Annotated in this window: 95 protein-coding genes, 19 tRNA genes, 4 rRNA genes and 1 pseudogene (1 of these 119 cut by a window edge); 32 read left to right on the top strand and 87 right to left on the bottom strand. The window is 44.7% G+C overall.

Annotated features, from left to right (window positions below; genetic code table 11):
- Nucleotides 1–363 precede the first annotated feature (363 nt).
- The 14 genes from AC6I7V_RS01375 to dusA form a co-directional block, all read right to left on the bottom strand.
- Nucleotides 364–439, bottom strand: a tRNA-Ala gene (locus tag AC6I7V_RS01375).
- A gap of 40 nt (nt 440–479) precedes the next feature.
- Nucleotides 480–556 (bottom strand) — tRNA-Ile (locus tag AC6I7V_RS01370).
- Nucleotides 557–622: 66 nt separating this feature from the next.
- Nucleotides 623–2,177: ribosomal RNA gene (locus AC6I7V_RS01365) — 16S ribosomal RNA — on the bottom strand.
- 427 nt (nt 2,178–2,604) lie between these two features.
- Nucleotides 2,605–2,720: ribosomal RNA gene (gene rrf, locus AC6I7V_RS01360) — 5S ribosomal RNA — on the bottom strand.
- A gap of 118 nt (nt 2,721–2,838) precedes the next feature.
- Nucleotides 2,839–5,730: ribosomal RNA gene (locus AC6I7V_RS01355) — 23S ribosomal RNA — on the bottom strand.
- Nucleotides 5,731–6,096: 366 nt separating this feature from the next.
- Nucleotides 6,097–6,172 (bottom strand) — tRNA-Glu (locus AC6I7V_RS01350).
- A gap of 68 nt (nt 6,173–6,240) precedes the next feature.
- A 16S ribosomal RNA gene (locus AC6I7V_RS01345) occupies nt 6,241–7,810 on the bottom strand.
- The 16S, 23S and 5S rRNA genes sit together here with 3 tRNA genes alongside, the layout of an rRNA operon.
- A gap of 656 nt (nt 7,811–8,466) precedes the next feature.
- Nucleotides 8,467–9,243: a phosphoadenylyl-sulfate reductase gene (locus AC6I7V_RS01340; protein WP_498011184.1), complete on the bottom strand. Its 777-nt coding sequence runs from the start codon at nt 9,241–9,243 to the stop codon at nt 8,467–8,469.
- On the bottom strand, nt 9,236–10,963 hold the full coding sequence (gene cysI / locus AC6I7V_RS01335; protein WP_498011183.1) for an assimilatory sulfite reductase (NADPH) hemoprotein subunit: 1,728 nt from the start codon (nt 10,961–10,963) through the stop codon (nt 9,236–9,238). The genes AC6I7V_RS01340 and cysI overlap by 8 nt, the downstream gene beginning before the upstream one ends.
- Nucleotides 10,963–12,825 carry an assimilatory sulfite reductase (NADPH) flavoprotein subunit gene (locus tag AC6I7V_RS01330; RefSeq protein ID WP_372068807.1) on the bottom strand — a complete coding sequence of 621 codons (1,863 nt, stop codon included), beginning with the start codon at nt 12,823–12,825 and terminating at the stop codon, nt 10,963–10,965. The genes cysI and AC6I7V_RS01330 overlap by 1 nt, the downstream gene beginning before the upstream one ends.
- 118 nt (nt 12,826–12,943) lie before the next feature.
- A complete protein-coding gene (locus AC6I7V_RS01325) occupies nt 12,944–13,180 on the bottom strand; it encodes a hypothetical protein (protein WP_255231579.1) in 237 nt (78 codons plus the stop codon).
- Between the two features lie 205 nt (nt 13,181–13,385).
- Nucleotides 13,386–14,051: a TIGR04219 family outer membrane beta-barrel protein gene (locus AC6I7V_RS01320; RefSeq protein WP_255231580.1), complete on the bottom strand. Its 666-nt coding sequence runs from the start codon at nt 14,049–14,051 to the stop codon at nt 13,386–13,388.
- Between the two features lie 151 nt (nt 14,052–14,202).
- Nucleotides 14,203–14,424 carry an envelope stress response protein PspG gene (gene pspG, locus AC6I7V_RS01315; RefSeq protein ID WP_372068806.1) on the bottom strand — a complete coding sequence of 74 codons (222 nt, stop codon included), beginning with the start codon at nt 14,422–14,424 and terminating at the stop codon, nt 14,203–14,205.
- 193 nt (nt 14,425–14,617) lie between these two features.
- Nucleotides 14,618–15,598 (bottom strand): tRNA dihydrouridine(20/20a) synthase DusA, encoded by a 981-nt coding sequence (dusA, locus tag AC6I7V_RS01310; RefSeq protein ID WP_150872902.1) that lies wholly within the window; start codon nt 15,596–15,598, stop codon nt 14,618–14,620.
- A 314-nt stretch (nt 15,599–15,912) separates the two neighbouring features.
- On the opposite strand from dusA, the gene zur reads away from it, so the two are divergent.
- Nucleotides 15,913–16,371 carry a zinc uptake transcriptional repressor Zur gene (gene zur, locus AC6I7V_RS01305; RefSeq protein WP_498011182.1) on the top strand — a complete coding sequence of 153 codons (459 nt, stop codon included), beginning with the start codon at nt 15,913–15,915 and terminating at the stop codon, nt 16,369–16,371.
- Between the two features lie 17 nt (nt 16,372–16,388).
- Complete coding sequence (locus AC6I7V_RS01300; protein WP_032549890.1) at nt 16,389–16,850, top strand: chemotaxis protein CheX; 462 nt, start codon at nt 16,389–16,391, stop codon at nt 16,848–16,850.
- 156 nt (nt 16,851–17,006) lie between these two features.
- On the opposite strand, the gene pgi is transcribed toward AC6I7V_RS01300, so the two are convergent.
- Nucleotides 17,007–18,659 (bottom strand): glucose-6-phosphate isomerase, encoded by a 1,653-nt coding sequence (gene pgi / locus AC6I7V_RS01295; protein WP_261882479.1) that lies wholly within the window; start codon nt 18,657–18,659, stop codon nt 17,007–17,009.
- A gap of 325 nt (nt 18,660–18,984) precedes the next feature.
- Between pgi and AC6I7V_RS01290 the strand changes: the two genes are divergently transcribed.
- Nucleotides 18,985–19,404, top strand: a complete 420-nt coding sequence (locus AC6I7V_RS01290; RefSeq protein WP_255231584.1) for a secondary thiamine-phosphate synthase enzyme YjbQ — start codon at nt 18,985–18,987, stop codon at nt 19,402–19,404.
- A gap of 115 nt (nt 19,405–19,519) precedes the next feature.
- Here the strand turns inward: AC6I7V_RS01290 and AC6I7V_RS01285 are convergent, their stop codons facing one another.
- From AC6I7V_RS01285 to AC6I7V_RS01275, 3 genes are read right to left on the bottom strand one after another with little or no spacing between them, the layout of a single operon-like run.
- A complete protein-coding gene (locus tag AC6I7V_RS01285; protein WP_498011625.1) occupies nt 19,520–20,740 on the bottom strand; it encodes a BamA/TamA family outer membrane protein in 1,221 nt (406 codons plus the stop codon).
- Nucleotides 20,734–21,822 (bottom strand): alanine racemase, encoded by a 1,089-nt coding sequence (gene alr / locus AC6I7V_RS01280; RefSeq protein ID WP_498011181.1) that lies wholly within the window; start codon nt 21,820–21,822, stop codon nt 20,734–20,736. Before alr ends, AC6I7V_RS01285 begins: the two co-directional genes overlap by 7 nt.
- A gap of 6 nt (nt 21,823–21,828) precedes the next feature.
- Complete coding sequence (locus tag AC6I7V_RS01275; RefSeq protein WP_261882477.1) at nt 21,829–23,220, bottom strand: replicative DNA helicase; 1,392 nt, start codon at nt 23,218–23,220, stop codon at nt 21,829–21,831.
- Between the two features lie 175 nt (nt 23,221–23,395).
- Between AC6I7V_RS01275 and AC6I7V_RS01270 the strand changes: the two genes are divergently transcribed.
- On the top strand, nt 23,396–24,268 hold the full coding sequence (locus tag AC6I7V_RS01270) for a DUF481 domain-containing protein (protein ID WP_498011180.1): 873 nt from the start codon (nt 23,396–23,398) through the stop codon (nt 24,266–24,268).
- A gap of 371 nt (nt 24,269–24,639) precedes the next feature.
- On the opposite strand, the gene rplI is transcribed toward AC6I7V_RS01270, so the two are convergent.
- From rplI to rnr, 5 genes are all read right to left on the bottom strand, one after another.
- The gene (gene rplI, locus AC6I7V_RS01265) at nt 24,640–25,092 is read right to left on the bottom strand and encodes a 50S ribosomal protein L9 (RefSeq protein WP_255231587.1); all 453 of its coding nucleotides are present in this window, start codon (nt 25,090–25,092) and stop codon (nt 24,640–24,642) included.
- Nucleotides 25,093–25,130: 38 nt separating this feature from the next.
- Complete coding sequence (gene rpsR, locus AC6I7V_RS01260) at nt 25,131–25,358, bottom strand: 30S ribosomal protein S18 (protein ID WP_000090472.1); 228 nt, start codon at nt 25,356–25,358, stop codon at nt 25,131–25,133.
- A 112-nt stretch (nt 25,359–25,470) separates the two neighbouring features.
- On the bottom strand, nt 25,471–25,860 hold the full coding sequence (rpsF, locus tag AC6I7V_RS01255) for a 30S ribosomal protein S6 (protein ID WP_255231588.1): 390 nt from the start codon (nt 25,858–25,860) through the stop codon (nt 25,471–25,473).
- A gap of 258 nt (nt 25,861–26,118) precedes the next feature.
- Nucleotides 26,119–26,859 (bottom strand): 23S rRNA (guanosine(2251)-2'-O)-methyltransferase RlmB, encoded by a 741-nt coding sequence (gene rlmB / locus AC6I7V_RS01250; RefSeq protein ID WP_255231589.1) that lies wholly within the window; start codon nt 26,857–26,859, stop codon nt 26,119–26,121.
- 100 nt (nt 26,860–26,959) lie between these two features.
- Complete coding sequence (rnr, locus tag AC6I7V_RS01245) at nt 26,960–29,467, bottom strand: ribonuclease R (RefSeq protein WP_498011179.1); 2,508 nt, start codon at nt 29,465–29,467, stop codon at nt 26,960–26,962.
- Nucleotides 29,468–29,716: 249 nt separating this feature from the next.
- Between rnr and AC6I7V_RS01240 the strand changes: the two genes are divergently transcribed.
- A complete protein-coding gene (locus tag AC6I7V_RS01240) occupies nt 29,717–31,126 on the top strand; it encodes an amidohydrolase (RefSeq protein ID WP_498011178.1) in 1,410 nt (469 codons plus the stop codon).
- Nucleotides 31,127–31,266: 140 nt separating this feature from the next.
- Here AC6I7V_RS01240 and motX read toward each other — a convergent pair whose 3' ends face one another.
- Nucleotides 31,267–31,902, bottom strand: a complete 636-nt coding sequence (gene motX, locus AC6I7V_RS01235) for a flagellar protein MotX (protein WP_255231592.1) — start codon at nt 31,900–31,902, stop codon at nt 31,267–31,269.
- A gap of 280 nt (nt 31,903–32,182) precedes the next feature.
- Nucleotides 32,183–33,499, bottom strand: a complete 1,317-nt coding sequence (locus AC6I7V_RS01230; RefSeq protein ID WP_255231593.1) for an adenylosuccinate synthase — start codon at nt 33,497–33,499, stop codon at nt 32,183–32,185.
- Nucleotides 33,500–33,671: 172 nt separating this feature from the next.
- Here AC6I7V_RS01230 and AC6I7V_RS01225 point away from each other — a divergent pair, with 172 nt between their 5' ends.
- Nucleotides 33,672–33,860, top strand: a complete 189-nt coding sequence (locus AC6I7V_RS01225; RefSeq protein WP_498011624.1) for a DUF2065 domain-containing protein — start codon at nt 33,672–33,674, stop codon at nt 33,858–33,860.
- A gap of 121 nt (nt 33,861–33,981) precedes the next feature.
- Here the strand turns inward: AC6I7V_RS01225 and hflC are convergent, their stop codons facing one another.
- The 8 genes from hflC to tsaE all read right to left on the bottom strand — a co-directional run bounded on the left by hflC (nt 33,982) and on the right by tsaE (nt 43,389).
- Complete coding sequence (hflC, locus tag AC6I7V_RS01220) at nt 33,982–34,962, bottom strand: protease modulator HflC (RefSeq protein WP_255231594.1); 981 nt, start codon at nt 34,960–34,962, stop codon at nt 33,982–33,984.
- Nucleotides 34,963–34,964: 2 nt separating this feature from the next.
- Nucleotides 34,965–36,155 carry an FtsH protease activity modulator HflK gene (gene hflK / locus AC6I7V_RS01215; RefSeq protein ID WP_255231595.1) on the bottom strand — a complete coding sequence of 397 codons (1,191 nt, stop codon included), beginning with the start codon at nt 36,153–36,155 and terminating at the stop codon, nt 34,965–34,967.
- Between the two features lie 27 nt (nt 36,156–36,182).
- Nucleotides 36,183–37,490 (bottom strand): ribosome rescue GTPase HflX, encoded by a 1,308-nt coding sequence (gene hflX, locus AC6I7V_RS01210; RefSeq protein ID WP_498011177.1) that lies wholly within the window; start codon nt 37,488–37,490, stop codon nt 36,183–36,185.
- A gap of 44 nt (nt 37,491–37,534) precedes the next feature.
- Nucleotides 37,535–37,795, bottom strand: coding sequence for an RNA chaperone Hfq (gene hfq, locus AC6I7V_RS01205; RefSeq protein ID WP_255231596.1), 261 nt, complete (start codon nt 37,793–37,795; stop codon nt 37,535–37,537).
- A gap of 193 nt (nt 37,796–37,988) precedes the next feature.
- Nucleotides 37,989–38,921: a tRNA (adenosine(37)-N6)-dimethylallyltransferase MiaA gene (miaA, locus tag AC6I7V_RS01200; RefSeq protein WP_032551488.1), complete on the bottom strand. Its 933-nt coding sequence runs from the start codon at nt 38,919–38,921 to the stop codon at nt 37,989–37,991.
- Nucleotides 38,922–39,004: 83 nt separating this feature from the next.
- Nucleotides 39,005–41,167 carry a DNA mismatch repair endonuclease MutL gene (mutL, locus tag AC6I7V_RS01195; RefSeq protein WP_498011176.1) on the bottom strand — a complete coding sequence of 721 codons (2,163 nt, stop codon included), beginning with the start codon at nt 41,165–41,167 and terminating at the stop codon, nt 39,005–39,007.
- Nucleotides 41,168–41,200: 33 nt separating this feature from the next.
- The gene (locus AC6I7V_RS01190) at nt 41,201–42,931 is read right to left on the bottom strand and encodes an N-acetylmuramoyl-L-alanine amidase (protein WP_498011175.1); all 1,731 of its coding nucleotides are present in this window, start codon (nt 42,929–42,931) and stop codon (nt 41,201–41,203) included.
- A complete protein-coding gene (gene tsaE / locus AC6I7V_RS01185; protein WP_150872913.1) occupies nt 42,925–43,389 on the bottom strand; it encodes a tRNA (adenosine(37)-N6)-threonylcarbamoyltransferase complex ATPase subunit type 1 TsaE in 465 nt (154 codons plus the stop codon). Before tsaE ends, AC6I7V_RS01190 begins: the two co-directional genes overlap by 7 nt.
- A 233-nt stretch (nt 43,390–43,622) precedes the next feature.
- On the opposite strand from tsaE, the gene queG reads away from it, so the two are divergent.
- Nucleotides 43,623–44,786 carry a tRNA epoxyqueuosine(34) reductase QueG gene (gene queG, locus AC6I7V_RS01180; RefSeq protein ID WP_498011174.1) on the top strand — a complete coding sequence of 388 codons (1,164 nt, stop codon included), beginning with the start codon at nt 43,623–43,625 and terminating at the stop codon, nt 44,784–44,786.
- A 742-nt stretch (nt 44,787–45,528) separates the two neighbouring features.
- Here the strand turns inward: queG and AC6I7V_RS01175 are convergent.
- The 17 genes from AC6I7V_RS01175 to orn form a co-directional block, all read right to left on the bottom strand.
- Nucleotides 45,529–45,604 (bottom strand) — tRNA-Gly (locus AC6I7V_RS01175).
- Nucleotides 45,605–45,638: 34 nt separating this feature from the next.
- A tRNA-Met gene (locus AC6I7V_RS01170) sits at nt 45,639–45,715 on the bottom strand.
- A gap of 142 nt (nt 45,716–45,857) precedes the next feature.
- Nucleotides 45,858–45,933 (bottom strand) — tRNA-Gly (locus AC6I7V_RS01165).
- A gap of 32 nt (nt 45,934–45,965) precedes the next feature.
- A tRNA-Met gene (locus AC6I7V_RS01160) sits at nt 45,966–46,042 on the bottom strand.
- 142 nt (nt 46,043–46,184) lie between these two features.
- A tRNA-Gly gene (locus tag AC6I7V_RS01155) sits at nt 46,185–46,260 on the bottom strand.
- 32 nt (nt 46,261–46,292) lie between these two features.
- Nucleotides 46,293–46,369: transfer RNA gene (locus AC6I7V_RS01150), tRNA-Met, on the bottom strand.
- A gap of 144 nt (nt 46,370–46,513) precedes the next feature.
- A tRNA-Gly gene (locus AC6I7V_RS01145) sits at nt 46,514–46,589 on the bottom strand.
- Nucleotides 46,590–46,642: 53 nt separating this feature from the next.
- Nucleotides 46,643–46,718, bottom strand: a tRNA-Gly gene (locus tag AC6I7V_RS01140).
- Nucleotides 46,719–46,772: 54 nt separating this feature from the next.
- A tRNA-Gly gene (locus AC6I7V_RS01135) sits at nt 46,773–46,862 on the bottom strand.
- A 54-nt stretch (nt 46,863–46,916) separates the two neighbouring features.
- Nucleotides 46,917–46,992 (bottom strand) — tRNA-Gly (locus AC6I7V_RS01130).
- 54 nt (nt 46,993–47,046) lie between these two features.
- Nucleotides 47,047–47,122 (bottom strand) — tRNA-Gly (locus AC6I7V_RS01125).
- A gap of 32 nt (nt 47,123–47,154) precedes the next feature.
- Nucleotides 47,155–47,231 (bottom strand) — tRNA-Met (locus tag AC6I7V_RS01120).
- A 41-nt stretch (nt 47,232–47,272) separates the two neighbouring features.
- A tRNA-Gly gene (locus AC6I7V_RS01115) sits at nt 47,273–47,362 on the bottom strand.
- Nucleotides 47,363–47,416: 54 nt separating this feature from the next.
- Nucleotides 47,417–47,492, bottom strand: a tRNA-Gly gene (locus tag AC6I7V_RS01110).
- Between the two features lie 33 nt (nt 47,493–47,525).
- Nucleotides 47,526–47,602: transfer RNA gene (locus AC6I7V_RS01105), tRNA-Met, on the bottom strand.
- 183 nt (nt 47,603–47,785) lie between these two features.
- A tRNA-Gly gene (locus AC6I7V_RS01100) sits at nt 47,786–47,861 on the bottom strand.
- A 180-nt stretch (nt 47,862–48,041) separates the two neighbouring features.
- Complete coding sequence (orn, locus tag AC6I7V_RS01095; protein ID WP_498011173.1) at nt 48,042–48,587, bottom strand: oligoribonuclease; 546 nt, start codon at nt 48,585–48,587, stop codon at nt 48,042–48,044.
- A 151-nt stretch (nt 48,588–48,738) separates the two neighbouring features.
- On the opposite strand from orn, the gene rsgA reads away from it, so the two are divergent.
- The 4 genes from rsgA (at nt 48,739) to AC6I7V_RS01075 (ending at nt 53,565) form a co-directional block, all read left to right on the top strand.
- Nucleotides 48,739–49,794, top strand: a complete 1,056-nt coding sequence (gene rsgA, locus AC6I7V_RS01090) for a small ribosomal subunit biogenesis GTPase RsgA (protein ID WP_498011172.1) — start codon at nt 48,739–48,741, stop codon at nt 49,792–49,794.
- Between the two features lie 148 nt (nt 49,795–49,942).
- On the top strand, nt 49,943–50,860 hold the full coding sequence (asd, locus tag AC6I7V_RS01085) for an archaetidylserine decarboxylase (RefSeq protein ID WP_498011171.1): 918 nt from the start codon (nt 49,943–49,945) through the stop codon (nt 50,858–50,860).
- 220 nt (nt 50,861–51,080) lie between these two features.
- Nucleotides 51,081–52,496, top strand: a complete 1,416-nt coding sequence (locus AC6I7V_RS01080) for an SLC13 family permease (RefSeq protein WP_498011170.1) — start codon at nt 51,081–51,083, stop codon at nt 52,494–52,496.
- A 181-nt stretch (nt 52,497–52,677) separates the two neighbouring features.
- Complete coding sequence (locus AC6I7V_RS01075; RefSeq protein WP_498011169.1) at nt 52,678–53,565, top strand: DMT family transporter; 888 nt, start codon at nt 52,678–52,680, stop codon at nt 53,563–53,565.
- Between the two features lie 59 nt (nt 53,566–53,624).
- Here the strand turns inward: AC6I7V_RS01075 and epmA are convergent, their stop codons facing one another.
- Nucleotides 53,625–54,599: an elongation factor P--(R)-beta-lysine ligase gene (gene epmA, locus AC6I7V_RS01070; RefSeq protein WP_498011623.1), complete on the bottom strand. Its 975-nt coding sequence runs from the start codon at nt 54,597–54,599 to the stop codon at nt 53,625–53,627.
- Nucleotides 54,600–55,028: 429 nt separating this feature from the next.
- On the opposite strand from epmA, the gene frdA reads away from it, so the two are divergent.
- From frdA to frdD, 4 genes are read left to right on the top strand one after another with little or no spacing between them, the layout of a single operon-like run.
- Nucleotides 55,029–56,846, top strand: coding sequence for a fumarate reductase (quinol) flavoprotein subunit (gene frdA, locus AC6I7V_RS01065; RefSeq protein ID WP_255231606.1), 1,818 nt, complete (start codon nt 55,029–55,031; stop codon nt 56,844–56,846).
- The gene (locus tag AC6I7V_RS01060) at nt 56,846–57,625 is read left to right on the top strand and encodes a succinate dehydrogenase/fumarate reductase iron-sulfur subunit (protein ID WP_255231607.1); all 780 of its coding nucleotides are present in this window, start codon (nt 56,846–56,848) and stop codon (nt 57,623–57,625) included. Before frdA ends, AC6I7V_RS01060 begins: the two co-directional genes overlap by 1 nt.
- A 1-nt stretch (nt 57,626) precedes the next feature.
- Nucleotides 57,627–58,010 carry a fumarate reductase subunit FrdC gene (gene frdC, locus AC6I7V_RS01055; protein WP_255231608.1) on the top strand — a complete coding sequence of 128 codons (384 nt, stop codon included), beginning with the start codon at nt 57,627–57,629 and terminating at the stop codon, nt 58,008–58,010.
- A gap of 11 nt (nt 58,011–58,021) precedes the next feature.
- Nucleotides 58,022–58,399: a fumarate reductase subunit FrdD gene (frdD, locus tag AC6I7V_RS01050; RefSeq protein WP_032551235.1), complete on the top strand. Its 378-nt coding sequence runs from the start codon at nt 58,022–58,024 to the stop codon at nt 58,397–58,399.
- Between the two features lie 348 nt (nt 58,400–58,747).
- Here the strand turns inward: frdD and AC6I7V_RS01045 are convergent, their stop codons facing one another.
- A complete protein-coding gene (locus tag AC6I7V_RS01045; RefSeq protein ID WP_261882464.1) occupies nt 58,748–60,151 on the bottom strand; it encodes an SPFH domain-containing protein in 1,404 nt (467 codons plus the stop codon).
- Between the two features lie 269 nt (nt 60,152–60,420).
- The gene (gene efp, locus AC6I7V_RS01040; RefSeq protein WP_032551233.1) at nt 60,421–60,987 is read right to left on the bottom strand and encodes an elongation factor P; all 567 of its coding nucleotides are present in this window, start codon (nt 60,985–60,987) and stop codon (nt 60,421–60,423) included.
- 33 nt (nt 60,988–61,020) lie between these two features.
- Between efp and epmB the strand changes: the two genes are divergently transcribed.
- Nucleotides 61,021–62,043, top strand: a complete 1,023-nt coding sequence (epmB, locus tag AC6I7V_RS01035; protein ID WP_498011168.1) for an EF-P beta-lysylation protein EpmB — start codon at nt 61,021–61,023, stop codon at nt 62,041–62,043.
- A 385-nt stretch (nt 62,044–62,428) separates the two neighbouring features.
- A complete protein-coding gene (locus tag AC6I7V_RS01030; RefSeq protein ID WP_255231611.1) occupies nt 62,429–62,920 on the top strand; it encodes an MgtC/SapB family protein in 492 nt (163 codons plus the stop codon).
- A gap of 117 nt (nt 62,921–63,037) precedes the next feature.
- On the opposite strand, the gene AC6I7V_RS01025 is transcribed toward AC6I7V_RS01030, so the two are convergent.
- The 3 genes from AC6I7V_RS01025 to AC6I7V_RS01015 all read right to left on the bottom strand — a co-directional run bounded on the left by AC6I7V_RS01025 (nt 63,038) and on the right by AC6I7V_RS01015 (nt 65,852).
- Nucleotides 63,038–63,595, bottom strand: a complete 558-nt coding sequence (locus tag AC6I7V_RS01025) for a VC2662 family protein (RefSeq protein ID WP_255231612.1) — start codon at nt 63,593–63,595, stop codon at nt 63,038–63,040.
- 267 nt (nt 63,596–63,862) lie between these two features.
- A complete protein-coding gene (gene groL, locus AC6I7V_RS01020; protein ID WP_004741352.1) occupies nt 63,863–65,509 on the bottom strand; it encodes a chaperonin GroEL in 1,647 nt (548 codons plus the stop codon).
- Nucleotides 65,510–65,561: 52 nt separating this feature from the next.
- Nucleotides 65,562–65,852: a co-chaperone GroES gene (locus AC6I7V_RS01015; RefSeq protein ID WP_032551221.1), complete on the bottom strand. Its 291-nt coding sequence runs from the start codon at nt 65,850–65,852 to the stop codon at nt 65,562–65,564.
- 195 nt (nt 65,853–66,047) lie between these two features.
- On the opposite strand from AC6I7V_RS01015, the gene AC6I7V_RS01010 reads away from it, so the two are divergent.
- Nucleotides 66,048–67,373: an MATE family efflux transporter gene (locus AC6I7V_RS01010; RefSeq protein WP_498011167.1), complete on the top strand. Its 1,326-nt coding sequence runs from the start codon at nt 66,048–66,050 to the stop codon at nt 67,371–67,373.
- 134 nt (nt 67,374–67,507) lie between these two features.
- Here AC6I7V_RS01010 and gpmM read toward each other — a convergent pair whose 3' ends face one another.
- The 17 genes from gpmM to AC6I7V_RS00925 all read right to left on the bottom strand — a co-directional run bounded on the left by gpmM (nt 67,508) and on the right by AC6I7V_RS00925 (nt 85,409).
- Entirely contained in the window at nt 67,508–69,040 is a 1,533-nt protein-coding gene (gpmM, locus tag AC6I7V_RS01005; RefSeq protein WP_498011166.1) for a 2,3-bisphosphoglycerate-independent phosphoglycerate mutase, read from the bottom strand.
- A 226-nt stretch (nt 69,041–69,266) separates the two neighbouring features.
- Nucleotides 69,267–71,201 (bottom strand): polysaccharide biosynthesis protein, encoded by a 1,935-nt coding sequence (locus AC6I7V_RS01000; protein WP_498011165.1) that lies wholly within the window; start codon nt 71,199–71,201, stop codon nt 69,267–69,269.
- A gap of 46 nt (nt 71,202–71,247) precedes the next feature.
- The gene (locus AC6I7V_RS00995) at nt 71,248–71,796 is read right to left on the bottom strand and encodes a sugar transferase (protein ID WP_498011164.1); all 549 of its coding nucleotides are present in this window, start codon (nt 71,794–71,796) and stop codon (nt 71,248–71,250) included.
- The gene (locus AC6I7V_RS00990) at nt 71,793–72,749 is read right to left on the bottom strand and encodes a UDP-glucose 4-epimerase family protein (RefSeq protein ID WP_498011163.1); all 957 of its coding nucleotides are present in this window, start codon (nt 72,747–72,749) and stop codon (nt 71,793–71,795) included. The genes AC6I7V_RS00995 and AC6I7V_RS00990 overlap by 4 nt, the downstream gene beginning before the upstream one ends.
- A complete protein-coding gene (locus AC6I7V_RS00985) occupies nt 72,746–73,432 on the bottom strand; it encodes a WecB/TagA/CpsF family glycosyltransferase (protein WP_498011162.1) in 687 nt (228 codons plus the stop codon). Before AC6I7V_RS00985 ends, AC6I7V_RS00990 begins: the two co-directional genes overlap by 4 nt.
- Entirely contained in the window at nt 73,429–74,460 is a 1,032-nt protein-coding gene (locus AC6I7V_RS00980; protein ID WP_498011161.1) for a glycosyltransferase, read from the bottom strand. Before AC6I7V_RS00980 ends, AC6I7V_RS00985 begins: the two co-directional genes overlap by 4 nt.
- A gap of 38 nt (nt 74,461–74,498) precedes the next feature.
- Complete coding sequence (locus AC6I7V_RS00975) at nt 74,499–75,578, bottom strand: hypothetical protein (RefSeq protein ID WP_498011160.1); 1,080 nt, start codon at nt 75,576–75,578, stop codon at nt 74,499–74,501.
- Nucleotides 75,578–76,117, bottom strand: a complete 540-nt coding sequence (locus tag AC6I7V_RS00970; RefSeq protein ID WP_498011159.1) for an acyltransferase — start codon at nt 76,115–76,117, stop codon at nt 75,578–75,580. The genes AC6I7V_RS00975 and AC6I7V_RS00970 overlap by 1 nt, the downstream gene beginning before the upstream one ends.
- Nucleotides 76,098–77,105, bottom strand: coding sequence for a hypothetical protein (locus AC6I7V_RS00965; protein ID WP_498011158.1), 1,008 nt, complete (start codon nt 77,103–77,105; stop codon nt 76,098–76,100). The genes AC6I7V_RS00970 and AC6I7V_RS00965 overlap by 20 nt, the downstream gene beginning before the upstream one ends.
- Nucleotides 77,106–77,116: 11 nt before the next feature.
- The gene (locus tag AC6I7V_RS00960) at nt 77,117–78,358 is read right to left on the bottom strand and encodes a lipopolysaccharide biosynthesis protein (protein ID WP_498011157.1); all 1,242 of its coding nucleotides are present in this window, start codon (nt 78,356–78,358) and stop codon (nt 77,117–77,119) included.
- A gap of 8 nt (nt 78,359–78,366) precedes the next feature.
- Nucleotides 78,367–79,485, bottom strand: a complete 1,119-nt coding sequence (gene neuC / locus AC6I7V_RS00955) for a UDP-N-acetylglucosamine 2-epimerase (protein ID WP_498011156.1) — start codon at nt 79,483–79,485, stop codon at nt 78,367–78,369.
- Between the two features lie 2 nt (nt 79,486–79,487).
- Complete coding sequence (locus tag AC6I7V_RS00950) at nt 79,488–80,531, bottom strand: N-acetylneuraminate synthase family protein (RefSeq protein WP_498011155.1); 1,044 nt, start codon at nt 80,529–80,531, stop codon at nt 79,488–79,490.
- 27 nt (nt 80,532–80,558) lie between these two features.
- Entirely contained in the window at nt 80,559–81,245 is a 687-nt protein-coding gene (locus AC6I7V_RS00945) for an acylneuraminate cytidylyltransferase family protein (RefSeq protein ID WP_498011154.1), read from the bottom strand.
- A complete protein-coding gene (wecC, locus tag AC6I7V_RS00940; RefSeq protein WP_498011153.1) occupies nt 81,245–82,513 on the bottom strand; it encodes a UDP-N-acetyl-D-mannosamine dehydrogenase in 1,269 nt (422 codons plus the stop codon). Before wecC ends, AC6I7V_RS00945 begins: the two co-directional genes overlap by 1 nt.
- Nucleotides 82,514–82,528: 15 nt before the next feature.
- On the bottom strand, nt 82,529–83,653 hold the full coding sequence (gene wecB, locus AC6I7V_RS00935; protein ID WP_498011152.1) for a non-hydrolyzing UDP-N-acetylglucosamine 2-epimerase: 1,125 nt from the start codon (nt 83,651–83,653) through the stop codon (nt 82,529–82,531).
- A 384-nt stretch (nt 83,654–84,037) separates the two neighbouring features.
- Nucleotides 84,038–84,358 (bottom strand): hypothetical protein, encoded by a 321-nt coding sequence (locus tag AC6I7V_RS00930; RefSeq protein WP_498011151.1) that lies wholly within the window; start codon nt 84,356–84,358, stop codon nt 84,038–84,040.
- 28 nt (nt 84,359–84,386) lie between these two features.
- Nucleotides 84,387–85,409: a helix-turn-helix domain-containing protein gene (locus AC6I7V_RS00925; RefSeq protein ID WP_498011150.1), complete on the bottom strand. Its 1,023-nt coding sequence runs from the start codon at nt 85,407–85,409 to the stop codon at nt 84,387–84,389.
- 290 nt (nt 85,410–85,699) lie between these two features.
- Here AC6I7V_RS00925 and AC6I7V_RS00920 point away from each other — a divergent pair, with 290 nt between their 5' ends.
- The 3 genes from AC6I7V_RS00920 (at nt 85,700) to AC6I7V_RS00910 (ending at nt 87,176) form a co-directional block, all read left to right on the top strand.
- Nucleotides 85,700–86,161 carry a hypothetical protein gene (locus tag AC6I7V_RS00920; RefSeq protein WP_498011149.1) on the top strand — a complete coding sequence of 154 codons (462 nt, stop codon included), beginning with the start codon at nt 85,700–85,702 and terminating at the stop codon, nt 86,159–86,161.
- Nucleotides 86,161–86,649, top strand: a complete 489-nt coding sequence (locus AC6I7V_RS00915; RefSeq protein WP_498011148.1) for an N-acetylmuramoyl-L-alanine amidase — start codon at nt 86,161–86,163, stop codon at nt 86,647–86,649. The genes AC6I7V_RS00920 and AC6I7V_RS00915 overlap by 1 nt, the downstream gene beginning before the upstream one ends.
- Before the next feature lie 191 nt (nt 86,650–86,840).
- Nucleotides 86,841–87,176 carry a hypothetical protein gene (locus tag AC6I7V_RS00910; protein WP_255231629.1) on the top strand — a complete coding sequence of 112 codons (336 nt, stop codon included), beginning with the start codon at nt 86,841–86,843 and terminating at the stop codon, nt 87,174–87,176.
- 145 nt (nt 87,177–87,321) lie between these two features.
- Here AC6I7V_RS00910 and AC6I7V_RS00905 read toward each other — a convergent pair whose 3' ends face one another.
- The 7 genes and pseudogenes from AC6I7V_RS00905 to AC6I7V_RS00875 all read right to left on the bottom strand — a co-directional run bounded on the left by AC6I7V_RS00905 (nt 87,322) and on the right by AC6I7V_RS00875 (nt 96,343).
- A complete protein-coding gene (locus AC6I7V_RS00905) occupies nt 87,322–89,493 on the bottom strand; it encodes a polysaccharide biosynthesis tyrosine autokinase (RefSeq protein WP_498011147.1) in 2,172 nt (723 codons plus the stop codon).
- 144 nt (nt 89,494–89,637) lie between these two features.
- Nucleotides 89,638–90,078 carry a low molecular weight protein-tyrosine-phosphatase gene (locus AC6I7V_RS00900; RefSeq protein WP_498011146.1) on the bottom strand — a complete coding sequence of 147 codons (441 nt, stop codon included), beginning with the start codon at nt 90,076–90,078 and terminating at the stop codon, nt 89,638–89,640.
- Nucleotides 90,079–90,176: 98 nt separating this feature from the next.
- Nucleotides 90,177–91,313 carry a polysaccharide export protein gene (locus AC6I7V_RS00895; protein ID WP_498011145.1) on the bottom strand — a complete coding sequence of 379 codons (1,137 nt, stop codon included), beginning with the start codon at nt 91,311–91,313 and terminating at the stop codon, nt 90,177–90,179.
- Between the two features lie 624 nt (nt 91,314–91,937).
- Nucleotides 91,938–94,046 (bottom strand): annotated as a pseudogene (locus AC6I7V_RS00890) (YjbH domain-containing protein); the annotation flags it as partial.
- Between the two features lie 170 nt (nt 94,047–94,216).
- Entirely contained in the window at nt 94,217–95,104 is an 888-nt protein-coding gene (locus AC6I7V_RS00885) for a capsule biosynthesis GfcC family protein (protein WP_498011144.1), read from the bottom strand.
- 18 nt (nt 95,105–95,122) lie between these two features.
- Nucleotides 95,123–95,797 carry a YjbF family lipoprotein gene (locus AC6I7V_RS00880; protein WP_498011143.1) on the bottom strand — a complete coding sequence of 225 codons (675 nt, stop codon included), beginning with the start codon at nt 95,795–95,797 and terminating at the stop codon, nt 95,123–95,125.
- Between the two features lie 294 nt (nt 95,798–96,091).
- Nucleotides 96,092–96,343, bottom strand: a complete 252-nt coding sequence (locus AC6I7V_RS00875; protein ID WP_498011142.1) for a hypothetical protein — start codon at nt 96,341–96,343, stop codon at nt 96,092–96,094.
- Nucleotides 96,344–96,626: 283 nt separating this feature from the next.
- Here AC6I7V_RS00875 and AC6I7V_RS00870 point away from each other — a divergent pair, with 283 nt between their 5' ends.
- The 5 genes from AC6I7V_RS00870 (at nt 96,627) to AC6I7V_RS00850 (ending at nt 101,009) form a co-directional block, all read left to right on the top strand.
- The gene (locus tag AC6I7V_RS00870; RefSeq protein WP_150870387.1) at nt 96,627–97,061 is read left to right on the top strand and encodes a rhodanese-like domain-containing protein; all 435 of its coding nucleotides are present in this window, start codon (nt 96,627–96,629) and stop codon (nt 97,059–97,061) included.
- Between the two features lie 116 nt (nt 97,062–97,177).
- Entirely contained in the window at nt 97,178–97,645 is a 468-nt protein-coding gene (secB, locus tag AC6I7V_RS00865; protein ID WP_032551186.1) for a protein-export chaperone SecB, read from the top strand.
- A gap of 170 nt (nt 97,646–97,815) precedes the next feature.
- Nucleotides 97,816–98,880 carry an NAD(P)H-dependent glycerol-3-phosphate dehydrogenase gene (gene gpsA / locus AC6I7V_RS00860; RefSeq protein WP_498011141.1) on the top strand — a complete coding sequence of 355 codons (1,065 nt, stop codon included), beginning with the start codon at nt 97,816–97,818 and terminating at the stop codon, nt 98,878–98,880.
- Between the two features lie 120 nt (nt 98,881–99,000).
- Nucleotides 99,001–99,822, top strand: coding sequence for a serine O-acetyltransferase (cysE, locus tag AC6I7V_RS00855; RefSeq protein ID WP_150896142.1), 822 nt, complete (start codon nt 99,001–99,003; stop codon nt 99,820–99,822).
- A 47-nt stretch (nt 99,823–99,869) separates the two neighbouring features.
- Nucleotides 99,870–101,009: a murein hydrolase activator EnvC family protein gene (locus AC6I7V_RS00850; RefSeq protein WP_498011140.1), complete on the top strand. Its 1,140-nt coding sequence runs from the start codon at nt 99,870–99,872 to the stop codon at nt 101,007–101,009.
- Nucleotides 101,010–101,135: 126 nt separating this feature from the next.
- Here AC6I7V_RS00850 and AC6I7V_RS00845 read toward each other — a convergent pair whose 3' ends face one another.
- Nucleotides 101,136–101,771: a TetR/AcrR family transcriptional regulator gene (locus AC6I7V_RS00845; RefSeq protein WP_255231639.1), complete on the bottom strand. Its 636-nt coding sequence runs from the start codon at nt 101,769–101,771 to the stop codon at nt 101,136–101,138.
- Nucleotides 101,772–102,080: 309 nt separating this feature from the next.
- Here AC6I7V_RS00845 and rfaD point away from each other — a divergent pair, with 309 nt between their 5' ends.
- From rfaD to AC6I7V_RS00815, 6 genes are all read left to right on the top strand, one after another.
- Entirely contained in the window at nt 102,081–103,022 is a 942-nt protein-coding gene (rfaD, locus tag AC6I7V_RS00840) for an ADP-glyceromanno-heptose 6-epimerase (RefSeq protein ID WP_255231640.1), read from the top strand.
- 73 nt (nt 103,023–103,095) lie between these two features.
- A complete protein-coding gene (gene lpxM / locus AC6I7V_RS00835) occupies nt 103,096–104,091 on the top strand; it encodes a lauroyl-Kdo(2)-lipid IV(A) myristoyltransferase (RefSeq protein WP_498011139.1) in 996 nt (331 codons plus the stop codon).
- Nucleotides 104,088–105,146: a lipopolysaccharide heptosyltransferase II gene (waaF, locus tag AC6I7V_RS00830; RefSeq protein ID WP_498011138.1), complete on the top strand. Its 1,059-nt coding sequence runs from the start codon at nt 104,088–104,090 to the stop codon at nt 105,144–105,146. The genes lpxM and waaF overlap by 4 nt, the downstream gene beginning before the upstream one ends.
- On the top strand, nt 105,140–106,402 hold the full coding sequence (gene waaA, locus AC6I7V_RS00825; protein ID WP_498011137.1) for a lipid IV(A) 3-deoxy-D-manno-octulosonic acid transferase: 1,263 nt from the start codon (nt 105,140–105,142) through the stop codon (nt 106,400–106,402). Before waaF ends, waaA begins: the two co-directional genes overlap by 7 nt.
- Before the next feature lie 78 nt (nt 106,403–106,480).
- The gene (locus tag AC6I7V_RS00820) at nt 106,481–107,389 is read left to right on the top strand and encodes a glycosyltransferase family 2 protein (protein WP_498011136.1); all 909 of its coding nucleotides are present in this window, start codon (nt 106,481–106,483) and stop codon (nt 107,387–107,389) included.
- Between the two features lie 61 nt (nt 107,390–107,450).
- On the top strand, nt 107,451–108,473 hold the full coding sequence (locus AC6I7V_RS00815; RefSeq protein WP_498011135.1) for a polysialyltransferase family glycosyltransferase: 1,023 nt from the start codon (nt 107,451–107,453) through the stop codon (nt 108,471–108,473).
- 12 nt (nt 108,474–108,485) lie between these two features.
- Here AC6I7V_RS00815 and pseI read toward each other — a convergent pair whose 3' ends face one another.
- From pseI to AC6I7V_RS00785, 6 genes are all read right to left on the bottom strand, one after another.
- Complete coding sequence (gene pseI / locus AC6I7V_RS00810) at nt 108,486–109,538, bottom strand: pseudaminic acid synthase (protein WP_498011134.1); 1,053 nt, start codon at nt 109,536–109,538, stop codon at nt 108,486–108,488.
- Between the two features lie 7 nt (nt 109,539–109,545).
- Nucleotides 109,546–111,048 carry a UDP-2,4-diacetamido-2,4,6-trideoxy-beta-L-altropyranose hydrolase gene (gene pseG, locus AC6I7V_RS00805; RefSeq protein WP_498011133.1) on the bottom strand — a complete coding sequence of 501 codons (1,503 nt, stop codon included), beginning with the start codon at nt 111,046–111,048 and terminating at the stop codon, nt 109,546–109,548.
- A gap of 12 nt (nt 111,049–111,060) precedes the next feature.
- Nucleotides 111,061–111,756 carry a pseudaminic acid cytidylyltransferase gene (gene pseF, locus AC6I7V_RS00800; RefSeq protein ID WP_498011132.1) on the bottom strand — a complete coding sequence of 232 codons (696 nt, stop codon included), beginning with the start codon at nt 111,754–111,756 and terminating at the stop codon, nt 111,061–111,063.
- Complete coding sequence (gene pseC, locus AC6I7V_RS00795) at nt 111,756–112,931, bottom strand: UDP-4-amino-4,6-dideoxy-N-acetyl-beta-L-altrosamine transaminase (RefSeq protein ID WP_498011131.1); 1,176 nt, start codon at nt 112,929–112,931, stop codon at nt 111,756–111,758. The genes pseF and pseC overlap by 1 nt, the downstream gene beginning before the upstream one ends.
- Nucleotides 112,928–113,941, bottom strand: coding sequence for a UDP-N-acetylglucosamine 4,6-dehydratase (inverting) (gene pseB / locus AC6I7V_RS00790; RefSeq protein ID WP_498011130.1), 1,014 nt, complete (start codon nt 113,939–113,941; stop codon nt 112,928–112,930). Before pseB ends, pseC begins: the two co-directional genes overlap by 4 nt.
- A 397-nt stretch (nt 113,942–114,338) precedes the next feature.
- A protein-coding gene (locus tag AC6I7V_RS00785) for a DUF3413 domain-containing protein (protein WP_498011129.1) crosses the window boundary here: on the bottom strand, nt 114,339–115,343 show its 3' portion. 831 nt of this gene lie beyond the right edge of the window; 1,005 of the gene's 1,836 nt are visible here — the last part of the coding sequence; the start codon falls outside the window, past its right edge — the gene reads right to left on this strand; it ends in the stop codon at nt 114,339–114,341.

The raw sequence follows: 115,343 nt of genomic DNA, 5'->3' as shown, positions 1-115,343 counted from the left end.
AAGAAGTTTCGAGTTGATGACTTATTTGCTTTCACTTTTCAAAAGTGAAGACAAACTAGCAACCAAGGTTTTGGTTGTAATAAGAAGGGTTAGTTCTTATTACGTGTTTGCCGGACTCAATGGTGAATCAATGTAAACATTGATTCGAATACAAGACACTTGAATGTGTTTGTGTTGTGTTTCATCCAAAAGGATAAACATTGAGAACTTTTAATTTGATTAACTTAATCACAGCCTTGAGCTGTTTGATTTCACTTTTTAAAGTGAAAACCAATTAAGTAATCAGTCAGCTTTCCAAATTGTTAAAGAGCAGATTCATTTCTGAACCATTTTTAAAAGCACTATCGCTAATGCGCTTAAAGATGGTGGAGCTAAGCAGGATCGAACTGCTGACCTCCTGCGTGCAAGGCAGGCGCTCTCCCAGCTGAGCTATAGCCCCAACGAAATCGATATTGACCGCTATCTCTGGGAAAAGATAGTGGTGGGTCTGAGTGGACTTGAACCACCGACCTCCCGCTTATCAGGCGAGCGCTCTAACCAGCTGAGCTACAGACCCAATATCGTCTCTTAACTTTCTAAACCGTATCAATCTGTGTGGACACTTATCGTGAATATCTTTGTATAAGGAGGTGATCCAGCCCCAGGTTCCCCTAGGGCTACCTTGTTACGACTTCACCCCAGTCATGAACCACAAAGTGGTGAGCGTCCTCCCGAAGGTTAAACTACCCACTTCTTTTGCAGCCCACTCCCATGGTGTGACGGGCGGTGTGTACAAGGCCCGGGAACGTATTCACCGTAGCATTCTGATCTACGATTACTAGCGATTCCGACTTCATGGAGTCGAGTTGCAGACTCCAATCCGGACTACGACGCACTTTTTGGGATTCGCTCACTCTCGCAAGTTGGCCGCCCTCTGTATGCGCCATTGTAGCACGTGTGTAGCCCTACTCGTAAGGGCCATGATGACTTGACGTCGTCCCCACCTTCCTCCGGTTTATCACCGGCAGTCTCCCTGGAGTTCCCGACATTACTCGCTGGCAAACAAGGATAAGGGTTGCGCTCGTTGCGGGACTTAACCCAACATTTCACAACACGAGCTGACGACAGCCATGCAGCACCTGTCTCAGAGTTCCCGAAGGCACACCTGCGTCTCCGCTGGCTTCTCTGGATGTCAAGAGTAGGTAAGGTTCTTCGCGTTGCATCGAATTAAACCACATGCTCCACCGCTTGTGCGGGCCCCCGTCAATTCATTTGAGTTTTAATCTTGCGACCGTACTCCCCAGGCGGTCTACTTAACGCGTTAGCTCCGAAAGCCACGGCTCAAGGCCACAACCTCCAAGTAGACATCGTTTACGGCGTGGACTACCAGGGTATCTAATCCTGTTTGCTCCCCACGCTTTCGCATCTGAGTGTCAGTATCTGTCCAGGGGGCCGCCTTCGCCACTGGTATTCCTTCAGATCTCTACGCATTTCACCGCTACACCTGAAATTCTACCCCCCCTCTACAGTACTCTAGTTTGCCAGTTTCAAATGCAGTTCCGAGGTTGAGCCCCGGGCTTTCACATCTGACTTAACAAACCACCTGCATGCGCTTTACGCCCAGTAATTCCGATTAACGCTCGCACCCTCCGTATTACCGCGGCTGCTGGCACGGAGTTAGCCGGTGCTTCTTCTGCAGCTAACGTCAAGAAATGCCGCTATTAACGACACCCCCTTCCTCACTGCTGAAAGTACTTTTACAACCCGAAGGCCTTCTTCATACACGCGGCATGGCTGCATCAGGCTTGCGCCCATTGTGCAATATTCCCCACTGCTGCCTCCCGTAGGAGTCTGGACCGTGTCTCAGTTCCAGTGTGGCTGATCATCCTCTCAGACCAGCTAGGGATCGTCGCCTTGGTGAGCCATTACCTCACCAACTAGCTAATCCCACCTAGGCATATCTTGACGCGAGAGGCCCGAAGGTCCCCCTCTTTGGCCCGTAGGCATTATGCGGTATTAGCCATCGTTTCCAATGGTTATCCCCCACATCAAGGCAATTTCCTAGGCATTACTCACCCGTCCGCCGCTCGACGCCGTTATCGTTCCCCGAAGGTTCAGACAACTCGTTTCCGCTCGACTTGCATGTGTTAGGCCTGCCGCCAGCGTTCAATCTGAGCCATGATCAAACTCTTCAATTTAAGATTTTGTCGACTCAACGAATACTGACTTCAAAACTACTATGTAATTTTAAAGCTATTACCATTCCAACAGAATGGTAATGAATTGACTGTGCCAAATAACCGAAGTTATTCGTATTGGTCACTCAGTTCATTGAAATCAATTTTGATTCCGAAGAATCTGTTTTATCTAACGATAAAACGTTTTGATATTCATCAACGAGTGCCCACACAGATTGATAGGTTTAAATTGTTAAAGAGCGTGTTCTCTAAAAAGAGAACGCTTTCAGTGCCTTAGCACCTAAGCAGGACGCGTATAATACGCTTTCTACTTTGAAAGTCAACATAAAATACTAAGAAAACTTAGAACTCTATGGTGACTTGTCTACTTCGTAGACAAAGTCGAACCTTTTGTCTTCACTTTTTAAAAAAGTGAAAATAAATAGGAGCCTGGCGATGTCCTACTCTCACATGGGGAAGCCCCACACTACCATCGGCGCTATTGCGTTTCACTTCTGAGTTCGGCATGGAATCAGGTGGGTCCACAACGCTATGGTCGCCAAGCAAATTCTTTCTTCTCTGATTTTCTTTCAGAAAAGTAATCTGGAAAGCTGTTTCTGTTCTCTTCAAACTCATTCAAGCGTTTGTATCTTTGAGTCCATCAAAACCCCTTGGGTGTTGTATGGTTAAGCCTCACGGGCAATTAGTACAGGTTAGCTCAACGCCTCACAGCGCTTACACACCCTGCCTATCAACGTTCTAGTCTTGAACAACCCTTTAGGACGCTTAAAGCGCCAGGGAAGACTCATCTCAGGGCTCGCTTCCCGCTTAGATGCTTTCAGCGGTTATCGATTCCGAACTTAGCTACCGGGCAATGCCATTGGCATGACAACCCGAACACCAGAGGTTCGTCCACTCCGGTCCTCTCGTACTAGGAGCAGCCCCCTTCAATCTTCCAACGCCCACGGCAGATAGGGACCGAACTGTCTCACGACGTTCTAAACCCAGCTCGCGTACCACTTTAAATGGCGAACAGCCATACCCTTGGGACCGACTTCAGCCCCAGGATGTGATGAGCCGACATCGAGGTGCCAAACACCGCCGTCGATATGAACTCTTGGGCGGTATCAGCCTGTTATCCCCGGAGTACCTTTTATCCGTTGAGCGATGGCCCTTCCATTCAGAACCACCGGATCACTATGACCTGCTTTCGCACCTGCTCGAATTGTCATTCTCGCAGTCAAGCGGGCTTATGCCATTGCACTAACCTCACGATGTCCAACCGTGATTAGCCCACCTTCGTGCTCCTCCGTTACTCTTTGGGAGGAGACCGCCCCAGTCAAACTACCCACCAGGCACTGTCCGTAATCCCGATTCAGGGACCAACGTTAGAACATCAACACTACAAGGGTGGTATTTCAAGGACGACTCCACCACATCTAGCGACGCGGTTTCAAAGTCTCCCACCTATCCTACACATGTAGGGTCAATGTTCAGTGCCAAGCTGTAGTAAAGGTTCACGGGGTCTTTCCGTCTAGCCGCGGGTACACTGCATCTTCACAGCGATTTCAATTTCACTGAGTCTCGGGTGGAGACAGCGTGGCCATCATTACGCCATTCGTGCAGGTCGGAACTTACCCGACAAGGAATTTCGCTACCTTAGGACCGTTATAGTTACGGCCGCCGTTTACCGGGGCTTCGATCAAGAGCTTCGACCGAAGTCTAACCCCATCAATTAACCTTCCGGCACCGGGCAGGCGTCACACCGTATACGTCATCTTACGATTTTGCACAGTGCTGTGTTTTTAATAAACAGTTGCAGCCACCTGGTATCTGCGACTCTCGTCAGCTCCATCCGCAAGGGACTTCACCGATAAGAGCGTACCTTCTCCCGAAGTTACGGTACCATTTTGCCTAGTTCCTTCACCCGAGTTCTCTCAAGCGCCTTGGTATTCTCTACCCGACCACCTGTGTCGGTTTGGGGTACGATTCCTTACAATCTGAAGCTTAGAGGCTTTTCCTGGAAGCATGGCATCAATGACTTCACCACCGTAGTGGCTCGACATCGTATCTCAGCGTTAAGAAAGTCCGGATTTACCTAAACTTTCCGCCTACGTACTTGAACCTGGACAACCGTCGCCAGGCCCACCTAGCCTTCTCCGTCCCCCCATCGCAATTGTAAGAAGTACGGGAATATTAACCCGTTTCCCATCGACTACGCCTTTCGGCCTCGCCTTAGGGGTCGACTTACCCTGCCCCGATTAACGTTGGACAGGAACCCTTGGTCTTCCGGCGAGGGAGTTTTTCACTCCCTTTATCGTTACTCATGTCAGCATTCGCACTTCTGATACCTCCAGCAGCCCTTACAGACCACCTTCAACGGCTTACAGAACGCTCCCCTACCCCGCATACTAAAGTATGCGGCCGCAGCTTCGGTGTATAGCTTAGCCCCGTTACATCTTCCGCGCAGGCCGACTCGACCAGTGAGCTATTACGCTTTCTTTAAATGATGGCTGCTTCTAAGCCAACATCCTGGCTGTCTGAGCCTTCCCACATCGTTTCCCACTTAGCTATACTTTGGGACCTTAGCTGGCGGTCTGGGTTGTTTCCCTCTCCACGACGGACGTTAGCACCCGCCGTGTGTCTCCCGGATAGTACTTACTGGTATTCGGAGTTTGCAAAGGGTTGGTAAGTCGGGATGACCCCCTAGCCTTAACAGTGCTCTACCCCCCAGTAGTATTCGTCCGAGGCGCTACCTAAATAGCTTTCGGGGAGAACCAGCTATCTCCAGGTTTGATTGGCCTTTCACCCCTAGCCACAAGTCATCCGCTAATTTTTCAACATTAGTCGGTTCGGTCCTCCAGTTGATGTTACTCAACCTTCAACCTGCCCATGGCTAGATCACCTGGTTTCGGGTCTATATCCAGAGACTGAACGCCCAGTTAAGACTCGGTTTCCCTACGGCTCCCCTAAACGGTTAACCTTGCCACTGAATATAAGTCGCTGACCCATTATACAAAAGGTACGCAGTCACACCACGAAGGTGCTCCTACTGCTTGTACGTACACGGTTTCAGGTTCTATTTCACTCCCCTCACAGGGGTTCTTTTCGCCTTTCCCTCACGGTACTGGTTCACTATCGGTCAGTCAGTAGTATTTAGCCTTGGAGGATGGTCCCCCCATATTCAGACAGGATATCACGTGTCCCGCCCTACTCGATTTCACTGATTATGATGTGTCGGTTACGGGGCTATCACCCTTTATTGCGGCACTTTCCAGAGCCTTCACCTGCATCATTAAAAGCTTAAGGACTAATCCAATTTCGCTCGCCGCTACTTTCGGAATCTCGGTTGATTTCTCTTCCTCGGGGTACTTAGATGTTTCAGTTCCCCCGGTTTGCCTCTTGTTGCTATGTATTCACAACAAGATACTTACTTGTGTAAGTGGGTTTCCCCATTCGGAAATCCCAGACTCAAAAGGTTTTTACTACCTAATCTGGGCTTATCGCAAGTTAATACGTCCTTCATCGCCTCTGACTGCCAAGGCATCCACCGTGTACGCTTAGTCACTTAACCATACAACCCGAAGAGGTCTTTATGTATGACTGTTTGCTTTCACTTGCTTGTTTGATTTCACTTTAAAAAGTGAAGACAAATGGCAGTGAAGACAAACGAGCAACCAAGGTTTTTGGTTGTAACAAGAAGGGTTAATTCTTATTACGTGTTTGCCGGACTCAATGGTGATTCAAATTAAATTTGAATCGAATACAAGACACTTGAATGTGTTTGTGTTGTGTTTTCTTAGTTAAAAGAAAACATTGAGAACTTTTAATTTGATTTAAATAACTGTGTTATTTAAATCAGTCAGCTTTCCAAATTGTTAAAGAGCAGATTTCTTAACGAAACCATTTTTAAAAGCACTACTTAAAATGCACTTAAAGATGGTATCCCGTAGGGGAGTCGAACCCCTGTTACCGCCGTGAAAGGGCGGTGTCCTAGGCCTCTAGACGAACGGGACACTAAGATATCTCTTAACTTTCTAAACCGTATCAATCTGTGTGGACACTTATCGTGAATATCTTCGTATAAGGAGGTGATCCAGCCCCAGGTTCCCCTAGGGCTACCTTGTTACGACTTCACCCCAGTCATGAACCACACCGTGGTGATCGTCCTCCCCTAATCTCGAAAGAAAAGGGGTTAAACTAACCACTTCTGGTGCAGCCCACTCCCATGGTGTGACGGGCGGTGTGTACAAGGCCCGGGAACGTATTCACCGTAGCATTCTGATCTACGATTACTAGCGATTCCGACTTCATGGAGTCGAGTTGCAGACTCCAATCCGGACTACGACGCACTTTTTGGGATTCGCTCACTCTCGCAAGTTGGCCGCCCTCTGTATGCGCCATTGTAGCACGTGTGTAGCCCTACTCGTAAGGGCCATGATGACTTGACGTCGTCCCCACCTTCCTCCGGTTTATCACCGGCAGTCTCCCTGGAGTTCCCACCCGAAGTGCTGGCAAACAAGGATAAGGGTTGCGCTCGTTGCGGGACTTAACCCAACATTTCACAACACGAGCTGACGACAGCCATGCAGCACCTGTCTCAGAGTTCCCGAAGGCACCAAAGCATCTCTGCTAAGTTCTCTGGATGTCAAGAGTAGGTAAGGTTCTTCGCGTTGCATCGAATTAAACCACATGCTCCACCGCTTGTGCGGGCCCCCGTCAATTCATTTGAGTTTTAATCTTGCGACCGTACTCCCCAGGCGGTCTACTTAACGCGTTAGCTCCGAAAGCCACGGCTCAAGGCCACAACCTCCAAGTAGACATCGTTTACGGCGTGGACTACCAGGGTATCTAATCCTGTTTGCTCCCCACGCTTTCGCATCTGAGTGTCAGTATCTGTCCAGGGGGCCGCCTTCGCCACTGGTATTCCTTCAGATCTCTACGCATTTCACCGCTACACCTGAAATTCTACCCCCCCTCTACAGTACTCTAGTTTGCCAGTTTCAAATGCAGTTCCGAGGTTGAGCCCCGGGCTTTCACATCTGACTTAACAAACCACCTGCATGCGCTTTACGCCCAGTAATTCCGATTAACGCTCGCACCCTCCGTATTACCGCGGCTGCTGGCACGGAGTTAGCCGGTGCTTCTTCTGCAGCTAACGTCAAGAAATGCCGCTATTAACGACACCCCCTTCCTCACTGCTGAAAGTACTTTTACAACCCGAAGGCCTTCTTCATACACGCGGCATGGCTGCATCAGGCTTGCGCCCATTGTGCAATATTCCCCACTGCTGCCTCCCGTAGGAGTCTGGACCGTGTCTCAGTTCCAGTGTGGCTGATCATCCTCTCAGACCAGCTAGGGATCGTCGCCTTGGTGAGCCATTACCTCACCAACTAGCTAATCCCACCTAGGCATATCTTGACGCGAGAGGTCCGAAGATCCCCCTCTTTGGCCCGTAGGCATTATGCGGTATTAGCCATCGTTTCCAATGGTTATCCCCCACATCAAGGCAATTTCCTAGGCATTACTCACCCGTCCGCCGCTCGACGCCGTTATCGTTCCCCGAAGGTTCAGATAACTCGTTTCCGCTCGACTTGCATGTGTTAGGCCTGCCGCCAGCGTTCAATCTGAGCCATGATCAAACTCTTCAATTTAAGATTTTGTGACTCAATGAATACTGATTCTATCTAACGATAGTGAATTGACTGTGCTCTTATTGGTTTTCACTTTAAAAAGTGAAATCAAACAGCTCAAGGCTGTACCAATTTGAATTGGTCACTCAGTTCATTGAAATCAAGTTGAAACCGAAGTTTCGTGTTTACCTTTGCTTTTAAAAGCGAAAACAAACTTAGTGATATTCATCAACGAGTGCCCACACAGATTGATAGGTTTAAATTGTTAAAGAGCTTTTCTTCGTTGTGACTTGCATCACTTCGGAAGAGGCGGCCATTCTAGCGATTTAATTCTCAGTGTCAAACACTTTTTGAAAATTAATTTCTACTTTCTAAAAGTAGAAGCGAAATATCGCTTTAAGCTAGTTGCCGAACTAACATTCTTCGCTGAAGCCTTGTGGCGTCTGCCGTGTCAGTGAGGCGGCATTATAGAGATGTTCCTCACATTGGCAAGCTTTAATTCGAGAAAATTGTAAAAATAACGCTTAAGTGCAGAAATAACATTCAAAGCCATATTTATGCAAGTTTAACCCCAATCGAACTACAAGCTACCCACAGAGTTATCCACAATTGGTGATTTTCATATTCTACAAACATAAAAAAAGCTGCTTAAAAGCAGCTTTTCAACACAAGATGGATTAAATACCGGAACCGTATTGCTCACCATCGTCTTCATGAAGACCACATTCGCGTTTCAAACCATTAAATCGCGTTTCTTCTTCGGTCATACCCGGCTCCCACTTCTTAGTGGTGTGAGTGTCACCAATGGATAGGTAGCCTTCTTCTCGTAGCGGGTGATAACTCAAACCATGCTCTTCTAAGTAATAATGAACATCTTTATTACTCCAGTCGATGACAGGCAAGAACTTAAACACACCATTTTGAATAGAGAGTATAGGAAGGTTTGCACGAGACTTAGATTGCTCTCTTCTCAAACCCGAGAACCAAACCCCTACATCAAGCTCATCCAGTGCACGCCTCATTGGTTCGACTTTATTTAGCTTGTTGTACTTTTCTATCCCTTCTAAACCTTGTTCCCACAACTTGCCGTATTGCGCTTCTTGCCAATTCGGGCTCTGTTTCGCTCTAAAGACTTGAAGATTTAATGTCAGTTGCTGACTTAACTCATCAATAAAGCGATACGTTTCAGGGAAAAGGTAGCCTGTATCCGTCAAGATCACAGGGATGTCCGGTTTCGCTTGGGTCACAAGGTGAAGCATTAACGCCGCTTGAATACCAAAACTAGATGAGACAACGTGATTGCCTTCTAGGTTCTCTAGTGCCCACTTAACTCTTTGTTGAGCGGTTAGCGTCTCTAACTCAGCATTGATTTCTGAAAGACGGAGAATTTGCTCCGTCTTGGTTAATGCAAGCAGATCTGCCAACTTCAATTTGGAAGTCACAGAATTATGCATGTAAATCCCTCTTAGAAATGATCACTTCTTCAATGATGCCAGCGCGAATAGTGAAATCACCGAACCCTTCGCCCTCTTCTCTTTCATTTGCCCAACGAGCCACCAGATCATCGATCTCTTGAAGGATTTGTGCAGAGGTGATGTTCTCTTTATACATCTTAGGAATTCGAGTACCCGCTCGGTTACCACCTAAATGCATGTTGTAACGACCCGGCGCCTTACCAACGAGACCAAGCTCCGCTAGCATCGCTCGACCACAACCATTTGGACAACCTGTAATACGCAGAATAATGTTGTCATCTTCCGGTAAGCCGTGCTTCTTAAGAATGCCTTCCACATCCGTCACAAACTCAGGAAGGAAACGTTCCGCTTCAGCCATTGCCAACGGACAAGTTGGGAATGCCACACATGCCATTGAGTTTTTACGCTGCTCAGTTACCGCATCGTCCATCAGACCATATTCACGAGCAAGCTTCTCGATCTTGGCTTTTTGGTTCTTTGGCACACCTGCAACGATCAAGTTTTGGTTTGCTGTCATGCGGAAGTCGCCTTTATGAATCTTAGCGATTTCAGCAACACCTGTTTTTAGAGGCTTACCAGGGAAATCCAGTAGACGGCCATTCTCTATGAACAGTGCTAAATGGAATTTACCATCGATACCTTCAGACCAACCGATACGATCGCCTCGACCAGTAAACTCATAAGGGCGGCTATCAGAGAACTTCACCCCTGCACGTCTCTCTACTTCAGCTTTAAAGACATCAATACCAACACGGTCTAAGGTGTACTTGGTCTTTGCGTTCTTACGGTTAGAACGGTTACCCCAATCACGTTGTGTTGTTACAACCGCTGCTGCAACATCTAATGTGTTTGCTAGTGGTACAAAACCAAAGTCATCCGCCTTACGTGCATAAGTCGACGTATCACCGTGAGTCATTGCTAGACCACCACCGACAAGCACATTAAAGCCCACCAGCTTGCCGTCTTCTGCAATTGCCACGAAGTTCAAGTCATTAGCGTGCACATCCACATCATTCTGTGGCGGGATCACTACCGTGGTTTTGAATTTACGAGGTAGATAGTTGCTACCTAGAATCGGCTCTTCATCGGTCGTTTCCAGTTTCTCACCATCTAGCCAGATCTCTGCATAAGCACGTGTTTTTGGTAGAAGGTGCTCACTGATTTTCTTCGCCCACTCGTAAGCCTCTTGATGAAGCTCTGATTCTACTGGGTTAGTCGTACATAGCACGTTACGGTTTACGTCACCCGCTGTCGCGATCGAATCAATCCCAATGCTGTTTAGCGTTTGGTGCATCAACTTGATGTTTGGCTTCAATACACCGTGAAACTGGAACGTTTGACGCGTAGTGAGTCGAATAGAACCATACGAAGTACTCTCATCCGCGAATTTATCAATTGCTAGCCACTGCTTTGGTGTAATGATGCCACCCGGCATACGTGCACGCAGCATCACATTGTGCAACGGTTCTAGTTTTTGCTTAGCACGCTCGTTACGGATATCACGGTCGTCTTGTTGATACATACCGTGGAAGCGAATCAGCTGGAAGTTGTCTGCCGTAAATCCACCTGTGATGCGATCTTGTAGATCGGCTTCAATGGTGCCACGTAGATGATTACTTTCACGCTTTAAACGTTCGTTGTCTGCTAATGGGCCCAGCACTTGGCCTAATACTTCTTGCTCTATAACTTGCTTGCTCATTAGTACACATCCCTTTGGTAACGTTTCGCTTTACGTAGATCGTTAATATATTCTTCAGCTTGCTCTCGGCTCTGCTTGCCTTGCTCTTGTGCGATTGTGATCAGTGCTTCGTTGACATCTTTTGCCATACGAGTCGCATCACCACATACATAGAGGTAAGCGCCCTCTTGTAGCCACTGCCACACTTGCTCAGCTTGCTCGATGAGACGGTCTTGAACATACACCTTCTCTTGTTGATCACGGCTAAACGCCACATCAAGCTTAGTTAGCGCACCAGACTTCAAGTACTTCTGCCATTCAACTTGGTATAAGAAGTCTTGAGTGAAGGTACGGTCACCAAAGAACAACCAGCTATTACCTTCAGCATCATTGTTGTCACGCTCTTGAATGAAGCTACGGAATGGTGCGATACCTGTACCCGGGCCAATCATGATGATCGGCGTTGCATCATCTTGAGGAAGTTTGAAGTTATTGTTGTTCTCTACAAACACTTTCACTTCACCGCCCTCTTCTAAGCGCTGAGCTAAGAAACTTGATGCGCCACCTTGACGAGACTCATCACCTTTTTGGTATTCCACTAAACCTACTGTTAGGTGAACTTCTTCATCGACTTCAGACTGACTTGATGCAATGGAGTAAAGACGCGGTGTTAGCTTACGTAGCAGACCAAGTAATTCATCAGCGGATAGCTTTGTTTTCTTCTCTGAGAGAACATCAACAACTTGAGTGTTACCTGCGTACTCGCGAAGCTTATCTTTGTCTTCCACCAGCTTAATTAGCTTCTTACTGCCCGATAACTCTGCAAACTTAGTTACGAGTTGTGGATTCGATGCGGTGATCTCATATTTGCTGACTAGAGCACTATGAATAGAAAGACTCTCGCCATCGACATCAACACTCTCTACCCCAGAAAGACCTACTTTCGCTAGGATTTGATTCGCGAGTTCTGAGCTGTTTTCAAACCAAACACCCAATGCGTCACCCGGTTGATAAGTAATACCTGATTCGCCTAAATCGATCTCGATATGACGAACGTCTTTACCTGAATCACGACCAGTGATCTTTTGACTGGTTAGTAGTGTTGCTGTGTATGGATTCTGTTTGGTGTAAAGACTATGACCAGCCGCTTGTTGCCCTACAGGAAGTTGAACCACCTCAGCTTCAGTACCTGAAGAGAGTGCTTCTTTCACTTTCTCAAGTGCTGATGCACGCCACTCTTGTGCTGGCGCTTCGTAATCCACATCTAGATCAACACGATCAATAAATGGCGTCGCGCCGAGTTTAGATAGGAAGCTATCGAAATCTTTACCGGTTTGGCAGAAGAATTCATAACTTGAGTCACCAAGACCGATGACACCATATTGTAGGTTCGGTAGCTTAGGTGCTTTCTTCGATTGAAGGAATTCATGCAGTTCAATCGCGTTATCAGGAGCTTCGCCCTCGCCGTTGGTTGAAGCAACGAAGATAACGTGTGTTTCTTTTGCTAAGTTCTTACCTTTGTAGTCACTCGCGTCAAACAGTTCAACCGCAATGCCTTGTGCTTTTGCTTCAGACTCTAGTGCTTCTGCGACACCCTTTGCGTTACCCGTTTGAGAAGCAAAGATGATGCTTAGCTTACCAGCAGGTTTAGCCGCAACCACAGCCGCTGCTTGAGCAATTGGAGCTGCTGCCGCTGAAGGTTGGTTTTGGCTTACACCCCATAGATAACCACTTACCCAAGCAAGCTGTTGTGGTGAAAGTTCAGAAACACTCTGTTGAAGATGACCTAATTGTTGATCATTTAATGGTGCAGCTAAGCCCGGTAGTTCGTTGCTACCTGCTTGTGCGTTATTCTGTGAAGACTCTTTCTTATTTAAAGACATGGTCACGACATCCCTAATCATTGCGTGACGATAGATTAACCACTCCTTTTAATAACAAGAAAGAATAGAAAAGTATGTTTTATAACTTTTTGGAAGTAAAAAACCGTTATGGGTTCATTCACTGTTGTTGATTTTCGATGCGAACCTGTTGAAATCCAACAGCCATTGCGGACTTTGATGCCAAGTCGAGGTCAGCATAATGGCACTCTTCACCATGAACATCGGTCAACAGTACAAAGCCGCCGCTCATGTGTCTAAACTCCACAACCCAAGCCCCTTCTTGGATTGAGGGCTCTATGATAGCTTCCACCAGTTGATTTTCTCGATAGAGTGCGCGTAGTTCATTGAGTGTCATATCCCATCCTTTGCTGTGACTCTGCAATACTGTGTCTTTTAATAATAGACGTCGATTGAAGCAATGCATAAGAATCCCCAAAAGTGATGGGAGTACTAACTCATTCCAGATTGGTATATCCAAAACAAAAAAACGCCACTGAGATTCAGTCGCGTTTTCATATCATTTAATTCAGCTTATCGTATGTAGCCTAGCGGCCTCGATATTAGAAGATCACTTCTGCGCCCGCAAACCAGCCATCAACCATAACGAAGCTCTTACCTAAATCAGAAGTAAAGAATTCATCTGAGTCTAGGTCGATAACACGGTAGCCACCACGCAGAGCAACTTGTGTACCGGCCACCGGGATTCGGTATTGAACGCCAGCCATGAGATCCGTGCTCTTGATACCGCTGCTGTTACCAAACTCCATGGTTCCAATAATATCAAAATTAGTATCAGGAACATTAATTTCAGCGTTACCGTAGAAACTCCACAGCAGCTCATCAAAGTCCGTTTGCTTGCCGCCCATTTTAGGTTCAACGTAGTTTGAGTCAGAATACTGAGAGAAGGTCACACCAGCATCAAAGTTCATTAACTTGTGCTCTAGCAGTGTGTAGTAAAAAGTGTAGTCATACTTATCAAACGCCAATGCTTCTGCATCAACTGACGTGTAACGAATACTTGCGTTCGGCAACATTGGGAACTTGTGCTCAAATGCAAAGTACAAAGATGGTGATTGTGAATCATCTTGTCCCACTTCATTAAGCTTTGTACTTCCCCACCACATATCGGCACCGACTTTCGCCGTGTAGAAAGGTTCTTCTTGAGCAGACGTTGTCGAACTGAAAGATAACATTCCCACTAAAGCAATTAATGGCATTTTATTCATTTGAGAGAACTCCCGTTCCATTGCGTTGTACTAATTCTAAGTATATTCATAGACTAATGAGTAAAATTCTACCACACATAAGCACAACGGATGCGACAAACATCCGTTGTGATCAAATTTGACGTTACCATGACTTTCGCTCAATAACCCGTTAATAACGGCGAGGATTAGAGCTGTTCACTACGTTCTTGAAGAACCAAATAGCAATCGCGATGACAATCAACCAAGGTAATAGTTTTAATACCGCTCCTACCATACCCAGTACGACCATCACGACGAGTGCCAGCCCCGTTGCTGCCAATACCGTCATAAAAGTAATACCTGTTACCAATAGCGTCGCAACAAAGATAAGAACAAAGATTAATTCAAACATAATGGTCTCCTATGATGACCTGTTTCTCTTAACCTTGCTCATTGCAGCTTCCATACCAACACGATCCAAAAACAAAACCTTTAAAAATCAAACAAATAAAAAGCCACACATTTTCATGCATGGCTTTAGAACTCTGTTAAATGGTAAAAATAACCAAAAGTGGCGAATTTCACCTAGGTGATAAAACTAAAGACTATACGTTCAATTCTTTAGGAATTTTCGCTAGCGCAGTTTGCATCACTTCGATACCTGCACCTTTCTTGTGTGCATTCTCACTGATGTAACGACGCCACTGTCTTGCACCCGGCATGCTTTGGAACAGACCAAGCATATGACGAGAGATGTGACCTAGGCTCGCACCTTTCATCAACTCTTGCTCAATGTAAGGGTACATCTCTTCAACAACCTGCGAACGTTTCTTGATTGGTGTATCTAAACCGAAGATCTGCTGATCCACTTCAGCCAAAATGTATGGGCTATGGTAGGCCTCACGACCGATCATTACGCCATCTAAGTGCTGCAGATGTTCTTTGGTCTGCTCTAGAGTAGTAATGCCGCCATTCACCGCAATCACTAAGTCAGAGAAATCTTTCTTCACTTGGTAAGCACGTGTGTAGTCTAACGGTGGGATCTCACGGTTCTCTTTCGGGCTCAAGCCACTCAGCCAAGCTTTACGAGCGTGAATAGTAAATTGCTCACAGCCGCCTTTCTCTGAAACCGTTGAGATAAACTTAGTTAGGAACTCATATGAATCCTGCTCATCGATGCCGATACGCGTTTTCACTGTGATAGGGATATCGGTGACTTCTTTCATCGCTGATACACAATCCGCCACCAGCTCAGGTTCGGCCATTAGACAAGCACCAAAGCGACCATTTTGAACACGATCAGATGGACAACCTACGTTAAGGTTCACTTCATCATAACCACGCTCAGCTGCTAACTTCGCACATTCAGCCAAGTCGACTGGGTTTGAACCACCTAACTGTAGCGCGACAGGGTGCTCTTGTTCGCTGTACTCTAGGAAGTCACCTTTACCATGCAGTATTGCGCCTGTCGTTACCATTTCCGTATACAGAAGAGTCTGCTGAGACAGCAGGCGATGGAAGTAGCGACAGTGACGATCAGTCCAATCGAGCATTGGAGCAACAGAAAGTCTACATGAATGTGTCATGGTAAATACCCTAATTACGAGTCAAACGTACTTATTGGCGCAGCCAACAAAAGTGAAGTCGGCCATTGTAATCGCTATACCTTGTTTACGCTATATGAACTTTACCTCACACTTTTATATTTCAACCCATTCATAGAGCCTCTATTTTGACGTCAATAATCAGTTATATCTTGAGTCATGTAGTCATTTTGAGTTACCTTGTCTTATTCAAAGCCATAAGTCACAATACGCTCTGTACCTGACTTTTATTGAAATTAAGGACACCTCACTGATCTTGCTGCAAAAATAGTAAACAGTTAGGACCGTCCCTTTGTATGGTGAAAAATTTGGACCAAACATTAATAGAGCAAGTTGAAGGGATATGCGCATCACGAGGCGTTCGTCTAACACCTCAAAGAAAGCGAGTGTTTGAGCTTATCTTAGCGAATAAAAAAGCCTCTAGTGCTTATGAGTTACTGGAACAGCTTAAGCAAAGTGAACCTCAGGCCAAACCACCTACTGTATATCGCGCTTTAGACTTTTTGTTGGAACAAGGTTTCATTCATCGAGTTGAGTCAACAAACAGCTTTATATGCTGCTGCTCTTGTAATGCTCACAAACATTTCTCACAGCTGCTTATCTGTGACAAATGTGGCAGCGTTATTGAACTGCAAGACGATAACCTAGTAGCTCAACTTGCTAACAATGCAGAAAAGTACGGCTTTCGACTGACCAATCACGTCATCGAATCTCATGGTACTTGCCAAGCCTGCTCGACTGAGCTGAAAGATTAAGATTATAGAAGAACATTATGCGCGCTGAATTTGTAAACCCGTTTTTAGCCTCCCTCATGAATGTGCTGAAAACGATGGCTTCACTAGAATTGAAGCCACAGAAACCTAGAGTTAAAAAAGATGAAATCGCTCGTGGTGATGTCTCTGGTTTAATCGGTATGGTGGGCCCACAATCTCGTGGTTCAATGTCCATCACCTTTGATGAAGGCCTAGCGTTAGAGATCATGCAGAACATGCTGGGTGAGCGCCCTAACGGTCTAAACGAAGAAGTGACTGATATGGTTGGTGAGATCACGAACATGGTAACGGGTGGTGCAAAGCGTATCCTTGCTGAAAGTGGCTTTGACTTTGATATGGCAACACCGATTGTTGTATCAGGCAAAGGACACACTATCCGTCACAAATGTGAAGGTGCGATCATCATCATGCCATTCTCATCTCAATGGGGTAACGCCTTCATCGAGATCTGTTTCGAATAACAGCATCGAACGTTCGACTTTAAAGAAAGCGAATTGAATGAAAGGTTGGCGCAGTGCCAACCTTTTTTATTGCCTGCGATTGACCAAATCATATCGCTCTACTCAACAAAAACGCCAGCTCGAAGGCTGACGTTTCTTTCTATCGGTTCAACTCAATTAAGCTTTAAGCGCTTTAAATGCGTTGATTAGACCGTTAGTTGAGCTATCGTGAGAGGTCACTTCTGCGTCATCTGCAAGCTCAGGTAGGATTTGATTCGCGAGTTGCTTACCAAGCTCTACACCCCATTGGTCAAAGCTGAAGATGTTCCAGATAACACCTTGTACGAAGATCTTGTGCTCGTACATCGCGATTAGGTTACCCAGAGTGCGAGGCGTGATTTGCTTAACTAGGATAGAGTTTGTTGGACGGTTACCTTCAAACACTTTAAATGGTACCAGTTCTGCCACTTCTTCCGCTGTTTTACCTGCTGCTAGGAATTCAGCTTCTACTGTCTCTTTTGTCTTACCGAATGCTAACGCTTCAGTTTGAGCAAAGAAGTTAGACATTAGCTTCTGGTGGTGATCAGAGGCTGGGTTGTGGCTGATTGCTGGAGCAATGAAGTCAGAAGGGATCAGTTTAGTACCTTGGTGAATCAGCTGGTAGAAAGCGTGCTGGCCGTTTGTGCCAGGTTCACCCCAGATGATTGGACCCGTTTGGTATTCCACTGGGTTGCCGTCACGGTCAACAAACTTACCGTTAGATTCCATGTTACCTTGCTGGAAGTACGCAGCAAAACGGTGCATGTATTGGTCGTAGGGTAGGATTGCTTCAGACTCAGCACCGTGGAAGTTGTTGTACCAAATACCGATTAGCGCAAGGATAACTGGAATGTTGCTTTCAAACTCAGTTGAAGCAAAGTGGTTATCCATGTCGTGAGCACCTTCAAGAAGCTCAACGAAGTTGTCGAAACCGACAGACAGTGAGATCGACAGACCGATTGCAGACCATAGCGAGTAACGACCGCCAACCCAGTCCCAGAATTCGAACATGTTGTCAGTATCGATACCAAACTCAGCGACTGCCGTTGCGTTAGTAGATAGCGCTGCGAAGTGCTTAGCAACATGCGCTTCATCACCCGCTTCTGCTAGGAACCAATCACGTGCAGAGTGTGCATTGGTCATTGTTTCTTGAGTGGTAAACGTTTTAGAAGCCACTAGGAACAGTGTTGTTTCTGGGTTTACTTTCTTCAGTGTTTCAACGATGTGAGTACCATCAACGTTAGACACGAAGTGCATGTTTAGACGGGTTTTGTATGGTGTTAGAGCTTCCGTCACCATGTATGGACCTAGATCCGAACCACCGATACCAATGTTTACAACATCAGTGATCTCTTTACCTGTGTAACCTTTCCACTCACCCGATACGATGCGGTGTGTGAAGAGTTCCATTTTTGCCAAAACAGCATTTACAGCAGGCATCACATCTTTACCATCAACCATTACTGGCTTGTCGCTGCGGTTACGCAGAGCAGTGTGAAGAACTGAACGGCCTTCAGTTTGGTTGATTGCGTCACCTTTGAACATTGCTTCGATTGCAGATTTCACTTCTGTCTCGTTCGCAAGTGCGAATAGGTGCTGCATTGTTTCTGCATCGATAAGGTTCTTAGAGTAGTCGACTAAGATGTCTGAACCGAAGCGAGTAGAGAACGCATCAAAACGCTTTGCATCTTGAGCGAATAGCTCTTTTAGATCCATATCTTGAGCAGATTCAAAGTGTGCAGTTAGAGATTTCCACGCTTGTGTTTGCGTTGGGTTGATATTTTTCAACATGGTAACTATCCCGATGTTACTTTAGGTTTTATTCTCAATATCATTAATGTGATAAGAGAACCCCCGATTAGGCAAAAGCTCTATGACTCGGTGACGACAAAGATTTCATCATCACTGAAAGATTCTATGTAATTTTTTTTCACGACGTATTATGCCGTATATAATCATCAGCGCCTTGAGATAAATCACGGTTCGTTTTTGTGAACCACTCACTGACGCTGATTTCGGTTATACACTGTAGAAGTGTGAACTAAACCTTATAAATTCAAGTTCAAAAGATAGCGTTAAACCGCTTTTTTGCCAAATACATTATAGAGGATGCTATATGTGGTTTCAGAAGACTATTCACCTCAATGCACGAAAGCGTGGATTTCATCTCATCACTGATGAAATTGAACAACACATCAACGACATTAATTGCCCAACTGTTGGTTTATTACACTTATTTATCCAACATACCTCTGCAAGCTTAACCCTTAACGAGAATGCCGACCCTACCGTACGTGCGGATATGGAGTCGCATTTTAATCGTTATGTACCTGAAAGAGCACCCTACTATCGTCATACGTATGAAGGCGACGATGACATGCCTGCTCACATTAAAGCATCGCTTCTGGGCAATAGTGTGACAATCCCGATTACCAATGGTCGATTAGCTTTAGGAACATGGCAAGGCATTTACTTAGGTGAACACCGTGATTTCGGTGGGAGCCGTACTGTGATTGTGACTATTCAAGGTGAGTAGCACAGACAACACGACAATAAGAGTGGTATGTCCCTCAACCGCTCTTATTACTAGTGCTTTAGACCTACCATAGGCCAAAAGCTTTTTTAGGCTCAATTGCGCGAAAAAATACACTTTAGAAGGGTTGGTTTATCATGATCCTAAAGGTGCCTTCATCGCCGCCGCGGGCTAATTCAGCTCGAACCACGACGCCCTCTACCTGAAAGCGTACCGCTCCACCTAAACTCCACTTCATATCAGAGTGCAGGGTTTTTACATCGTACTCATCGGCCACTCGCCCTGCTTCGGCAAAAACAACCCACTGCCACCAAGGTAGATCGTAGTAATTAATCAGAGGAATATCTTCCAATGGCTGCCATTCAGGTAATACTCGATACTCCGCGGAGTAATGAACCGCAGAGCGACCATGAAACCGACCACCGGTATAGCCTCTAAGTCGATATAAACCACCAAGGCGTGCTTGTTCCGTTTCAGGCGGACGAGCACACACCTGATCAGAACAGTCATCCCACGTTGGTGTATCCGCAGTATAGAAATCAAATGCGAGGACTTGTTGATCAAACCAATCTCCAAGTGGACCTAATGCGAAGTATTGGCTGTTTTGAAATGACCACTTAAACCAAGGGTCATCTTCGGACCAATCGTCAGCGCCTGTGGTCAGCTCTAGCAAAGAGTGAGAGCCTTTAGTTGGGTTGTGAGTGCTGTCTCGGTTATCCCAATCAAAGCTTAACTTGAAGCCGGTGGCTTTCTCGGTTTGGTTGAGCTCTTTGAGATCACGAGAGGTATAAAACGGTGTAAAAAGAATCGAACTCACACCAGACTCTAATGGAGAGGCAAAGCTGACATTTTTAATCGGCTGAAACGCGCCCAGCAAACCATGCTCAGCCACATTGCCCCAAGGCAGCAGATATTTAAACTCCGCTTGGTAGTTCTGTTCGTAGCCGTCAGTGATGGTGTTATCCAGATCGGAAGAGCCATTGCTGCCCTGTTCACCGAGATAATACGGGTTGTCATTAAAACGAGCTTGGTACATTTGAGTACTAAACAGGAGGCTCTGCGATAACGCATAGTTAAAAGCGGACAAGAAGACGACATAGCTGTCTTTATCGGAATAAAGAGCAGTACCAAACAGGGCGGCTTGTGGCTGCCCTACCCCTTTTGCGACACCAGCACCACCAAAGGTATTGCCCATAGTTTCAGTGCTGAAGTAGAAGGGAACAAACGCAGAGTCTTTAGGTTGTTTCTCTGATTGACTGGAGGCTTGAGCGGACGTAAAAACCAGTGAGGCCGCCAGCGTGATAGCACTGGCAAACCACCTTTTTTTACTACTCACAATTTCACGTACTCCATCTCAACACGTGAGGTGAGTTTGGTAACCAGTTCATAAGCGATCGTGCCAATGTGAGACGCCACCTCTTCTGAAGGGAGCTCTTTACCCCATAAGATTGCTTCATCACCTACCTGATCAGCGGCATCTGGACCGAGATCAACCGTCAGCATATCCATAGAGACACGACCAGCAATCGGCACCCTACGACCATTGATGAATACTGGTGTACCGTTAGGTGCGGTTCGCGGGTAACCATCACCATAACCAATAGCAATCACACCCATTTTGGTATCGCGATCGCTGGTCCAGTTTCCACCATAACCAACGCTCTCACCGGCTTTGAGATCACGAACTGCAATCAGATGTGAGGTCAGAGTCATCACAGGCTGAAAGCCCAGATCTTGTGCTGTCTGCTCAACAAACGGAGAGACACCATAAGAGATAATTCCAGGACGCACCCAATCTAGGTGACTTTCAGGCCATGCTAACAAACCTGCCGAGTTCGCTAAAGAACGCTCACCCTCACAGCCCTCTGTCAACGACAGAAAGAGTTCAGTCTGCTGCTGTGTGGTGCCTTTATCTAATTCATCCGCACAACCAAAATGACTCATGTAACGCAGTGGTTTAGCGACATTCGGGCATTGATGCAAACGTTCTACAAAGTTTTGGTACTGTTCAGAGCGAACTCCCAATCGATGCATGCCACTGTCTACCTTCAACCAGACAACGACCGGCGCTTCAAGCTGGGTGTTTTCTAGTGCGCTTAGCTGCTCTTCACAGTGGACCACGGTCTGTATATTGTTCGCAACAAGGATCGGTAAATCACCTGAAGTATAAAAGCCTTCAAGCAGTAGAATAGGTTGCACAATACCGCCCGCACGCAACTGCAACGCTTCTTCAATACGAGCGACGCCGAACGCATCGGAATTGTTAGAGTGTTTCGCAATCTGCAGTAAGCCGTGACCATAGCCATTGGCTTTGACTACCGACATCACTTTACATTGAGGAGCCTTCGACTTTATCTGACGAAGGTTGTGCTCTAGTGCATTGAGATCAATGCTCGCGGTTGCCGCTTTCATATACGTCATTGAGCGTTACTCATCATCAAATGCAGGGCCTGCATAGTTATCAAATCGAGAGTGCTGACCTTGGAAGGTCAAACGAACCGAACCGATCGGACCATTACGCTGCTTACCTATGATAATTTCAGCGATACCTTTTAGTGCGCTGTCTGGGTTATAAACCTCATCACGGTAGATAAACATGATTAAGTCAGCATCTTGCTCAATCGAGCCCGATTCACGCAAGTCCGAGTTCACCGGACGCTTATCAGCACGCTGCTCAAGGGAACGGTTAAGCTGAGACAGTGCCACAACCGGAACATTCAACTCTTTCGCTAGAGCTTTGAGAGAGCGAGAGATCTCAGCAATTTCCAATGTACGGTTATCAGAAAGAGACGGTACACGCATCAGTTGAAGGTAGTCGATCATGATCATTGAAAGACCGTCGTGTTCACGAGCAATACGACGCGCACGTGAACGCACTTCGGTGGGTGTTAGACCTGAACTGTCATCGATGTACATATTCTTCTTGTCCATGAGAATACCCATAGTCGAAGAGATTCGAGCCCAATCTTCATCATCCAACTGACCGGTACGAATTTTGGTTTGGTCTACACGAGAAAGGGACGCCAGCATACGCATCATCAGCTGTTCGCCTGGCATCTCTAGTGAGAAGATAAGCACTGGCTTGTCTTGCTTCATTGCTGCGTTTTCACACAAGTTCATCGCAAAGGTGGTTTTACCCATTGATGGACGCGCCGCGACAATGATTAAGTCTGAGCCCTGCAGACCTGCGGTCTTCTTATTGAGATCATTAAAACCGGTATCGACACCCGTCACACCATCTTGTGGCGTTTTATATAGGATCTCGATACGCTCTAGCGTCTTCTCTAGAATACTGTCTACGTTTTGGGGGCCTTCGTTCTCACTCGCACGACCTTCCGCAATCGCGAATACTTTACTCTCGGCAAGATCAAGCAAATCTTCTGATGTGCGACCTTGCGGGTCATAACCAGAGTCGGCGATCTCATTCGCAACACCAATCAGACTACGAACCAGAGCACGCTGCGCAACGATATCGGCATACGCGTTAATGTTTGCCGCACTTGGGGTGTTTTTCGCGAGATCTGCAAGGTAAGCGAAGCCACCCACTTCTTCTAGTTGCTCGCGCAGTTCTAAGTGTTCTGAGAGTGTAATGAGATCCAGAGGGGCACTTTCTTCTAGAATGTCTTTCACCGCTTCGAAAATCAAACGGTGCGGACGGCTATAAAAGTCCTTCGCCACAACCTTCTCAGCAACCGTATCCCAGCGTTCGTTGTCCAGCAACAGGCCGCCAATCACGGATTGCTCAGCTTCTAATGAATGGGGCGGGACTTTAATCGCGTCCACCTGATCGTTGGCTGATTTCTGATTTCTGGTATCCACTATGACTACACTCAAATAACTAATAATGACCGCTCATTATACCCAAGAACATTCATTTGTAATGCTATGGAGTCGGTTTGTTTTCGTCTTACGTAAGAATTTACTTATTGCTGACTAAAATCACCAAGCCTAGCATTACGATTCCCCATTCATTCACTGTCCAAATGAGGTATGCGTGTCCAAATTATTTGCTCTTAGCCTTGGTCTACTGAGCACTCCATTAGTTTTGGCTAATGACACAAAATCCTTTGTTGATAAGCTTCTTGACTCCATAGAAGTGGCTGAGCCTTTAGAGTCAGCTGAAGAGTTACAATTAGAAGTGGCAACAGATGTTGTGGATATGGATATCGCGCCGAGTGACACAGACACTGAACCTGAAGATCCACTCTCGACGGAAGTTGAGTTTGGCTACCAATCGCATACCGGTAATTCAGACTCTCGCTCGCTAAACGCGCGACTCAGTGCTGAATACACTGAGGGACGTCACCGTAGTACAGGTGAATGGAAGTATTACAACCTCTATAAAGATGGTGAAGAAGACAAAAGACAGTCTACTTACACCGCGCAGAGCGACTACAAGTTAAGCCCAAAAACTTACCTCTACGGGAGTTTTAAAGGGGTAGACTCGCGCTACAGTGCTTACTTTAAGGATTATACGATTTCGACAGGCTTAGGTTATCAGTTCTCAAACACGGAAACCTTCGTTCTAGAGTTCGAAGTTGGTCCTGGTTTTCGCTATCAAAAACCAAACCTAGATGAAATCGATGACGATGATATTATTTTTCCAGAGATCGTCGAAGAGGGTATTTTCCGAGGCAACGTAAATTCGACTTGGCAGGCTCTGCCGAACCTAAGTTTCAATGTCGATATGACGCTGGTTTCGGGCAGAAGTAACCTAAGGCTCGATACCGAACTTGAAGCAGTAAACGATATCACCGAAAACATCGCGCTCAAGATTGCACACTCTCGTCAGTACCACGACAAAGTACCAAATGGCTTAGATAAAGCAGACTCTGTACTTTCCGTAAACCTATTATTCCACTTCTAAACCCAGTAGAAACCGTTTTAGGGTAAAAAGATCATCATAGGATTTTTATACCAATCGTAGTAAATAATTGCTCACCCTAGCTTGTTAAAACGCTCGATAACTGCGTTAGAATTTTTGATTGTAGAATAACTACTTACCAAAACTCTCAGTTACAGAAAAACTGCCTTGTTCTCAAGCCTTTTTCCTGCGCTATTTCTGATCACTTACTTACTGTGATTGGTATTACCTAGACGCTTTGTTCTCTCTCATTTATGTATCGCAAGTCTTAGACGTCTTCAGGTCGTTGTTCTCAAATTCCAGACATAAAAAAACACCAGCCGAAGCTGGTGCTTTAAAACTTTCAAAAGAAAGAATTCGTCTTTTGACTGAAATTACTCAGCAGCAACGATAGCGATTTTCGCAGTAGCAAATACTTCAGAGTGAAGTTGGATGCTTACTTCGAATTCACCGATGTTACGTAGAGCGCCTTCAGGTAGGCGTACTTCGCTCTTAGCAACTTCAACACCTGCAGCTGTGATAGCGTCAGCGATGTCGCGAGTACCGATAGAACCGAATAGTTTACCTTCGTCACCAGCTTTAGAAGCGATAACAACAGCTTCTAGAGCGTTAACTTTCTCTGCGCGAGCTTCAGCAGCAGCTAGTTGCTCAGCAACTTTAGCTTCTAGTTCAGCACGGCGAGTTTCGAACATAGCAACGTTGTCTTTAGTTGCCATAACTGCTTTACCTTGTGGGATAAGGAAGTTACGAGCGTAGCCAGATTTAACGTTTACTTGGTCGCCAAGGCCACCTAGGTTACCGATCTTATCAAGTAGAATAACTTGCATTATCTTAGTCCTCTTAAACTTTTATTAACTCTTACCAATTACTGATGCTTGTCAGTGTATGGTAGAAGTGCTAGGTAACGAGAACGCTTGATAGCGCGAGCTAGTTGACGCTGATACTTAGCGCTTGTACCAGTGATACGGCTAGGTACGATTTTACCAGCTTCAGTGATGTAGTTTTTTAGAGTTGCTACGTCTTTGTAGTCAATCTCTTGTACGCCTTCTGCAGTGAAACGGCAGAATTTACGACGACGGAAGAAACGAGCCATGGGCTATCTCCTGATCTTAAATTTAAAAAAGCGGTCTTCAATAAATACCGAAGTAATTACCAAGAACCTAAAACAAGTTGAGAATTTTTTAAGGCTTTACGCCAAAAAAGAATTACTCAGCAGATGCTTCTGGCTTAGCTTCTGTACGCTCTTCGCGACGAGGAGCACGCTCTGCACGCTCTTCTTTTTGCTTAAGCATAATAGATTGCTCAGTCACAGCGCCTTTAGTGCGCATGATCATGTTACGTAGAACTGCATCGTTGAAACGGAAAGCAGTTTCTAGCTCGTCGATCACTTCTTGACCAGCTTCAACGTTCATTAGAACGTAGTGAGCTTTGTGAAGCTTGTTGATTGGGTAAGCCATTTGACGGCGGCCCCAGTCTTCTAGACGGTGGATTTTACCGCCAGCTTCAGTGATAGAACCAGTGTAACGCTCGATCATGCCAGCAACTTGCTCGCTTTGATCAGGGTGCACCATGAATACGATTTCGTAATGACGCATTGGTTGCTCCTTACGGATTATTAGCTTCCACAGTTGGCTCAGTCATCCAGAGGAAGCAAGGAACTAAAGATAATTGACTGAGTTTTAAGGACGGCAAATGTTATAGAAAGAACCCCGTATTGGCAAGTGGTATTTGGCGAATAATGAAACAGTTTTTCTAGCCACCCACGGTTCTCGCAAGATCTACCTTAATTCGATGAAAACAAACGCCCACCAGCATGTGGTGGGCGTTAGAAATAAATCAATTCAATGAGCGATTTACTGCGCTAAACGCTGACGTACCGCTTCAAACAGACAAATACCAGAAGCCACTGACACATTGAGGCTTGATACGCTGCCCGCCATAGGGATCTTAATCAGGTCATCACAGGTTTCGCGCGTTAGGCGGCGCATACCGTCACCCTCTGCCCCCATCACCACCGCTAATGGACCCGTCAGTTTTGCTTGGTAGATATCGTGCGTCGCTTCACCCGCAGTTCCTACAAACCACACGCCTTTCTCTTGTAGCGCACGCATAGTACGCGCCAAGTTAGTTACGCGAACTAGAGGAACAGTCTCTGCTGCGCCACATGCTACTTTGCTTACTGTCGCGGTTAACGGTGAAGAGCGATCTTTCGGTACGATCACAGCTGCAACACCAGCTGCATCAGCGTTCCGTAAACAAGCACCTAGATTGTGTGGGTCTGTTACACCATCAAGAACCAGCAGTAGAGGTTGATCATGCTGCGCAAGAATGTCATCAAGATCGTTCTCGTTCAGCTGCTTAGCGGGTTTCACCTTAGCAATGATACCTTGGTGGTTAGCCCCTTGAGCTTTATCATCCAGCACCTTACGACCCATTTGTTGGATAGACACCCCAAACTGCTGCAGTTGGTTTAACAGCGGTAATAGACGCTCATCTTGACGGCCTTTTAATACATAAGCCTCGATAAAACGCGCTGGGTCTTTTTCTAGTACAGCCTTCACCGCGTGAATGCCGTAGATAAATTCGTTACTCATTGTCTACCTGTTCGGTTTGTTACATTAAGGAGAGCAAACTGCGCCTCTCCCTAATTCACTATTCAATATTGAGTAGGCAGTACTTATGCCTACTCCTGTGTTAAGCCTTTGGCGCTTTTGGCTTACGCTTTGCTGTGCGCTTCTTTTTCGCTTTCGGCTTATCGGTACTCGCCGGTTTGCGCTTCGGCTTTCTCTTACTGCGTGTCTCTTCTTCACTGCTACCATCAGGGCGCTTGGTCGGCTCAACTAATGGTTTAGCACTGCTTCCCGGACGGCAGCTTTTTACCGCTGCGCGTTTCTTGCTTTTCGCCTTTTTCGCGGCATCCGCTGCACGTTTCTTCGCGGTTTTACCTTTACCACGAGGCTTGCGGTCAGTGTCGACAATATCAAAATCAATTTGGCGGCTATCTAGGTTTACCGCAGAGACTTTAACTTTCACTGAATCGCCAAGGCGGTAGATATTACCAGAACTCTCACCAATTAATCTCTGTCCAATTGGATCGAATTGGTAGTAATCGTTCGCGAGTGAGGTCACGTGTACAAGGCCATCAATATGCAGCTCTGTTAGGCGAACAAAGAAGCCAAAACCAGTCACGTTAGCAATCACACCCGGCATCTCTTCACCAACGTGATCCTGCATGTATTCACACTTCAGCCAGTCCGATACTTCACGAGTGGCATCATCGGCGCGACGTTCCGTTGTTGAACACTGCTCACCGTAGAAGTCCATATCATCAAACGAGTAATGGTAACCACCAGTGGGTGTCCAACGGTCAGTGTTGCGGCCTTCGCCTTTAGCAATCAAGTACTTGATCGCACGGTGCAGAAGTAAATCTGGGTAACGGCGAATTGGCGAAGTAAAGTGCGCGTAACGCTTCAGAGCCAAGCCAAAGTGACCACAGTTGTCGGCGTTGTACACGGCTTGCTTCATAGAGCGCAGCAGCATGGTTTGAATCAGTTCACGATCTTCACGTTCGTTAATTTGACGCATCAGCTGCGCGTAGTCGGTTGGCGATGGTTGTAGCCCCCCTTCCAAGCTTAAGCCTAATTCACTCAAGAAATCTTTAAAGCCCGCAAGACGCTCTTCTCCAGGCGTTTCGTGAATTCGGTATAGCGCAGGCTCTTTGGCTTTTTCCACCAATGAGGCAGAAGCGATGTTTGCCAGAATCATACACTCTTCGATGATCTTGTGTGCATCGTTACGAATCACAGGCTCAATGCGCTCAATCTTACGATCGGCATTGAAGATAAATTTGGTCTCTACTGTTTCAAACTCAATCGCACCACGCTCATCACGAGTCTGCTTAAGCACCTTGTACATCTTATGCAACTCTTCAAGATGTGGGACTTCTTTCTCGTAACGCTGACGAAGCTCTTCATCACCATCGAGAATGGCGCCTACCTTGTTGTATGTCAGGCGCGCGTGCGAGTTCATCACCGCTTCATAGTGCTTGTAACCTGATAACTTGCCGTTCTCTGAGATGGTCATTTCACACACCATACACAAGCGGTCAACCTGCGGGTTCAACGAACATAAGCCATTCGATAGAACTTCCGGCAGCATCGGCACAACCTGAGATGGGAAGTACACCGAGTTACCACGATTAATCGCTTCTTTATCTAGGGCGGTATCTGGACGCACATAGTAACTTACGTCAGCAATGGCGACCCATAAACGCCAGCCTCCATCTTTTTCCGCTTCACAATAAACCGCATCATCGAAGTCACGCGCATCCTCACCATCAATCGTGACCAAAGGCAACTCGCGCAAATCTACACGGCCTTCTTTCGCTTCTTCAGGTACATGCTCACCAAGGTTTTCAACCTGTTTCTCAACCGCTTGAGGCCACTCATGAGGGATTTGGTGTGTATGAATCGCAATCTTAGTCTCCATCCCCGGTGCCATATTCTCACCCAATACTTCGATGACCTTACCCATCATATTGCGTGAACGACCGCCGCGATCCATAATTTCGATCACCACAACGTTACCCATACGAGCACCGCCTTTATGCTCGGTTGGGATCAAAATGTCGTGACTGATTCGAGAGTCATCAGGGACGACATAAGAGTGGCCGTACTCAAGGAAGAAACGACCGATTAACGGTGCTGTACGCTCTTCAAGTACACGAACTAAACGACCTTCACGACGACCGCGTTTACTGTTATCAGTTGGCTGCGCCAATACATAATCACCATGCATTAGCGTCTTCATCTGATGGTGCGGCAGTAAGATGTCATCATCCTTGCCTGTGCTACCATCGGGACGCACCCAGCCATGACCATCTTTGTGACCAATCACATAGCCTTTCACTAGCTCCAATTTTTCAGGTAGCGCGTAGCATTGACGACGAGTAAAGATCAATTGACCATCACGCTCCATCGCTCGTAGGCGACGACGCAGGCCTTCATATTGCTCTTCACCAGATAAACCTAATGCATCGAACAGATCGTTACGGTTCATTGGAATATTCGCATCCGTTAGAAACGAAAGAATAAACTCGCGACTTGGAACTGGGTTCTCGTAGTTTTGCGACTCTCGGTCTGCAAAAGGGTCAGCATTCGCTGTGGTTGTCGTATTTTCTGACATCGGTATCTTTTTGGTCATAGGCGGGCCTGCTCATGCAAGGAAGGGATATAAATCTATTATATCCGATGCAACAGGTAAGCTACAGATATGCTTTAGAAAACCGACAAATTAGCTGAAATTGATACAAATCTTCATGATGTGAAATATCCGATCGTAATTACGTCGGACCTTTCAGTTTTTACGCAAACGATAAAACAAACGTTTGCGGCAGTAATAAAATCCACTATGATTCAGCAACATTTACCAACTCCTGTTCTGAGTATTGATATGAAATTAAAACGCACCTTAATGGCATCAGCGATGGCGGGTCTCTCTCTGTTTTCGTTGTCGAGTAACGCAATGGAGAAAGCAGATCTGATGATCACAGATGCCATGGTTCTGACCATGAACCAAGATAAAACCGTATATGAAAACGGTACGGTAGTGGTTAAAGACAACAAAATCATCGCGGTAGGCGACGCTTCACTAGAGAAGCAATATAAAGCTGAACAAGTGCTTGATGTCGATGGTGATATCGTGATGCCCGGTCTTATCAATACTCATACCCATGTTTCAATGACCGTATTCCGCTCTTTGGCGGACGATGTGCCTGATCGCCTACACCGCTATATCTTCCCATTGGAGAAAAAACTGGTTTCACGCGATATGGTTCGTATTGGTGCGAACCTAGGTAACGTAGAGATGGTGAAAGGCGGCGTAACGACTTACGCGGATATGTACTACTTCGAAGACGAGGTAGCGAAAACCGTCGATAAGATTGGTATGCGCGCGATATTAGGTGAGACCGTGATTAAATTCCCAGTCGCGGATGCAGCCAATGCTGAAGAAGGAATTAAGTACGCACTCAACTTCATTGAAGAGTACAAAGACCACCCGCGTATCACCCCAGCGTTCGCACCACACGCCCCTTACACCAACACCACAGAGATCCTACAAAAAGTGGCGAAGCTATCTCTAGAGCTGGATGTTCCCGTGATGATCCACCTTGCAGAGTCTCATCGTGAAGAAGAGAAGATCGCCGAACGCTCTGATGGTCTATCACCTGTTCAGTACATGCATAGCATTGGCGCACTCAACAAAAACCTAGTTGGCGCACACATGATCTTGGTTGATGAAGAAGACATTAAACTAGTGAAAGAGTCTGACATGGGAGTTGCACACAACATGAGCGCGAACATTAAGTCAGCGAAAGGCGTCTCACCTGCTTTGCAGATGTACGACGAAGAAGTGCGTATTGGCCTAGGAACTGATGGTCCAATGTCGGGGAACACCTTGAGCACGATTGATGAATTCAACCAAGTTGCCAAGGTTCACAAACTAGTAAACAAAGATCGTGCAGCAATGTCACCGATCAAAGTGATCGACATGGCGACAATGGGCGCAGCAAAAGCGCTCCATATGGAAGATAAGATCGGATCATTAGAGATCGGTAAATTGGCGGACATCATTGTGATCGATACCAAAGCGCCAAACATGGTACCGGTTTACAACCCATACTCTGCACTGGTGTACTCTGCAAACTCAGGTAACGTTCGCCACTCAATCGTCGACGGTAAACTACTGATGAAAGACCGCAACATGCTCACTGTTGATGAAGATAAGATTCGTCAAGAAGCGCTGGATTTCACTAAAGTCGTTCGTGAAACCGTCGTTGAGTCAGGTGAAGTGGTTCAATAATCTCGCCACGGAATAGCATGACTATCTAAATGCAAAAAGCCCTGCACTAATCCAATTGGGCAGGGCTTTTCAGCTTTCAGCAATCTTTCAGTGTCCCGTAATAATGAGTGCAGAGATCATTACAGGATTAGAATTCGGTATTACCAGAAAACGTCGCGTCGTTTGGCTCGAGCAATAATGTTGTCTGGCATTCTTTGCTCCAACCCATTTCTCAATACAGAAATGCGTTTGTGTTGACGCTGGTCGGCAGTGACGGAGTTATACAGCCAACGGTATGCATCTTCATAATCTAACGGGCTACCATAATCACGCAGTAAAAGTTCAGCTAAGTGAATACGTGCATTAAGGTTACCCATAGATGCCGCTTCACGTAGATAAGGGATCGCTCGCTCTTTGTCTTGTTGAACCAAGGTACCACGCGAGTAGTAACGGCCAAGCTGCTCTAAAGCGGCCGGCAGACCTTGATGCGCAGCGTTTTCCATGTAGTACAGACCAAGCTCAACGTCTTGCTCTACACATACACCCCAAGCCAGCATATCACCGTATAAAAACTCATAAGAAGGCAAACTGATACGTGTCGCACGCGCAACAATATCTTCAACCAGTTGGCACTTGTCAGCTTTCACACGCTCAAGGTGTTGATTCTTCTCTATCAGATTGATCAGTTCAGCTTCTGTGTATATAGGTACCGGCTCACCGACATCAGCCAAATTAGCATGACTCAAGGAGGAGCTCAGCGCCATTATCAATGAAGCCGCCACAGTTCGTAGCTTCATACCTGCACTCTATTATCTTGTTTTAAAAACGCATTGAGCCTTTGGATTATCCAAGTTCAATTACATTTTACTCACTATGATATCTGTATCGGCAATTACTCGTATCGCTTTAGACAAAACTTGCCGTCAATCGGCAATACTTTGCCAGATAGCGTACAAAAGATCATCACACTCACAACGCATAGTCAACGAGCACCAAATAGCAGGCACAAAAAAGCCAGCGTATTTCAGCTGGCTTTCGAACAACTTTCTATTATCTACACACTTTCGTGTATCAGCATTATGCGCTGTAAGGGTGAACCTTGATAATAGTTTCGTTACGGTCTGGACCTGTAGAGATGATGTCTACTGGTACGCCTGTTAGTTCTTCGATACGTTTGATGTAATCAAGAGCAGCTTGTGGAAGCGCGTCGATTGTCTTAGCACCAAATGTTGTCTCAGACCAACCTGGCATTGTTTCGTAGATTGGTGTTGCTTCTTCGAAAGATTCAGCAGCCATTGGAGAAACTTCTAGGATAGTACCGTCGGCCATCTTGTAGCCAGTACAGATCTTGATCTCTTCTAGACCGTCAAGAACGTCTAGTTTAGTCAGACACATACCCGTTAGAGAGTTGATTTGGATTGCGCGACGCATTGCTACTGCATCAAACCAACCTGTACGACGTAGACGACCTGTTGTTGCACCAAACTCGTGGCCAACATCACCTAGGTGCTTACCTACTGGGTCTTGCTTGTCTAGACCATCGTAAAGCTCAGTTGGGAATGGACCTGAACCTACACGAGTACAGTACGCCTTAGTAATACCAAGAATGTAACCAATGTGACGAGGACCGAAACCAGAACCTGCAGCAACACCACCAGCAGTCGTGTTAGAAGAAGTTACGTATGGGTAAGTACCGTGGTCGATATCTAGTAGAGTACCTTGAGCACCTTCGAACATGATCTTGTCGCCGCGCTTACGTGCTGCGTCTAGTTCGTCAGTTACGTCCATAACCATTGAAGTTAGTAGATCGGCATAACCCATGCACTGCTCAAGTACTTCTTCGTAGCTTACTGTCTCAGCTTTGTAGAAGTGCTCTAGTTGGAAGTTATGGAATTCCATGACTTCTTTTAGCTTCTCAGCGAACATTTCTTTATCGAAAAGGTCACCAACGCGTAGACCGCGACGAGCAACTTTATCTTCGTAAGCTGGACCGATACCACGACCCGTTGTACCGATAGCTTTCGCGCCACGAGCGATTTCACGCGCGTTGTCGATAGCGATGTGGTACGGAAGAATTAGAGGACAAGCTTCAGAAACGAAAAGACGCTCGCGCACTGGGATACCGCGCTCTTCAAGAGGCTTCATTTCTTTAAGAAGTGCTTCAGGCGAAAGTACAACACCGTTACCGATAACACATTTAACGTTATCGCGCAGGATGCCTGATGGAATTAAGTGAAGAACGGTTTTTTCACCGTCAATTACAAGTGTGTGACCTGCATTGTGACCGCCTTGGTAGCGAACCACGTATTTTGCATCTTCAGTTAAAAGGTCAACAATTTTACCTTTACCTTCGTCACCCCATTGGGTGCCTAGAACGACTACGTTATTTCCCATCTTTCCAGTATCTGTTGCTAGTTAAAAATGGATTCTAGCACCGAATCACAATTCTTGCAGTCATTTTTTGTTCACAATCGTGAGATTTGATCACGAGTGGCATATACAAGGCGCTATCAAAATGCGCAACGATACTGATATTATTCCTTTTTTATCTCACAAGGCACCTATCATGTCTCACTCTATTTGGTTGGCTATTGGCCTAGTTTTGGTCGTCGAAGGTTTAGGGCCACTTATTGCTCCAAGAGGTTGGCGCAGCATGATGGCTCAGCTTAGCGAGCAACCAGATAATCAACTTCGACGTATTGGTGGTTGCTTAGTGGTAGCCGGTGCGGTTATCGCGTTTATGACGTATCGATGATTTGAGATTCGAGCAGGATTGAAAAGCGTATCGACATTCGCGTCAAACAAAAAAGGCTCCCATCGTGGAAGCCTTTCGTTTTATGCCTTAACAGTGCAAAGGTTCAATTCAGCCTGTTGGCTTATTGAGGTTGTGCACCTTTTGCTTTGTTCATGTATTGGAAGAAGTCCGTCTTCGGATCCAGTACTAGGATGTCACTCTTATCGCTAAATGATGACTCATAAGCTTGCAGTGAACGCATAAAGCCAAAGAACTCAGGATCTTTGTTGTATGCTTCAGAGTAGATCTTCGCTGCTTCTGCGTCCGCATCACCTCGAGTAACACGCGCAGTACGATCGGCTTCTGCCAGTACTGTTGCTACTTCTAGTTCAGCTTGTGCACGAATAACCTCTGCACGCTCACGACCTTGAGAACGGTGCTTACGAGCAACCGATTCACGCTCTGCACGCATACGCTTGTAGATTGAATCACTAATGTTGTCTGGAAGGTTAATCTTCTTCATACGGAAGTCGACAATTTCCACACCTAAGTCTTTCAGTGCACTCTCACGCGTGTCGGTAAGAACGTTTTCCATGATCTTGTCACGCTCACCATCTACCTCAAGAGCTTCAGCTGCTGCAACCGTGGTCACCACGTCGCTGTCCGCTGAATCTGGAAGCACATCACTATTACGAGGACCAGAAACGATCTGCTTGATCTCACGAGAACCAATTTCCGAACGAAGTACATCTGTCACTTTACGCTCAAGAAGTGCTTGCGCCGTTAGTGCGTTACCGCCGCCCGTTGCTAGGTAGTATTGACCGAAGTCTTGAATACGCCATTTCACGTACGAATCGATGATGACGTCTTTTTTCTCTGATGTTACGAAACGGTCAGAGCGGCCATCCATTGTTTGAATACGTGCGTCTAGTGTTTTCACACGGTCAAACAGTGGCAGTTTGAAGTGCAGGCCAGGCTCGTGGATTCGAGAAATGTCGTTGTTATCTTTCAATACACGACCAAAACGAATCACGATACCGCGCTCGCCTTCTGGAATAACGAACACAGACATCAACATCAGTGCTAACGCAACGACCAATACAGGGATCATTAACTTACGCATTATTAGTATCTCCCTTGACGTGAGCTATCTGAACGAGACTGAGAGCTCGATGGCGTTTCAGGTTGAGTTTCTAGCTCAATCTGATCATAAGCTGATGGCGCTTTAGTAGAGCGAGAGCCCGACTTAGAACCACCTTGAGCGCCTAACTTATCAATCGGTAGGTAAAGTAGATTACCGCTCGATTCAGAGTCAATCAGCACTTTAGACGTGCTTGAGTACACTTTTTCCATTGTATCTAAGTACAGACGGTTACGTGTTACTTCTGGAGCTGCTTGGTATTCAGGAAGTAGCTTTTCAAACTGAGCCACTTGACCAAGTGCACCATTGATAGTGCGCTCTGAGTAACCCACAGCTTCTTTCTTCAAACGCTCTGCACGACCTGTCGCTTTAGGAAGAATGTCGTTTCGGTACGCTTCTGCTTCACGCTCAAAACGCTCTTCATCCTCACGAGCCGCGATAGCATCATCGAATGCATCTTTAACTTGCTCAGGTGGACGAGCCGACTGGAAGTTAACGTCTACAACTAGGATACCCATGTCGTAGTTATCAATAATACGGTTCAGTGTCTCTTGAGTGCTTTGACGAATCTGTTGACGGCCGCTAGTAAGGATACTATCCATTAGCGAGTCACCGATAACTGCACGAAGCGCAGAATCCGTAGCTTGGCGTAAGCTGTCGTCCGCATTCGTGACACGATACAGATATTTGTATGGGTCTGAAACGCGGTATTGAACACCCATTTCAACCGTCACTACGTTCTCGTCTTTAGTCAGCATGGTGCCAGAAGCACGCAGTGAACGAATCGCTTGAACGTTAACCAGCTGTTCATCGCTAATTTGATCGATGAAACGTGGGTGCCAGTTTAGACCTGGCTCTTCAATACGGTCGAACTGACCTAATCGAAGTACCACAGCTCTCTCTGCTTCCCCTACGGTGTAGAAACCCGCAAAGAACCAGATCGCGATAGCAATAACGGCAATGACACCAAAGCCAATTGCACCACCGCCACCTGCAGATGAACCGTTGCCACCTTTTTTACCAAACTTGCCACCCAACTTTTGACTCAGTTTGTTGAACACTTCGTCTAAGTCTGGCGGTCCTTGATCTCGGCCACCGCGATTATTCTTATTACCCCAAGGGTCATTATCGCGGCCGTTATCGCCGTTGTTATTTCCAGGCTCATTCCACGCCATTAGAAAGCTCCATCATTTGATATGACGTTATACTGTAGCAGTCTCTGTGGTAACGATAAAGTCACCTAAGAGTGCCCCTTCTCTTTTTTCTAGTTTAGACCAATCCACTTGTTGCATTCGGATATCTATCAAGAGGTTACCATTTTCATCATATTCTTCTTGTTGAATAGATTTCAACTGGAAAAACAGACTACGAATGCGCCCTTGATGTTGAGGTGGAATGCAAAGTCGATATTGAACCATTTGGTTTGCTAGACGTTCTGTCAGCGCCTCAAACAGTAATTCAATGCCTTCTCCTTCCATTGCCGAGACCCAAACAGCGCGAGGAGCGCCCTCTTCGTCTCGCTCAATACGAGGTTTTTGGTCTTCCATGCAGTCAATCTTGTTCATGACTACAAGGGTTGGCACCTCATGAGCATCAATTTCTTCTAATACATCATGAACTGCCTGAATATTCTCACGAAAGCGGTCATCACTGGCATCAACAACATGTAACAAAATGTCAGCTTCCTGCGTCTCTTGTAACGTTGCTTTAAATGCCGCGACTAAATCGTGCGGTAGGTGACGAATAAACCCTACAGTATCTGCAAGGATTGCCGGACCTACATCCGTCAGATCAATTTTACGCAGTGTTGGATCGAGCGTTGCAAACAGTTGATCTGCTGCATACACACCAGCACGCGTGATCTGGTTAAACAGTGTTGATTTCCCTGCGTTGGTGTAACCAACAAGAGAAATGGTTGGGATTTCAGCTCGATTACGAGCACGGCGGCCCTGTTCACGCTGCTTAGCTACCTTAGCTAAACGACGTAATATCGCTTTTATACGGTCACGCAACAGACGTCGATCTGTTTCTAGTTGAGTTTCTCCTGGACCACGAAGACCAATACCACCTTTTTGTCTCTCAAGGTGGGTCCAACCGCGAATCAGTCGAGTAGAGATATGACGAAGCTGAGCAAGCTCAACTTGTAGCTTACCTTCATGAGTTCGCGCACGCTGTGCAAAGATATCTAAGATAAGACCAGTGCGGTCAATCACACGACACTTACACAAGTGCTCTAGGTTGCGCTCTTGGGCAGGAGAGAGGGCGTGATTAAAAATCACAATCTCAGCCCCAGTTAACTGAACGGCTTGAGCGATCTCTTGGGCTTTACCCTCTCCGACGTAGTATTTAGGGTGCGGGGACTGACGACTACCAGTAATCACTTGTAGTGTTTCCACCCCCGCAGAGGAGACCAGCATTTCACATTCGCTTAAGTCTTCCCACTCACCCTCTTGCGTGAAGTTGATATGAACAAGTACGGCTCGCTCACCGGATTCATAACGGTCAAACAAGCAACCAACTCCTTATTACAGCTTTAGCTGTATTGATTGAACGATTAATCTTCAGATTTCTCTGCACGATCAGCAGGTGCACGCTCACCGCTGTGGTGGCTAACTGCACGAGCAGGAACCACTGTAGAAATAGCATGCTTGTAAACCATTTGGTTTACTGTGTTCTTCAATAAGATCACGAACTGATCAAAAGATTCGATCTGACCTTGCAGCTTAATGCCGTTTACAAGGTAGATAGATACTGGAATGCGCTCACGACGTAGTGCATTTAGAAATGGGTCTTGCAGCGATTGCCCCTTAGCCATTTTATTTTCCTTATTTTGTATTTTGTTGTAATTATTTAGCTAGTGGTGCACAAAAAGGTGCGGCCTTTGCATCTGAGCTAAACGAATAAAAAAACTCCGTTGTTATTGAAAGGCTGTAAGTTTAAAAAGCCTCAATAACGGATCCTTTCCAGAGTATATTCACGCAAAAGCGATCACATTATACACAGCTATGCTAGTCAGATGCTATTGCATCTGAAAGAGTTTCTAGCGCTTGTTCAATGTTTTCGCTATCTAACCAAGTCAAATCATCCCAACTGCGTAACCAGGTGATTTGGCGCTTGGCCAATTGACGGGTTGCACAGACTCCGCGGAATACCGCTTCATCTAAGTCACAATTCCCATCTAAATAGTCCCACATCTGACGATATCCTACGCAACGGATCGATGGAAGATCAGGATGAAGATCGTCTCGAGCGTATAACGCTTTCATCTCATCTTCGAAACCTGCTTCTATCATTTTTTCGAAACGCAGTTCGATACGACGATGCAGTTCAGCCCTTTCCTTGGGAGCTATAGCAAATTGCTTCACACGAAATGGCAGGCTATCGCCCTTCGTTTGAGTTAGCTCTGTTAATGTTTTACCCGAAATTCGAAAAACTTCCAATGCTCTTGACAATCTTTGTGGATCATTTGGGTGAATTCTTTCCGCAGATACTGGATCAATCTCTCTTAATTGATCATGCATAACTTGCCAACCGTGCTCGTTTGCTTCTGCTTCAATTTGTTTACGAATCTCTTGGTCTGCCGCTGGTAATGGGGATAGCCCTTCTAGCAACGCCTTGTAGTAAAGCATAGTACCACCGACCAATAATGGTATTTTTCCTGCCGCAACGATGTCGTTCATCTCTTTGAGCGCATCACGACGAAAATCTGCCGCGGAGTAGGATTCACTCGGATCTAAAATATCGATCAAGCGATGAGGAGCAAGGGCTAACTCTTCTGCGTCTGGTTTCGCAGTACCAATATCCATATCTTTGTAAATCAACGCCGAGTCCACACTGATGATCTCTACTGGGAACTTCTGACGTAGGCGAATGGCTAGATCTGTTTTACCTGATGCGGTTGGCCCCATTAAAAACAGTGCTAAAGGTAGTTTCTGAGTCATGATATTTTGTTTTTGCTTCTCTGTTAAAGCGCTCTGTTTTTCAGAGCTTAGTGCTGCGCAAACTGACCGCGCAGCTCAATAAATTAAACCGTAAACGCTGCAATGGTCGCTGAAAAATCAACTGGGTTTACAAACTCAGGGTCGTCTAATGGAAGTAGACCATGCCAGAGCTGTTCAAGTTCCCCAACTAATTGAACCGCTTCAGATAAAGTGTAGTCGCTTTTTACCTGCGCGGTTTGAACACCAATCCAATTGACCAACTGTTGCATACAACTTTGGGTATCATTGGATTGGATATCGAGCGAAGCCGCGTACGATAACAGATCTGGAATTAAAGTTTGTAAGTTTTGCTGCCTTAGAGGTGATGGTACTCCCATCACCATGATCGCTTCGCTGTTTCTGGCTTTAAGCTCTATGCCTAGTAAGTTCAGTTGAGGGCTGACTGTTTTCATCACCTCAACCAATTCACTGCCGACTTTCATCGATAGCGGTACCAATAACGGCTGACTTTTCAATGGTCCATGCTGAGTATTGAGCTGCCCCAACACACGCAAGTACTCTGCTTTGGCGAGAGACAGCAATAAGCACCCGTTTTTACTTCCCATTGCCAAATACCGCTGATTAACCACAGTGATCGCTTTGCCAAGCTCAGCAATGATCGGTCTTTCAGCCGGTGAGTGTTCAACTACAGGAGCTGCCCTCGACGATGGATCTTTTGAAAGCGCGCTGTCGCCTGCGGTTGAGTTTGGAAACTCCGGTGTTTGCAGTAACTCTTTGTAGGCTTTGACTTCACGCTTAGACGGTGCCGGCTCTGCATGATGCTGATTCGAAGGCTTATCAGGTTTTGGAGCAGGACGAGATTCAATCCACTCCTGACGCGGAGAGCCTGTAAAGTTGTTCGCTTGTCCACTTCGAGCGTCATAACCTATGCTTGGTTCGCCCTCTCGTTTAGAACCGGCTTTTGGGCGACTCTGATTGTAACTCGGCGCGCGATCGTGAACCGACTCTTGAGCATGATCTGATTCCGCTTTTCTTGGATAAGCCGGCGTCTTGTCGATCGCCGCTCTTGCTCGCTCAGACGCTTGTTCTGCACCTGTTGGCGAAGACCGTTTAGAGGCTTGTGACGAAACAAAGGTATCAACACCCTCTGAGTGGTTAACAGCTTCAGTGTAATCGGTGGCTTCATCACTCGATTCAGACTCAACTTGGTGAAAAGCGGATTGATTGAGTGGCGCCGCTTCAATCTGTTTGGTTTGTGCTAACCCATCACTTAACGCTTGATAGATAAAATCATGCACCAGGCGCGCTTGATGAAAACGCACTTCGTGCTTGGCTGGGTGCACGTTAACATCCACTTGATGTGGATCGAGCTCAATAAACAGCACATAGGTAGCAAATTGATCAGGGCGTAGACTGGTCTCGTAGCTTTGACGAATCGCGTGATTGATCAGCTTGTCGCGCATCATACGACCATTCACATAACAGTATTGCAGATCGCTCTGCTGTCTCGCACCTTCTGGCGTCGTAATCCAACCGTGGAGTTTAAGCCCTTGGTGCTCCAACTCAATTTTGAGCATATGACGGACAAACGCATTACCACACACAGCCGCAATACGTTTTTCGGCTTGAATTTCGGTTTTAGCTGCGCGGTATTGGCGCACCATCTTACCGTTGTGACGCAAATTAATCGTCACATCGAAACGACTCAAGGCAATGCGCTTTAAGAGCTCATCAATATGGGTAAATTCGGTTTTTTCAGTACGCAGAAACTTACGTCTTGCCGGCGTATTAAAGAATAGGTCTAAGACTTCGACGGAGGTGCCGATTGGATGTGCCGCTGGCTGTAATTTTACCGCCATGTCACGCCCTTCACTATACGCTGCCCACGCCTGATCTTGCGTCGCAGGACGCGAAGTCATGGTTAAACGCGCGACCGAACTGATACTCGCAAGAGCTTCACCGCGAAAGCCAAGGCTCACGATAGCTTCAAGGTCATCAAGGGTATGAATCTTTGATGTCGCATGTCGGCTTAGCGCCAGCCCTAGTTCATCTTTGACGATGCCTTTACCATTATCACGAACGCGAATCAGCTTAGCGCCGCCCTTCTCGATATCAATGTCGATTCGGGTCGCACCAGAGTCCAGACTGTTCTCAACCAACTCTTTAACCACCGAAGCCGGCCTTTCAACCACTTCTCCGGCTGCGATTTGGTTGGCAAGGCGCGCTGGTAATATCTTAATCGTCATAATGGTTCTCTACTCGCTCTGGCTTTCTACTCACTACTTGTGAGGGATAACCAACACTTGTCCAACAGCCAAGCCGTCAGAGCGCAATTTGTTTGCTTTACGAATGCTGTCTACCGTCACTCCATATTTTGAAGCGATCTTACCAAGGTAGTCGCCACGCACCACGATGTGCTTACGTAACGGCAACGCCTTGATACTAATGGTAATCTTGAGTTTTTGGCCAACTTTGACGATATCTGAACGCAGATTATTCTCACGCTTAATCGCTGAGACACTCACACCATACTTATTAGCAATGCTACCTAAGAATTCCCCACGCTTCACCACGTGAGTGATAGTGCGTCTTTCAACATCGTTACCGACGCTTTGCGCCGCACCAGGTACTTTTAGCTTCTGACCGATAACCAAACCTGTCGATTTCAGGTTGTTCATCGTCATCAAGTTTTTCGTGGTTGTACCGTACTTCTTCGCAATCACTGACAGCGATTCACCACGCGATACCTTATGAATAATGGTAGAGGCGACTGGAGCTGGTGTAGGTCTTGCTGTGTTAGATAGCACCATTCCTTCCGGTGGGTTCGCTTTCAAGTATTTCACCACCGCGGTGGTAATCGCTGTTGCCAACTTATCTTGATGTGAGCGTTGGAACAGAAGCTTCTCTTCCGTAGGGTTAGAGATAAAACCCGTCTCGACCAATACTGACGGAATCTGTGGTGAGCGTAATACCGCTAGACTGGTATTGATTGGTTTACGGTTGTGCAGCCTCGCCACTTTCCCCATCTCAGATAGGATTTCCGTCGCCAATTTATAGCCCTCTTTCTGAGAGTGGCTAAATTGCAGGTCTAATAAGGTTTGGTTAACGTTTCTATCGTAAATATTATTAGTGAAAGCTGCACCACCGCCACCCAAGAGCTCCGACTGTTTCTCTTTGTTCTCAATCCAGCGGGAAATTTCCGTATTAGCACGACGAGTATTGAGTACGAATACAGAACCGCCACGAGGTTGAGGCGTAGTAAATGCATCCGCATGAATTGATATCAACAGATGTGCTTCATTTTCACGAGCGATCGCAACACGACGGTTCAAGTTAACGAAGTAGTCACCATTTCGTGTCATACGAGTCTTCACGCCCGGTACGGCATTCAACTTAGCAGCGACTTGGCGCGAAATACTTAACACTGTATTTTTCTCATACTTCCCAGACGGTCCAATAGAGCCTGGGTCTTCTCCACCATGCCCAGGATCAATCACGATCAGGATATCTTTGTTTCGCTGAACTTGATCAATGCTCTTACTTACCGTTGAACTGCTCGAAGAGTTTGAACTGGCCGATGACTTTTTCGTTTCACCATGCGGAAGATCGATCACCAAGCGATGACCATATTGACCACCCGGTGTCGGGCTCAATTTGAAGATTTCTGCTTTTGTCGATTTCTTCAACTCAAACACTAAACGGTAGGTTGTTTTCTCGGGAGGAGAGCTCTTACGGATCTTTTTTAATACCGGGCTATCTGTCACGGTAACCGGTAATTTGGTCGCGAGATTGGTACGTTTAAGATCTACGACCAAACGACTAGGGCTAGTCAACGTGAAATAGCTAAAATCCGCTTCGGACTTCAGATCAATAACAACTCGGGTCTCTTCAGGGGAAGGCCACACACGTAAACCTTTTAAAGAGTTCGCAGCAGCAAAGGAAGAAAACAACAATGAGAAAACAGCGGCCATCGTGGCCACTGTGGAAAGAAGGCGTTTAGAAATCAACATAACTCCAACTGACTAAGTAAGCGTTGTCCATATTCACTGTTGGCGGTTAAAGAGACGACTCGGTGATCATCTTGGTAACGGATATCAATATCAAGATCGGCTTCTGGTAGTAAACCTTCTCCCTTCTCTGGCCACTCAACCAGACAAATAGCATCAGGAGTAAAGTAGTCACGAATACCCATGAACTCTAGCTCTTCAGGGTCAGCAAGACGATATAGGTCAAAGTGATATACTTGCCAATCTGCCAATTGATATGGTTCAACCAGAGTATAGGTTGGGCTTTTTACATTTCCTTGATGACCAAGCGCTTTTACAAAGCCACGACTGAACGTCGTTTTACCTGCGCCAAGATCGCCATGCAAATAGATAGTGGTTTGCTGTGAGCATAGATTTGAAAGCTCCGTCCCCAGTTGAATCGTTGCTTGCTCATCTTTCAAAGTAAACTGTTTTGTGCTCATGAATACGTTCTCTAAAAATCGATCGTTGACTATATAAAAATCAAAAGAACAAGAATAGTAAACCGTGAAGGTTTTGAGAGACAAGCATTCAAGTGTAAGTAATATGAAAAATAACCATGAATTCGCCTCTGTTCTGGTCAACACTATTAAGATCCGTTAAGATCCGCCCCCATTTTCGCTCATGTCACGATATAAACTTATTACAAAGTTATGAATAAAGTTGCCGCTAAGCTATGAATCTAGACCACCTTGCTGAACAAATTAAAACTTGGGGACAAGAGCTCGGTTTCCAAAAAGTGGGCATTTGCGACGTCGACTTAAGTGAACATGAAGCGGCTTTACAAGCTTGGTTAGATGCTGGCTATCACGGTGAAATGGATTGGATGGCTCGTCACGGCATGATGCGCGCGAGACCTGATGAGTTACACCCAGGTACCGTTCGAGTGATCAGTGCTCGCATGAACTATCTGCCACCTGAAGCACAATTCGCAACCAACCTTGCAGACAATACTCAAGGTTATATCAGCCGTTACGCGCTGGGTCGTGACTATCACAAACTGTTTCGCAATCAGTTAAAGAAGCTCGGTCAAAAAATCGAAAAAGAGATTGAAGGGTTGGACTATCGTCCATTCGTAGACTCCGCACCGATCTTAGAACGACCTTTAGCTCAAAAGGCTGGTTTAGGTTGGACAGGTAAACACTCACTCATTCTCGATAAAGAAGCAGGCTCATGGTTTTTCCTAGGAGAGCTACTGGTCAACATCCCACTACCGGTGGATGAACCGAACACCGAAGAGTGTGGTAAATGTACCGCTTGCATAACGTCTTGCCCAACAGGTGCCATCGTAGAAGACGGCGTTGTGGATGCTCGTCGTTGTATCTCTTACCTGACTATCGAATTCGATGGTGTTATTCCGCTTGAGTTCCGTGAAGCCATTGGCAACCGAATCTACGGTTGTGATGACTGCCAATTGGTTTGCCCTTGGAATCGACATGCTGATGTGAGTAAGCAAACGGATTTTCACCGCCGTGAAGCATTCAAAGATATCGATTTAATCACATTAGCAAGTTGGGATGAGGCGACCTTTCTGAAAAAGATGGAAGGCTCTTCGATTCGACGCATTGGCCATACACAATGGCTACGTAATTTATTCGTTGCGATGGGTAATGCGCCTTACCAACAGCGCATCATTGATATTTTAGAGTCTCATTTAGGTAACAATGAGATGCTCGATGAACATATCCAATGGGCGTTAGAAAAACAAAACCAACAATTGCCAAACTCAGTACAAGCTACCCTTTCAACAACCTCTCCTAGAGAATCTGTGAATAAGATTGAGAGCAAAAAGAAGCGACTTATTCGAATTGTTGAAAAAGGGCTACCGAGAGACGCTTAGTGCATTGACTATGAATATCAGTCGAGAAGCTTGATATAGCAAGGTTAGCGGAAAAATAACAGTAAGCTGTTTCATAGAATTTGAGCACAATGTTTGACCTTGTTCTCAAATTTTATAATGTGGAAAAAAAATTAATTTCTCTCAAACTTTCCACATAGCAGCAAAGTTAAACACAGTTCGGATAAATGATTAAGATCAATAAACAACGAGTTAATGATCCTACCCAAAACCCACAAAAACAAACAAAACCAATAAAAACAGCAACTTAAAACAAACAATCACAATGTAAAGTAATTTTATTAGAAAGGATCTTTTCAGTAGCACTTGAGAATTAAGGCTGAAATAACTTTATCAACCAAGTTATCCACATCAAACAATGTGTGGATAAGTCTGTTTATAGATATGAAAAACCTCAAGTATCTTCTTTAGAAACCTGATAGTTATTAGCATTCCATTAGCTAAGACAAATTTGAGACAAAAAAATATCCACCAAGAGTATTGGAGGATTGTTTTCTTTTTTAAGGGATGATGCTTCGCAGCATTAAAGAAAGAGCTTAGGCTTATAGCCTATATCCAAGCTAGATAGCTTAGAAAGAAATTGGAGCGACATACGAGGTTCCCGATCTTCAAGGCTTAGGCGTGACCTCAACCTTGACAAGGATTCGCTAAACTAGCTGAGCTAGTGTCGCATCAGGAAAGGTCTTTCACCTTTCGATTACCGTTTTCACGCTAATCTTCAAAATGGAGCGACACACGAGGTTCGAACTCGTGACCTCAACCTTGGCAAGGTTGCGCTCTACCAGCTGAGCTAGTGTCGCATAGTTAACCGCTATAATGCGTTTAACTGTAATGTGGTTGCGGGAGCCGGATTTGAACCGACGACCTTCGGGTTATGAGCCCGACGAGCTACCAAGCTGCTCCATCCCGCGTCCGGATGTCATTGTTAAGCACAATGAAAGCTATCAAATAGGAGCGACACACGAGGTTCCCGATCTTCAAGGCTTAGGCGTGACCTCAACCTTGGCAAGGATTGCACTCTACCAGAATGCTCTTCATGTTTCACTTTCAAAATGGAGCGACACACGAGGTTCGAACTCGTGACCTCAACCTTGGCAAGGTTGCGCTCTACCAGCTGAGCTAGTGTCGCATAGTTAACCGCTAATGCGTTTAACTGTAATGTGGTTGCGGGAGCCGGATTTGAACCGACGACCTTCGGGTTATGAGCCCGACGAGCTACCAAGCTGCTCCATCCCGCGTCCGGATGTCATTGTTAAGCACAATGAAAGCTATCAAATAGGAGCGACACACGAGGTTCCCGATCTTCAAGGCTTAGGCGTGACCTCAACCTTGGCAAGGATTGCACTCTACCAGAATGCTCTTCATGTTTCACTTTCAAAATGGAGCGACACACGAGGTTCGAACTCGTGACCTCAACCTTGGCAAGGTTGCGCTCTACCAGCTGAGCTAGTGTCGCATAGTTAACCGCTAATGCGTTTAACTGTAATGTGGTTGCGGGAGCCGGATTTGAACCGACGACCTTCGGGTTATGAGCCCGACGAGCTACCAAGCTGCTCCATCCCGCGTCCGGATGCCATCATTCAAAGTAGATGGGAACTTATCAATTTGGAGCGACACACGAGGTTCCCGATCTTCAAGGCTTAGGCGTGACCTCAACCTTGGCAAGGATTGCACTCTACCAGAATGCTCTTCATGTTTCACTTTCAAAATGGAGCGACACACGAGGTTCGAACTCGTGACCTCAACCTTGGCAAGGTTGCGCTCTACCAGCTGAGCTAGTGTCGCATCAGGAAAGGTCTTTCACCTTTCGACTACCGTTTTCACGTTAATCTTCAAATTGGAGCGACACACGAGGTTCGAACTCGTGACCTCAACCTTGGCAAGGTTGCGCTCTACCAGCTGAGCTAGTGTCGCATCACGGAAAGGTCTTTCACCTTTCGATTATCGCTTTCGCGTTAATCTACAAATTGGAGCGACACACGAGGTTCCCGATCTTCAAGGCTTAGGCGTGACCTCAACCTTGGCAAGGATTCGCTAAACTAGCTGAGCTAGTGTCGCATCACAGAAAGGTTTTTCACCTTTCGATTACCGCTTTCGCGTTAATCTTCAATTTGGAGCGACACACGAGGTTCGAACTCGTGACCTCAACCTTGGCAAGGTTGCGCTCTACCAGCTGAGCTAGTGTCGCATCACGGAAAGGTCTTTCACCTTTCGATTACCGCTTTCGCGTTAATCTTCAAATTGGAGCGACACACGAGGTTCGAACTCGTGACCTCAACCTTGGCAAGGTTGCGCTCTACCAGCTGAGCTAGTGTCGCATAGTTAACCGCTAACGCGTTTAACTGTAATGTGGTTGCGGGAGCCGGATTTGAACCGACGACCTTCGGGTTATGAGCCCGACGAGCTACCAAGCTGCTCCATCCCGCGTCCGGATGCCATCATTCAAAGTAGATGGGAACTTATCAATTTGGAGCGACACACGAGGTTCCCGATCTTCAAGGCTTAGGCGTGACCTCAACCTTGGCAAGGATTCGCTAAACTAGCTGAGCTAGTGTCGCATCACGGAAAGGTCTTTCACCTTTCGATTACCGCTTTCGCGTTAATCTTCAAATTGGAGCGACACACGAGGTTCGAACTCGTGACCTCAACCTTGGCAAGGTTGCGCTCTACCAGCTGAGCTAGTGTCGCATAAGTTAACCGCTAATGCGTTTAACTGTAATGTGGTTGCGGGAGCCGGATTTGAACCGACGACCTTCGGGTTATGAGCCCGACGAGCTACCAAGCTGCTCCATCCCGCGTCCGGATGTCATTGTTAAGCACAATGAAAGCTATCAATTTGAAGCGACACACGAGGTTCCCGATCTTCAAGGCTTAGGCGTGACCTCAACCTTGGCAAGGATTCGCTAAACTAGCTGAGCTAGTATCGCATCAGGAAAGGTCTTTCACCTTTCGATTACCGCTTTCGCGTTAATCTTCAAATTTGGAGCGACACACGAGGTTCGAACTCGTGACCTCAACCTTGGCAAGGTTGCGCTCTACCAGCTGAGCTAGTGTCGCATTCTGAAAACGTCTTTCGTCGTTCAGGGCTGCGAATTATAAGAGCATTTTTTTGTGATGCAAGTCCTTAATGCAAAATTCTGCAACTTTTTCGTCAAGTGCTGAAAAAGCACACAGAATTTCAAAAAAATGTTGATTTCGCAGCCAGATAATCAATTCAAAACAACCATTTTGAATCAATTAGATATTGATGATCGTCTTGCGGTAGTACTGAAGTTCAGCAATCGACTCGCGAATGTCATCTAAGGCTAAGTGACTACCAGACTTAGTAAAACCATCTAATACTTCCGGCTTCCAACGACGCGTCAGCTCTTTCAAGGTGCTTACGTCGATGTAGCGGTAGTGGAAGTACTCTTCCAGTTCAGGCATATGCTTGTACAAGAAACGACGATCTTGACCAATACTGTTGCCACAAATCGGCGATTTGCCTTTCGGTACCCACTTTTCAAGAAAATCGATCGTTTGAGCAATCGCGTCTTGTTCCGTCACAGTGCTCTCTTTCACACGTTTCACTAAGCCACTACCGGTATGCGTATTCGTACACCACTCATCCATTTTCTCCAGCTCGCTGTCCGGTTGGTGGATAGCTAATACTGGGCCTTCAGCAAGAATGTTCAACTCACTATCGGTGACGATAGTAGCAATTTCAATGATTTTATGAGTTTCAGGATCAAGTCCCGTCATCTCTAGATCAACCCATATTAGGTTCTGATCGCTAAAGGACATAATGGCGCTGCCTATTTGTTTGCGTGTAAAAGAGGTACTATACCCAAATAAGTATACTCAAACTAGGTTTTGTGCCGCGTAAATATCACGGTAACAGACTCAGTTACGTCGAGTTCCCTATCATCAAGTTAGATGTGTTAAGTAGAAAATTGTGGCAAAAAAGAAAAAGTTAACCAAAGGTCAAGTGCGACGCGTACGCAGCAACCAAAAGAAACGACTCAAGCAGGAAGACTCTGTCCAGTGGGATGAGAGCATGCTCGGCGGCACCAAGAGTGGCCTAGTAATTACTCGATTTGGTCAACATGCAGATATTGAAGACGTTGAAACCAGCGAGATCCACCGTTGTAACCTACGTCGTGGTATCGAAAGCTTGGTCTCTGGCGACCGAGTGATCTGGCGTGCTGGTCTTGAATCGATGGCTGGCATTTCTGGTGTGGTTGAGGCCGTTGAGCCACGTACTTCTATTCTAACTCGTCCGGATTACTACGACGGCCTGAAGCCTGTCGCAGCTAACGTTGATCAAATGGTGATTGTGTCTGCGGTACTGCCTGAGCTGTCTCTGAACATCATCGACCGTTACCTGATCGCCTCTGATACATTAAGCATTGCGCCACTGATTGTATTGAACAAAGTCGACCTACTCAGCGAAGAACAGCTCGCAGAATACAAACAGACCCTAACCATCTACGAGGAGATTGGCTACAAGGTTCTCTTTGTGAGTAAAGAGACAGGCTACGGCATTACTGAGCTTGAAGCTGAACTGGCCAACCGCATCAACATCTTTGTTGGTCAATCGGGCGTAGGTAAATCCAGCCTAGTTAACGCGCTGATGCCAACACTTGATATCGAAGAAGGTGCAGTGTCAGAAAACTCAGGTCTCGGTCAGCACACCACAACGGCAGCGCGTCTATACCACTTTCCATCAGGCGGTGACTTGATTGATTCACCTGGGGTTCGTGAGTTTGGTTTATGGCACTTAGAGCCTGAAGCCATCACCGAAGCTTTTGTTGAGTTCAAGCCGTATCTTGGTGGTTGTAAGTTCCGCGACTGTAAACACAATGATGACCCAGGTTGTATCCTGCGCGAAGCCGTCGAAGATGGAAAGATCAGCCGTATCCGCTTTGAAAACTACCATCGCATCATTGAGAGCATGGTTGAAAACAAAGCCAACCGACAGTACTCAAGAAACAAGAAGGCTGATCTTTAAGGCAAATTTTGTGAATAACTCTCAGCAGTTGCAACCAAAGTTTGCGCACTTGCTGACAATGGGCGCGATATTGAGTAACATCTCGCGCCCTAAAGTGTCATTAACTGATTTTCATTGAAGAAATACACAACATTGGAATATTAATACAATGGATAAGATCAAAGTTGGATTGCAGTACTGGATTCCACAACATGGACTGACTCGCTTAGTCGGTAAACTAGCGTCGGCTAAGGCGGGCGGCTTAACGACAGCGATCATCAACTGGTTCATCAAGCAGTACAAAGTGAACATGGATGAAGCCCTTCACAGCGATCCAAAACACTTCAAGACCTTCAACGAGTTCTTCGTACGTGAACTTAAAGAAGGCATGCGTCCAATCGCGGAAGGCGAATCTGTGATTGTGCACCCTGCCGATGCACGCGTAAGCCAATTTGGTCCAATTACGGACGGCAAACTGATCCAAGCAAAAGGTCATGACTTCTCTGCACGTGAGCTATTAGGTGGCGATGCAAACCTTGCTGAAGAGTTTAAAGACGGTGATTTCGCGACTCTGTACCTATCACCAAGCGATTACCACCGCGTTCACATGCCATGCGACGGTACACTGCGCCAAATGATCTACGTTCCAGGTGATCTGTTCTCAGTGAACCCACTAACAGCAGAAAACGTTCCTAACCTGTTTGCTCGTAACGAGCGTGTAGTGTGTATTTTCGATACGGAATTTGGCCCAATGGCTCAAGTTCTAGTTGGTGCAACGATTGTTGGCAGCATCGAGCAAATTTGGGCTGGCACAATTACTCCACCTCGCGGTAACACGGTTTACAAGTGGGATTACCCAGCTGAGGGTGACAAAGCGGTTATCTTGAAGAAAGGCGAAGAGATGGGTCGCTTCAAGCTAGGTTCAACCGTTATCAACCTATTTGCTAAAGACGCAATCAAGTTCGACGAGAGCATGGCAAACGGTGAGAAGACGGTTCTAGGTACTCCATACGCACATATCGCGTCAGCAGAAGCAGAAGCAGAAGCAGAAGCAGAAAAAGTACAGCCGGACGCAGAGCAAGAATAAACGCTAGCGGCTAATTGATATTTGAAAGGTGAGCTCATGGCTCGCCTTTTTTGTATCCATAGTCTGCTCGATATCAAAGCGGATTTACAAATATTGACCAAAAGCAAAACAGTTGCCGAAAAGTTAAACGACTTTGCAATTTTACAACCGTCGCCTAAGTATCCAAAACTCAGATAACTTACTCTATTTGTAGATATTTTCTTCATAGGGTTTCCATCACATGCCTAAGCTCAATGTTGGCGTACTCGTTAAACTGCTGATCTGCTTTGCTATTCCGTTAGGTGTGCTCTTTATGCCTATCGACTCTATCCCCATTGACGATCTGACCCTTATTCAGCATCGTCTGTTGGCCATTTTCTTACTGGCTGCGTTGTTGTGGGTATTAGAGCCCGTTCCGGTTTTTGCCACCTCGATCCTGATCATCACTCTTGAGGTGATCATGATATCGGACAAAGGATTACACCTATTCAGACAGCCACCAGCAGGTCATGATTTAGGAGAGTTGATAAAATACACCGATATCTTCAGTGCCTTCTCGTCACCCATTATTATTCTGTTTATGGGTGGCTTTGCGTTGGCGATCGCAGCTTCAAAATACGAACTGGATAACAACTTAGCTCGCGTTCTGCTAAAACCTTTTGGAACAGAACCTCGCTTTATCATGCTCGGTCTGATGCTGATTACGGCTGTGTTTTCCATGTTCATGTCGAATACCGCAACCACGGTGATGATGCTCGCCCTACTCGGTCCAATTGTTGCGTCAGCACCTAAAGGTGACTTGGGCATTAAAGCTTTAGTGTTGTGTATTCCAATCGCGGCCAATACCGGTGGTATTGCAACGCCAATCGGTACACCACCAAACGCTATCGCACTGCAGTACCTGACCGGAGAAAACGCCATCGACTTCCTCAGCTGGATGATGATGGGTCTACCCTTTGTGATTATTCAGCTCGCCATTGCTTGGGTTCTACTGCAAAAGTTCTTCCCTTCTCAGCAAAAGAACATGGTGTTGAAGCTAGACGGTCAGTTCAAAAAGAGTTGGCGAGCAATTGTAGTTTACATCACCTTTGCTGCAACGATTCTATTGTGGATGACGACTAAGCTGCACGGGATGAACACCTATGTGGTGTCGATCATTCCATTGGCCGTATTTACCTTGACGGGCATCATGGGCAAAGAAGAACTCAAACTGATTAACTGGGACGTATTGTGGTTAGTCGCCGGTGGTATTGCGATTGGTATTGGTTTAGATAAAACCGGACTTGCCGCGGCACTAGCACACGCGATTGACTATGAATCACTCTCCCCGGCTGCTGTGGTATTAACGCTATCTATCGTCTGCTGGTTAATGGCCAACTTCATGTCCAACACAGCGACCGCTAACTTGCTGATGCCGATCGCAGCTGCTATTGGGGCATCGATGGAGAGCTTGGCGGCAATTGGTGGATTACAAGGGTTACTGGTTGTAGTTGCCTTCTCTGCTTCACTCGGCATGATTCTACCGGTATCCACACCACCAAACTCACTCGCCTACTCAACTGGCCTTATCGAAAGCAAAGACATGGCGAAAATGGGGGTTATCTTGGGTGTCGTTGGTCTAGCAATTGTCTATCTGACGATGTTCTTATTCGTTTAACTCCCTCTTACCCAAACTCGTCACAGCTCAAAACCCAATTGAGCTGTGACGCTTATCTCCGCCTATCAGAGCTTCCCACTTCAAACCTGTATTATTTTGGAACTTGGTTTATCAAACCCTTTGCGAACTCAGCGCTTTCGGGCATATTAACTCTCTTGGCTTTTTTACATGGATGTGAGTAATGGGATTTGAATGGTTGGCTTTAGCGGCGGCTTTTTTGTGGGCGATTGCCAGCTTGATGTCGGTAAAGCCGGCTCAGCATTTAGGTTCGTTTGCCTATAGTCGTTGGCGTATGGGCTGCACCGCGATCATGCTCTCAACCATGGCTTGGCTAACCGGAGGCTGGGCAACCGTAGAATCCGATTTAATCACTCCTATGATGCTGTCAGGATTAATTGGTATCTTCATTGGTGATACCGCCCTATTTGCTTGTTTGAACCGAATGGGACCACGCCAAGCTGGTTTATTGTTCTCTTGTCACGCCGTTTTCTCTGCCATTCTTGGCTACTTCCTGTTTAATGAAAGTATGACCAGCTTAGAGCTTATCGGCTCTGCACTGGTATTTAGTGGCGTACTCACGGCGATTTTCTTTGGTCGTCGTGGACAAGCTAACAACCAACTTGAGGCCATCAAAGGCACCGTTTGGATTGGCGTCGCTTTAGGGTTAACAGCCGCTATTTGCCAAGCGCTCGGTGGCATTATTGCTAAGCCAGTCATGCAGACCAACATCGATCCTGTCGCCGCCTCCGCGATTCGAATGATTACCGCTTTTGTTGCTCACTCACTATTCAGGCTAACGGGTGCTAAATTGTCGCGCGCGATCCATCCGATTAACGGTAAGATCCTGTTCATTACCGCAATCAATGGCTTTCTTGCGATGGCTGTTGGGATGACATTAATTCTCTATGCACTACAGGAAGGGAATGTCGGTATGGTGGCACTGTTATCATCGACCACACCGATTATGCTGCTGCCTATTCTATGGATTTACACCAAGCAGAGGCCCAACGCCTACGCTTGGATTGGTGCCATTGTCGCGGTCGTGGGAACGGGGATATTGGTCAGCTAACCTTGAAGCTCTCGATTAGAGAATTAGGGCTGAAGATTAGCTAACTCAAGAAACAAGCGCTAAGCGCGCGGGAAAGGAAATGCCGTCACTTCATCGATATGATCATGTCCCATTGCGAGCATGATTAATCGGTCGATGCCTAATGCCACGCCTGCACAGCTTGGCAAGCCAGCTTTGAGTGCTTCAATCAGATGATGGTCGATAGGCTGTGGCTCTAGGCCCATATCGATGCGTTTTTGATTATCTTCTTCAAAACGCTGCAATTGCTCTTGCGGATTATCTAACTCGTGGAACCCGTTAGCCAGTTCAATGCCTTTAAAGTAAACCTCGAAGCGATCCGCTACGCGATTGTCTTGCGGGTTAATCTTAGCGAGCGCCGCTTGCGAAGCTGGGAAGTCATAGACAAATGCAGGTACCGTTTGACCAATTTTCGGCTCCACACCGATACTGAATAGAAGTTGCAACAAGGTGTCTCTGTCCTCTTCAGGATCCGCAATATCGCTCAATCCTAAAGTGCCAGCGCACCCTTTTAGCGCTTCCATCGAACCTTCTAAAGGACAAACTCCGAGCACGTTAAGAAACGCGTTTTGGTAAGTCATACGCTCAGCCTTGTCCGATTTCAGAACTAACTGAAGCAGGTCATCCATTTCATCCATCAACTTGTGATGGTCAAAGCCAACGCGATACCACTCCAACATCATAAACTCAGGGTTGTGGTAACGGCCGTTCTCTTCATTACGAAAGGCTTTGGCAATCTGATAAATACAGCCACTGCCAGCCGCTAGTAGGCGTTTCATATGAAATTCAGGGCTAGTCATGAAAAACAGCTTTTGACCACCGGCATACCCAGGCCCAACAAACTCGGTTTTGAAAGTGTGTAGGTGCACATCGGTGACCGTGGCGTGACTCATGGCTGGAGTATCAACCTCCATCACATCACGCTCAAAGAAGAAGTCACGGATCTGACGAATCAATAAAGCACGTTGTTTCAACTGCTTAATCGGCGCAGCTGGCTGCCAGTTAGCTTGGTTCATGATTTTAGAATTACTCACTGAAATAACTGGAGCGAAAGATACCGTTTGTTTAGCAAAAGATCACCTTTTCTTAAGCCTTAGTTATCAGAAAGTTTCTAACACTGGCGTTGATGATTAACGCGAATAATAATCAACAAAATCAATAACAAACTTCTCAATTTCGCTACATCTATCGACACCTTATCTTAACTGTAGCACGCAACAAATTCTTGCCGTGACTACAGTCACAGATTCCATAAAGTTTATGCTCTCGCTTGCACTACCGAAGCAAAACACTAAATACATCAATTTTTGAAATCACATCCTCTCATACACTGAACCTACCACTTAAGGCTTAGGGGTGCTGAATGGTTACGACTATTTAGAACTTCCTAAATCGGCTTTTAATAATAACAAGCGGAAAACTCCGCATCACACTGGAGGATAACTGTGAAGACAATTACCACAGATATCGCAGTCATCGGCGCAGGCGGCGCTGGTCTTCGTACTGCTATTGCAGCGGCTGAAGCTAATCCTGAATTAGAAGTCGCACTGATTTCTAAAGTTTACCCAATGCGTTCGCACACGGTAGCGGCAGAAGGCGGGTCAGCGGCTGTAATCAAGGACGAAGATAGCCTAGATAACCACTTCAACGATACGGTTGGCGGTGGCGACTGGCTATGTGAACAGGATGTTGTTGAATACTTTGTTGAGAACGCGACTCGCGAAATGATCCAAATGGAGCAATGGGGCTGCCCATGGAGTCGTAAAGAAAATGGTGAAGTAAACGTACGTCGCTTTGGCGGTATGAAAGTAGAGAGAACGTGGTTCGCAGCGGACAAAACCGGCTTCCACATGCTTCATACTCTGTTCCAGACTTCGATGAAGTACGACCAAATCAAACGATTTGACGAGTACTTTGTGGTGGATTTGATCGTTGAAGAAGGTGAAGTACAAGGCCTTATCGCGATTCACATGTCTGAAGGTGAGCTTGTTACCATCAAAGCAAAATCGGTTGTACTAGCAACGGGTGGCGCAGGTCGTGTTTACCACTGCAATACAAACGGAGGCATCGTAACCGGCGACGGTATGGCAATGGCTTATCGCCACGGTGTACCACTGCGCGATATGGAGTTCGTTCAATACCACCCAACAGGCCTACCGGGCACTGGCATCTTGATGACCGAAGGTTGTCGTGGTGAAGGCGGTATCATCGTCAACAAGAACGGCTACCGTTACCTGCAAGATTACGGCATGGGCCCTGAAACACCAGTGGGCGAGCCGAAAAACAAATACATGGAACTGGGTCCACGTGACAAAGTTTCTCAAGCATTCTGGCATGAGCAACAGAAAGGCAACACCATCAAGCATCCTCTTGGTGATGTAGTCCACCTTGACCTTCGCCACCTTGGTGAAGAGTACCTGCAAGAACGTCTGCCGTTCATCTGTGAGCTTGCGAAAGCGTACGTGAACGTTGACCCTGCAAAAGAGCCAATCCCAATTCGTCCAACCGTTCACTACACCATGGGTGGTATTGAAACCAATGGCGAATGTGAAACTCGCATTAAGGGTCTATTCGCGGTAGGTGAATGTGCGTCGGTTGGCCTACACGGTGCAAACCGCTTAGGTTCTAACTCTCTGGCTGAGTTCGTGGTATTTGGCCGCGTGGCTGGTGAACACGCTGTGAAACGTGCCGCAGAGTTTAAAGGCTGGAATGAAGAGTCTATCGCTAAACAAGTAAAAGCGGTCGAAGATCGTATCGCAGCACTGATGAACCAAGAAGGCGACGAGAACTGGGCTGATATCCGTACTGAAATGGGTCACACCATGGAAGCAGGCTGTGGTATCTACCGTCAAGAAGACCTAATGCAAGCAACCATCGATAAGATCACTGAGCTTAAGCAGCGCTACAAGAAGATCAGCATTAAAGACAAAGGCAAGGTGTTCAACACTGACCTACTTTACGCTATCGAAGTCGGCTACGGCCTAGAAGTTGCGGAAGCGATGGTTCACTCAGCAATCCTACGTAAAGAGTCTCGCGGTGCCCACCAACGTCTCGACGACAACTGCACTGAGCGTGATGACGTGAACTTCCTAAAACACTCTCTATCTTTCTTCAATGAAGATGCAGCACCAACCATCGACTACAGCGACGTTAAGATCACCAAGTCTCAACCGAAAGCGCGTCTGTATGGTGAAGCAGCAGAGAAAGCGGCAGCGGCTGAAAAAGCAGCTCAAGATGAGAACCGTGAAGAGGAGAAAGCGTAATGTCAGCGAATCGTATCCAAAAAGTAGACATCCTGCGCTACGACCCAGAGAAAGATGCAGAACCTTACATGCAGACTTTCGAGGTGCCTTTTGATGAAACCATGTCAGTACTTGATGCGATTGGCTACATCAAAGATAACCTGGACAAAGACCTTTCATACCGTTGGTCTTGTCGTATGGCGATCTGTGGTTCTTGTGGCCTGATGGTGGATGGTGTGCCAAAGCTAGCGTGTAAGAGCTTCTTACGTGACTACCCGAACGGCCTGACTATCGAGCCATTAGCCAACTTCCCAATCGAAAAAGATTTGATTGTTGATATGACGCCGTTCATCGAGCGCCTAGAAGCGATTAAGCCTTACATCATTGGTAATGACCGCAAGCCAGAAGATGGCACCAACCTGCAAACACCAGAGCAGATGGCGAAGTACAAACAGTTCGCTGGCTGTATCAACTGTGGTCTTTGCTATGCAGCGTGTCCTCAGTTCGGTCTGAACCCTGAGTTCATTGGCCCAGCGGCACTGACTCTTGCTCACCGTTACAACCTAGATAGCCGTGACAACGGTAAAGATGAGCGTATGAAGCTTATCAATGGTGAAAACGGTGCTTGGGGCTGTACGTTTGTGGGTTACTGTTCTGAAGTTTGTCCGAAGAAAGTCGACCCTGCAGCGGCAGTAAACCAAGGCAAAGTTGAGTCTTCTATGGACTTCGTTATCTCGATGTTCAAACCTGACGGTACTTCAGTTAGCAAGAACCAAGCAAAAACATCAGAGGAGGCATAAGATGAGCAACCGTAAACCTTATGTTCGTGAGATGAATCGAACGTGGTGGAGCAAGCATCCGTTCTACCGCTTCTACATGCTACGCGAAGCAACAGTACTGCCACTGGTGCTGTTCACTGTGTTCTTAACCTTTGGTTTAGGTGCTCTTGTGAAAGGGCCTGAATCTTGGCAAACCTGGCTAGACTTCATGGCAAACCCTTTCATCGTTGGCATTAACATTGTCGCACTACTGGGTAGCCTGCTTCATGCTCAAACCTTCTTTAGCATGATGCCTCAAGTAATGCCGATTCGTATCAAAGGGAAACTGCTCGATAAAAAGCTTATCGTTCTTGGCCAATGGGCAGCAGTCGCCTTTATTTCACTCATCGTTCTTGTTGTGGTTTAAGGAGCTAAATTATGAACCCAAGTTACAAAGTAAATCGTGCTCCTAAACGTTCTGACGAGCCAATCTGGTGGGGCCTATTTGGTGCTGGCGGTACTTGGTTTGCGATGATCACGCCAATCACGATCCTAGTACTCGGTATCTTAGTACCAATGGGCATTATCGATGCAGAAGCGATGAGCTACGAGCGCGTTTCAGGCTTCGCTACCAGCATCATTGGTGGTCTGTTCGTGATTGGTACACTAGCTCTACCTATGTGGCACGCCATGCACCGTGTTCATCACGGCATGCACGACCTTAAGTTCCACACTGGTGTTGCTGGTAAAGTTGCGTGCTACGCATTTGCAGGCTTAATCAGCGCATTGGCTGTGATCTTTGTGTTTATGATTTAAGAGATAAAGAGCAGATACGGGATTCGGGTAAACGAGATACGAAGAGCTTAAAAGCAGATTCGAGTTTCGAAGCGCTTGAAGACGAAAAAACGAAAAGCAGAACTGGGTGAGTCGGTTCTGCTTTTTTTTGCCTGCTCTTCACGTTTTTCAACATCTCTTACACCGCCTTACATAAAGTGAAACTATTATTGATAGAATTATCACAACAAAAATAACAATGTCATATGGCAGGCAAGAGTCGCATATTTTTATAGTATCCGATTCAAGAAAAAGAGGCTGATACCTGAGTATCAGCCTTTTTGCTTTTCTAAATCATGGTGCAATCAGAGCTTTTGACCACCTATGATCTTATTGCTGTGTGACCTTCTTGGTTTGCTCCATTAGGCCCAGAGCTCCGAAGCCTGTAATCACATCGAGGTTGGTTTTCAAACCAGTCTCTTCACCGCCACCGATGTAGTTTTGTGGCATCTGTACTTGGAAGTTCTGCAGGTTGTTGTACAGCGAGTTTGCCACCTCACGGTTTAGCTCAGCGAGATACACCTCACGGTTGGCACCAAGTGCCGCATACTTCGCCTTCAGTACTGCGGCTTCCGCTCGACCTTTTTCAAGAATCGCTTTCGCTTCAAATTCAGCAGACAACGCATTGGCTTTCTGAATCGCAAGGTTCGCTTCTGCTATCGCGAGCTCCTTCTCTTTTTCAACCTCAGCCAATCGCTTGGTCTTCTCGACTTCTACGATTTCACGCTCCGCAATTTGACGGGCAACTTCGACCTCTTTTTGTTGGGAGATGATAGCCAGCTCTTTACTGCGCTGCGCATCTTGAACCTCACGAGTACGCTGAATCTCTTTACGTAGCTGCTCTGTCTCCGCTTGCGCTTTTGAGGTCTCTTGCTCCTGAATAGCTCGGATGCGGTCTGCAACGAGACGCTTCTTATCCGCCAAGAGCTGATCTAGCTGCTTTTCTGGTTGAGGATCGCCAATCGTCACCTGCGTCACTTGAATACCATATTGCTGCAGCGGGTTGTCCTGACGAATTGGTTGTCCCGTATTGTCTACTACCGGAACTGTCTTCCACACCAACTGATTAGTTCGCTGGAGCTGGTTTGAGTTTGACTGGTTTGCCCCAACTGGAGCTAGCTCTAACTCTTCCACTTCAACTTGACGACGCTCGGTCAGGTAGATCCCTTCACGCAACTGGTCACCCAGTTTGGACTTAAACTGGTTCAAGCCACCTTGGAAGAACTCTTCACCCGTGTACTGGGTTGCGGTAATCACCGTCACGTTACGCGCATTCTTCACTAACAAGGCATCAATCAAGTTGCTGTTGTTACGAAACTCTTTATGCATCTTTTCGACAGCTTGTGGATCGTTACTCAACTTAAAGCGGAACGTCACCGGGATCTGCCCGATATAGGTATCAGCAAAACGCACCTGTACCGGATCTAACCTCTGGTAGAAATCTTCTCCTTTGCTGTTGCCAAATGACACGGTGATGACTTGGTCATACTTGGTGATCTTAGACAGAAACGGCATACGAAAGTGAATGCCCGGCTCTGTGAATACATCGAGTTCACCAGTAATATTGTTCTGGTGCACGTAGCTGTAACCGGCATCGGTCATCAGTACTGAGCTATTGATTGTTAAGCCTAATGCGAGCAGCGGAATACCAAATACTGCTGCTTTGAGTCCTTTGTGTAGTAGCTGACGTCTCTCTTCTACTTTCAAACCCTGTCCTAAGCCTCTGCTTTCCATTTTATTCTCCTTATTGGATTGTCATTGAGTTAAATCGATAAAAATCAAATTGATATGCAACTCGCTGACAACAGAGACTAATGTATCAAATTGTTACATTAAGGAATAATCGAAAGATTCATCAAAATTATAAGTTTTTTTACGAATAATACACATTTGTGCTAATTTTGCGGGGCAGGTCTCTATCGGGAATAAATCAGAAGATGAGAAAAACAGCAGATAATAAAAAAGGCCGCCTAAGCGACCTTTCATCAAACAGTTGAAGTCAATTACTTCACACGACCAACGTATTCGCCAGTACGAGTATCGACTTTAACCACTTCACCGATAGCGATGAATAGAGGTACGCGAACTACCGCACCTGTTGCTAGAGTTGCTGGTTTACCACCCGTACCTTGAGTGTCACCCTTCAGGCCAGGATCGGTATCCGTTACTTCGATTTCAACAAAGTTTGGCGGAGTTACTGTGATAGGGTTATCATTCCACAACGTTAGAGTACATACGTCGTTTTCAACTAGCCATTTAGCTGTTTCGCCAACGGCTTTCGCGTCTGCAGCGATTTGCTCGAATGTCTCGTTGTTCATGAAGTGGAAAAACTCGCCATCTGAGTACAGGTAACCTAGGTCAACGTCTACAACGTCTGCTAGTTCTACTGTATCGCCTGACTTGAATGTTTTCTCTAACACTTTGCCTGACAGCAGTTTACGAAGTTTAACACGGTTAAACGCTTGGCCTTTACCTGGCTTAACGTATTCATTTTCGATAATTGAGCAAGGCTCGTTATCCATCATGAATTTTAAACCGCCTTTGAATTCATTGGTGCTTACTGACGCCATGATTTCCTCTTACACATCTTTGAGTTGATTTCAATGCCGCATATCATAACCCGAAAAGTCGAATCTGTTGAGCAAAACTGGCTCAAACAGCTATCGAATGCGATCTCAGACCCGACAAAACTCCTTGAAGCATTGGAAATAGACCCAACACCGTGGCAAGCAGGCTTTGCCGCACGCAACCTATTTGCACTGCGCGTCCCGTTAAGCTTTGTCGAGCGAATGGAAAAAGGCAACCCACACGATCCGCTATTGCGTCAGGTTTTGCCACTGAGCGAAGAGTTTGAAGTGCATGAAGGTTACTCTGCCGATCCATTAGAGGAGCAAGACAACGAGATTCCGGGACTGCTGCACAAATACAAAAACCGCGCTTTGATGATAGTGAAAGGTGGCTGCGCGGTGAACTGTCGTTACTGCTTTCGTCGCCATTTCCCTTATCAAGACAACAAGGGTTCGAAGTCGGTTTGGCAAACGAGTCTTGAGTATGTGGCTCAGCATCCAGAGATCAATGAAGTGCTGCTTTCTGGTGGCGACCCCTTGATGGCTAAAGACAGTGAATTGAAATGGCTCGTTGATGCGATTGAATCCATCCCACACATCAAGACAGTCCGTATCCACAGTCGTCTGCCGGTGGTGATTCCTGCACGTATTACTGACGAGCTGTGCCACATTCTAAGCACCACTCGCTTGAACGTGGTGTTGGTAAACCATATTAATCACGCCAATGAGATCAACGATGAGCTAAAACAAGCACTATCAAAACTCAGACAAAATGGCGTGATTCTGCTTAACCAAGGTGTCATGCTAAAAGGCGTCAACAATAGTGTGAACGCTTTGAAGAGCCTGAGCGAGAGCCTATTTGATGCTGGGGTTTTACCCTACTATATGCATGTACTTGATAAGGTACAGGGCGCGGCCCATTTTTATATCTCGGATGAAGAAGCAAAGCAGCACATGCAAGGTTTAATGGCAGAAGTGTCTGGGTATCTTGTACCAAAGCTCACCCGAGAGATTGGTGGCCGCAGCAGCAAAACACCACTCGACCTCCATCTAGAATAAAACGTTACCGAAAAAATAGTTCGAACCAAACCACATGCATTATACCAATCACAGTAAATAAGTGATCAAAAATAGCGCAGTAAAAAGGCTTGAGAACAAGGCAGTTTTTCTGCAACAGAGAGTTTCGATAAGTAGTTATTCTACAATCAAAAATTCTAACGCAGTTATCGAGCATTTTAACAAGCTAGGGTGATCAATTATTTACTACGATTGGTATTAAAGATTTATCTCATTGAAATGACCACCAGCGGTTGTGAGTGCTCAGCAGTTGTTGCCTGTGACCGAATGGTAAAGATTAATCGTCTAGACAAAAACTTTTTGTTCGATCGTCCGACCTATTATCCGCATACTCGGCCCTATTCTTTCATGTTTAAGAGGGGGTGATATGCCACAAACCATCGAACAATTCCTCAATCTTGCCCCTTTTAGCTGGGCAGCACTCGCCGTGTGCATGTTGTGCGGCGCTTTAATCGGTATTGAACGTCAAACGCGCGGTAAACCAGTGGGGATTCGCACCTCGGTTTTGATCATCAGTGGTACTTATTTCTTTCTGACGATGGCAATAAGCCTATCCCCAAATACGCTCGACCAAGCGCGTGTGTTAGGCCAAATCATTACTGGCGTCGGCTTTTTGGGTGCTGGGGTCATGATGGCGTTAGATGGGAAGATTCATGGTGTGACTTCTGCCGCCATTATCTGGGTCTTGGCCGCATTGGGGATGATGATTGCACTGGGACACCTTAGCCAATCGGTGATCATCACTGTTTTAGCGATCATGGTTTTGCTGGGTGTCGATAAGCTGGAAAACAGCTTCCAGAGTCTCCGCCGAGGCGTACACCAGAGATGGATGCGCAGAGGTCGATTCAACAAGCCTTAAATACACTTCAACGATATCGATGAATAACTCTTGATTTTGAGTCATTCATCGAACATCAAAAAGCACCTAATCTATCGACTTAGGTGCTCACAGTGATTTGGCTTTTAATTGTAGTCGTTATTTAGCGAAGTTAACGATCGGGAAGCAAGGGAAGAAGCCGTTGTCAGCACAGTTAATTAGGCCAACTTGCACCCCTTCAATCTTGTTGGTTTTATTGAAGATACCGACTTGTACCGTCGATACTTCAGACAGGTTCGCAGCACCAACATCGACCATAGTGTCGCCTTTCGAGTAGTTCACGAAACTTACGTTAGCGCCTTTTACATTGTTGGTAATGTTCACAGCACCAAAGTTAACACCCGTTGTTTGGCCTTCATTCCAGTTGAAGAAACCCAAAGATGCACCGGTCATCTCTTGGTTAACCTTAGACGCACCAAAAAATCCAAGGTTTACACCAGTTGTGGTTTGAGTTTCCGACATACCAATCACAGCAAGGTCTACACCTTTTAGGTCATTGACTTTACCGTGAAGTAGCGCCACACGAACACCGCCAACGGCATCGGAATCTGGTGCGTTAAATCCATTGATTGTTGAGAACATCACTGGCGATGAAGCAAAGGCCGCCGGAGCGATTACCGCTGCTGATACTGCAAGTACTGAAAGTAGTTTTTTCATTGGGGAGTCTCCACTGACTGAATCCGCGATTGATTCGTTTATTAGCGATCAATAAGTCAATTATTAATCGATAAGTTCACTAACAATCATAGAGTTATCTCATTATTCTGCTTTATCTAACAGTCATCCATGTTAAATCAATGTCATAACTGTCTTTTTGAGTATAGAGCAGATAGGAGCAGATGTGGGATTCGAGTGGCGAGATGCGAAAAGAAAAAACGGAGACCGAAGTCTCCGTTTCAATGTCACTATGAATAGCGAGGGGGATTACATCATACCGCCCATGCCACCCATACCGCCCATGCCACCCATATCAGGCATAGCTGGCGCGTCTTTTTGCGGTAGGTCTGTTACCATCGCTTCTGTTGTGATCATTAGACCAGCAACTGATGCAGCAAATTGTAGTGCGCTGCGAGTTACTTTTGTTGGATCTAGGATACCCATTGCGATCATGTCGCCGTACTCGCCAGTCGCAGCGTTGTAGCCGTAAGAGCCTTCGCCGCCTTTCACGTTGTTCGCAACCACTGACTCTTCGTCACCTGCGTTCTTCGTGATTTGACGGATTGGCGCTTCCATTGCACGTAGTGCAACACGGATACCCACATTTTGCTCTTCGTTGTCACCTTCAAGGCCAGCAACTTTAGAAGCGACACGGATAAGTGCAACACCACCACCAGCAACCACACCTTCTTCAACTGCAGCGCGAGTTGCGTGAAGTGCGTCTTCTACACGGTCTTTCTTCTCTTTCATTTCAACTTCAGTCGCAGCGCCAACTTTGATTACTGCAACACCGCCAGCTAGCTTAGCAACACGCTCTTGTAGTTTCTCTTTGTCGTAGTCTGAAGTTGCATCTTCGATTTGTTGACGGATTTGAGCAACACGACCTTGGATCATTGCTTCTTCACCCGCGCCATCGATGATGGTTGAGTTTTCTTTAGTGATCGTCACACGCTTAGCTTGACCTAGGTCTTCTAGCGTTACTTTCTCTAGGTCTAGGCCGATCTCTTCAGAGATAACCGTACCGCCAGTTAGGATAGCGATGTCTTGTAGCATTGCTTTACGACGGTCACCGAAACCAGGTGCTTTAACAGCCGCTACTTTCACGATGCCGCGCATGTTGTTCACAACTAGCGTTGCAAGTGCTTCGCCTTCTACATCTTCAGCGATGATTAGAAGTGGACGAGATGCCTTAGCAACCGCTTCTAGAGTCGGAAGAAGTTCACGGATGTTTGATACTTTCTTGTCGATAAGAAGAATGAACGGGCTTTCTAGATCAACAGAACCCGCTTCTTGGTTGTTGATGAAGTAAGGTGATAGGTAACCGCGGTCGAACTGCATACCTTCAACGACGTCTAGCTCGTCTTGCAGTGCTTGACCTTCTTCAACTGTGATAACGCCATCACGACCCACTTTTTCCATCGCTTCAGCAATGATGTTACCTACTGTTGAGTCAGAGTTCGCAGAGATAGTACCTACTTGTGCGATAGCTTTTGTGTCTGCACATGGCACTGACAGTGCTTTTAGCTCTTCAACTGCTGCAACAACGGCTTTGTCGATGCCGCGCTTAAGATCCATTGGGTTCATGCCAGCAGCAACGGCTTTTAGGCCTTCGTTTACGATAGCTTGAGCAAGTACTGTTGCTGTAGTTGTACCGTCACCCGCAGCGTCGTTTGCTTGAGACGCTACTTCTTTCACCATTTGTGCGCCCATGTTTTGGAACTTGTCTTCAAGCTCGATTTCACGTGCCACAGAAACACCATCTTTAGTGATGGTTGGTGCGCCAAATGATTTGTCTAGAACAACGTTACGACCTTTAGGACCTAACGTTACTTTTACTGCGTCAGCCAGAACGTTTACACCTTCTAGCATTTTAACTCGTGCGTCGTTACCAAATTTAACATCTTTAGCAGCCATCTTTATTTCCTTTAAATTCTATTTTCAGTCAGTTCAGTTTATATAGCGCGGATTACTCAACGATCGCCATGATGTCGTTTTCAGACATGATTAGAACTTCTTTGCCGTCGATCTTTTCTGTTTTTGTGCCGTAGCCTTCAGCAAAGATAACGGTGTCGCCAACTTTAACGTCCAATGGTTGTACTGAACCATTTTCTAGGATGCGGCCTTTACCCACAGCTAGAATTACACCGCGAGTTGATTTTTCTGCGGCAGAACCAGTTAGAACGATGCCACCAGCAGATTTAGATTCAACTTCTTGGCGCTCAACGATAACTCGGTCGTGTAGAGGACGGATATTCATCGGTCTTATCTCCTGATAATTTCCATTTAAATTGATAGTTGCCACGATTGGCGTGGGCTCCTTCTCTATGTTGGGGCGAAGTGAAAGATCCCAAGGGGTTATAGAAAAAATTTGTGATCTCAAAGGGCAGATGCTTTCCTTTCTTTCCAAGCCACATCTGTTTATCCTACGCTTTTAGTTTTTACGGCGTTGTACATGCGAGATAAGCACGGGCTTTTGACGGCTCCCATAGCAGAGACATTGCGAACCATGACCATACCGACCATCTTCGGTATGGTGGCGATCTTGATGTTCAACCTTGTCGATACCTTCTTCATTTCATTACTGGGTACACAAGCGCTCGCGGCCGTGAGCTTTACCTTCCCGATCACTTTTGCGATTAACTGCATCACCATGGGGATTGGGGTTGGACTTTCTACCAACATCGGTCGGCTACTTGGCAAAGGCAACTCCGACAATGCGGCACGTTTTACCGCACATGGACTATTGCTGGCCGTTATCCTCGTCATTAGTGCTTCAACGCTCGGTATTTTCACATTAGAGCCTTTGTTCCGAGCACTTGGTGCTGAGCCAGAGTTGCTACCCTTGATATCGGAATACATGTTGGTGTGGTATCTCGCGATCCCACTGCTCGTGATTCCAATGGCAGGCAACAGCGCAATTCGTGCCAGTGGCGACACCAAGACTCCAGCAAAAATTATGATGTTGGCTGGCCTTATCAATGGCGTGCTCGACCCACTACTCATCTTTGGATACGGGCCTTTCCCTGAACTCGGTATTCAAGGGGCAGCGATAGCGAGTGGTTTGAGTTGGTTTGGTGCGTTGTGCGGCTCACTTTACGTGCTTATCAAACGTGAGAAGCTTTTGGCACTGCCTAAACCTAAAGACATGTTCAATGATTGGAAGCAGATCCTTACCATTGGCACGCCAGCGGCACTATCTAACGCGCTGAATCCACTAGCAGGCGCGATTATTATGATGATGCTCGCCAAGCAAGGAACCGAGGCTGTAGCGGCCTATGGCGCAGCACAGCGTATTGAGTCAATATTGATCATAGTGTTGATGTCGCTTACTTCTGCCCTCACCCCTTTCATGGCACAGAACTTTGGGGCGAACAACCCAGAGCGTAGCTTCAAAGCCCTGTTCCTAAGCATGCGATTTGCTGTGCTGTTTCAAGGGCTCATCTTCTTGATGATGGTACCACTCAGCATTCCGCTAGCCGCCCTTTTCTCTCAAGAAGAATCTGTTCGCGACATCTTGTGGCACTACTTGTTAGTCGTCCCTTTCAGCTATGGTTTCCAAGGCATTGTGATGATGCTGATTAGTGGTATGAACGCGATGCACAAGCCACTTAAAGCCTTCCAGTGGAGCTTTATGCGCCTATTCCTGTTCACGCTACCTTTTGCTTGGATTGGTAGCCTGCTAGATGGCATTGAAGGTCTATTTATTGGCTTGGCATTAGGGAACGTCGTAGGTGGTGTTGCGGGGTATTGTTATGCGTTGAGGTTGAGAGGCAGATGAGAGATGCGAAAATATACACCCGTCCTTAGGCCCTTCGCATCTCGTTTACCCGCCTCTCGCATCTAAAAAACAAAAAGCCCGCACAACAAGGTGCGGGCTCTCAGTATTTTGCGTACTGTTCGATAACTCGAAAGCTATTTAACCAGAACTGTACCTGTCATCTCTGCTGGGATTTCTAGACCTACTAGAGAAAGCATAGTTGGAGCTAGGTCAGACAGTTTACCGCCTTCTTTGAACTCAACGTCTTTGTCACCCACGTAGATTAGAGGCACTGGTAGGTTAGTGTGAGCAGTGTGGATACCACCTGTCTCTGGGTCGACCATCATCTCTGCGTTACCGTGGTCAGCCGTGATCAGCATTTGACCGCCCACTTCTTCGATAGCCGCTGTTACTTTAGCAACACACTCGTCCATTGCTTCAATCGCTTTTTCTGCAGCTTCGTAAACGCCAGTGTGACCAACCATATCTGGGTTCGGGTAGTTACAGATAATAGTGTCGTACTTACCAGACTTGATAGCCGCAACCATCTTCTCAGTTAGCTCAGCAGAGCTCATTTCTGGTTGTAGGTCGTAAGTCGCCACTTTTGGAGAAGCAACAAGCTGACGCTCTTCACCTTCAAATTCGTTCTCAACACCACCGTTGAAGAAGAATGTAACGTGCGCGTATTTTTCCGTTTCAGAGATACGTAGCTGAGTTTGGCCTTGCTTCGATAGCCACTCACCGTAGGTGTTCTCTAGAGACGCAGGTGGGAATGCGATAGCTAGTGGGATGTCCGCAGCGTATTGCGTTAGCATAACGAAGTTGATTGCTGGGAATACTTCGCGCTCGAAGCCGTCGAAACCTGGCACGAACGTACGCGTGATTTGACGTGCACGGTCAGCACGGTAGTTCATGAAGATAACCGCATCGCCGTCTTGCATGATAGCGTCTTCTTGGCCTTCCGCCTTGATCGCTGTTGCTTTAACGAACTCATCATTTTCTTCACGAGCGTAAGCGGCTTCTAAACCAGCCACTGCAGATTCTGCTGTGAATTCTGCTTTCGCTTGAGTAAGAAGATCGTAAGCTACTTGAACGCGATCCCAGTTGTTGTCACGGTCCATCGCGTAGTAACGACCCACTAGAGAAGCCACACGGCCTTTACCTAGTTTAGCGAATAGGTCTTGGAAACGTTGTAGAGAGTTTTGTGCGCTACGTGGTGGTGTGTCACGGCCGTCTAGGAAGCAGTGTAGGTAGATCTTCTCAGCGCCACGTGCTGCTGCCATTTCAACCGCTGCGTAGATGTGATCTTCATGAGAGTGTACGCCACCTGGAGACATAAGACCCAGGATGTGTACTGCTTTCTCAGCTTTAACTGCAGAGTCAATCGCTTCTACTAGAGCAGGTGTTTCAGTGAACTCACCATCAGCGATAGATTTCGTGATACGAGTTAGGTCTTGGTATACCACGCGACCCGCACCGATGTTAGTGTGACCCACTTCTGAGTTACCCATTTGACCGTCAGGTAGGCCTACATCCATACCAGAAGCAGAGATTAGCGTGTTTGGTTTGTTAGCAAACAGGCTATCGATAAATGGAGTGTTTGCATTTGCGATTGCGTTATTTGCTGTGTCTTCACGGTGACCGTAACCGTCAAGAATCACTAGAGCCATAGGCTTCTTAGCTGACATAGGACTGACCTCGTTCAATTCAAAATAAATCGGTATAAAAACAAATTAGCGTAATTTTACTACAGTTTACAGTCAAAACTGTAGTGGAAGATCAAGAAAGGTAGCAGGTGGGTGGATCAGAGTTGAAAAAAAGCTTCTTTTGAAGGCCAAGCATTTCCGTTATACGTGCTTATTTACAGACCCAAAGATAACAAAAAAGGCCAGCAACTGAGTTACCGGCCTTACATTAATTCTCTACCATTTGTTGTGTTGTACTAGAAGCATTCCAGACTAGATCACCTATACCATCAGTAGGTTTAAATCCTGTCGGTGCATCTAACAACAGTTGACGAATCGTCTCATGTTCTAAGTTATGGCAAGCAAAATCTAAGGACTCAAGTAGATTGTCGTACTCATCTATTGGCAAAAATACTTCATGGGCTGTCATAATTCGTTCGTGAGCAGTGCGTTGAACATTATCCCCAATCAAAAGCTCTTCATATAATTTCTCTCCTGGACGAAGGCCAGAGAATTGAATTTCTATATCACCATGAGGGTTCTGCTCATTCTTAACAGACAAACCAGAAAGGTTAATCAAGTTTTCGGCGAGATCTGTAATTTTAACTGATTCGCCCATATCAAGAACGAATACATCGCCGCCTTTGCCCATCGCACCTGCTTGAATAACAAGCTGAGCAGCTTCAGGAATTGTCATGAAGAAACGAGTGATATCTGGATGAGTGACTGTTAAAGGACCACCTGCTTTAATCTGCTTTTTAAAGAGTGGGATAACAGACCCAGAAGAACCCAGAACATTACCAAATCGAACCATGCAGAAACGAGTGCCGTTCTCTTTCTGATTCTCTTGTTCGGCTAAAGCTTGCAAGCCCAACTCTGCCATGCGTTTGGTTGTACCCATCACATTTGTTGGACGCACCGCTTTGTCTGTTGAGATCAACACAAAAGACTCGACACCAGCTTCAATAGCCGCTTTCGCGGTGTAGTAAGTGCCATAAACATTGTTTCGTACACCTTCTACAACATTATACTCAACAAGAGGAACGTGCTTGTATGCTGCTGCATGATAAACCGTCTCGACTTTAAAAGACTTCATTGCTGTAAGTAGACGATGAGCGCGTTGAACTGACCCTAATAGAGGGACAATTTCAACATCAAGATCTTTGGATTCTTTTACTAAAGAAAGCTCACGATCAATCTGATACAAGCCAAATTCAGATAACTCAAAAAGAACGAGTGTTTTAGGACCTTGCTTCAAGATCTGGCGACATAGCTCTGAGCCAATCGAACCGCCAGCACCAGTGACCATGACGACTTTATTTTTGATGTTGGCTTCCATTAAAACCTGTTGAGGAGCGACAGCATCGCGTCCTAACAAATCCTCAATTGGAACATCAGTCAGCTCATCAATTTTCGCTTTTCCTGATACAATATCAGCCATATCTGGTACGGTTTGGATTTCTACAGGTAATGGAGCTAAAAGATCTAAAATCTGTTTACGGCGAGCGCGAGACGCACTTGGAATCGCAAGCAAAATTTTAGAAACGTCATACTTCTCGATCAAAGCTTCTGTTTTAGACAAATCAACAACAGGCAACCCAAGGATAACCGTATTTGTTAGGGTTTTATCTTCATCGATAAACGCTCGAATACGATAATTTTCAGAAGCACGAAGTGCAACTGCAAGCTGACGCCCTCCTGAGCCTGCACCATATATTAATACTTCTTGGCGTGAATCTTTTGATGGCGATGTAGTCGCCACCAGGTTTCTCACAACAAGACGAGCACCGCCACATAGTAGAGCTAAATAGGCACCATAGATAATAGGTACAGTTCTAGGAATTGGTTCCTGTAAATAATACGCAAAGACCGCTAACGCGACAGCTGATAGCACAGCACCAGCAGTAACTACGAATAGGGCCTGAAAAGTCAGATACCTAAGGATAGCTCGATAAAGTCCAATTTGAGTAAAAATCAAAACTGTAGAGATTACTGTTAAGCCAATCAGTAATAGGTTGTCACCATCGCTAAGTAACTTTACATCGCCTAGCCTTGTCCATAACGCAATATGCAGAGCAAGCAAAATGAGCAAGGTGTCGATAATGACGCTGATAACACGCTTGTGTAGGCGAGATAATTGCCAGATAAAGTTAAGACGTTGCATAAAACCATTCTTATAAATATTGTTTTTGGGATCTAACCAATAGGATCTATTTTATAGCGTCACCAGAACCGCTACCGGTTGCCGTCATCAAGATATACTTAAAGTAATCTCTAAGAGTGAGTGTATCAATCATTTGTTTATCAGTTTTTGCCAACAGCTCAGGAGTCGACATATCGATATTTTGTACCTGAGCTAAACCGGTAATACCAGGCAAAACATCATATACACCCTGTGCATCGCGCTCTTTAATCAGCTCTTCTTGATTAAACAAATTTGGGCGTGGACCAACTAAACTCATTTCACCTTTAACCACGTTAATCAGTTGAGGTAACTCATCAATTTTTGTTCTTCGTAAAAAAGAACCGAGTTTTGTTATCGAAGCGTTATTGGCTAAATGACTCGCCACAGACTCTGTTTCCACAGACATTGTACGAAACTTGATAAGTTTAATCGCTTTTTTGTTACGTCCTACTCGCTCCTGAACAAAAATCGGAGAGCCCGTGTCAAACAGCCCAACAATAGTCACAACCAAAAGAAGTGGCCACAAAAGAAACAAACCTAAAAGCGCCGCGATAAAATCAAATAACCTGATCATTTAGAGTTGCCTTTTTCAATTAAAAAACAATTGGCGGTCTCTGTGAAACCTTCTTTTAATGTTTGCTTAGGAGTCCAATCTAGCAATTTCTTTGTATGTTCAATATCAACTTGAAGAGACCCTGTTAATCTGTCTACTATTTCTGATTTATTCATTATTTTCCCAACAATATTATATAACCATAATGGAACGTTTAACTGTCGCGTTGGCAAATTTAGAGCCTTAGCTATTTCAGATGCCAACTCAGACGTTGAGATATCCATATCATCAGAAGCTAAAAAAACTTGATTAGCAGCTGAAGGGTGTTCAATACAAGTAACTATCAAATCAGACAAGTTTGATAGTGATATAAGGCTACGCTTGTTACTAACTAAGCGACCAAAAGGCAATGGTATACGTTTGTAAACCAATTTCATGAGAGAGTGAAAGTTAGCTTTGACTTTCGGTCCATAAACTAAAGTTGGCCTGATTATTACCACTTCCATACCATCTTTTTCAGCTAATTGTATTAGATCTAGCTCTGCTTCAGCTTTCGATTGACCGTAATAATCTTGAGGTTGCCTAAGCGAGTCATGATAAAAGGGTCTATCTGGCTCAGTTGACTCCCCGTTAACCTTAATGCTGCTAAGGTAAATAAAGCGTTTCACGCCAATTGCAGATGCTTGCTTGGCGAGATTTAAAGTTCCATACCTATTAACTTCTCTATATTTTTCGAGAGGATCACCTGAGTCGTCATTCATAACATGAGCTCGTCCAGCGAGACTTATGACAACATCGATATCAACAAGCGATTTAGTATAGTCTTGATCAGGCGAAACCTGCCCCTCAAAGAAAGTAAACCTTTCTGAATCATAGATATTTTTTCGACCTAAAATAGAAACATCAAATGAGGAAAGTTTCTCAATCAAGTATTGACCAATAAACCCGCTAGCGCCTGTTACCAATATCTTCATTTTTTAAGATTCTCAAGAATAAATTTCACAACGAACTTAGGGTAATCGAAAAAAATTCTTTTCCGCACATACCCATGCCTGTAAAAGCGTTGAAGCCAACGTAGATTTAGTCTATCCATAATTGGATGGAAGTAATTTTCGTTTGAAGATATCTGTGACAAAAATCCACCACAGGTGAAACCGAATCTCAGAGTATCGACCGAGTCTCTACACTTAATTAGAAACTCTTCTTGAAATGGCGTACCCATACCACAGATGACAACATTTACGCCAGATTCATCTAAGGATTTTATAACATCATGCTCCTTACCTTTAATAAAGCCATGGTGATAAAATACGATATTTAGACCTTCAAATCTGTTTTCAATTACGGACACTGCTTTTTTAATTTCGCTTTCACTTGAACCTACCAAGGCTACTTTCAATTTTTTCGAAACACAATGCTCAAAAACGACAGGGGCACACGAAGTAAAATCGAAGCTGTATCGTTCAATCTTATCGTCATTAAAAAAGTTGTATAACCAAACCAACAATATCCCATCACTAAACAATCGTGTAAATTCGACTTGCTTACCATTTATTGCGTAATAAGAGTAAGGATTTAAATAGGTAACTAACGTACATTTTTCGTTGTTACTTGTAGATATATTGAATATATCACAAAAATCACTATCAATTTTCACGAACTAAACTCTCTATATAATTCAAGTTGTAAAATACTAGCTTCCGATACGCTCATCGCTGATAAGTCCTCGGGTCTAATACTAACACTATCTGTACCAAATAGTTTCACATCCCTCACCACGGGCACACCACATGACAAATATTCAAACACCTTCGTGGGAGATGCAACGTTATTAATTACATTATCATCTCTAATTAATAATCCAGCAAAGCAACCTCGAATGTATTTTGCTACATCCTCGTAATCAGATGACAAAACAGTAATGTCAGACCTATCGACAGAAAGATCATTCATCAACTTATTGACATAATCGGGGTCAGTAACTACCAATAACAAATGGTGATTATCACTTTCAGAAGTAGAATTTGCATAGGCAACAATGATCTTATTCAAATTTTGCCAGAATGAAACTCCACCACAATATACATATACCTTTTTTCCATCAATCCCGAGGTCACCTAGCCTGCTTTCTCCGATTGGAAAAAAAATAGATTTGTTTACGAATGTGGGGAAAATGTGTGTCTTACTAAAATCAAAATTATATCTTTCATTGAAATATTCCCTAAGCTTTTCGCTTACAAAAAAGAAGTAATCACAACCTAAGAATATTTCATATTCTGCATGTCTAACAAATCGAGAAGATATCTTTCCGAATAAACTATCACTATGGAGGAGTTCCTCATAGAGAGATGCCCTCATGTCAGATATAATTGGCTTCTTCTCAACCTTATTATACTTAAAATAATTTACAGCAAATAGTGAAGGCCCATGTCCACGACAATGAATAACATCTGCCCATTCAAACAAATCATTACAATTATGATATATAGAGTGCAATTTATTAAGAATAGGAATTACAAACAACGGTGTTCTTCTTTTTTTTGTAATTTCGAAATCTGCCGACTTATAGTCGCTGGTATAATCACTATTTTTACACAGTGATAACAACTTCACATTTACACCTTCAGTCTGAGCGTGTTGACTACAAAGTGCCTCTACTTGACTTTTATAAACACTGTTAGCCAATAAGTTTTCCGTTATATAAAGAACATTCATAATATGAATTACACCTTATTTGTATTTAATACCTGTGGCAATTTATCCTTAAAAAAAATGATAAAGACTAAAAACCAAAAAATAAAATCCCATCTAAAGAAGAAAAAAACATCATCAGTTAAACTTCTAAGTAATACGGCTGAACAGATAGGCACAAGATACCAACGCCCCGAATTAATAACTTTAAAGGCAGCGGTTACCAATAAAAAAATTATCATGTAAAATCCAAAACCAGACAAAGTCTGAAGACTCAAAAAAGAATTATGTAGTGCGTATGTACCGATAGCTTTGTATCCACACTGATCTTCGCCGCCATAATTGAACCCTAAAAATAGTTTTGAAACAGTGATATCTTGAAAATAACACTGAAGAACAGAGGCTCTTCCCGCATCTCCAAGAGCATTAGAGTCAAGCCTCTCTAATACAACCATAGTGTCTGAATATTGATAAAAGAACCAAAAAAAAACTGAAAACAAACCACAACAAGCAATAACTCTCAGTATATTGTTTGACGTAAAAAACCAAAACAAACCTGACAAAGCTGCAACTGAAATTAAAGCAATTCTACTCCCACTCAATAAACAAGTTATCAAACTCAAAAGCAATAATGAAGCCACAACATACTTTGACTCTACAGAAAAATATACCAAAATAAAAAACCAAAGCACAACTATACTAATGGTATTTCGGCTCATTTCATCGAACAAATCCCTATTTAAATCCGTTCCTAAATACATATGAAACAAAATGTACGTACAAACTATAATGCAAGAAAAAACGGCAAATACTGCGTTAACTCTGTATACAAATAGTGTATAGCCGAAAATAATAGACGAAAGTAGATACCCCAAATAACCCAATCTAACGTTTTCAGCCAGCAATAGAGTCATCAAGTGCAGCACTCCGAGAACAACAACGGAAAAAACCACTAACCTGGGAAGCTCTCTATGCCATACAATCGTTAGAAGAGAAAGTGCCATAAAAGAAAAATTAAATATTATTGAAGATTTAAGAAGTGAGGCAAAGAAAATAGTGAGACAAATTGAGATATGAATATGTACTAAGTTATTTCTCTTAACTGTTAACACTAAAAGAACCTCTTCATAAGTACCAACTTATCGTAGTGCTCTTTATCCCTATACGCAAAAGGCTTTGCCGGTTCAAAACCAACTATACTTAAAGGAGGCACGTCACTAACAACTGTAGTTCCTGCTTGGATAATCGCCCCGTCACCAATTTCAACTCCTCCCAATATAGTGACATTACGACCAATCCAAACATTACTGCCTATGGTAACATCTTTATGTATATAAGTTTCGTCGTAGGGAATTTTTGAGCCTTTATAGTTGTGAAATTGCGTAATTATGGAGCAACCCTTTCCTGAATGAAAGTTATCACCTATTACAACCCGACCCATGCCAGATATTTCCATGCCATTAAAGTGACAATTTCTACCTAACTCAACATATCTTGTAAATACTGACCAACCATTTATACTAGGAGGTCCGGAGCATCTTGATATAGTATGAATAGCCTTATTGAAACAATAATATGAGATTATTTTTTTTTTAAAGAAAAAATTAACATCAATAGTAAAACTTACAATTTTAAACAAAAATCTTTTCAAAACCTAATCCTTCAAAATATTCAACAACAATACCGAACTTTTCTTTATTCTCACTAGATGTCATATACGGAGTAGGATCAATGTATTTGACATTTAGGTTACCGTAAGACCGACTAACATGATACAACACCGTTGATGTGAATGAAGCATAAGTAGCGCTTAGGCTATCTAACGTCATAAAATACTCTTCCAAAGGCCTCTGTATAGTAATAACATCATAACCAATTTCGGCTATCAGACTTAATTTCACATCACTATCATAGCGATGAGGATAATAGATAACTCGCTTATTATTGCAAGACAAATAAAATTTCTTCAAAACTGCAACTTCATCTTCCAAAGATACAATCTTATTCTCTGAAAAGGGACAACCTACAAATGAAATTTCGTCGCTTACATTATCTTTGGCTGAAGTGGATTGTGAAAATGTATTTACTGGTATATAATTTTGAGTAGGATATAGATAGCAACTAACATCATAGTAACTTACTACGTCTACGCCTTTCACCTTTCCAAATATAGACTCGACCGCCTTAAAAACCAATTTAAGCAACCGATTTTTAGGGTATTTTATATAAACCCTTTGACTAATATAACTAATTTGAGCAGTTACAGTAGCCATACCATCATCTATCAGATAATTATCAACTCCAGAACCAAATAGTATACGGACCATACTAAAGTAGTAATTATAAAAACTACCGAAATATATTTCACTTACATTACTTCTACACATTAACCACAATTTAAAGAATCTAAAGTGATCAATTATAAATTTACTAGCATTATCATCGGCTGCGGAAATCAAATAAAAACTGTAACGTTCTACATTAGTCACATACGCTTCATTTAGTTGTCGATCATTTTCATTATCACGCTCTAATGTGGAGAACTTGATAGCTACTAAGTGATCATGATATTTATATGTATCTATGATTTTCAGTGCCGACCTTAATTGTAATGGTGAACTAACAACAAATAGCTTCAATATTATTTCCTCTACAATGTTAACATTTTAAAATACGATACTCTACTTACGTAGACATAAGTAATAACAGTCAAAACCAATCTACCTATTAAAAATGAAAACGCGACACCAAGCAAGCCAAAGTAATCAACCAAAACATAAGCAAGAAAAACGTTCAAAACACCAGATATTAGTGTTCCCAAAAAAAGCTTGTTTGTAACTTTATAGTAAAATAAGTGACCGGAAAAAATAAAATACAAAGCATGCACTAACTGAGCGATCAAAAGAATCGAAACAAAACTTGATACATCAGAGTATCTATCGTCCAAGACAATGTCAGAAACCATTGGTCCTATGACAACCATTACCAAGCACGCCATAGATATTACTATAATCGAAACCCTATTAACTTTAACAATATCTTTTCTAGAAACCTCTGACTCATCCTTTAGTTTTTCAAACAACCAAGGTGTATACGCATTATTTCCTGCGGTAATGAAAATTTTGACTATAAAACTCAACTGCATCGCAGCCATATACATTGCAACGTGTTCAAAAGACAAAGAGTCTTTGATAATAAACCTATCTATTTGTGAAAGGGCTAACGCACCAAAACTATGAGGTATTAGTGGCAAACCATAACTGAAAGCTTCTTTAACACAATTAATTTCAAGTTTAAAAAATGAAGACATTTTATCTCTATTGAGAAAATAAACAGCGAACACTATTGATATCACCGATGATAGCAATAGCGCAAAAACTCGACCGTTCGCTCCAAGTTCAAGTTCTACAACAAACACAACCGTACTTATCAGCCCAACAAGTGAATTGGCAATCGTGAATACGCCATATTTCATAGCCTGCTTTCTTACTTGCCATTGCCCCAGAATGATAGAATTAATAAACATCGCCAAAGATGATATTACTGATATATATAGCCAGATTTCATTAATTTCAATAACAGGGACTATGGTATTTTTAAAAAAATAGATCAGTACTAGTAATGAAATTGCGACTATTATTGACAATGAAACGCAAGAAGAAACGAAATTTTGTTTTTCTTTTAAACTTACGTCATCAAAATACTTTCTATTACAGGCAGCATTTGAGCACAAACCTATCAATGGTGGTAGAGATACATAGATAGTCATAAATATCGCTAACTGCCCATACTCTACAAGAGTTAAGTATTTCGTGAGAATAGGCAACAAAACGAAGGGACTGATTGCACTAACAACATTAGCGATAAAATATGTGGAAAATATCTTTAACATTTGTATAATTACTTATCGATAAATACCTTCTGTTTGTTGGTTTTCCATACCTCACCATTTTCCAATAAATCTATGAATTTACTATCGCTATTTCCAGCCCCAAATTCACTTATTCTAGAACATTTTAGTGTACAAGCACCGGCTATAGCATTTAATATTTCTAATGTATCTTCTTTGACATTGTGAATTGACTTTGTTTTTGAACGCCCTTCTTGACGAGAACCGATATTAATAGTGGGCTTTCCATAAAAGGGCATTTCTCTAATTCCCGCACTAGAATTCCCAACTATCATGGTTGCGTTTTTTAATAATGTTAAAAAGTATTCAAATCTAATACTCGGAAATATCTTAAATCGACTGTTATTTTCTAGCCTATCAAATTCTTTTATTATCACTTCTGAACCGTGATCATTATTAGGATAAATCACAATATAATTCCTCTCTGATTCCAATAAGGCGTCAACAACTTTAGATATTCTTTCAGGTAACTCTTCTATTTCTGTTGTCACCGGGTGATACATAAAAACTGAATACTCTTCATAGGAAATGTCATAACGCAATTTTGAAGTATCTAAAGAAGGTAAATCTGAAGAAAGCATAATATCAAGATCGGGAGAGCCTATTTCAAAAATACTATCCTTAGATTCCCCTAGTTGAATTAATCGATCATACGCAGTTCTATTAGATACAAAGTGCAAATGTGACATCTTTGAAACAGAGTGACGAATAAGTTCATCTATTGTCCCAGATACTTCTCCACCTTCAATATGCGATACTAAAATGTTGTTTAATGAACCAACTATAGCCCCCGCCATTGCTTCCACACGGTCGCCATGCACAACGATCATGTCTGGTTGTAACTCTTTCACGTAATCAGATAGGCCTTGAATTGTCTTTGACAAAACCACATCCATTGAATCAAAGCCATTTTGGTTAATGTACTTGTAAAGAGATTTAAAACCCTCTTTTTCCACTTCTTTTGCGGTCATTCCGTATTTGGCAATCATGTGCATGCCGGTGATAAAGATGTGCGCCTCAAATTCTTGGTGGTCTTCCACCTTTTGGATCAGGCTTTTTAACTTACCAAAGTCAGCGCGAGTACCTGTCAAAAACAATATCTTTTTCATACTTACTCAACGTATTCTGTTTTTAGTTGAACATCTGCAGGGATAACTTGCGCCGCTTTTTTGCCCAGTAAAGACTCGTAATCCTCAGCAAGGAAATCACCAGTACCAGGTCGTTTAACCCACAGGTTATCGCGAGTAAGCTCCTCACCCTCTTGGATTTCAGCAATAGTTACAACACTTGCGTAAGCGAAATCAATCGTGACTTGCTCTTCTTTCGCTGCTTCTTTCTTACCACCGCGCATTTGCGCCATGCGCTTTGACTGAGTAATCAGTTCAGCACACTCTTTTGCGTCCATAGAACAAACAATGTCAGGACCTGGGCGGTCTTTGCTATCTGTAAAGTGACGCTCTAGAACGGAGGCACCAGCAGCAACCGCACCTAGACAAGCGAGGTTGTCGATACTGTGGTCAGACAAACCAACAACAGCGTCAGGGAATGCCTCTTGCAGCTCTTCCATTGCACCAATACGAATAAGGTGGTCAGGCGTTGGATACAGGTTCGTCGTGTGAAGCAGACAGAATGGTGTATTGTGCTTACGGAAGATGTTTACCGCTTTCTCGATTGACGGAATATCATTCATTCCTGTGCTTACAATCATCGGCTTACCAAAGGTTGCGATCAGATCAAGAAGTGGGTAGTTGTTACATTCACCTGAGCCGATTTTGTAAGCCGGCACATTCATTCGCTCAAGGCGAAGTGCAGCAGCACGAGAGAAAGGCGTACTGATGAAGATAGCACCTTTAGACTCTACGTAGTTCTTTAGCTTTGTTTCATCTTCTTCATTCAGCGCGCAACGCTCCATGATTTCATAGATAGACACATCGGCATTACCAGGAACGACACTTTTCGCTTCACCACTCATTTCATCTTCAACAACGTGAGTTTGGTGTTTAATGACCTCAGCACCACCTTCAATAGCGGCATCGACCATTTCATAAGCGACCTTCAAAGAGCCTTCGTGGTTAATACCAATCTCAGCAATTACTAAAGGGTCAAAGTCTAGACCAATCTTACGGCCAGAAATTTCGAATACAGGGTTTGTCATTGGGTCAATTCCTTTAATCTTTAATCTTTAATCTTTAATCTTTAATCTTTGTTCTACAACCATTAGGTCTTCCATTGTGTCCACGTCAGCGGAGTCTAATTCAGACATGACATACGGAAACACATTGGTTCGTGGGAAATGATTGTTTTGTTTAAATTCAGCGACAGAAAACGTGTAAATGGCACCATTTGGCTGAAACGCCCGAGGAAGATCTTGTCTTCGTTTGTATGGAGCTTCGCCACTAAATAGACCTTCAATTGAGCCATCTTCGCGCTCAATATAGGATTTAATAGGCGTATGAGCCGGCTCAAAAACACTAATCACAAAGTTAGCTTGCTGTTCTTCAAAATAGTTTAGCGCTTCCGTTAAATGCTGAGCAGTACGCAGCGGAGAAGTAGGCTGCAACAGCGTCATTTTAGGGCAAGGTATGCCTTGGCTCTCTAGCCATTCAATCGCGTGTGACACTACATCAATACTGCTTGCTGTATCGGAAGCTAGTTCATCAGGCCGAATGATGATTTCAGCGCCAAACTCAGCGCTAATAGCGGCAATTTCGTCATCATCAGTCGAGACAAATATACGTTCAATCAGAGGACACTCTAGTGCGGCCTTTATTGTCCAGCCTATCAAAGGAATGCCGTTGACCGGAAGAATATTCTTCCTAGGTAAGCCCTTGGAACCACCTCGTGCAGTAATTAATGCTATTGAAGTCATTACTTCCAAATCCCTTTAGTATCAATTATTACTTTTGTAGGGCGTTCGGACAACTTAAATTCTTTATGGTCAACCAACATCACATTAATATCTGCTGATATAATAGCCTCATCTAAATGTACCAGAGTTGTATGATCTAATACTGATGGTGTTTCCGAAATATTTGGCTCGACTACCAAAGTAGTTCCACTGTGTAGCTTTCCTATTTTACGCGCAATTTCCATAGCCGGACTTTCACGTAGGTCATCAATATCTGGCTTAAATGCAAGACCGTAACAAGCAATAGCTACATCTTTCGCTGTCTTTTCTGGGTTAGCTTGTAAAAAGTCAGCAATTGCAAGTTTTACTTTATTAATTACCCATTCAGGTTTTGCATCATTCACTTTACGTGCCGTATGAATAATTTGTGCTTCTTCAGGTGTTTTTGAAACGATAAACCAAGGGTCAACAGCAATACAATGACCTCCTACACCTGGACCAGGTTGAAGAATATTAATTCGAGGGTGGCGGTTTGCCAGAGAGATCAATTCCCATACATCAATACTGAGTTTGTCACAAATAACAGATAACTCATTGGCAAATGCTATTTGTACATCGCGGCAACTGTTTTCTGTCAATTTAGCCATTTCTGCTGTCCGTGCATTGGTAATTACACAGTCACCTTGTACAAAGGTTTTGTACAATTCAACCGAACGTTCAGAACAACGAGTAGACATTCCGCCAATAACGCGGTCGTTTTCTACTAGTTCGCGAACAACATGACCAGGTAACACTCGCTCTGGGCAATGCGCAATATTGATATCTGCATTTTCACTTTCCACTTGAGGGAAAGTTAAATCACTTCTTGCCTCAGCTAACCATTTCGCCATTTGCTCTGTCGCACCAACAGGAGAGGTAGATTCTAGGATCACTAAATCTCCTTTCTTTAATACAGGCGCAATTGCTTTACTTGCTGTTTCGATAAACCTTAAATCAGGCTCTGGAATTTCACCTTCAGCGCACTCTTTGAAAGGCGTAGGTACAGCAATCAAAAAAGCATCTGCTGGCTCTGGAGTTGTAACAGCTTTTAAGTAACCTTCTGTTACTGCTGCATGCACAATCATATCCAAATCTGGTTCTACGATATGAATCTCACCACGATTGATAGTGTCCACCGCGTGTTGATTTACATCGACACCAATTACTTTTTTCTTACGTGATGCAAACATCGCTGCTGTCGGCAAACCGATATAACCTAAGCCGATAACTGAAATTGTTTCAAATGACATTATGATTCCTAAATTCTATTTTTCTAATTCGTTCAAAATTCTTTGGCAAGCTTTACCATCCCCGTATGGGTTGTGTGCGTAGCTCATGGCTTGATAAGCGCTTTCATCGGTTAGCAGTTCATTTAAACTATCAACAATGATATCAACATTGGTACCAACCAACTTAACGGTCCCTGCTTGAACTGCCTCTGGCCTCTCAGTCGTATCACGCATCACTAATACGGGTTTACCGAATGAAGGGGCTTCTTCTTGAATACCGCCTGAATCGGTCAAAATGATGTGCGCGCGGCTCATTAAGTAGATAAATGGCAAGTATTGCTGAGGCTCAATAAGATGAATATTATCGATGCCCGCAAGAATGCGATTGACTGGCTCGCGCACATTTGGATTGAGGTGCATCGGATACAGGATCTGTGTATCTGGATGCGCTTTAGCCGTAATCGCAAGTGATTCACAGATGCGTTCAAAACCACCACCAAAGCTTTCGCGGCGATGACCTGTAACCAAAATGAGTTTTTTGCTTTCATCTAAGAAAGGAAATTGAGCAGAAAGGGTTGCATTCAGATCACTGTCAGAGTCAATCTTGTCCTTCACCATAAGCAGCGCATCAATAACGGTGTTGCCAGTGACGCTAATGTCTTCTGGGTTAAAGTTCTCTTTGAGCAGGTTTTCTTTTGACGTTGACGTCGGTGCAAAGTGGTATTTGGTTAACGCGCCAGTGAGGCGACGGTTGCCTTCTTCTGGCCAAGGCGAGTAAATATTCCCAGTACGAAGGCCAGCTTCCACATGACCGACTGCAATTTGCTCATAATAAGCGGCTAAGCTTGCAGCAAACGTCGTTGCCGTATCACCGTGCACTAACACAACGTCAGGTTTGAATTCTTCTAGCACAGGTTTAAGCTCTATCAAAATACGCGCTGTTACGTCATTAAGTGTTTGACCAACCTTCATTAAGTTCAAATCATAGTCTGGCGTGATTTCAAACAGCTCTAATACTTGATCTAACATTTCACGGTGCTGCGCGGTCACGCAGCACTTTGCTTCAAAGCGATCATCAGCTGCCAGCGCATGAACAAGAGGTGCCATTTTGATGGCTTCTGGGCGTGTGCCAAAAACCGTAAGGATTTTTTTCTTAGTCATTTTATGAGATTTCCAACCGATAGGTGAAATGAAAGAGATGATTTTTATAACTTTCGGTCTCAGTCCATGTTAAGCCACTGAGACACTTTTTACTCATTTTGAGACAGTCGATTTCCGCCCATCCCTTGTAAAACTTAGATTTTGCTATCTTTTTAAAAACGGCCCCAATAGGCAACCAACTCACTAGTTAGAACAAGCCTTGTATCAAACTCAGTCATTTTGACTTAGAAGGGGCTGAATTGGGTACGCTACCGCCCTTAGGTTTGGCTCCTAAAGGCAAGAATCAGTTTATGCGTTTTTAATACGTTTTTTTATTTCGGTAGGATTCTAGCAAAATGTGTGCATATAAACTACCGCAACATAGCTATCTTTTCGCTCAAGTTTTTACCACGCCTTTAGCCAGTGAAAGCACTGCACATTATGCAAAAACTGCGTGCCAATGAAAAAACGATTCTCTTGCGCTACATCACAGTAGCGCTTCTCTATATCGATAAAAATATTACCGTTTCGATATAGCGATACAAAGCTTTCGTTGTTATTCACGGCCAGTAGTACCTTGATTTCTGTGCGCGTTAACCCTCGCGGGTAATGCGCAGCTAACAAAGCTAAAAACTCCCCAATACGCCCTTCTACTCTTGCGACTTCTTGTGCCAAGATGGCGGATTTTTCATCCGTTGTTAATGCTTTTAAGCTGTTGCTGTCCATAGCCTGCCCTACCTTTCTCTTTTGTTTTTTAGCTCGATTCAGGAGTGCGAGATTGAATCAAGGCTTGAATGCGCGCTTCAAATGGATTAACCCTGTTTTTAGCGTGATATTCCTCCAGTGCCTGTGTAACGGGTGTTACTTGCTCAGGTTTAGGTCTTGTGGGGAAATCGTTATCTACTGCGTTGCGCTTATCTGGGTTCAAGTCCTGCTTCTGTCTTGATACTTTTTGGGATTTAGGCTTCTTTTTCACTTGTGCAACAGCTCGCGCTCTGCCCTGCTTGGCCTTGGCTTGTGCACTGCGCTTTAACCAGCCATTCACAAAGTGGCCAATGTGCTCAAAAGGTTTACGTTTCTCTGGGTTAACATAGAGCCAAGCTTGCATGGCGTGCAGCTCTTGCTGCACATCTAGTTTGGGGTAGGTACGTTCTAATATGTTGTAAAACTCTTGGTAAACCGGCGCACTTCCCTCCTTCGTCAGTAGGTGAATCACCGCTTCGTCTTTTGCCTGCTCTTGTGATTGTGGAGGTTGTGATGGTGGCGCACTGTTTTGCTTCGCTGCCTGCGCACTTTGCTCAGTATTGAGCCCTGTTTTATGTTCTTTTTGAAAGATTATGTGTGCCAAGGGATCACTCTCTGTGGCTGTCATTGTGACACTCTGGTGGGTGTCACTACGGTCACTTTGTAGTAGTTCGGCGCTTAACTCTGCTTGAGCTTTGTCTTGAACCATGAGTTCTTGGTTTGTTCTTTCTAGGTCATCCTGCTCAATATGACAGGCGCTCTCACTCGGTAAGCGCAGTTGATACAAGTTACTGCGTTGACGCCCTGAATCATCAAAGCGCTTTATGCGTTTCACAAAACCTTGCTTCTCTAATTCGTTAATGTGCCGCTTTACGGTTCTGACCGATACTTCACAATATTGCGCCAAGTAACTTAACGAGGGGAAACAGACACCACGCGCATCGGCGTTGTCGGCCAGTTTGAGTAATACCAACTTACTGATCGGTGAGCCCGTTTTTAATGGAATAAATGAAAGAATCAGAGAAACGCACATTCGATAACACTCCTTATTAATAGAGCCGCTCAATAAACAGCCAATAACATTCAGGGTATTAACAACACTTTTTATGAATATGGGGGCGAAGCGAAGGCCAGACAATCCGTAACAAAACGTGTTTTACAGCTCTGCTCTCAGGGCTATGCAACACGCGTTATTGCTGAGTTTTCCTTATTTAGAAACAGCTCTCATTTTTTATGCAAGCGAATAAATTTTATGATTCGTACCGCCCCCAATCGATCGCCTTGCATTACATTGCTCATCCCTTAGCAACCACAAGGTGTTTAATGAAGGCAATCATCTCTGTTTTTATTTCAGCGTACCTGCCCAGCATAGCGAGCTTTGAATGTCGGGCGGATTCCGTTTGCGGTAATACTAATCAAACGCCCTGTCATCACACGTTCAGCCACGACGAACTAGCCTGGGCGATACTGCGAGCGAAAAAGCAGTACCCCATCGGATATTGCATCACCTACCTGCATTATGTGAGTTACCAATTCGAATGTGCTAAAGCCGTTCGAGTGGCCTTGAATGAACAGCTCTGTCGGCTTGAACAAGAGAGAGAAAAAGGGGGAACACAAAAACACAACGTGTCACTTCTATGTTTACAACAGCAAAGTTTGCAACAACAAGGTATGCAACAGCAACGCCGACTACAGCGATCGTTACAGCAATGGATACGACAACAAGAGGATAAATTTTGCCAAGCACTCCACCACCAGTTGACCCAGCTTACAAAAAGCGACTAATGCTTGATGACTCAACTATCAACTTCGTTGTAGCCGGATTACCAGAACAGTTGATCACACTACTTCCCTTGATTAATAGAACAGCTGATACAGGTTTTTCTTTTATCACTGTGCACTGCAGCGCAACGCCTTCAACTCAAGATATTGGTGTGGCCGAGATTCGCCGTTGGCATAAAAACCGAGGCTGGCGAGATGTGGGGTATCACTTTGTGATTCGTCGCTGCGGTAAGGTAGAAATAGGACGCCCGTTATCGCAAACCGGCGCGCACGTTAAAGGACACAACAAAGGCAATATTGGTATTTGTTTGGTAGGAGGCTGCAATGCTGTCCAGCAACCTGAAGACAATTTTACCTTTGCTCAGCGCAAGGCTCTGTTTGGCCTAATCGAAGTGTTGCAAAAACGATTTTTGATAGTGGATAACAATGTTAAGGGGCATAAAGATTGGGGAGTGAATAAGGCCTGTCCGGTAATGGTTTTGAGAGATTAAAAGCAGATACGGGATTCGAGTAAACGAGATTCGAAGAGTGGAAAAGCAGAGGTGAAGAGCGAGAGGGTAATACAGTCGAAGTGCTAAAGAGCAGATGAGAGTAGCGAGTAAACGGGATGCGAAAGGCTAAAAGAGCAGGTTCGAAATTACGCTAACCGCAGAGTACATACATCAACAAACCAAGGGGTAGTATGACATTGTTCGGAAAGATATTTGGGAGCGAGTCTTCCATCAATAAAGGTTTAGAGGCACTGACCAACACAGGAGATGCGATGTTTTTTACTGATGAAGAAAAAGCGAAGCACAAGCTGGCACTATTAAAAGCATATGAACCTTTTAAGTTGGTGCAGCGCTACATTGTGTTGCTGTTCACTATTCCTTATGTGGCGCTGCATGTCATGGTGATATTGGGTTGTATGCACGGCTACGATTGGAAACCATTAGGGGAGATGACCAATGAAGCCTTTGGTTACCCTGTTTTAGCAGCGATTGGGTTGTATTTGACGGGAGGGGTGATAAAAAAGTAGATGTGGGTGGATAAGAGCTTATTCGGGTAGCGAGTAATCGGGATGCGAAGGGCTTAAAAAGCAGATGCGGGCAACGCAGAGATAAAGAAGGGTTCGAGCGGCGCTTTTCGTATCTCGCCACTCGCATCCCGTATCTGCTTTTTATCTACTTCTTATCGCTAGAATACGCGTAGTTATAGTAACCGTAACCGTAAGAGCTCGAGGCTTTTTTCTCGATGGCGTTGAAAATGACACCTTTCACTTCAATACCAGATTGTTCAAAGCGATTACGCGCTACATCGATCTCTTTCACCGTGTTTTGACCAAATCGAGCGACCATTAAGGTAGTACCAGCAAATGCACCCACAATACTTGGGTCAGTTACCGCTAGTACTGGTGGAGTATCCACAATCACCAAATCATACTCTTTTGAAGCCCACTCCATTAGCTCCGCAAAGCGTGGGTGCATGAGAAGCTCAGATGGGTTTGGTGGTACTTGGCCGCGAGTGATAATCTCAAGGTTTTCAACCGGGGTTGCTTTGACCGATTCAGTAAAATCTTGCTTACCACTCAACAGATCAGAAAGGCCATTGTCCCATTTCACACCAAAGCTTTGCTGCAAATAGCCTTTACGCATATCCGCATCAATCAACAGTACTTTTTGGCCCGTTTTTGCCGCTACTGCTGCAAAGTTAGTTGAGATAAATGACTTACCGATGCCTGGCGCAGGGCCAGAGATCATCAAAATGTTGTTTTTCGCTTCAAGCATCGCAAAGTGCAAACTTGTACGAAGGCCGCGTAGCGCTTCCACAGAAAGATCGGCAGGGTTAGATTCTGCAAGCAGAGCTTGAGTTCCAGAAGTCTGTTTTTTCTTAGATTTAAAGCGGTTAGTTAACTCCAGCTGCAAATCTGATTTAGGTACAGCAGCGTAAACAGGTAAACCAATTTCTTCGATTTGATCTGGGCTCTCAACACCGCGGTGGAACGCGGCTTTCACTAATACAAACGCCACACTTAACATGCCACCAAGTAGTGTCGCCAATACCACAATCAGTGGCTTCTTCGGTTTTACTGCACGCGCATAAGCTTGCGCATCATCCAAAATGCGTACATTACCCACAGTACCGGCTTTAATAATACTTAGCTCTTGTACCTTGTTGAGTAGTTGAATATAGATCTGCTGGTTTACTTCCACGTCACGTGTCATACGTAGTACTTCACGTTGTGTTTTAGGTAGCTTTTGCACCTGCTTGTTTAAACGCTCTTTCTCTTTCAACAGCGTTTCGCGCTTATCCAGTAGCGATTTATAAGCTGGGTGATCTTTAGTAAAACGCTGACTAATTTCACTCTCTCTGAACGTCAGTTCATTCAGTTGTGCTTCCAGTTCCACCATCACTTTTAGGGTAGATTGCGCTTCTAAGCCCAAGTCAATCGATTCGTTTTCTTGGCGGTAGTTGTTTAGCGTATCTTCAAATGTGGTTAGCTGAGATTTAATACCAGGAAGGTGGCCCTCTAGGAAGGCTAAACTCTTCTCTGCTTCAGCTGAGTTGCGCTTTACATTTTGTAAGAAGTAGATTTGGCTAATATGGTTTAAGATTTCGGAAATCTGCTGCTTATTCTCGCCCTCAAAGCTTAGCTTCAGAATACCCGTTTGCTTGCCTTGTTCAGACAAAGAAAGAGAAGATTTCAACCATTCAATCGCTTCTAATCGACTACGATTCGCAATGGCAAACTCAAAGTCATTATGGGACTCAAAACCAGCCACAAATAGGCTGTAGTCATCTGCAGTGGCTAACTCACCAATTTTGTCCTCTAGAATGACACGCTCGTCTTCTCGAATTAGCTGATAAGTGCCCTGCTCTGCATCTAGGATACGAATTGTGTGTGCGTATTCACTGGCATAACCTGGCACCACAAAACGGCTAACGGAGATGTTATTCACATCTCCGGTTAAACGAGCGATGCCTTTGCCCACAACAGGCGCATAAATAGGAGAGGTAACCGTGGTTAAATTAAACTTCTCGACCGTTTCACCTAAGATCATTCTCGATTTAATGATCTCAATTTCAGTGGTGGCAGAAGATTCTTGAGCGAACAGTTCGCCCATATCACCCACCATTGAAGAGATGCCACCAGAGCTTTTCTCTTCAATCTGAATTAATGCGTCCGCTTTATAGATAGGAGTAGATAACAGTGCAAATGCAACACCGCCAACTGCAAAGATAAACGTGGTAAAGATAATCCACCACTTAGCATCAAGCAAAATACCAAACAGTTTTCCTAAATCTATCTCATCTGAGTTATCAGTCTGTGTTTGCCTAGATGGTTGTGTTGTCATCGAAATACTATTTCCTAAAACTCGTACTATTTTGTTGGTTGGCTTATTAAAAACAAACCACCCTAAATCGTTTATGTTATCGTTTCTGCTGATTCAACGCTTATTCTGCGCTTTGTTAAATCGATTGAAGCTTTATTAAATAGATTAAAGCTTTTTCGCCCACGCTTGTGCGGCTTCATCAATCAACTTATAAGCGTGTTCAAAAGCCTCTCGACTCTGGCGATAAGGATCGGGGATGTCGCGTTGCCCTATCCACTGGCCAAACAACATGGTTTTACCACGCGCTTCCGGAGATATCTGGGTTAACGCTTCCGTATGGCCTTTTTCCATCACTAATATCAAATCATACTGCGCACAAAGCTGCGGCGTCACTTGTTGTGATTGGTGGTCTTCTACATCCACGCCATTTTCTGCTGCAATTAGAATTGCGGTTTCGTCTGCTGGTTTACCAATCAAACGGCTTTTTTCCGCTGCAATACCCGCTGAAGCGACGTGTTTGTTCGGTAATAACTTTTGTAAAACACGCTCTCCCGTTGGCGAACGACAAATATTACCGACACAAACTACAAGAATTTTATTAAACATAAATTACTATCAACTATATAAACTGGGCAACTATATAAACAGGGGCACCATATAAACCGGGCCACACAGAATGCGGCCCGATATTTAATCTACTTTATTTACGGCCAGTTACGAACGCGCAGTGCGCCTTCCGTTAGGTCATTGAAACCAGTAATGGTCGGAACAAGTTGTCCGATTACACGGTTCCAACGGCTGATCGGCGCTGCCGTGACATAAACAATATCATACGGCTTCAAATCAAACTCGGTACCAATGACTAAAGCGGACGCATCTTCCATGTTCAATTGGTAAATGTCCGCCATGCGTTCTGATTTATCATCAGAAGTTCGAATCACAAACACGCCTGTCGCATCAGCAGAAAGTTGGTTAATACCACCCACACTGCTCAGCGCTTCGGTTAGACTCATACCTACACGATCAATCTTCAGTAACTGTGGTTCATTCACTTCGCCCATCACAAACACTTTTTGATTGTCATTACGTGGCACATGAACAATATCGCCAGCTTGTAGCAAGCGGTTTTGTGTTAAATCACCACGCTGCATCAGTCCATACAGTGAAATGTTCTCTTCAACACCATTGCGCGTTAAAGAAACATTACGCCAATCGGCATTTTCAGACAGGCCGCCAGAGCGGTTCACCGCATCCAGCAGTGTTAACGGAATATTGGTGATTGGCTGTTGACCCGGCTTAGATACTTCACCAGTCACGTAGGTTTTCTTAGAACGAAAAGCCGCAACATTGACATCCACTTGCGGGCTTTCAATGTACTTCGCTAAACGCTTGGCAACCTCTGCACGAATTTCACGCACGGTTTTGCCTGCGACTTCTACCGTGCCAATGTATGGGTAGAAAATGGTGCCATCAGCATGAACCCAGTTACCCGCTTCAGAAGCGCTACGGTAAGAGCCTGCCGGAATCGTCAGCTCCGGGTGATCCCAGATCGTAACATTCAGAATATCCCCCACGCCCACTTTGTACTCATACTTCGCGATATCAACATCTAACTCAGGGTTAGCTTGAGAGACAGATTGAATTTCGCTTTTATAACTAGAAACCGTTTGGGCGGTTAACGGGTAAAGGTTAACAACATCTGAAATATCCGCAGTTTGTTGTTCCTCAGAAGGAAGGATCACATTCTTATCATCGGTAGTAAGGTGCGTACCTGGAGTAGTACAGCCAACCAGTAAAGCGGGCAATAACGCAAGAAGGAGACGATTTTTCTTAATCTTCATGTTAACCAAATCATAGTTGAGAAAATGTAATCACGTCCAAGTGATACAAGACAGATGACCTTACCATTAGCAGTGGCTTAAACGAATAGCAGTAGTTAAAACGGAGGGTAAAAGGAGTGATAGTTTGATATCGGTCCCATTTAAATTCGCTTCCGGGCACGCTACCGCCCGTTGATATACCGCGACATCACACTGCGTAGTTGTCTGTGCACCATAAGCGGCCTCTTGAACGGTAGAGAAAAGCCAATGGTAATTTTATAAAGCACATATCAAAACATGCTCAAATTTAATCCGTATGTATTATCCACAGTTTGTTTGTATTATCAACCTTGTTGAATGGTTGGGCGCTTAGAAAAATAAGAATCCAATAGCATAAAAATTCGGGACTGCGGAAGATATCATACAAGAATCTAATTCGAGTTAGGGCATTATTAAAACTCGTCATTCCAGAGCTGAGGGACGAAGCGTCTGGAATCTCTTTCCGTTGTTCACGAAAAGAGATTCCCTATCACGCTCGTACCTCGCTGTAGGGAATGACGCAGCTAATAATCCATACTGAACGCATTTCTAGTCCAACATCAGACTTTGCAGCCCTTCGAATCTCGTTTACTCTAATCTACTAAATCATTTAACCTTACTTGGCCTTTGGAACCATGGCGATCTTGCATCAGTTTGTTCAAACAAGTTGTACTGCTTGTTCAATACCTGTCCGCCGTCGCGGGTTAGCGGTTGCCATGTAAACTGAGTTCGGTTTGAACTTGGTTTGACCGTTAACAAGTCAAATGGAATCGATACGTAGAAGCCTTTGGTGTAACTGCCCTCACCGAAGTCTTCTTCGCTCAAGTCGGTTAAGCTCACAAATGCACCGGCGATGACACCGCTCTTGAACTGTTTTGAGAAGTCGATTCGGGTACCCACATCGCCAGCAAGGAACTTACCAACGCCGACTTTAAACAAGGTATCACTTAAGAACTCCCATTGTGGCATGTAGTAACCCGTCACAAAGCCTGTGGTGCCTTTGTCAATCACGCGGTATGACCGATCAGGATTAGTTGGGTGAGCTTGCCACTCTTCATCAAAGGTTTTAAACCAGCTGTCTGGATCACGTTGGCTAATAGCTGTCACATCTGCACCAACAGCCCAGTTACTATTGTATGGACGATACAGCACTTCACCACCGACACCGGCAAACATACTTTCCAAGTAACCCGCATAAGCTTGGCTGTATATGCCGCTACCGTAGTCTTCAAACCAGGTTAGTTGTAACCTGTCTAAGCGAACTGGCTCTTCTACGTACTCACGGAATAGGGTTCTCACCCTTGCGGTTTGATCGGTGCCGTCTTCTGGTACTGTGTAGTTAAACTTATCGTAGTTATCAATAAGGTTGATATACAAAGAGCCCGACAACTCAATATTATTGGTCGCCCAGAAAGAGGCATTAGTGTACAAACCTAAAGCATACAGATAGAAATCTTCAGCAGAACCGAAAGATTGAGCTAAGTTTGGAGATACAGAAACATCAAAACGTTCACGAGCATCGTAATACTCAGTTGCTGAATTCGATGCAACTTCTCTATGTTGAGTAGAATCTTTAATATCAGAGTCTAAGTAAGAGTAGCTGGCCGCTTGTTTAAATTGCTGAGCGTTGATGTCGGTTTGCAAAAGCTCACCTGCACTGCTGGTTTCAACAATTTGGTAAGTATCGATGTAATCAGGAACGTGATTAGCGATTACCGTTGCACCGCGCTCTAATGCGACTTCACGGTCGCGGTATTTAACCTGCTCGCCTTTCACCACCAGCGTATTGTCATCAACCAGAACCTGAGCTTGTTCATAGCCTGCAATGGTATCTAACTCTTCAGTTAGTTTGGCTAAATCCACCTCATCCATACTGCTCGCTTCAGTAGGGCGAAGCTGTGCAGCTTCTGTATCACGCCAGATAGAGGCGATTTGATTGAAGTTGGTGGTTAGGTCAAAGCCCATAGTTAGGGTATCACCACGCTCGTAACTCACTTTAGCTGTCGCCCAGTCATTGAAACGGTACAGAGCCCCCACATTCCAAGGAGTGTGTTGCGTCATATCAACACCACCACGTACTACAGGGAAGTCTTGCGAGTAGTCGTTGCTGTCGTATTCGAGCTTTAAGGTTAGTGGCTTATAGGGCGTTTGATACTCTAAACCGCCATAGATAGCGGCATCACCCTTAAACCAACGCTCAAAGTCAATGCTGCCGCCATTGCCTTTAAAATCAGACGGGCGCTCACAAAACCTATCGCTGGCTTTACAGAATGGATTAGTAAAATTACCACTAGTACCCATATAACCCCAGCCCATACCTAAGGTTACATCGAGAGGGCCAAATCGCTTACTGGCTGCAACAAATTCGCCATCAAACAGGCCTGTACCACCAAAGTCACGAACACCGACAGACAACTCTGGCAAGTAGTAACCTTCTTCAATTAAGCGAACTTTAAAATCGATGCCTTTATCTGTGTACTTCGTACAGCCACTAAAGCTGTTTTGAGAGCAATCTGCACTACCGTTACCGCTGTAAAGCAAGTCTTGAACTTGGGTATAACGAACTGTCGCTTCCAACCAAGGCATTACCTGTAGGCTAACGTTATAGAAGTAATACTCGTTGTTAAACGATGCACTTAAGTTGAACTCACCCTCTGGTGCCATACGTGCGGTGGGCATCTGCATTAAACCTACGCCACCAAAGTTGGTTTGCGAATGCTTTAGTGTCGGAGAGTCAAAACTTGAAACCTCGACTTCAGAAGGCACCTGCTCTATTGCGTTTGCAGAAAAGTCTTGCGCAGCAACAGAAAAACTACTGACAGCCAGTAACGCACCAGTAATCGAGCTAGCCAGAAGCGTTAATGGGAATGATTGATTAGCCGACATTACAAATTAACCTTATGACGTAGAAGTTCGATAATATTTTGATTCAAAGTTGAGAACTCAGAAGGCAGCGAATCAAACGCGATAAACAGAATCGCACCGGGTGCAAAGTAAACTTGCTTACTGTTCCAGTAGGCGTAGCTTATCTCATCCACATGCCCGTCTGGCTGAATGACAAAGGCTGTGCTTCTATCTGCAACCTCAAGTAGCTCACCTTTTGGAAGTTTAGAGAGATAGTTATCTAACTGTCCGTGCTCAATTAACTTAAGTTTATGTGCTTGTTTAACTGCGCCAACCACCGTTACGCCGATTGGTCTTGGGGTGAGATACAAGTCAAAGCGCTGCGCTTGGTTTGACTGCTCTGATATAGGCAAATTAGCTGATTGGAACGCAAGGTCTTTTGAAAGCGACCCGTTTTTGAGAAGCGACATATCTTTTGAAACCAATAACGGATTTTTCTCTGGTTGGGAGATCACTGCGTTTCTGTCTAAATCAACAAAGTAACGTGCTTGGTAATCAAAAGACTCCAATTGTGTAATCACAGATCTGGCTTGTGGTTCTTGAAGCGCCAGTTGACTCAACTGTTCAATCACTTGTGCTTTTAGGTTATCGACCTGCGGCTGCGCATTGCGATCAAACAGCTGTGCTGACAAAGGAAAGTATCCTAACGCGCCATTCGCATTCGCGTCATTCAATACCTGCTCTAAACGAACGGGTTGAGTGTAATTGAGAGTGATGCCCTGAACAGGCAGTTCAACGCTAAGCTGCGGTTGTTGCGCTTGTTGAGCGTGAGGCTCTAAAGATTGGGCGTGTGCCATATTTGACAAGAAGAGCGCAGCACCAAGCGAAGCCAATGCGGTACGTTTACCGAGTTTCATTACTGATTTCATACTGTCTATCACCACCGATTAGTTCGCTTGATAAGGCTTAAGCAAGGTTAACTCTATACGAGTCATATTTGGGCCAAGGAACTGAACCGTTTTCACCACCTTACCTTCACTGTTTACCCAATACTCATTTTCTATTTTTTCGCCAAGGGCTGGATAACTCACTTGTTCGATAAACTTACTGGTTTCAATCGCGGCAAACGGGGTCTGCACGGTTTCTTGATCTGCATAAGTACGTACAACGTTAGCGCTATAACCAAATCGATAGTCTGGCTGCCAATCGTACGTGGCTTGCCATTGCTGTGCTTTGGGTTGTACTGATAAATCAAAACTTGGCACCAATGCATTGGTTGGCTTTGCTGCTAGGCCAGACAGGTTCTCGTAAGGTAGCAATAAGGTTTGAACTACTCGGCCATTTTCAGTCACAATCATCGCTTTATCTGAAGACATCCACTTGAGTTGCTCTGCGCCCGTTTCTGGGTTTTGTCCAACAAACGCCAACACCATAAATATTTTACCTTGATCGTTAATCTGCGCATAAATACTGGCGTAAGGTAGGTCTTGGATATATTCAGCTGAAGTGGAAACATCAGCACCGCCAAACATGGCTTCATTAAAAGTGGCGTTTAAGTCTTGAAACTGCTGGGAACAGCCCGCAAGCAACAAACCTAAAGAGGCGATAAAAGGTTTAATCATGATTGTTTACGCTTCCTAGCGATAGTATGAACGAGTGAGATAATGAACTGATAAATTATACCAATCGTAGTAAATAATTGCTCACCCTAGCTTGTTAAAATGCTCGATAACTGCGTTAGAATTTTTGATTGTAGAATAACTACTTATCGAAAAATTCCGCCTTGTTCTCAAGCCTTTTTCCTGCGCTATTTTTGATCACTTACTTACTGTGATTGGTATTAGGGAACACTCTAATATAAAAAAACCACTTTATGCTCTCACATAAAATGGCTTTTCATTCACTCAAGTAATAAATTACTGAGTGTTAGTCGTAGTTGTAGCACCGCCGTCGTTAGAAGCTACGGCTACTGCTGCGCCTACTGCTACTGCAGCTGTTGTTACCGCTACCGTCGTTGCTGTACCTGCTGCTACCGCTGATGCACCTGCACCTGCCGCTGCACCGCTAGTACCTGCGCCAGCACCTGCCGCTGCTGCAGTTTCAGTCGCTGCGAAAGCCGCACCTGAGAAGCTAACAGCTAGTGCTGCCGCTAGAGCCATCTTTTTCATACTGATTCCTATTAAAGATATAAACGTTTATATACAGAGGCTAAGCTTCAACCTCAATTAGTTGTTCAGCTTAAACAACTAATTGATCATGATAGTGAATAAGAGTGTACAAGTAAATGCATAAATTCTAGACAAAAACGGCTTTATTACGCGCCTTCACTCACAACCTTCTGCTTCTTCTGTATTCTGTAATCCATTATCGCTATACTCCAGAGCGACATACCAAAGTAACCGCGAGAAGCTTGGGTATAGTTTCTAGCCCTAAACGACAAGAGTCTAAGATATGCAAGAGTTAGTACCTTTTATTCAAGAGAATATGATTTTAGCCATCGTATGGATTGGCTTAGTAGTGGCCATCATTATGAATGTCATCAAAACATCGAATGCGGCTTATAAAGAGATTACTGCGGCGCAAACCACGCAATTAATGAACCGTGAAAATGGTGTTGTGGTGGATATTCGTACTAAAGATGAATACAAAAAAGGTCATATTACTGACGCACTTCACATTTTGCCTTCAGATATCAAAGCAAACAACTTTGGTAGCCTTGAAAGCCACAAAGCAGACCCAATCATTGTGGTATGTAAAACAGGTCAAACCGCTCAAGAAAGTGCAAACCTACTAGCGAAAGCTGGGTTTGAAAACGTGAGCCTACTGAAAAATGGCCTAGTTGCTTGGAGCGAAGCAAACCTACCTTTAGTGAAAGGCAAGAAGTAACGCCGTTAGTAGCAATTACCGTTATTAGCAGACACGGTTATCGATATACTCGTTTTTCAGGTTTCGTAACCCATCTCAAGTTACGGAGCCCAATGTAAATTTTTAAGGACAAGAAAATGGCTGAAGCAGCACCTCAAGAAGCACAACAAAACTTCGCAATCCAACGTATCTTCCTAAAAGACGTCTCTTTTGAAGCGCCAAACTCGCCAGATATGTTCCAAAAAGAGTGGAACCCAGATGTAAAACTGGACCTAGACACTCAGAGCCGTGAACTTGGCCAAGGCGTTTACGAAGTTATCCTACGTCTTACTGTGACAGTTAAGAACGCAGAAGAGACGGCATTCCTGTGTGAAGTTCAACAAGGTGGTATCTTCACTGCTAGCGAAATGGAAGCGGGCCAACTGGCACACTGTCTAGGTGCATTCTGCCCGAACATCCTATTCCCATACGCTCGTGAAACAATCTCTAGCCTAGTGGTTAAAGGTACGTTCCCACAACTGAACCTAGCACCAGTTAACTTCGACGCTCTGTTCATGAACTACCTACAAAACCAAGCTCAACAAGCTGAAGGCGAGCAAGCTTAAGTTATTTAAGACTTAAGGCGAGCAAACTTAAGTTATTTAAGACTTAATCCGACCGTTTAAAAATGCACAGCGCGACTTATGCGGTGTGCATTTTTTATTTTATCGCTTTTGTTCTAGCGATATAGTAGAAAGATACTCCTCTCATTTCCTCAAGACTTTCAGGTGGAAGCATGACAGACACAACTCGCACTAATGACATCAGTAGCGCTTATGATAGAAAGAGCGTTTATGGCAAAGAGATCGCTATGACGGTGATTGGCGCTGGTTCTTATGGCACATCTTTAGCCATTTCTCTTGCACGTAACGGCGCTAACATTGTGCTTTGGGGCCATGATCCTGAGCATATGGCTCGCTTAGAAGCCGATCGCGCTAACCATGAGTTCCTGCCAAACATCAACTTCCCTGAAAGCTTGATTATTGAGTCTAATCTAGAGAAGGCAGTATCTGCAAGCCGCGACCTACTTGTGGTTGTACCGAGCCATGTGTTTGGCATTGTGTTGAATAGCTTAAAACCTCACCTAAAAGCAGATTCACGTATCTGTTGGGCAACCAAAGGTCTAGAGCCGGAAACAGGTCGCCTACTCAAAGATGTCGCGCATGATGTGATTGGTGACGGTTATTCATTAGCCGTCTTATCTGGCCCTACTTTTGCCAAAGAGCTGGCTGCAGGTATGCCGACGGCGATTTCTGTTGCTTCACCAGATAAAGAGTTCGTAAAAGAGCTGCAAGAGAAGATTCACTGTACCCGTACCTTCCGTGTCTACGCGAATGATGATTTCATCGGCATGCAACTGGGTGGTGCAGTTAAGAACGTTATCGCGATTGGTGCTGGTATGTCTGACGGCATCGGCTTTGGTGCCAACGCTCGTACCGCGTTAATCACTCGAGGCCTGGCTGAAATGTGCCGCTTAGGTGCAGCACTAGGCGCAAAACCCGAGACCTTCATGGGTATGGCTGGCTTGGGTGACTTGGTACTCACTTGTACCGATAATCAATCTCGCAACCGCCGCTTCGGTTTAGCTTTGGGGACGGGTAAAGATGTCGATACCGCACAACAAGAAATCGGCCAAGTGGTCGAAGGTTATCGCAACACCAAAGAGGTTTGGCTTCTCTCTGAACGCATGGGTGTTGAGATGCCAATTGTTGAACAAATTTATCAAGTGTTGTATCAAGGAAAAGATGCACACTTAGCAGCGAAAGATCTGCTGGCTCGAGATAAGAAATCGGAAGGTTAAAAGAGCAGATTCGAGTGACGAGATGCGAGATTCGAAGAGCAAAAGCTTTTCTCATCTTTTAGCTCTTCGCCACTCGTTTACTCACATCTCGTCACTTGCTTTAAGAATGGATAGTAAAAAATGAAACACTGTGAACAACAAAAAGTCTGGCAATGCATTGTAAAGGAAGCTCGAGAGCAGTCTGAGCAGGAGCCTATGCTTGCGAGTTTTTATCATGCGACCATTATCAACCATGACAGTCTCGGTGCTTCGTTAAGTTATATCCTGGCAAACAAACTCAAAACCGCGTCAATGCCGGCGATGGCGGTACGCGAAGTGGTTGAGCAAGCCTTTGCTGAAGACCAAGCCATCATTGATGCTGCCGCTTGCGATATTTGCGCAACCGTGACACGAGACCCTGCGGTAGAGATGTACTCTATGCCGCTGCTTTACCTAAAGGGCTACCACGCTCTGCAAGGTTATCGCGTGGCTAACTGGTTGTGGAAACAAGGCCGTATTGCGCTTGCCACCTATCTGCAAAACCAAATTTCTGTTGCATGCCAAGTGGATATCCACCCTGCTGCCCGTATTGGTAAAGCGATCATGCTCGACCACGCAACCGGCATTGTGATTGGTGAGACTGCGGTTGTTGAGAACGACGTATCTATCCTACAAGACGTAACCTTAGGTGGTACAGGTAAAGAAGGCGGTGATCGTCATCCTAAGATCCGCGAAGGTGTCATGATTGGTGCTGGTGCCAAGATCTTGGGCAACATTGAAGTTGGTGAAGGCGCCAAAATCGGTTCTTGTTCTGTGGTACTGCAAGCGGTTCCTGCTCATACGACTGTGGCTGGTGTTCCTGCTAAAATTGTGGGTAAGCCGAAAACCGATAAGCCATCTCTGGATATGGACCAAGGGTTTAACGGACGCTCTCAAAACTTTATTCATGGTGATGGGATTTAGGAGCAGATGCGGGATGCGAGTAATTTAATGAGTGGGCTGTAACTTAGATGACAAAAACAATGAAAAAAATTAAAGCTATAAGCAGCCTTATTTTACTTTCTAGTGCAATGTTTTCTATATCTACTCATGCAGCCTCCCAAGGTGAGCTAAAAGGGGTGAAGAGTGAGATCTCTCGTCAGCAGCAAGCCCTATCTTCTCAACAAAAAAAATTGGATAGCTTGCAGGCCAACCTCAAGCAGCAAGAGCTCTCTATCGCTTCATTAGAGAAAGGCATCAAGGAGCGTAAGGAGCAACTTGCTACCGCCAATGCCAATATCCAGCAACTCAACAATAAGATTCAAGCGCTGATTACTCAGAAGCAAGTTCACACCCAAAAGCTCGAACAGCTTATTCAAACTTACTACATGACGCGCCGAGCAAAAGCGCCTTCGCATATTTTGAATACCGGTGTCGAAGAAGATCGTATTAGCCACTACTACCAACACCTAGCTAAAGCGCGCACCACCACGATTAAAGCGGTCGAACAAACTCAAGCTGAACTTGAAGAGAGTCAGCGCCTTCGTAAAGCCGAACAAGAGCAAATTGCGACCCTTCTTAAACAGCAAACCACCAAGCGCGATCAGCTCGCTAAGACTCAAGAGCAACGTAAAAAGACGGTGGGCAGTATTAAGAAGAGGATCTCTGGAGATAAAACCTATCTAGAAGAGCTGCAACGCAATGAGACTCGCCTAAAAGCAGAGATTGCCAAAGCGGAAAAAGCCGCTCGTGAAAGACGCAATGCGGTGCCAATGGACGGCCTAGCAAAACGCAAAGGTAAGCTTCCTTGGCCGATTAAAGGAAAAGTGCTGCATAACTATGGTACTCGCCAAACCGGACAAGTGAATTGGAAAGGTATGGTGATTAACGCAAGCTACGGTCAACAGGTTAAATCTGTCTACTCTGGTACCGTGGTATTTGCTGAATACCTGCGCGGTTATGGCTTGGTAGTGCTGCTCGATCACGGTAAAGGTGATATGACGCTATACGGCTTTAACCAAGCGCTACTTAAGAAAGAGGGTGATAAAGTCAAAGCCGGCGAAGCCATCGCACTTGCAGGTGACACTGGCGGTCAATCCCGTCCATCCCTCTATTTTGAAATCCGCCGAAACAGTCAGGCACAGAATCCGAAGAGTTGGTTGGTGAGATAAGAGCAGATGCGGGTAAACGAGATTCGAGATACGAAGAGCAAGTAAAAATGAGGAGGTAGGTGCGACGAACAACACGCTGCTCTTATGCTCTTCGCATCCCGTTTACTCGAATCTCGTATCTTTCAACTATCCATTCAACGCACGAACACCATCTTCCAACAAAGTTAACTGCTCAAAGCCTTGAGTGGTTGCGATAGGCTTCACCACAGCAATCATCTGTAGCATACCTTGGTGAATCACTTGCTCGGTGATTTGGGTTCTTGGTGACATGGCAGATTGATAAGCAAGCCAGCTCGACGCAATAAGGTGCAGAGACGTCACCATAGATTTCATCTCATCTTCAGAGGCTTTCAACAATTTCAAATCCACGAATGCACGCATGATCGCAATTAGGTTGGATTGCAAACGCTCTTGCACCGCCATGTAATCGTTGTGCAGCTGCTCATCTCGAGACAGGATCTCAGGAAGGTTGGCGTAGAAAAAACGGTATTTCCACATCAAGGTGAAGATGGAATCCAAGTAGTGCTTAAGCAGAGTCAGGCTCTCTTTTTGGCCCTGGATTGGAGTAAAACGCTCTAGAAGCTCCTCTGAATACAGAGTGAAGATATCGCGCACAATCTCTTGTTTGTTACGAAAATGGTAGTAAAGATTACCAGGGCTGATCTCAATATGTTCAGCAATATGGTTGGTGGTAATACTACGCTCGCCGTGCTCATTAAATAGTTCCAATGCCGCATAAACAATCTTGTCACGTGTCTTCATTTCTATTTCGAATCCCTATCTGTTTAGAGAGTCAGTATATCGCCCCTAACCAGATAGATCGAGTCGTTAACATCTGGTAGGTGGAACCTCAAGCCTTATTCGGCTGTTAGTCAGTCTTGAACGGCTGGCAGCAAGTCTTGTTCTACCGGTAGCTATTTCCCATTGCGATATAAAACTCCCTGATTATATGCTCAATTTATGAAGCCAATTCAGATGCTAACAGGCGAGTAACCTTGGTTTGCACTAGCCCGAATTGTTCATTCCTTGCTATACTCGCGATAGTTTTGTATTCAAAAGAGTAGGTAAAATATGATTATCGTAACGGGTGGCGCTGGCATGATTGGCAGCAATATTGTTAAGGCACTTAATGAAGCAGGCCACAACGATATCCTAGTCGTCGACAACCTAAAGAATGGTAAGAAGTTCAAAAACCTTGTCGACCTAGACATCACTGATTACATGGATCGTGACGACTTCCTAACTCAAGTTATGGCTGGCGATGATTTCGGCCATATCGAAGCGATTTTCCACCAAGGTGCATGCTCTGCGACAACCGAGTGGGATGGTAAGTACATGATGCTTAACAACTACGAGTACTCAAAAGAGCTACTGCATTACTGTGTTGAGCGTGAAATTCCTTTCCTATATGCCTCATCTGCCGCCACTTACGGCGAGACAGATACGTTTATTGAAGAAAAAGAGTACGAAGGTGCGCTAAACGTATACGGCTACTCTAAGCAGCAGTTCGATAACTATGTTCGTCGCTTGCAAGAAGACGCCGCAGCGCATAACGAAAAACTATCGCAAATCACCGGCTTCCGTTACTTCAACGTTTACGGTCCACGTGAAGAGCACAAAGGCAGCATGGCATCGGTTGCTTTCCATCTAAACAACCAGATGAACGCGGGTGAAAATCCAAAGCTGTTCGCGGGTAGCGAGACATTCAAACGTGATTTTGTGTACGTGGGTGACGTAGCAGCAGTGAACCTTTGGTTCCTAGAAAATGGCGTGTCAGGTATTTTCAACCTAGGTACTGGCAATGCTGAATCTTTTGAAGAGGTTGCCAAAGCCGTCATCAAGCACCACGGTAAAGGTGAAATTGAGACCATTCCATTCCCAGAGCACCTAAAAGGCGCTTACCAAGAGTTTACTCAGGCAGACTTAACGAAGCTGCGCGCAACGGGTTGTGATATTCAATTCAAAACCGTTGCCGAAGGCGTTGCTGAGTACATGGCACTGAAGAACAAATAATTGTCCTCTTGCTTTTTTTCAAGATCAGGAGCGCTCGCTAGATTAAGAGCGCTCTAAGAACTGAGAGTTTTCAATGACCGAGAAGCGTAACGACTTCGATCCAGATGCCTACAACCCCACCTTTGAGTGGGGCTTTCTTGCTCCGAAACACTGGGGAACATGGCTAGCTATCTTAGTGGGAATACCATTGGTATTTTTCCCACAAAAAACAAAGTACTGGTTGAGCTGCAAGCTAGCAAGATATGCGATTAAAAAGCCGAGTAGAACCATAAACAATGCGTGGATTAACTTCGGCCTCTGCTTCCCAGAAAAAAGTGACGCAGAAAAAGAGCAACTGCTTGAGAAAACGCTAACCACTGCTGTTTCATTTTTGCTTAACTTCGCCTCTCTTTCGCTACGCAGCCAAAGCTGGTTAACAAAAAGCACCACCGTTCATGGTATCAACAATATTCATGAGACACTGGAGCAAGGGCACAAAGCTATCTTGTTAGTGCCTCACAGCTGGGGAATTGATATTCCTGCTATTTATCTGGCTTCTCAAGGTCTACCTGTTTCAGCGATGGCAAAGAAACAGAAAAATCCGGTGACCGATTGGTTAATGCATAGACAAAGAGTGCAATATGGCGGTCGAGTGTACGAGCGAGACAACGGCATTAAACCTTTTATCAAATCCGTACGAGAGGGCTATTTGGGGTATTACTTACCAGACCAAGATCACGGTCGCGAACACAGTATTTTTGTGGATTTTTTCAATATACCGAAAGCGACACTACCTGGACTGGGTAAATTATCTAAAGTAAGCCGCGCAAAAATCATCCCGGTCTTCTCAAGCTATGACGCTCAAACCGGCTTATTCAATATCGATGTACTTCCAGCGTGGCAGGATTATCCTTCAAAAAGCGATCATCAAGACACTCAGAGAATGAACGAGTTTATTGAAGAGTGCGTAAAAGAACGCCCTGAACAGTACATGTGGGTGCTGCGCTTTTTAACCACTCAGCCGGATCCTGAAAGTACTTACAATCCTTACGAAGACAGAGAGCTGTGGCTCAAGACGTATACACGATGAAAAAAATTCTGATCATAGGTCCATCTTGGGTGGGCGATATGGTGATGTCACAGTCACTTTACATCACCCTGAAACAACAACACCCTGATGCCGTCATCGATGTGATGGCACCCGGTTGGTGTAAGCCGATTCTTGAGCGTATGCCAGAGGTTAATCGAGCGATTGATATGCCAATTGGTCATGGTGAGTTTAACTTTCTCGGTCGTCGAGCGATCGGTAAAACGCTGCGTGAAGCTCAGTATGACCAAGCTTTCATTTGCCCTAACTCGGCTAAGTCGGCACTGATTCCTTGGTTTGCGGATATTCCCAAACGTACCGGCTGGAAAGGTGAGATGCGCTATGGTCTTTTAAATGATCTGCGCCCCAATAAAAAATCATTCCAATACATGGTTGAGCGTTATGTCGCCCTTGCCCACCCTAAAGCAGAAATGATCGACTCTCGCTCTTTAGGTGGATTGGAGCAGCTACCGAGACCGGCTCTCACCATTCTCAAAGATGAGCAGCTAAAAACAGCGAACAAGTTTAATCTTACCTTAGAGACTGCCATCACTGGCCTTTGCCCAGGCGCGGAGTTCGGCCCGGCTAAAAAGTGGCCTGAAACACATTATGCAGAAGTTGCAACCTCGATGAGTAAAGCAGGTAAGCAAGTGTGGCTGTTTGGTTCTCAAAAAGATTTGGACACGTGTAACAACATCAAAGATCTTGTTCCTGAAGAACTGCAATCGCAAATTCACGTCTTAGCGGGTCAAACGAGCCTCATTGAAGCCGTAGATCTGCTTGGTGCTTGCCAAACTGTGGTTGCAAACGATTCTGGCTTGATGCACGTTGCTGCAGCCGTGGGTTGTAACGTTGTTGCGGTTTACGGTTCAACATCTCCCAAATATACGCCACCACTGGCTGAAAAAGTCGAGATTGTGCATACCGACATTGATTGCCGTCCGTGTTTCCAACGTGAATGCGAGTTCAAACACTTAAAATGTCTAACCGAGCTTTCACCGAAACAAGTTATTAATAGCATCCACAAGTTAGAGGCTATTTCGGTAAGCGCATGTTAATTCGGTTTTTCTACACGCTGCTCCTCGCACTTGTCGCTCCTTTGCTTCTGTTTGGCTTATATAAAAGTAAGCCAAACAAACCCAAGTTTGGCACACGTTGGAAGGAACACTTCGGTATCACACCTAAGCTCGCATCAAGCCAGCGCCCTATTTGGATTCATGCGGTGTCTGTTGGTGAAAGTATTGCCGCAACGCCTCTTATCAAAGCGCTAAAAAAGCAAAATCCAGAGCAAACTATTGTAGTGACCACCACAACCAGTACGGGAGCTGAACAGATTGAGAAGCTTGGTGCCTTGGTTGAACACAGATACATGCCGATTGATTTTGGCTTTGCGGTAAAGGGCTTTCTTAACGCGATCCAACCGCAGAAAATGCTGATCATTGAGACAGAGTTGTGGCCGAACACGCTGCACCAAGTTTCTAAGTTTGGTGTACCCATCACAGTGGTAAACGCACGCTTGTCTGAAAAGTCTCGAAACAACTACGCCAAGTTTCAGCCCGTCTTCAATGTCATAGAGCCTTGCTTGATGAAGGTACTTTGCCAAAGTCAATCTGACGCTGACCACTTTGAATCACTGGGTGTCGCGAAGAGTAAGCTAGTCGTCACTGGCTCAATCAAGTTCGATATACAAATTTCAGATGACGTAAAAACAAAAGGTAAAGCGTTAAGGGCTGAGCTTGGTGTAAACCGCCCGGTATGGATCGCCGCCAGTACTCACAAAGGTGAAGATGAGCAGATTCTAGAGGCACATAAAGAGGTACTTAACACCTATCCGGATGCTTTGCTAATGATAGTTCCACGTCACCCTGAGCGATTTGATGATGTGGTTCATTTATGCCAATCCTCAGGGTTTACAACCACGCGTAGAACAAACACAGACATTGAGTCTTATGAAAAGTCACAAGTTTATGTGGGTGACACCATGGGCGAGATGCTGGTTTTAATAGGCGCTGCAGATATCTGCTTTATGGGCGGCAGCTTAATTGGCGATAAGGTTGGTGGGCATAATGTGCTTGAGCCCGCAGCGTTGGGAGTACCTGTGGTGACGGGGCCGAGTTATTTTAATTTCAAAGAGATTGTGGAGCAATTACAGAAAGAAAAAGGAGTTATTGTTTGTGAGTCGGTACAGATGAGTTGCAACATAGTAAGGTTGTTCAACAGTAAATCCGACTATAAGTTACTTCAAAATACAGCACTAAATCTCGTAAAAAAAAGCCAAGGTGCTTTGGCGTATACGGTGTCACTCCAAAAGTAGATATTGGAGAAACGATTACATTACACAGATGTAATACATATGATAATATGTATATAATTATTGCTTTATGGTGCTTCTATGGGAACTCTATCAGTTTGTATTTGTGCATTCAATGCAGAATTGCATATAAGAAATGTTATTAACCAAATCATAGAACAAGATTGTGATGAATTATTAGAGTTAATAATTATCGATGATGGTTCTACAGATTCAACACATTCTATCTGTAATGAAATAGCAAAAGACTTTAACAAACTTAAGTTGATACATCAAAATAATAAAGGGCTTGGTGGGGCAAGAAATACCGCAATAAAAAATTGCAGTGGTAAATACATATCTTTCGTTGACGCTGACGATGAAATAGTTAGTGATTACATATTATTACTCAGTAAGCACATGAAAAGTAACCACGACATAGTTGTGTTTGATTATTATATAAAGAAAAACAATTCAGTTAAAACAGCCACTTCAAGTATTAGATCTGCACCTGTACCTTCGTGCATGTGGTCGATTGAATACCTTATTAGTAATAATTTCACTTTCGTCGAGCACTCTTATTATGAAGATAATGCTATTTCGTACTTTTTATTCCATAAAACAGACAATATATTAAAGGTCAACAAAGAGTCGTTCTACTATGTATATAATGAAAACTCAATAACCAATAAAAAATCCAGAAAAGTTGTTGATGGTAGAATAAAATCATCTCAAGAGTTTATGCGTAACTGTGAAAAATTCAACATTTTCAATGAAGAGTGTATTGCTAATTTGGTTAATTGGTATGAAACAGCAATAAGTCAAACTTTTTATGGTTTCGGCTCTTATCGTTTGCTTAAGGAAGTTATTTTTGAATTTAATAAAATGCACGATGGAATTGATGGAAAAGTTAACAATAAAACGAAAAAAATACTTTTCCTAGTAAACAATTTAGGTTTTTTGGGTTACTCACTAGTTCTAATAACAAAAATAAGCAAGAAGTTCAAATGATTGAGTGCAACAATCAAAGTTATTAGTATTTATAACAAGATAGCTATAAGCAGGTTGTTCTATGAACATTTTCTTGGTTACATCACCATTTCAATACATCTGTGCGGAAGAAGCGCTACGTACTTACGACACCCAAAATAATATATTGCTCTTAGTTAAACAAAGCTCAGAGCCAGGTATCAGTCAGGAAGCAAGACTACTAGATCGAAAAAAGTGGCAGCATATTATTGAAATCCCTAGGGTATCTAGAAGTAAGCATGTACCGAAAGCAATAAAAGAAATAAAGAAACTCACTAAAGGAAAGCGTATAGATCACTTTTTCCATGCTGAATATATGGCTTGGAGAACCAAGTTGATTCTCCGTAATTTACCTATTAACAAAGAAGTTTACTTTGATGATGGGACATTAACTGTCAATGAATATGAAGAGTCAATCAGAACAAAAGAAATATATTATCGACCAAGACTTATTCAAGATATCGTTGTGAGACTTCGCAATTGCAAACCAATTGGTAAGATTAGTCAAAGTAAAAATCTCGAGCTCTTCACCATATTCGACATCCCTAACCCGGAACATAAAATAACGAAAAATACACTATCGACCCTGAAAGAGAGATATAACTCGGAATCCTTGTATGACTCTAATGCACCTATAGGCTTTATTGGGCAAGGAGCAATTGGTCATAAAAGAAGAAAGACCATAGACTCTTATATAAATGAGCTAAATTACTTTATAACAAAACATAATAAGCCAATCGTATATTTCCCTCATCGAACAGAGTCAGAAGAACTGAAAAGTCGAATTCTTCAAATGAAGAATGTCACTTATCATATTAGCGAATTCCCCTTAGAAATAGAAATTCTTGAAAAGCAAATTAAACTATCAGGCTTAGTCGGCATTTTATCTACAGCTCAATACACCGCATTAATGCTATACCCAGGGATGCCTATATACAACTTACACAATGAAAGTGATAAGTCTTTTCAACTAACTGACCTAGTAAGCAAACGTGAACAGAGAATATTCAGTCTTTTCTCTCAAAGTAACATTGTTAATATTGATGTAAAAAAAAGTGGGGAGTAATCCCCACAATTTTTATCTTTTAATCATATCAAATGTTAGTGCTGTTCCTGCCGCTACTGATTTACTTGCTGTACTACCCAGTACACTGTCATAATACTTCGGTGCTAAACCAAACCCAGGACGAATACTGCGTACATTATCTGCTGTAAATACTTCTCCAACTTTCACATCTTTTACTACATACAAAGAACGACGGAATTTAACATTGCCTTTCTCTGCTTCTGTTCTTTCATAGTTTACTTGGCCTAATGCCTGCCACGCCGTTTTAGTATCTTGGCAAAGTGCCTGTAACTCTGCAGGTTCAAGTGAGAAACTATCATCAGCACCACCACCATTACGATCCATCGTGACATGTTTTTCAATAAGAACAGCGCCCAGAGCAATAGACGTAACAGCAGTAGCGTTGTCAATAGTATGGTCAGATAGACCAGACAGAACATCGAAGCGCTCTGCGATGTCGGCTATTGTTTTCAGATTATACTGTTCAGCAGGGGCCGGATAACCGCTTACACAATGAAGAACGACTAACTCCTGACAACCGTTATCTTTAGCCGTTTTGATAGCTTCTGAAATTTCTTCTTCATTAGCCATCCCTGTTGAGATAATCATTGGTTTGCCTGTTTGAGCGACACGTTTAATTAACGGCAAATCTATTACTTCAAATGACGCAATTTTGTATGCCGGTGCATTCAACTCTTCTAAAAGGTCGACTGCGGTAAAGTCAAAAGGAGAGCTGAAAATGGTGATACCTAGCTCTCGAGCTTTTTCGAAAAGTGGCTTGTGCCAATCCCAAGGCATATGAGCGCCTTTATAAAGCTCGTATAAACTTTGTCCATCCCACAAACCACCGTGGATCTGAAACTCTTCAGAGTCACAGTCCATCGTAATGGTCTCATGTGTGTAGGTTTGAAGCTTGATCGCGTCTGCCCCGGCTTTCTTCGCCTCTTCCATAATTTGAAAGGCACGGTTGATATCACCATTATGATTAGCAGAAAGTTCAGCAATGATATAGGGTGGAAAATCTGGGCCGATCTTACGGCCGTCAATGGTTATAAATGGCTTCATTTTTGCCTCAATCAATTGGTTGTCGAATATAAGTTTCATCATCGATTTGGTGGTAGCCCGCTCTTTGGAACAATCGCTGAGAAGCCGTGTTAGCTTTTAAAACAGTGGCATGCAAAGTCATATCAGAGTGTATCGCATCAACGACGGTCAGTGCTTGAGATGCAATACCTCGCCCATAACTTCCAGGCTCAACAAAGATGGAGACAAGATAATGCCCGGCCTTTATTCTATCCAAACGCACGACGCCAAGTTTGCGATGATCAGCGCGGTTTATCATCATATAGAAATAATCAGAAGCCTGGGCCAACTTGTTTGACATCCAGGTCTGATGTTCCGCCCAGGTTGGTGGTTCAGCGTTTAACGCATATTCTCTCGTGCGTGGATGGCACTGCCACTCATAAACCAGTTCGATATCCTCACACGATGCCAGCTCTAGAGACACATCCACCTTATTTAATCCAAGGAGTTGGTCGATGGCAAATGCCACTCGGCGAACACCGCGACCATCACATAAAGCGAGATTGGCTTGCTTTGTTTTACACCAATTTTCAATCAAAGCAGTATAAGCACTCACTAACTCCGTAGAGATGTCTTCAATCCCCACTTTAATTGCGGCTTTACGTTGAGTGAGCTGCTGACTGATCAGTTTCTGGTTGTCAGCCAGAGGGATAATCAGATTTGGCAACCCCAAACATGCTCTCTCCCAACTAGTTGTACCAGGGGCACCAACCGCAACATCATGCTCCAACATTAAACTTGCCATATCGGAGACGAAGTCTAAATGCGTCACGTGAGGTTGGCTAGCACACCATCGTGTGACCTCTTTGTAATGAGGTGCACGTGGAGAGAGTAGAACGGAAAACTTCGCATGGACTTGTGGGACTAAAGTCTCTAATACTTTAAGCGTCGCATTCGGAGCATCGACGCCTCCCATTGATACCAATACCTTCAGAGGTTCAGAGGATAAACTCCGTGACAGGGCTAATTCGCGTTTGCTCGCGAAAGCTGGCTGAAGCATAGCATATTCACTGCCAGCCAACACAACAGAGGCACTTCCACAATACTCTGTTTCGGTACGCCCCAAGGTTTGGTCAAGAAGAGCATCTACGTTGTGAACACGAGAGAGATCATCAATTGCCAACAATCTACAGCCCAACGCTTTCTTGACTCGGCTCTGCCATTGTTCACCTATTGCGTAGTGATCTGTCACGACTAAATCGACATCACCCACCACTTCAATAAAGTCGTTTGCATCCTGAGTGACTGTTTTTTGAAGCCAAGCGGTATAATCCGCATCGTGCTGGGGAGTGATAGCCTGCTGCGGGTTTGCGAGTGTAATCACATTGAACCCGCGCTCTATGATGTACGATCGCATATCCCCCTTTAAAGGCGTGCATGCGAAAGTAACGTCATACTTGTTTCGCTTCAGTTGGTCCGCAAGAACCAAGCATCGCATGACATGTCCGCTTCCAATTAACAAGGAAGCATCGACTCGAAAAATAACGTTCATAACATTTTCACTTTATTCTTTTTCAAGTTTTAAAGCAGAATAAAGTGCCTCTGCCAACTCCCAATCTTCTTGTGTATCAATATCTTGGACACGACACCTAGGCAGCAACACGGCTTTAGAGTGAGGAGAGAAAATGGAAAGCTTGTTTAAGAATGCGTGTGTCCGTCCCCAGTAAAACTGACCAGCATCATGGTAAGCCTCCTCCAGATCCTGAGATCTCACCTGCTCGTTTTCAGGGGCAAACATTGACACCGAACGGTGTTGGTCGAGCTTAATCGCTCGCTGGATTGGGAATGGAAAAGAGGTCGCACTGAATGCAAATTGCACCCCAACATCCTTAAGTAACTCGCCACCTCTCTGAAGATCTTCAGGCAGAACAAACGGAGCCGTTGCATACAAGCAACAAACCGCTTCTAAATCCCAACCTTCATTCTGGCACCAACTAATAGCATGCGCCATGACATCCATAGTGGTCGCATAGTCATCGGCAATGTCTTTAGGACGAAGAAACGGCACATCCGCTCCATGTGCTTTCGCGACTTCGGCTATTTCTGAATCGTCCGTAGAAACGATCACTTTGTCAAAGCAACCAGATGCTTTCGCAGCTTCTATCGAATAAGCGATCATCGGTTTACCGTGAAATGATTTGATATTTTTTCTCGGAATACGCTTGCTGCCACCACGAGCTGGAATAATCGCTATTTTCATTACGAACCTTTTAAAATATCCGTTAACACATCGACAACCGTATTCTGTTGCGCTTCCGTCATACCATGAAACATTGGCAAGGAAATCGCTTCGCGGTAGTACTGTTCGGACTCTGGGAACTCCCCTTCCGTGAAACCTAAATCTTGATAATACGGCTGGGTATGCACTGGAATATAATGCAAATTCACACCAATACCACGCTCGCGTAACGCATCAAAAACTTGTTGATGGCTGAGTGATATCTCATCCAATTTCAAACGAATCACGAACAAATGCAGCCCCGAATAAGTATCGGGAAGCTGGTAAGGCAGGACAATAGGCACATTATCTAACTGACTATAGTAGCCTTGCGCTAACTCGTGACGAGCAGCGACAAACTCATTCAAGCGCTTCATTTGGCTGACACCCAGTGCAGCTTGCAGCTCTGTCATACGATAATTGAATCCAAGGTCGATCTGTTGGTAATACCAACCCCCATGAGACTCACCACGCATCAACTCTGGGTCTCGCGTGATACCGTGACTACGCAGCAGTGCCATTTTATCCGCCAGTTCTTTACTGTTAGTCAGAGCAGCACCACCTTCTGCAGTGGTGACGATTTTTACCGGGTGGAAACTGAATACCGTGATGTCTGAATATTCGCAATTCCCTATCGGTTGGCCTTGATATCGGCCACCAATCGCATGCGAAGCATCTTCAATCAGTTTAAAGCCGTACTCTTTGGCTAACTTACCCATTGCAGCCATATCACATGGCTGCCCACATAAATGGACTGGCACGACGACTTTTGGCAACTTACCTTCCGCTTTTGCTTTGATAAGCTTCTCTTCGAGTCGTTTAGGGCACATGTTGTATGTATCTGGGTCAATATCAACAAAGTCGACTTTTGCCCCACAGTACAAACCACAGTTTGCTGATGCGACAAACGTCACCGGAGATGTCCATAACCAGTCTCCTTGCCCCAGACCGAGCGCGAGACAAGCAATATGTAATGCCGACGTCGCACTGTTCACTGCCAACGCATAGCTTGCGCCAGTATGTTCAATCAGCGCACTTTCAAATGCCGGAACCTGAGGCCCCTGCGTCAGAAAATCTGACTTCAAAACGTCCAATACACTGTCAACGTCTTGCTGGTTGATATCTTGCTTACCGTAAGGAATCACGTTACACCTCACACCGTAAAGTTTGGATCAACGTGCTCTTTAATCAGTTCACGTAAGCCTTCAACAGTTTCCCACTCCGTGTTCGTACCTGAGTTGTATTTAAAGCCGAACGGGACTTTTTTTGCTTTATGATGATCGAGATACTCATCCTCAGTGTAGGTGAATGAAACTGAAGGTAAGATGGCATAATAGCGACCTAAATCAATCGTATTCAAAGAGTCTGTGTCCGTGATCATTTCTTCGTGCAGTTTCTCACCAGGACGAATACCTACCACTTTCGTTTCGATACCAGGTGCGACAGCTTCTGCAATATCAAGGATTTTGTAAGATGGGATTTTTGGTACGAAAATCTCGCCACCTAAGTGGTTTTCAAGAGCATACATCACCATGTTCACGCCATCTTGCAAAGAAATGTTGAAGCGAGTCATCTCTTCATGAGTGATAGGCAACACGCCTTCTTCTTTTTTCTTCATGAAGAATGGAATCACAGAGCCTCGCGAGCCCATTACGTTGCCGTAACGCACAACGCTAAAGCGAATGTCTTTAGAGCCTTTGATGTTATTTGCTGCCGCGAACAGCTTGTCGGAAGCTAGCTTAGTTGCACCATACAGGTTGATAGGGGCGCAAGCTTTATCTGTAGACAGCGCAACAACATCTTTAACACCACATTGTAATGCGGCATGAATAACATTCTCAGCACCATCAACATTGGTACGGATACACTCTGTTGGATTGTACTCCGCAGTATCAACTTGTTTTATCGCTGCCGCATGAATGATGACATCAACACCTTCACAAGCTTGGATCATTCTTTGCTGATCACGAACATCACCGATAAAGAAACGTAATTGAGGGTAATCTTTGGCTGGATATTGTTGTTTGATCTCAAATTGTTTAAGTTCGTCTCGGGAGAAAATAACAATCCTCTTTACTTCTTTATATTTTTCTAGAATCGTTTTAATGAACTGTTTACCGAATGAGCCCGTACCACCCGTAATCAGTACACTCTTGTTATTTAACATATTTTCTCCATATCTTACTTAATTAGCTCATTTCAACATCGAAGAAACAAGCCTTACATATTTGTATATGTTGCTAAACGCTACGCTCTTAAGTTTAGCAACACCAAAGCAAAGTTAAATGCTCATCAAAAACAGCTTCACCCATGGGTGCATTTCTTTGAAAATATAAATGTCCCCGAAAACTTATTTTTGAGCCAGGTCTATCTCTTTCAGGCCATTCGTTCAAACAAAAACCATATGCAAGCATCTCTGGGTTTAAAAACATAAATGCCTTCAATATTTCCACAAATAAGCCAATGGTTACACATTCACATTTGTCTGTTGTTTCTTTCAAATTGCAAATGAGCACATGTTGACATCAAAGCCGTGACAAATTTACACCCGATATGATACTTCTCTACTTACTAAAACGACTTATCTGCTCTAAAGCACCTTGAAGGTGAGCAAAGTTAGGTTGCTCTCCTTTCACTTGGCGATTTGTTTTGTCCATAAATTGATACTGGCCACCAGCACCGACTTCTAAGATGTTGTCATCCGAAATCACCGCATACCCGCTGTAATTCGATGAGATGATCCAATCTCTCTCAACGTGCTCACCCAGTAGGTCTTCCCCCACTGAGTAATCTTTAATGTCATTGGTTACGCCGAGGTAATGCTTCATGACTGTTGGTACAACATCTTGGTGGCTCGTCAGGCTTTGTGAAGACCACTTGGTGTCTAGTTTATCAATGCCTGGGCCAAATATCGCAAAAGGTACTTTCACTTGAGCATCAGTAAAGTTGCTGTTGTGCCCCCAGAAATTCAACTTGTTGTCGTTCATTTCTTGGCCGTGGTCACCTGTAATAATGACAACCGTGTTCTCAAGGTCACCTGTTTCTTTGAGCTTGTTCAACACTTGTGCTGCCACGGTATCAACGTAGCGCACACTCGTCTTATAGCGATTAAAGAATGGTTGTGGGTCGGTTTCATTATTCAACTTCAAGTAGTTAACCACTTCGAGCATTGGCTCATAACGAGGCTCGAAGCCTTTAGGGAAGTCATAACCATGCGGTGCATCGTAGAACAGGAATGAAAATGCCGGTTTCGACTGGTCACGCTTCTGGTACCAATCTAACCAATCTTTTGTCAGATCAGCATCCAGTTCTGAAGGTCGGTTACCTTTCGAGCCAATACGCAGATTGTCCACATTGGTGAATACTGTTTGGTTAAATTCCGGTTTTCTTAGTTGTGCAGCGGTAAATATACCTAAGTCGTAATCGAGCTCTTGTAGACGGTCGATGAGAACAGGGCTCTGTTGATTCGCTAAAAAGCCATGCCAGTAAGTACCTGGAATACCGTAAAACAGACCAAAAATACCAGTACGAGTCGCATTACCTGTCGCCATATGGTTCTCAAAGATTAA

This window comes from Vibrio sp. KUL70 (assembly GCF_059725515.1).
Note: the sequence above shows the minus strand (reverse complement) of the source record. Positions and strands in the feature narration are given on the sequence as shown.

What these genes read in the sequence shown, in the direction of transcription:
- AC6I7V_RS01340 (WP_498011184.1), bottom strand. Translation starts at nt 9,243, where the DNA reads ATGCATAATTCTGTGACTTCCAAATTGAAGTTGGCAGATCTGCTTGCA.
- cysI (WP_498011183.1), bottom strand. Translation starts at nt 10,963, where the DNA reads ATGAGCAAGCAAGTTATAGAGCAAGAAGTATTAGGCCAAGTGCTGGGC.
- AC6I7V_RS01330 (WP_372068807.1), bottom strand. Translation starts at nt 12,825, where the DNA reads ATGTCTTTAAATAAGAAAGAGTCTTCACAGAATAACGCACAAGCAGGT.
- AC6I7V_RS01325 (WP_255231579.1), bottom strand. Translation starts at nt 13,180, where the DNA reads ATGACACTCAATGAACTACGCGCACTCTATCGAGAAAATCAACTGGTG.
- AC6I7V_RS01320 (WP_255231580.1), bottom strand. Translation starts at nt 14,051, where the DNA reads ATGAATAAAATGCCATTAATTGCTTTAGTGGGAATGTTATCTTTCAGT.
- pspG (WP_372068806.1), bottom strand. Translation starts at nt 14,424, where the DNA reads ATGTTTGAATTAATCTTTGTTCTTATCTTTGTTGCGACGCTATTGGTA.
- dusA (WP_150872902.1), bottom strand. Translation starts at nt 15,598, where the DNA reads ATGACACATTCATGTAGACTTTCTGTTGCTCCAATGCTCGATTGGACT.
- zur (WP_498011182.1), top strand. Translation starts at nt 15,913, where the DNA reads ATGGTGAAAAATTTGGACCAAACATTAATAGAGCAAGTTGAAGGGATA.
- AC6I7V_RS01300 (WP_032549890.1), top strand. Translation starts at nt 16,389, where the DNA reads ATGCGCGCTGAATTTGTAAACCCGTTTTTAGCCTCCCTCATGAATGTG.
- pgi (WP_261882479.1), bottom strand. Translation starts at nt 18,659, where the DNA reads ATGTTGAAAAATATCAACCCAACGCAAACACAAGCGTGGAAATCTCTA.
- AC6I7V_RS01290 (WP_255231584.1), top strand. Translation starts at nt 18,985, where the DNA reads ATGTGGTTTCAGAAGACTATTCACCTCAATGCACGAAAGCGTGGATTT.
- alr (WP_498011181.1), bottom strand. Translation starts at nt 21,822, where the DNA reads ATGACGTATATGAAAGCGGCAACCGCGAGCATTGATCTCAATGCACTA.
- rplI (WP_255231587.1), bottom strand. Translation starts at nt 25,092, where the DNA reads ATGCAAGTTATTCTACTTGATAAGATCGGTAACCTAGGTGGCCTTGGC.
- rpsR (WP_000090472.1), bottom strand. Translation starts at nt 25,358, where the DNA reads ATGGCTCGTTTCTTCCGTCGTCGTAAATTCTGCCGTTTCACTGCAGAA.
- rpsF (WP_255231588.1), bottom strand. Translation starts at nt 25,860, where the DNA reads ATGCGTCATTACGAAATCGTATTCATGGTGCACCCTGATCAAAGCGAG.
- rlmB (WP_255231589.1), bottom strand. Translation starts at nt 26,859, where the DNA reads ATGAGTAACGAATTTATCTACGGCATTCACGCGGTGAAGGCTGTACTA.
- rnr (WP_498011179.1), bottom strand. Translation starts at nt 29,467, where the DNA reads ATGACCAAAAAGATACCGATGTCAGAAAATACGACAACCACAGCGAAT.
- AC6I7V_RS01240 (WP_498011178.1), top strand. Translation starts at nt 29,717, where the DNA reads ATGAAATTAAAACGCACCTTAATGGCATCAGCGATGGCGGGTCTCTCT.
- motX (WP_255231592.1), bottom strand. Translation starts at nt 31,902, where the DNA reads ATGAAGCTACGAACTGTGGCGGCTTCATTGATAATGGCGCTGAGCTCC.
- AC6I7V_RS01230 (WP_255231593.1), bottom strand. Translation starts at nt 33,499, where the DNA reads ATGGGAAATAACGTAGTCGTTCTAGGCACCCAATGGGGTGACGAAGGT.
- AC6I7V_RS01225 (WP_498011624.1), top strand. Translation starts at nt 33,672, where the DNA reads ATGTCTCACTCTATTTGGTTGGCTATTGGCCTAGTTTTGGTCGTCGAA.
- hflC (WP_255231594.1), bottom strand. Translation starts at nt 34,962, where the DNA reads ATGCGTAAGTTAATGATCCCTGTATTGGTCGTTGCGTTAGCACTGATG.
- hflK (WP_255231595.1), bottom strand. Translation starts at nt 36,155, where the DNA reads ATGGCGTGGAATGAGCCTGGAAATAACAACGGCGATAACGGCCGCGAT.
- hfq (WP_255231596.1), bottom strand. Translation starts at nt 37,795, where the DNA reads ATGGCTAAGGGGCAATCGCTGCAAGACCCATTTCTAAATGCACTACGT.
- miaA (WP_032551488.1), bottom strand. Translation starts at nt 38,921, where the DNA reads ATGACTCAGAAACTACCTTTAGCACTGTTTTTAATGGGGCCAACCGCA.
- mutL (WP_498011176.1), bottom strand. Translation starts at nt 41,167, where the DNA reads ATGACGATTAAGATATTACCAGCGCGCCTTGCCAACCAAATCGCAGCC.
- AC6I7V_RS01190 (WP_498011175.1), bottom strand. Translation starts at nt 42,931, where the DNA reads ATGTTGATTTCTAAACGCCTTCTTTCCACAGTGGCCACGATGGCCGCT.
- tsaE (WP_150872913.1), bottom strand. Translation starts at nt 43,389, where the DNA reads ATGAGCACAAAACAGTTTACTTTGAAAGATGAGCAAGCAACGATTCAA.
- queG (WP_498011174.1), top strand. Translation starts at nt 43,623, where the DNA reads ATGAATCTAGACCACCTTGCTGAACAAATTAAAACTTGGGGACAAGAG.
- orn (WP_498011173.1), bottom strand. Translation starts at nt 48,587, where the DNA reads ATGTCCTTTAGCGATCAGAACCTAATATGGGTTGATCTAGAGATGACG.
- asd (WP_498011171.1), top strand. Translation starts at nt 49,943, where the DNA reads ATGGATAAGATCAAAGTTGGATTGCAGTACTGGATTCCACAACATGGA.
- AC6I7V_RS01080 (WP_498011170.1), top strand. Translation starts at nt 51,081, where the DNA reads ATGCCTAAGCTCAATGTTGGCGTACTCGTTAAACTGCTGATCTGCTTT.
- AC6I7V_RS01075 (WP_498011169.1), top strand. Translation starts at nt 52,678, where the DNA reads ATGGGATTTGAATGGTTGGCTTTAGCGGCGGCTTTTTTGTGGGCGATT.
- epmA (WP_498011623.1), bottom strand. Translation starts at nt 54,599, where the DNA reads ATGAACCAAGCTAACTGGCAGCCAGCTGCGCCGATTAAGCAGTTGAAA.
- AC6I7V_RS01060 (WP_255231607.1), top strand. Translation starts at nt 56,846, where the DNA reads ATGTCAGCGAATCGTATCCAAAAAGTAGACATCCTGCGCTACGACCCA.
- frdC (WP_255231608.1), top strand. Translation starts at nt 57,627, where the DNA reads ATGAGCAACCGTAAACCTTATGTTCGTGAGATGAATCGAACGTGGTGG.
- frdD (WP_032551235.1), top strand. Translation starts at nt 58,022, where the DNA reads ATGAACCCAAGTTACAAAGTAAATCGTGCTCCTAAACGTTCTGACGAG.
- AC6I7V_RS01045 (WP_261882464.1), bottom strand. Translation starts at nt 60,151, where the DNA reads ATGGAAAGCAGAGGCTTAGGACAGGGTTTGAAAGTAGAAGAGAGACGT.
- efp (WP_032551233.1), bottom strand. Translation starts at nt 60,987, where the DNA reads ATGGCGTCAGTAAGCACCAATGAATTCAAAGGCGGTTTAAAATTCATG.
- epmB (WP_498011168.1), top strand. Translation starts at nt 61,021, where the DNA reads ATGCCGCATATCATAACCCGAAAAGTCGAATCTGTTGAGCAAAACTGG.
- AC6I7V_RS01030 (WP_255231611.1), top strand. Translation starts at nt 62,429, where the DNA reads ATGCCACAAACCATCGAACAATTCCTCAATCTTGCCCCTTTTAGCTGG.
- AC6I7V_RS01025 (WP_255231612.1), bottom strand. Translation starts at nt 63,595, where the DNA reads ATGAAAAAACTACTTTCAGTACTTGCAGTATCAGCAGCGGTAATCGCT.
- groL (WP_004741352.1), bottom strand. Translation starts at nt 65,509, where the DNA reads ATGGCTGCTAAAGATGTTAAATTTGGTAACGACGCACGAGTTAAAATG.
- AC6I7V_RS01015 (WP_032551221.1), bottom strand. Translation starts at nt 65,852, where the DNA reads ATGAATATCCGTCCTCTACACGACCGAGTTATCGTTGAGCGCCAAGAA.
- AC6I7V_RS01010 (WP_498011167.1), top strand. Translation starts at nt 66,048, where the DNA reads ATGCGAGATAAGCACGGGCTTTTGACGGCTCCCATAGCAGAGACATTG.
- gpmM (WP_498011166.1), bottom strand. Translation starts at nt 69,040, where the DNA reads ATGTCAGCTAAGAAGCCTATGGCTCTAGTGATTCTTGACGGTTACGGT.
- AC6I7V_RS01000 (WP_498011165.1), bottom strand. Translation starts at nt 71,201, where the DNA reads ATGCAACGTCTTAACTTTATCTGGCAATTATCTCGCCTACACAAGCGT.
- AC6I7V_RS00995 (WP_498011164.1), bottom strand. Translation starts at nt 71,796, where the DNA reads ATGATCAGGTTATTTGATTTTATCGCGGCGCTTTTAGGTTTGTTTCTT.
- AC6I7V_RS00990 (WP_498011163.1), bottom strand. Translation starts at nt 72,749, where the DNA reads ATGAAGATATTGGTAACAGGCGCTAGCGGGTTTATTGGTCAATACTTG.
- AC6I7V_RS00960 (WP_498011157.1), bottom strand. Translation starts at nt 78,358, where the DNA reads ATGTTAAAGATATTTTCCACATATTTTATCGCTAATGTTGTTAGTGCA.
- neuC (WP_498011156.1), bottom strand. Translation starts at nt 79,485, where the DNA reads ATGAAAAAGATATTGTTTTTGACAGGTACTCGCGCTGACTTTGGTAAG.
- AC6I7V_RS00950 (WP_498011155.1), bottom strand. Translation starts at nt 80,531, where the DNA reads ATGACAAACCCTGTATTCGAAATTTCTGGCCGTAAGATTGGTCTAGAC.
- AC6I7V_RS00945 (WP_498011154.1), bottom strand. Translation starts at nt 81,245, where the DNA reads ATGACTTCAATAGCATTAATTACTGCACGAGGTGGTTCCAAGGGCTTA.
- wecC (WP_498011153.1), bottom strand. Translation starts at nt 82,513, where the DNA reads ATGTCATTTGAAACAATTTCAGTTATCGGCTTAGGTTATATCGGTTTG.
- wecB (WP_498011152.1), bottom strand. Translation starts at nt 83,653, where the DNA reads ATGACTAAGAAAAAAATCCTTACGGTTTTTGGCACACGCCCAGAAGCC.
- AC6I7V_RS00930 (WP_498011151.1), bottom strand. Translation starts at nt 84,358, where the DNA reads ATGGACAGCAACAGCTTAAAAGCATTAACAACGGATGAAAAATCCGCC.
- AC6I7V_RS00925 (WP_498011150.1), bottom strand. Translation starts at nt 85,409, where the DNA reads ATGTGCGTTTCTCTGATTCTTTCATTTATTCCATTAAAAACGGGCTCA.
- AC6I7V_RS00920 (WP_498011149.1), top strand. Translation starts at nt 85,700, where the DNA reads ATGAAGGCAATCATCTCTGTTTTTATTTCAGCGTACCTGCCCAGCATA.
- AC6I7V_RS00915 (WP_498011148.1), top strand. Translation starts at nt 86,161, where the DNA reads ATGCTTGATGACTCAACTATCAACTTCGTTGTAGCCGGATTACCAGAA.
- AC6I7V_RS00910 (WP_255231629.1), top strand. Translation starts at nt 86,841, where the DNA reads ATGACATTGTTCGGAAAGATATTTGGGAGCGAGTCTTCCATCAATAAA.
- AC6I7V_RS00905 (WP_498011147.1), bottom strand. Translation starts at nt 89,493, where the DNA reads ATGACAACACAACCATCTAGGCAAACACAGACTGATAACTCAGATGAG.
- AC6I7V_RS00900 (WP_498011146.1), bottom strand. Translation starts at nt 90,078, where the DNA reads ATGTTTAATAAAATTCTTGTAGTTTGTGTCGGTAATATTTGTCGTTCG.
- AC6I7V_RS00895 (WP_498011145.1), bottom strand. Translation starts at nt 91,313, where the DNA reads ATGAAGATTAAGAAAAATCGTCTCCTTCTTGCGTTATTGCCCGCTTTA.
- AC6I7V_RS00885 (WP_498011144.1), bottom strand. Translation starts at nt 95,104, where the DNA reads ATGAAATCAGTAATGAAACTCGGTAAACGTACCGCATTGGCTTCGCTT.
- AC6I7V_RS00880 (WP_498011143.1), bottom strand. Translation starts at nt 95,797, where the DNA reads ATGATTAAACCTTTTATCGCCTCTTTAGGTTTGTTGCTTGCGGGCTGT.
- AC6I7V_RS00875 (WP_498011142.1), bottom strand. Translation starts at nt 96,343, where the DNA reads ATGAAAAAGATGGCTCTAGCGGCAGCACTAGCTGTTAGCTTCTCAGGT.
- AC6I7V_RS00870 (WP_150870387.1), top strand. Translation starts at nt 96,627, where the DNA reads ATGCAAGAGTTAGTACCTTTTATTCAAGAGAATATGATTTTAGCCATC.
- secB (WP_032551186.1), top strand. Translation starts at nt 97,178, where the DNA reads ATGGCTGAAGCAGCACCTCAAGAAGCACAACAAAACTTCGCAATCCAA.
- gpsA (WP_498011141.1), top strand. Translation starts at nt 97,816, where the DNA reads ATGACAGACACAACTCGCACTAATGACATCAGTAGCGCTTATGATAGA.
- cysE (WP_150896142.1), top strand. Translation starts at nt 99,001, where the DNA reads ATGAAACACTGTGAACAACAAAAAGTCTGGCAATGCATTGTAAAGGAA.
- AC6I7V_RS00850 (WP_498011140.1), top strand. Translation starts at nt 99,870, where the DNA reads ATGACAAAAACAATGAAAAAAATTAAAGCTATAAGCAGCCTTATTTTA.
- AC6I7V_RS00845 (WP_255231639.1), bottom strand. Translation starts at nt 101,771, where the DNA reads ATGAAGACACGTGACAAGATTGTTTATGCGGCATTGGAACTATTTAAT.
- rfaD (WP_255231640.1), top strand. Translation starts at nt 102,081, where the DNA reads ATGATTATCGTAACGGGTGGCGCTGGCATGATTGGCAGCAATATTGTT.
- lpxM (WP_498011139.1), top strand. Translation starts at nt 103,096, where the DNA reads ATGACCGAGAAGCGTAACGACTTCGATCCAGATGCCTACAACCCCACC.
- waaF (WP_498011138.1), top strand. Translation starts at nt 104,088, where the DNA reads ATGAAAAAAATTCTGATCATAGGTCCATCTTGGGTGGGCGATATGGTG.
- waaA (WP_498011137.1), top strand. Translation starts at nt 105,140, where the DNA reads ATGTTAATTCGGTTTTTCTACACGCTGCTCCTCGCACTTGTCGCTCCT.
- AC6I7V_RS00820 (WP_498011136.1), top strand. Translation starts at nt 106,481, where the DNA reads ATGGGAACTCTATCAGTTTGTATTTGTGCATTCAATGCAGAATTGCAT.
- AC6I7V_RS00815 (WP_498011135.1), top strand. Translation starts at nt 107,451, where the DNA reads ATGAACATTTTCTTGGTTACATCACCATTTCAATACATCTGTGCGGAA.
- pseI (WP_498011134.1), bottom strand. Translation starts at nt 109,538, where the DNA reads ATGAAGCCATTTATAACCATTGACGGCCGTAAGATCGGCCCAGATTTT.
- pseG (WP_498011133.1), bottom strand. Translation starts at nt 111,048, where the DNA reads ATGAACGTTATTTTTCGAGTCGATGCTTCCTTGTTAATTGGAAGCGGA.
- pseF (WP_498011132.1), bottom strand. Translation starts at nt 111,756, where the DNA reads ATGAAAATAGCGATTATTCCAGCTCGTGGTGGCAGCAAGCGTATTCCG.
- pseB (WP_498011130.1), bottom strand. Translation starts at nt 113,941, where the DNA reads ATGTTAAATAACAAGAGTGTACTGATTACGGGTGGTACGGGCTCATTC.